General features: G+C 50.8%; 101 protein-coding genes, 1 tRNA gene and 4 pseudogenes (1 of these 106 running past the window's edge). 29 read left to right on the top strand and 77 right to left on the bottom strand.

What is annotated here, in order from left to right; all coding sequences use genetic code 11:
• The 4 genes from ABEA66_RS01955 to ABEA66_RS01940 form a co-directional block, all read left to right on the top strand.
• On the top strand, positions 1 to 924 hold the 3' portion of the coding sequence (locus ABEA66_RS01955; protein ID WP_345585564.1) for an alanine racemase. 201 nt of this gene lie to the left of the window's left edge; 924 of the gene's 1,125 nt are visible here — the last part of the coding sequence; the start codon falls outside the window, past its left edge; it ends in the stop codon at positions 922 to 924.
• A gap of 101 nt (positions 925 to 1,025) precedes the next feature.
• Positions 1,026 to 2,630, top strand: a complete 1,605-nt coding sequence (locus ABEA66_RS01950) for an N-acyl-D-amino-acid deacylase family protein (RefSeq protein ID WP_345585562.1) — start codon at positions 1,026 to 1,028, stop codon at positions 2,628 to 2,630.
• A 65-nt stretch (positions 2,631 to 2,695) separates the two neighbouring features.
• On the top strand, positions 2,696 to 3,160 hold the full coding sequence (locus ABEA66_RS01945) for a RidA family protein (protein WP_079912454.1): 465 nt from the start codon (positions 2,696 to 2,698) through the stop codon (positions 3,158 to 3,160).
• Between the two features lie 93 nt (positions 3,161 to 3,253).
• On the top strand, positions 3,254 to 4,381 hold the full coding sequence (locus ABEA66_RS01940; protein ID WP_345585558.1) for a GNAT family N-acetyltransferase: 1,128 nt from the start codon (positions 3,254 to 3,256) through the stop codon (positions 4,379 to 4,381).
• Between the two features lie 160 nt (positions 4,382 to 4,541).
• Here the strand turns inward: ABEA66_RS01940 and ABEA66_RS01935 are convergent, their stop codons facing one another.
• The 8 genes from ABEA66_RS01935 to rpmG all read right to left on the bottom strand — a co-directional run bounded on the left by ABEA66_RS01935 (position 4,542) and on the right by rpmG (position 15,844).
• Positions 4,542 to 5,870, bottom strand: coding sequence for a PASTA domain-containing protein (locus tag ABEA66_RS01935; protein ID WP_345585556.1), 1,329 nt, complete (start codon positions 5,868 to 5,870; stop codon positions 4,542 to 4,544).
• 234 nt (positions 5,871 to 6,104) lie between these two features.
• Positions 6,105 to 9,776 carry a cobaltochelatase subunit CobN gene (locus tag ABEA66_RS01930; RefSeq protein ID WP_345585554.1) on the bottom strand — a complete coding sequence of 1,224 codons (3,672 nt, stop codon included), beginning with the start codon at positions 9,774 to 9,776 and terminating at the stop codon, positions 6,105 to 6,107.
• Between the two features lie 21 nt (positions 9,777 to 9,797).
• Complete coding sequence (locus tag ABEA66_RS01925) at positions 9,798 to 11,798, bottom strand: VWA domain-containing protein (protein ID WP_345585552.1); 2,001 nt, start codon at positions 11,796 to 11,798, stop codon at positions 9,798 to 9,800.
• Positions 11,788 to 12,717, bottom strand: coding sequence for a magnesium chelatase ATPase subunit I (locus tag ABEA66_RS01920; RefSeq protein WP_345585550.1), 930 nt, complete (start codon positions 12,715 to 12,717; stop codon positions 11,788 to 11,790). Before ABEA66_RS01920 ends, ABEA66_RS01925 begins: the two co-directional genes overlap by 11 nt.
• A 32-nt stretch (positions 12,718 to 12,749) precedes the next feature.
• A complete protein-coding gene (locus ABEA66_RS01915) occupies positions 12,750 to 13,589 on the bottom strand; it encodes an ABC transporter ATP-binding protein (protein ID WP_345585548.1) in 840 nt (279 codons plus the stop codon).
• Positions 13,586 to 14,587 (bottom strand): FecCD family ABC transporter permease, encoded by a 1,002-nt coding sequence (locus tag ABEA66_RS01910; RefSeq protein ID WP_345585546.1) that lies wholly within the window; start codon positions 14,585 to 14,587, stop codon positions 13,586 to 13,588. The genes ABEA66_RS01915 and ABEA66_RS01910 overlap by 4 nt, the downstream gene beginning before the upstream one ends.
• The gene (locus tag ABEA66_RS01905; RefSeq protein ID WP_345585544.1) at positions 14,577 to 15,590 is read right to left on the bottom strand and encodes an ABC transporter substrate-binding protein; all 1,014 of its coding nucleotides are present in this window, start codon (positions 15,588 to 15,590) and stop codon (positions 14,577 to 14,579) included. Before ABEA66_RS01905 ends, ABEA66_RS01910 begins: the two co-directional genes overlap by 11 nt.
• A gap of 104 nt (positions 15,591 to 15,694) precedes the next feature.
• Complete coding sequence (gene rpmG, locus ABEA66_RS01900) at positions 15,695 to 15,844, bottom strand: 50S ribosomal protein L33 (RefSeq protein WP_079912445.1); 150 nt, start codon at positions 15,842 to 15,844, stop codon at positions 15,695 to 15,697.
• 458 nt (positions 15,845 to 16,302) lie between these two features.
• On the opposite strand from rpmG, the gene ABEA66_RS01895 reads away from it, so the two are divergent.
• Together ABEA66_RS01895 and ABEA66_RS01890 are read left to right on the top strand one after the other, a co-directional pair.
• On the top strand, positions 16,303 to 17,193 hold the full coding sequence (locus tag ABEA66_RS01895; protein WP_345585541.1) for a DMT family transporter: 891 nt from the start codon (positions 16,303 to 16,305) through the stop codon (positions 17,191 to 17,193).
• A 235-nt stretch (positions 17,194 to 17,428) separates the two neighbouring features.
• Positions 17,429 to 18,361, top strand: a complete 933-nt coding sequence (locus tag ABEA66_RS01890) for an aromatic acid exporter family protein (RefSeq protein ID WP_345585539.1) — start codon at positions 17,429 to 17,431, stop codon at positions 18,359 to 18,361.
• Positions 18,362 to 18,643: 282 nt separating this feature from the next.
• Here the strand turns inward: ABEA66_RS01890 and ABEA66_RS01885 are convergent, their stop codons facing one another.
• The 9 genes from ABEA66_RS01885 to ABEA66_RS01845 all read right to left on the bottom strand — a co-directional run bounded on the left by ABEA66_RS01885 (position 18,644) and on the right by ABEA66_RS01845 (position 31,278).
• Complete coding sequence (locus ABEA66_RS01885; RefSeq protein ID WP_345585537.1) at positions 18,644 to 20,701, bottom strand: beta-galactosidase; 2,058 nt, start codon at positions 20,699 to 20,701, stop codon at positions 18,644 to 18,646.
• Positions 20,702 to 20,952: 251 nt separating this feature from the next.
• Entirely contained in the window at positions 20,953 to 23,016 is a 2,064-nt protein-coding gene (locus ABEA66_RS01880; protein ID WP_345586303.1) for a glycosyl hydrolase 115 family protein, read from the bottom strand.
• A 52-nt stretch (positions 23,017 to 23,068) separates the two neighbouring features.
• Entirely contained in the window at positions 23,069 to 25,303 is a 2,235-nt protein-coding gene (locus tag ABEA66_RS01875; RefSeq protein ID WP_345585535.1) for a helix-turn-helix domain-containing protein, read from the bottom strand.
• Positions 25,304 to 25,374: 71 nt separating this feature from the next.
• Positions 25,375 to 26,961 carry an extracellular solute-binding protein gene (locus ABEA66_RS01870; RefSeq protein ID WP_345585533.1) on the bottom strand — a complete coding sequence of 529 codons (1,587 nt, stop codon included), beginning with the start codon at positions 26,959 to 26,961 and terminating at the stop codon, positions 25,375 to 25,377.
• A gap of 105 nt (positions 26,962 to 27,066) precedes the next feature.
• The gene (locus tag ABEA66_RS01865) at positions 27,067 to 27,954 is read right to left on the bottom strand and encodes a carbohydrate ABC transporter permease (protein ID WP_345585531.1); all 888 of its coding nucleotides are present in this window, start codon (positions 27,952 to 27,954) and stop codon (positions 27,067 to 27,069) included.
• 11 nt (positions 27,955 to 27,965) lie between these two features.
• Entirely contained in the window at positions 27,966 to 28,922 is a 957-nt protein-coding gene (locus tag ABEA66_RS01860) for an ABC transporter permease (protein WP_345585529.1), read from the bottom strand.
• 550 nt (positions 28,923 to 29,472) lie between these two features.
• Entirely contained in the window at positions 29,473 to 29,964 is a 492-nt protein-coding gene (locus ABEA66_RS01855; RefSeq protein ID WP_345585527.1) for a GNAT family N-acetyltransferase, read from the bottom strand.
• Positions 29,965 to 29,984: 20 nt separating this feature from the next.
• Positions 29,985 to 30,635, bottom strand: a complete 651-nt coding sequence (locus ABEA66_RS01850) for an HAD family hydrolase (RefSeq protein ID WP_192702262.1) — start codon at positions 30,633 to 30,635, stop codon at positions 29,985 to 29,987.
• Positions 30,636 to 30,651: 16 nt separating this feature from the next.
• Positions 30,652 to 31,278, bottom strand: a complete 627-nt coding sequence (locus ABEA66_RS01845) for a YdcF family protein (RefSeq protein ID WP_256865450.1) — start codon at positions 31,276 to 31,278, stop codon at positions 30,652 to 30,654.
• A 219-nt stretch (positions 31,279 to 31,497) separates the two neighbouring features.
• Between ABEA66_RS01845 and ABEA66_RS01840 the strand changes: the two genes are divergently transcribed.
• Positions 31,498 to 31,923 (top strand): VOC family protein, encoded by a 426-nt coding sequence (locus ABEA66_RS01840; protein WP_079912435.1) that lies wholly within the window; start codon positions 31,498 to 31,500, stop codon positions 31,921 to 31,923.
• A 425-nt stretch (positions 31,924 to 32,348) separates the two neighbouring features.
• Here ABEA66_RS01840 and ABEA66_RS01835 read toward each other — a convergent pair whose 3' ends face one another.
• The gene (locus ABEA66_RS01835; RefSeq protein WP_345585523.1) at positions 32,349 to 32,777 is read right to left on the bottom strand and encodes an HIT family protein; all 429 of its coding nucleotides are present in this window, start codon (positions 32,775 to 32,777) and stop codon (positions 32,349 to 32,351) included.
• Positions 32,777 to 33,334: a GNAT family N-acetyltransferase gene (locus tag ABEA66_RS01830; protein WP_345585521.1), complete on the bottom strand. Its 558-nt coding sequence runs from the start codon at positions 33,332 to 33,334 to the stop codon at positions 32,777 to 32,779. Before ABEA66_RS01830 ends, ABEA66_RS01835 begins: the two co-directional genes overlap by 1 nt.
• Positions 33,335 to 33,602: 268 nt before the next feature.
• On the opposite strand from ABEA66_RS01830, the gene ABEA66_RS01825 reads away from it, so the two are divergent.
• Positions 33,603 to 34,517, top strand: a complete 915-nt coding sequence (locus ABEA66_RS01825; protein WP_345586300.1) for an SDR family NAD(P)-dependent oxidoreductase — start codon at positions 33,603 to 33,605, stop codon at positions 34,515 to 34,517.
• Positions 34,514 to 35,107 carry a TetR/AcrR family transcriptional regulator gene (locus ABEA66_RS01820; RefSeq protein ID WP_345585519.1) on the top strand — a complete coding sequence of 198 codons (594 nt, stop codon included), beginning with the start codon at positions 34,514 to 34,516 and terminating at the stop codon, positions 35,105 to 35,107. Before ABEA66_RS01825 ends, ABEA66_RS01820 begins: the two co-directional genes overlap by 4 nt.
• Before the next feature lie 176 nt (positions 35,108 to 35,283).
• Here the strand turns inward: ABEA66_RS01820 and ABEA66_RS01815 are convergent, their stop codons facing one another.
• The 9 genes and pseudogenes from ABEA66_RS01815 to ABEA66_RS01775 form a co-directional block, all read right to left on the bottom strand.
• Positions 35,284 to 36,768 (bottom strand): sensor histidine kinase, encoded by a 1,485-nt coding sequence (locus ABEA66_RS01815; RefSeq protein WP_345585517.1) that lies wholly within the window; start codon positions 36,766 to 36,768, stop codon positions 35,284 to 35,286.
• A gap of 82 nt (positions 36,769 to 36,850) precedes the next feature.
• Positions 36,851 to 37,093, bottom strand: a complete 243-nt coding sequence (locus ABEA66_RS01810; protein WP_345585515.1) for a helix-hairpin-helix domain-containing protein — start codon at positions 37,091 to 37,093, stop codon at positions 36,851 to 36,853.
• Between the two features lie 42 nt (positions 37,094 to 37,135).
• Positions 37,136 to 38,056: a GNAT family N-acetyltransferase gene (locus ABEA66_RS01805; RefSeq protein WP_345585513.1), complete on the bottom strand. Its 921-nt coding sequence runs from the start codon at positions 38,054 to 38,056 to the stop codon at positions 37,136 to 37,138.
• Positions 38,057 to 38,142: 86 nt separating this feature from the next.
• A complete protein-coding gene (locus ABEA66_RS01800) occupies positions 38,143 to 38,568 on the bottom strand; it encodes a GNAT family N-acetyltransferase (RefSeq protein WP_345585511.1) in 426 nt (141 codons plus the stop codon).
• A 245-nt stretch (positions 38,569 to 38,813) separates the two neighbouring features.
• Positions 38,814 to 39,488, bottom strand: a complete 675-nt coding sequence (locus ABEA66_RS01795) for a VOC family protein (protein WP_256865458.1) — start codon at positions 39,486 to 39,488, stop codon at positions 38,814 to 38,816.
• A 177-nt stretch (positions 39,489 to 39,665) separates the two neighbouring features.
• Positions 39,666 to 40,034 carry a VOC family protein gene (locus ABEA66_RS01790; protein ID WP_079912427.1) on the bottom strand — a complete coding sequence of 123 codons (369 nt, stop codon included), beginning with the start codon at positions 40,032 to 40,034 and terminating at the stop codon, positions 39,666 to 39,668.
• A gap of 20 nt (positions 40,035 to 40,054) precedes the next feature.
• Positions 40,055 to 40,735, bottom strand: coding sequence for an HAD family hydrolase (locus ABEA66_RS01785; protein WP_179136127.1), 681 nt, complete (start codon positions 40,733 to 40,735; stop codon positions 40,055 to 40,057).
• Positions 40,736 to 40,772: 37 nt separating this feature from the next.
• A complete protein-coding gene (locus ABEA66_RS01780) occupies positions 40,773 to 41,198 on the bottom strand; it encodes a GNAT family N-acetyltransferase (protein WP_079912425.1) in 426 nt (141 codons plus the stop codon).
• 155 nt (positions 41,199 to 41,353) lie between these two features.
• Positions 41,354 to 41,896, bottom strand: a pseudogene (locus ABEA66_RS01775) (GNAT family N-acetyltransferase).
• Positions 41,897 to 42,037: 141 nt separating this feature from the next.
• Here ABEA66_RS01775 and ABEA66_RS01770 point away from each other — a divergent pair.
• Positions 42,038 to 42,349 (top strand): hypothetical protein, encoded by a 312-nt coding sequence (locus tag ABEA66_RS01770; RefSeq protein WP_144027950.1) that lies wholly within the window; start codon positions 42,038 to 42,040, stop codon positions 42,347 to 42,349.
• Between the two features lie 53 nt (positions 42,350 to 42,402).
• Here the strand turns inward: ABEA66_RS01770 and ABEA66_RS01765 are convergent, their stop codons facing one another.
• Both ABEA66_RS01765 and ABEA66_RS01760 read right to left on the bottom strand, forming a co-directional pair.
• Entirely contained in the window at positions 42,403 to 43,173 is a 771-nt protein-coding gene (locus ABEA66_RS01765) for an AAA family ATPase (RefSeq protein ID WP_079912421.1), read from the bottom strand.
• Positions 43,174 to 43,216: 43 nt separating this feature from the next.
• Positions 43,217 to 43,705: a GyrI-like domain-containing protein gene (locus ABEA66_RS01760; RefSeq protein WP_079912420.1), complete on the bottom strand. Its 489-nt coding sequence runs from the start codon at positions 43,703 to 43,705 to the stop codon at positions 43,217 to 43,219.
• A gap of 261 nt (positions 43,706 to 43,966) precedes the next feature.
• On the opposite strand from ABEA66_RS01760, the gene ABEA66_RS01755 reads away from it, so the two are divergent.
• Together ABEA66_RS01755 and gluQRS are read left to right on the top strand one after the other, a co-directional pair.
• Positions 43,967 to 44,043: transfer RNA gene (locus ABEA66_RS01755), tRNA-Asp, on the top strand.
• Positions 44,044 to 44,151: 108 nt separating this feature from the next.
• Entirely contained in the window at positions 44,152 to 45,117 is a 966-nt protein-coding gene (gene gluQRS, locus ABEA66_RS01750) for a tRNA glutamyl-Q(34) synthetase GluQRS (RefSeq protein ID WP_079912419.1), read from the top strand.
• 121 nt (positions 45,118 to 45,238) lie between these two features.
• Here the strand turns inward: gluQRS and ABEA66_RS01745 are convergent, their stop codons facing one another.
• Positions 45,239 to 48,391, bottom strand: a complete 3,153-nt coding sequence (locus ABEA66_RS01745; RefSeq protein ID WP_345585499.1) for an alpha-mannosidase — start codon at positions 48,389 to 48,391, stop codon at positions 45,239 to 45,241.
• Positions 48,392 to 48,879: 488 nt separating this feature from the next.
• Positions 48,880 to 51,927: a glycoside hydrolase family 2 TIM barrel-domain containing protein gene (locus ABEA66_RS01740; protein ID WP_345585497.1), complete on the bottom strand. Its 3,048-nt coding sequence runs from the start codon at positions 51,925 to 51,927 to the stop codon at positions 48,880 to 48,882.
• A gap of 130 nt (positions 51,928 to 52,057) precedes the next feature.
• On the opposite strand from ABEA66_RS01740, the gene ABEA66_RS01735 reads away from it, so the two are divergent.
• Complete coding sequence (locus ABEA66_RS01735; RefSeq protein WP_345585495.1) at positions 52,058 to 52,951, top strand: AraC family transcriptional regulator; 894 nt, start codon at positions 52,058 to 52,060, stop codon at positions 52,949 to 52,951.
• A 32-nt stretch (positions 52,952 to 52,983) separates the two neighbouring features.
• Here ABEA66_RS01735 and ABEA66_RS01730 read toward each other — a convergent pair whose 3' ends face one another.
• From ABEA66_RS01730 to ABEA66_RS01710, 5 genes are all read right to left on the bottom strand, one after another.
• A complete protein-coding gene (locus ABEA66_RS01730) occupies positions 52,984 to 54,372 on the bottom strand; it encodes an ABC transporter substrate-binding protein (protein ID WP_345585493.1) in 1,389 nt (462 codons plus the stop codon).
• Between the two features lie 82 nt (positions 54,373 to 54,454).
• Positions 54,455 to 56,245, bottom strand: a complete 1,791-nt coding sequence (locus ABEA66_RS01725) for a sensor histidine kinase (protein ID WP_345585491.1) — start codon at positions 56,243 to 56,245, stop codon at positions 54,455 to 54,457.
• 369 nt (positions 56,246 to 56,614) lie between these two features.
• Entirely contained in the window at positions 56,615 to 57,511 is an 897-nt protein-coding gene (locus ABEA66_RS01720; protein ID WP_345585489.1) for a carbohydrate ABC transporter permease, read from the bottom strand.
• A 30-nt stretch (positions 57,512 to 57,541) separates the two neighbouring features.
• Positions 57,542 to 58,441 (bottom strand): carbohydrate ABC transporter permease, encoded by a 900-nt coding sequence (locus ABEA66_RS01715; protein WP_256865448.1) that lies wholly within the window; start codon positions 58,439 to 58,441, stop codon positions 57,542 to 57,544.
• 139 nt (positions 58,442 to 58,580) lie between these two features.
• Positions 58,581 to 60,203, bottom strand: a complete 1,623-nt coding sequence (locus ABEA66_RS01710; RefSeq protein WP_144027949.1) for a response regulator — start codon at positions 60,201 to 60,203, stop codon at positions 58,581 to 58,583.
• Between the two features lie 251 nt (positions 60,204 to 60,454).
• Here ABEA66_RS01710 and ABEA66_RS01705 point away from each other — a divergent pair, with 251 nt between their 5' ends.
• The 3 genes from ABEA66_RS01705 to ABEA66_RS01695 all read left to right on the top strand — a co-directional run bounded on the left by ABEA66_RS01705 (position 60,455) and on the right by ABEA66_RS01695 (position 61,910).
• Complete coding sequence (locus ABEA66_RS01705; protein ID WP_079912411.1) at positions 60,455 to 60,763, top strand: hypothetical protein; 309 nt, start codon at positions 60,455 to 60,457, stop codon at positions 60,761 to 60,763.
• Positions 60,764 to 61,020: 257 nt separating this feature from the next.
• Positions 61,021 to 61,392, top strand: a complete 372-nt coding sequence (locus ABEA66_RS01700; RefSeq protein WP_079912410.1) for an ArsR/SmtB family transcription factor — start codon at positions 61,021 to 61,023, stop codon at positions 61,390 to 61,392.
• Positions 61,393 to 61,394: 2 nt separating this feature from the next.
• Positions 61,395 to 61,910: an SRPBCC domain-containing protein gene (locus tag ABEA66_RS01695; protein ID WP_079912409.1), complete on the top strand. Its 516-nt coding sequence runs from the start codon at positions 61,395 to 61,397 to the stop codon at positions 61,908 to 61,910.
• 78 nt (positions 61,911 to 61,988) lie between these two features.
• Here the strand turns inward: ABEA66_RS01695 and serC are convergent.
• Positions 61,989 to 63,073, bottom strand: a pseudogene (gene serC / locus ABEA66_RS01690) (3-phosphoserine/phosphohydroxythreonine transaminase).
• A gap of 388 nt (positions 63,074 to 63,461) precedes the next feature.
• Here serC and ABEA66_RS01685 point away from each other — a divergent pair.
• Positions 63,462 to 64,964: a hypothetical protein gene (locus tag ABEA66_RS01685; RefSeq protein ID WP_345585480.1), complete on the top strand. Its 1,503-nt coding sequence runs from the start codon at positions 63,462 to 63,464 to the stop codon at positions 64,962 to 64,964.
• Here ABEA66_RS01685 and ABEA66_RS01680 read toward each other — a convergent pair.
• The 10 genes and pseudogenes from ABEA66_RS01680 to ABEA66_RS01635 all read right to left on the bottom strand — a co-directional run bounded on the left by ABEA66_RS01680 (position 64,921) and on the right by ABEA66_RS01635 (position 74,497).
• Positions 64,921 to 66,507, bottom strand: coding sequence for a helix-turn-helix domain-containing protein (locus ABEA66_RS01680; protein ID WP_345585478.1), 1,587 nt, complete (start codon positions 66,505 to 66,507; stop codon positions 64,921 to 64,923). The two genes, ABEA66_RS01685 and ABEA66_RS01680, sit on opposite strands and share 44 nt — an antisense overlap.
• Positions 66,508 to 66,604: 97 nt before the next feature.
• Positions 66,605 to 67,183 carry a nitroreductase family protein gene (locus tag ABEA66_RS01675; RefSeq protein ID WP_345585476.1) on the bottom strand — a complete coding sequence of 193 codons (579 nt, stop codon included), beginning with the start codon at positions 67,181 to 67,183 and terminating at the stop codon, positions 66,605 to 66,607.
• Positions 67,184 to 67,214: 31 nt separating this feature from the next.
• Positions 67,215 to 68,258 (bottom strand): FecCD family ABC transporter permease, encoded by a 1,044-nt coding sequence (locus ABEA66_RS01670; protein ID WP_345585474.1) that lies wholly within the window; start codon positions 68,256 to 68,258, stop codon positions 67,215 to 67,217.
• On the bottom strand, positions 68,255 to 69,268 hold the full coding sequence (locus ABEA66_RS01665; protein ID WP_345585472.1) for a FecCD family ABC transporter permease: 1,014 nt from the start codon (positions 69,266 to 69,268) through the stop codon (positions 68,255 to 68,257). The genes ABEA66_RS01670 and ABEA66_RS01665 overlap by 4 nt, the downstream gene beginning before the upstream one ends.
• 63 nt (positions 69,269 to 69,331) lie before the next feature.
• Complete coding sequence (locus tag ABEA66_RS01660) at positions 69,332 to 70,327, bottom strand: ABC transporter substrate-binding protein (protein WP_192702012.1); 996 nt, start codon at positions 70,325 to 70,327, stop codon at positions 69,332 to 69,334.
• 365 nt (positions 70,328 to 70,692) lie between these two features.
• On the bottom strand, positions 70,693 to 71,742 hold the full coding sequence (locus tag ABEA66_RS01655; protein WP_192702011.1) for an aldo/keto reductase: 1,050 nt from the start codon (positions 71,740 to 71,742) through the stop codon (positions 70,693 to 70,695).
• 112 nt (positions 71,743 to 71,854) lie between these two features.
• Positions 71,855 to 72,877, bottom strand: a complete 1,023-nt coding sequence (locus ABEA66_RS01650) for an MBL fold metallo-hydrolase (RefSeq protein ID WP_345585465.1) — start codon at positions 72,875 to 72,877, stop codon at positions 71,855 to 71,857.
• Between the two features lie 82 nt (positions 72,878 to 72,959).
• Positions 72,960 to 73,373 (bottom strand): TetR family transcriptional regulator C-terminal domain-containing protein, encoded by a 414-nt coding sequence (locus ABEA66_RS01645; RefSeq protein WP_256865456.1) that lies wholly within the window; start codon positions 73,371 to 73,373, stop codon positions 72,960 to 72,962.
• A gap of 3 nt (positions 73,374 to 73,376) precedes the next feature.
• Positions 73,377 to 73,532 (bottom strand): annotated as a pseudogene (locus ABEA66_RS01640) (TetR/AcrR family transcriptional regulator); the annotation flags it as partial.
• A 128-nt stretch (positions 73,533 to 73,660) separates the two neighbouring features.
• Positions 73,661 to 74,497: a hypothetical protein gene (locus ABEA66_RS01635; protein ID WP_345585463.1), complete on the bottom strand. Its 837-nt coding sequence runs from the start codon at positions 74,495 to 74,497 to the stop codon at positions 73,661 to 73,663.
• Between the two features lie 489 nt (positions 74,498 to 74,986).
• Between ABEA66_RS01635 and ABEA66_RS01630 the strand changes: the two genes are divergently transcribed.
• A complete protein-coding gene (locus tag ABEA66_RS01630) occupies positions 74,987 to 75,349 on the top strand; it encodes a YetF domain-containing protein (RefSeq protein WP_345585461.1) in 363 nt (120 codons plus the stop codon).
• Between the two features lie 24 nt (positions 75,350 to 75,373).
• Here the strand turns inward: ABEA66_RS01630 and ABEA66_RS01625 are convergent, their stop codons facing one another.
• The 6 genes and pseudogenes from ABEA66_RS01625 to ABEA66_RS01600 all read right to left on the bottom strand — a co-directional run.
• On the bottom strand, positions 75,374 to 75,877 hold the full coding sequence (locus ABEA66_RS01625; RefSeq protein WP_345585459.1) for an NUDIX hydrolase: 504 nt from the start codon (positions 75,875 to 75,877) through the stop codon (positions 75,374 to 75,376).
• A 33-nt stretch (positions 75,878 to 75,910) separates the two neighbouring features.
• A complete protein-coding gene (locus ABEA66_RS01620) occupies positions 75,911 to 76,288 on the bottom strand; it encodes a VOC family protein (protein ID WP_345585457.1) in 378 nt (125 codons plus the stop codon).
• Between the two features lie 160 nt (positions 76,289 to 76,448).
• Positions 76,449 to 77,447: an aminoglycoside phosphotransferase family protein gene (locus ABEA66_RS01615; protein ID WP_345585455.1), complete on the bottom strand. Its 999-nt coding sequence runs from the start codon at positions 77,445 to 77,447 to the stop codon at positions 76,449 to 76,451.
• 60 nt (positions 77,448 to 77,507) lie between these two features.
• Positions 77,508 to 77,882, bottom strand: a complete 375-nt coding sequence (locus ABEA66_RS01610; RefSeq protein WP_345585453.1) for a hypothetical protein — start codon at positions 77,880 to 77,882, stop codon at positions 77,508 to 77,510.
• Between the two features lie 92 nt (positions 77,883 to 77,974).
• Positions 77,975 to 78,601, bottom strand: a complete 627-nt coding sequence (locus ABEA66_RS01605; protein ID WP_345585451.1) for a hypothetical protein — start codon at positions 78,599 to 78,601, stop codon at positions 77,975 to 77,977.
• A gap of 238 nt (positions 78,602 to 78,839) precedes the next feature.
• Positions 78,840 to 80,006 (bottom strand): annotated as a pseudogene (locus ABEA66_RS01600) (sulfite reductase subunit alpha); the annotation flags it as partial.
• 247 nt (positions 80,007 to 80,253) lie between these two features.
• Between ABEA66_RS01600 and ABEA66_RS01595 the strand changes: the two are divergent.
• Positions 80,254 to 81,252 (top strand): cation diffusion facilitator family transporter, encoded by a 999-nt coding sequence (locus ABEA66_RS01595; protein WP_345585448.1) that lies wholly within the window; start codon positions 80,254 to 80,256, stop codon positions 81,250 to 81,252.
• Positions 81,253 to 81,395: 143 nt separating this feature from the next.
• On the opposite strand, the gene ABEA66_RS01590 is transcribed toward ABEA66_RS01595, so the two are convergent.
• The 5 genes from ABEA66_RS01590 to nagZ form a co-directional block, all read right to left on the bottom strand.
• Entirely contained in the window at positions 81,396 to 82,100 is a 705-nt protein-coding gene (locus ABEA66_RS01590; RefSeq protein WP_345585446.1) for a PadR family transcriptional regulator, read from the bottom strand.
• A gap of 353 nt (positions 82,101 to 82,453) precedes the next feature.
• Entirely contained in the window at positions 82,454 to 82,939 is a 486-nt protein-coding gene (locus ABEA66_RS01585) for a DUF2798 domain-containing protein (protein ID WP_345585444.1), read from the bottom strand.
• A gap of 160 nt (positions 82,940 to 83,099) precedes the next feature.
• The gene (locus ABEA66_RS01580; RefSeq protein ID WP_345585442.1) at positions 83,100 to 83,285 is read right to left on the bottom strand and encodes a hypothetical protein; all 186 of its coding nucleotides are present in this window, start codon (positions 83,283 to 83,285) and stop codon (positions 83,100 to 83,102) included.
• A gap of 54 nt (positions 83,286 to 83,339) precedes the next feature.
• On the bottom strand, positions 83,340 to 83,912 hold the full coding sequence (locus ABEA66_RS01575) for a hypothetical protein (RefSeq protein ID WP_345585440.1): 573 nt from the start codon (positions 83,910 to 83,912) through the stop codon (positions 83,340 to 83,342).
• Positions 83,913 to 84,481: 569 nt separating this feature from the next.
• A complete protein-coding gene (nagZ, locus tag ABEA66_RS01570) occupies positions 84,482 to 85,726 on the bottom strand; it encodes a beta-N-acetylhexosaminidase (protein WP_345585438.1) in 1,245 nt (414 codons plus the stop codon).
• 184 nt (positions 85,727 to 85,910) lie between these two features.
• Here nagZ and ABEA66_RS01565 point away from each other — a divergent pair, with 184 nt between their 5' ends.
• Complete coding sequence (locus ABEA66_RS01565; RefSeq protein WP_377740364.1) at positions 85,911 to 86,540, top strand: SGNH/GDSL hydrolase family protein; 630 nt, start codon at positions 85,911 to 85,913, stop codon at positions 86,538 to 86,540.
• A gap of 140 nt (positions 86,541 to 86,680) precedes the next feature.
• Here the strand turns inward: ABEA66_RS01565 and ABEA66_RS01560 are convergent, their stop codons facing one another.
• The 3 genes from ABEA66_RS01560 to ABEA66_RS01550 form a co-directional block, all read right to left on the bottom strand.
• Positions 86,681 to 87,772, bottom strand: a complete 1,092-nt coding sequence (locus ABEA66_RS01560; RefSeq protein WP_345585434.1) for a M24 family metallopeptidase — start codon at positions 87,770 to 87,772, stop codon at positions 86,681 to 86,683.
• Between the two features lie 461 nt (positions 87,773 to 88,233).
• Positions 88,234 to 91,419 carry a bifunctional cytochrome P450/NADPH--P450 reductase gene (locus ABEA66_RS01555; protein ID WP_345585432.1) on the bottom strand — a complete coding sequence of 1,062 codons (3,186 nt, stop codon included), beginning with the start codon at positions 91,417 to 91,419 and terminating at the stop codon, positions 88,234 to 88,236.
• A gap of 186 nt (positions 91,420 to 91,605) precedes the next feature.
• Positions 91,606 to 92,190, bottom strand: a complete 585-nt coding sequence (locus tag ABEA66_RS01550) for a TetR/AcrR family transcriptional regulator (protein ID WP_345585430.1) — start codon at positions 92,188 to 92,190, stop codon at positions 91,606 to 91,608.
• A 337-nt stretch (positions 92,191 to 92,527) separates the two neighbouring features.
• On the opposite strand from ABEA66_RS01550, the gene ABEA66_RS01545 reads away from it, so the two are divergent.
• Positions 92,528 to 93,226, top strand: a complete 699-nt coding sequence (locus ABEA66_RS01545) for a nucleotidyltransferase domain-containing protein (protein ID WP_345585428.1) — start codon at positions 92,528 to 92,530, stop codon at positions 93,224 to 93,226.
• 122 nt (positions 93,227 to 93,348) lie between these two features.
• On the opposite strand, the gene pdxR is transcribed toward ABEA66_RS01545, so the two are convergent.
• Positions 93,349 to 94,734, bottom strand: coding sequence for a MocR-like pyridoxine biosynthesis transcription factor PdxR (gene pdxR / locus ABEA66_RS01540; RefSeq protein ID WP_345585426.1), 1,386 nt, complete (start codon positions 94,732 to 94,734; stop codon positions 93,349 to 93,351).
• A gap of 116 nt (positions 94,735 to 94,850) precedes the next feature.
• Between pdxR and ABEA66_RS01535 the strand changes: the two genes are divergently transcribed.
• The gene (locus ABEA66_RS01535) at positions 94,851 to 95,777 is read left to right on the top strand and encodes a DMT family transporter (RefSeq protein WP_345585424.1); all 927 of its coding nucleotides are present in this window, start codon (positions 94,851 to 94,853) and stop codon (positions 95,775 to 95,777) included.
• Positions 95,778 to 95,983: 206 nt separating this feature from the next.
• Here the strand turns inward: ABEA66_RS01535 and ABEA66_RS01530 are convergent, their stop codons facing one another.
• The 3 genes from ABEA66_RS01530 to ABEA66_RS01520 form a co-directional block, all read right to left on the bottom strand.
• Positions 95,984 to 96,967, bottom strand: coding sequence for a hypothetical protein (locus tag ABEA66_RS01530; protein WP_345585422.1), 984 nt, complete (start codon positions 96,965 to 96,967; stop codon positions 95,984 to 95,986).
• Between the two features lie 13 nt (positions 96,968 to 96,980).
• On the bottom strand, positions 96,981 to 97,748 hold the full coding sequence (locus ABEA66_RS01525) for an RNA polymerase sigma factor (RefSeq protein ID WP_345585420.1): 768 nt from the start codon (positions 97,746 to 97,748) through the stop codon (positions 96,981 to 96,983).
• Positions 97,749 to 97,820: 72 nt separating this feature from the next.
• On the bottom strand, positions 97,821 to 100,949 hold the full coding sequence (locus ABEA66_RS01520; RefSeq protein ID WP_345585418.1) for an ATP-binding protein: 3,129 nt from the start codon (positions 100,947 to 100,949) through the stop codon (positions 97,821 to 97,823).
• A gap of 257 nt (positions 100,950 to 101,206) precedes the next feature.
• Between ABEA66_RS01520 and ABEA66_RS01515 the strand changes: the two genes are divergently transcribed.
• Complete coding sequence (locus ABEA66_RS01515; RefSeq protein ID WP_345585416.1) at positions 101,207 to 101,935, top strand: sulfite exporter TauE/SafE family protein; 729 nt, start codon at positions 101,207 to 101,209, stop codon at positions 101,933 to 101,935.
• A 20-nt stretch (positions 101,936 to 101,955) separates the two neighbouring features.
• Here ABEA66_RS01515 and ABEA66_RS01510 read toward each other — a convergent pair whose 3' ends face one another.
• Positions 101,956 to 102,393 carry an NUDIX hydrolase gene (locus ABEA66_RS01510; protein ID WP_345585414.1) on the bottom strand — a complete coding sequence of 146 codons (438 nt, stop codon included), beginning with the start codon at positions 102,391 to 102,393 and terminating at the stop codon, positions 101,956 to 101,958.
• Positions 102,394 to 102,551: 158 nt separating this feature from the next.
• A complete protein-coding gene (locus tag ABEA66_RS01505; RefSeq protein WP_345585412.1) occupies positions 102,552 to 103,934 on the bottom strand; it encodes an MFS transporter in 1,383 nt (460 codons plus the stop codon).
• Between the two features lie 150 nt (positions 103,935 to 104,084).
• Between ABEA66_RS01505 and ABEA66_RS01500 the strand changes: the two genes are divergently transcribed.
• Positions 104,085 to 104,918 carry a helix-turn-helix transcriptional regulator gene (locus ABEA66_RS01500; RefSeq protein WP_345585410.1) on the top strand — a complete coding sequence of 278 codons (834 nt, stop codon included), beginning with the start codon at positions 104,085 to 104,087 and terminating at the stop codon, positions 104,916 to 104,918.
• A 342-nt stretch (positions 104,919 to 105,260) separates the two neighbouring features.
• Positions 105,261 to 106,331, top strand: coding sequence for an LLM class flavin-dependent oxidoreductase (locus tag ABEA66_RS01495; protein ID WP_377740352.1), 1,071 nt, complete (start codon positions 105,261 to 105,263; stop codon positions 106,329 to 106,331).
• Positions 106,332 to 106,465: 134 nt separating this feature from the next.
• Here ABEA66_RS01495 and ABEA66_RS01490 read toward each other — a convergent pair whose 3' ends face one another.
• The 3 genes from ABEA66_RS01490 to ABEA66_RS01480 all read right to left on the bottom strand — a co-directional run bounded on the left by ABEA66_RS01490 (position 106,466) and on the right by ABEA66_RS01480 (position 109,349).
• Entirely contained in the window at positions 106,466 to 107,401 is a 936-nt protein-coding gene (locus ABEA66_RS01490; protein WP_345585408.1) for a phosphotransferase family protein, read from the bottom strand.
• A 36-nt stretch (positions 107,402 to 107,437) separates the two neighbouring features.
• Positions 107,438 to 108,196, bottom strand: coding sequence for a hypothetical protein (locus tag ABEA66_RS01485; RefSeq protein WP_345585406.1), 759 nt, complete (start codon positions 108,194 to 108,196; stop codon positions 107,438 to 107,440).
• Between the two features lie 265 nt (positions 108,197 to 108,461).
• Positions 108,462 to 109,349 (bottom strand): SDR family oxidoreductase, encoded by an 888-nt coding sequence (locus ABEA66_RS01480; protein WP_345585404.1) that lies wholly within the window; start codon positions 109,347 to 109,349, stop codon positions 108,462 to 108,464.
• Positions 109,350 to 109,468: 119 nt separating this feature from the next.
• Here ABEA66_RS01480 and ABEA66_RS01475 point away from each other — a divergent pair, with 119 nt between their 5' ends.
• The gene (locus tag ABEA66_RS01475) at positions 109,469 to 110,455 is read left to right on the top strand and encodes a helix-turn-helix transcriptional regulator (RefSeq protein ID WP_079912373.1); all 987 of its coding nucleotides are present in this window, start codon (positions 109,469 to 109,471) and stop codon (positions 110,453 to 110,455) included.
• Between the two features lie 75 nt (positions 110,456 to 110,530).
• Positions 110,531 to 110,773 carry a zinc ribbon domain-containing protein gene (locus ABEA66_RS01470; protein ID WP_079912372.1) on the top strand — a complete coding sequence of 81 codons (243 nt, stop codon included), beginning with the start codon at positions 110,531 to 110,533 and terminating at the stop codon, positions 110,771 to 110,773.
• A 100-nt stretch (positions 110,774 to 110,873) separates the two neighbouring features.
• On the opposite strand, the gene ABEA66_RS01465 is transcribed toward ABEA66_RS01470, so the two are convergent.
• The 5 genes from ABEA66_RS01465 to ABEA66_RS01445 all read right to left on the bottom strand — a co-directional run bounded on the left by ABEA66_RS01465 (position 110,874) and on the right by ABEA66_RS01445 (position 113,621).
• The gene (locus ABEA66_RS01465; RefSeq protein ID WP_345585399.1) at positions 110,874 to 111,119 is read right to left on the bottom strand and encodes a hypothetical protein; all 246 of its coding nucleotides are present in this window, start codon (positions 111,117 to 111,119) and stop codon (positions 110,874 to 110,876) included.
• Positions 111,120 to 111,641, bottom strand: coding sequence for a nucleotidyltransferase domain-containing protein (locus ABEA66_RS01460; protein ID WP_345585397.1), 522 nt, complete (start codon positions 111,639 to 111,641; stop codon positions 111,120 to 111,122).
• Between the two features lie 44 nt (positions 111,642 to 111,685).
• Positions 111,686 to 112,162 (bottom strand): GNAT family N-acetyltransferase, encoded by a 477-nt coding sequence (locus ABEA66_RS01455; protein WP_345585395.1) that lies wholly within the window; start codon positions 112,160 to 112,162, stop codon positions 111,686 to 111,688.
• A 235-nt stretch (positions 112,163 to 112,397) separates the two neighbouring features.
• A complete protein-coding gene (locus tag ABEA66_RS01450) occupies positions 112,398 to 113,045 on the bottom strand; it encodes a hypothetical protein (RefSeq protein WP_345585393.1) in 648 nt (215 codons plus the stop codon).
• Between the two features lie 33 nt (positions 113,046 to 113,078).
• The gene (locus tag ABEA66_RS01445) at positions 113,079 to 113,621 is read right to left on the bottom strand and encodes a histidine phosphatase family protein (RefSeq protein WP_345585391.1); all 543 of its coding nucleotides are present in this window, start codon (positions 113,619 to 113,621) and stop codon (positions 113,079 to 113,081) included.
• Positions 113,622 to 113,698: 77 nt separating this feature from the next.
• Between ABEA66_RS01445 and ABEA66_RS01440 the strand changes: the two genes are divergently transcribed.
• On the top strand, positions 113,699 to 114,064 hold the full coding sequence (locus ABEA66_RS01440; RefSeq protein WP_079912367.1) for a hypothetical protein: 366 nt from the start codon (positions 113,699 to 113,701) through the stop codon (positions 114,062 to 114,064).
• A 52-nt stretch (positions 114,065 to 114,116) separates the two neighbouring features.
• On the opposite strand, the gene ABEA66_RS01435 is transcribed toward ABEA66_RS01440, so the two are convergent.
• Entirely contained in the window at positions 114,117 to 114,599 is a 483-nt protein-coding gene (locus tag ABEA66_RS01435) for a hypothetical protein (protein ID WP_345585382.1), read from the bottom strand.
• A 286-nt stretch (positions 114,600 to 114,885) separates the two neighbouring features.
• Here ABEA66_RS01435 and ABEA66_RS01430 point away from each other — a divergent pair.
• Positions 114,886 to 115,343: transposase (locus tag ABEA66_RS01430; RefSeq protein WP_345585380.1), on the top strand; the 458-nt coding region annotated here is incomplete at its 3' end.

Here is a 115,343-nt window from a genome sequence, read left to right as displayed (position 1 = left end):
GCCAAAGTCTCCGAGGCTGAAGTGATGGCGCAGCACGGAATCACCAGCATCTTCATTGCTTACCCGCTTGTCACCGAATCCAAAATCGAGCGCGCCACAGCTCTGAGCAAGCAAATCGACCTGATTCTCGGCGTAGACAGCGAGGAAGGCGCTTTGCTGCTGTCACAAACGGCTGCAAGGCTCGGACATACGCTGAATGTGCGGCTGGAGATCGATACCGGCTTGCGGCGGACGGGAGTATTGTACGAGAATGCCCTGACTCTGGCTGCCCGCATCCATGGGATGGAAGCTCTGCGCCTTACCGGTATCTACACGTTCCGCGGTGCGTTGATGAACAAGAAGCCCACTCTGGATTTGAAAAGCGCCGGTGAGGAGGAAGGCCGGTTGATGGTCGAGCTCGCTGACCGTATTCGGTCCCAAGGCATTCCTATTACCGATGTCAGCGTCGGCTCCACCCCGACGGGCGCATACGCTGCAGCCGTTGAAGGCGTTACCGAAATTCGCCCGGGCACCTACGTATTTCAGGATCGGATGCAAGCCCGCTTTGGCGTCTGCGGGATAGAGGACTGTGCAGGCAGCGTGCTCGTCACGGTCGTGAGCCGTCCATCAGCCGATCTGGCCGTCATCGACGGCGGCAGCAAGACGTTCGCGACCGATGTGCAGCCTAACACCGAGCCGCTCCTACTCCAAGGCTTCGGCCATGTCGTCGGCCTGGAGGACGCCATATTGGAGCGAATGTCCGAAGAGCACGGCATGCTGCGGCTCGGTCCTGACGCACAGCGTGCCGGATTGAAGGTTGGGGACCGGCTGCATATTATTCCTAATCATATTTGCAGTACCGTTAATTTGCATAATCGCGTCTTTTTCCAGCAAGGAGACCAGCTTGTACCATTCGACGTACTGGGGCGGGGAATGCTGGAGTAGCACTTTTCAGGTTGCTCGCATTCGCATAGACTCCGCTTTTTTTCGTCGGAAAATTTTGAATATTCCAAATAAACAATGCCTTAAGGAGGGCTACATAACGCATGCTGGATTTAATCTTGAAAAACGGACGTATTGTTGATGGAACAGGCAACCCCTGGTTTATCGGGGATGTAGGCGTCAAAGACGGGCAAATTGCAGCTGTAGGGCAGCTGGATATGGAAGCGCATGAGACGATTCATGTCCATCGGCAGGTGATCTCCCCCGGCTTTATCGACGGCCACTGCCATTCCGACCTGATGATTCTGGACCATCCGCTAAGCGAGATTAAAATTCGCCAAGGTGTGACAACCGAGGTGGTCGGCAACTGCGGGCTCGCTCCCGCACCCTTCGTCCGGGAACAGGCGGAGCTGCTGCAAAGCTATGTCCAACCGGTGCTTGGGAAAACCTCCTGGGAATGGCAGTGGGAAACCGTCGAGCAATATATGCAAACGCTTTCCAAATCATCCCCGTCGGAAAATATCGCAACTTACGTAGCACACGGTGCGCTGCGCATCGCGGTGATGGGCTTTGCCAATCGTCCCGCCACCTCGCAGGAGCTGATACGAATGAAGCATATGCTGGAAGAAGGATTGAAGGCCGGTGCCATCGGCTTCTCTATCGGACTGCTGTATGCACCGGGAAGCTACACGTCCAAGGAGGAAATCGCCGAGCTGTGCTCCGTACTGCCCAAGTACAACGGTCTGTTCTCTACCCATATTCGCGGCGAAGGGAACAACCTGATTCCTTCTGTCAAGGAAGTCATCTGGATTGCCGAAAAGGCCGGCGTCTCCCTGCACATCAGCCATTTGAAAGCCGCAGGCAAAATCAACTGGGGCAAGGTGCTGGAAGCAATGGAGCTCATAGAGGAAGCACGCTCCCGCGGGCTCGATGTTACCTGCGACGTATACCCTTATAACGCAGGCTCTACGTCGCTGACGACCATCCTCCCTCCATGGGCGCTGGAAGGGGGCATTGAGAGCGTGCTTGAACGCTTTCGGGAGCCCGGCTTACGCCAACGCATCCGCGAGGAGCTGGGACAGGAGCAGCAGGACTGGGATAACCTGGTGTGCTCCACCGGCTGGCAAAGCGTCTTTATTTCCGCCGTGCACAATGAAGCGAACCGTCATCTTGAAGGCAGGCACTTGGCTGAAATCAGCGAGGAACGCGGCCAGCATCCGGCCGATTGCATGATGGATCTGCTGCTTGAAGAGCAGGGCCGCATCTCTATCGTCTATTTCCACATGGCCGATGAGGATGTGAAGCAGGTCATCGGCTACGAGCGGTCGCTGATTGCGTCTGACAGCCTGACCTGTGAGACGGGCAAGCCGCATCCGCGGCTGTACGGTACTTTCCCGCGCGTCTTTGCCAAGTATGTGCGTGAAGACAAGGTGCTCACAATGGAGCAAGCCGTCCGCAAGCTGACCTCATTCCCGGTGCAGCGTTTCAAGCTCGGCAAACGCGGCCTGCTGGTCCCCGGCTATGCCGCCGACATTGCGGTATTCGACCCGGAAACGATTCAGGACAACGCAACCTTCGAGGATCCGCGCCAGTACCCGGCAGGTATTTCGCATGTGCTGGTCGGCGGAAAGCCTACGCTGCTCGGCCATCGTCATACCCAGGCCAAAGAAGGCGTTCTGATCCGGGCGCATCACTGCTGCAGTCATTAGTCCTTATTCCTTTATACAAAGAAACATTACATGATCAAATCTAATGCCATTGGAGGTCATCATTTATGAGCAAAGTCGAACAAAAATTACTGGAGATGGGCATCGTTCTTCCCCCATCCCCAGAGCCGCGCTTTACCTATGTTCCGTGCAAACGTACAGGCAACCTGCTGTATTTGTCCGGGCAGGATTGCCGGATCAACGGTGAGCTGATGTACGAAGGCAAGGTCGGAAGCGACCTTACGATCGAGCAGGGCCAAGAAGCCGCGCGGCAGGTGATTATTAACTGCCTGGCTGTGCTGAAGGGCTACCTCGGCGACCTGGACCGCGTCGTCCAAATCGTCAAGCTGCTCGGCTTCGTGAACAGCGCGCCCGGTTTTGGAGACCAGCCCTATGTTATGAACGGCGCCTCCGACCTGCTGGTCGAAGTATTCGGAGAGAACGGCCGCCATGCCCGCTCCGCGATCGGAACGAGCGACCTGCCTTTCCATACGCCGGTAGAAATCGAAATTATCGTGGAAATCCGCGACTAAGCGCTCTCTGGCGAGTATACTTTGGAGTATAGACATCCATGATCGCATACTTAACTGACCAAAAATAAAAAGTTCACTGGGAGGCGCTACAAAGTGGAATTTCGATTGGTACAAAGCAGTGAATTGAAGCAGGCCGTCCAGCTGGCGGACGACATTTTCCGCGATGCCGAGCAAGTCTCGATGGGCACCGCCTTCCCGCTTATTTTCTCGCCGGGGCAAAGCCATTCCTATGGAGCCTTCGTCGGTGACAAGCTCGTCTCCTTCATGGGCTTCGTCCCGTTCGTTCTGCAAGCAGGCGATGCGCGGCTGAACGTATTCTCGATGGGATCGGTATGCACCCATCCGGATTACCGCGGCCAAGGCACTGCCGGCCGCCTGCTGGATCTGTGCAAGCAGCACGCCGAGCAGGCCGGCGCTTCGCTGGTGTTTATCTCGGGCGACCGCTCATTGTATACGCGGGCGCACTGCTATCACTTCGGCCGCACGGAGCGGTTCACGCTGGATGCCGAGGGCGCAGCCCGGCTGCGCTCGTTAACCGCGGGGATTAGCGGCCGCACGGTCCGCCCGCACGCGCCGACGGACGCGTTCGCGATGCAGGCTGCCGCGAACGCCCGTGAGGTCGCGTTCGCGCAAAACGTCACCGAGCTGCAGCGGCTGCTCGGTGCGGAAGCCCACGCCAGCTGCACGAAGCTGGCGCAGCAGGTGCTCGTCGCCGCCCCGGCGGGAGGCGGCGTGGACAGCTATGCTGTGATCGAGGCCCCCGGCCGCTATCACAGCAAGAGACAGCCGGCGGCCACCGAGTGGGCCGGGCCGGCTGAAGCCGTCGGCGCGATGCTCGCCGACGCGGTGGAGCGCTTCAACCTTGCGGAGCTCAAGGTTGCGGTCGGCTGGCATGAGCACGAGCTCATGCAGCTGCTGCGCGAAGCAGGCTTGGCCTCGACGCCGGGGACGAACAGCGGAACCGTGTTCGTCGTAAGCGCCGAGCGCCTGCTCGAGCAAGCCGCTCCCTATTTGCGCGCGAGCGGCAGTCCTGTTCCTGCAGTCACCGCCCTGCAGGAGGGCGAATACCGCGTGACGCTCCCGGATGGAAGCGTCAGCCTGGAGCTGTCCGCAGAGGAGCTGGTCTCTCTGCTGTTCGACCCGGAATCGGCGCATGCAAAGCAGCTGCCGGGCTGGACCGCCATCCCGCTGCCGCAGCTAAACGGACTTGCCTATACTTAAAATAGCCCCACAAAGTGTGGCACTTGCTTCGGAGCTGATTCAGGTACTTTGCGGGGAGCCCCGAAATCTATAAATTCTATAAACAAAACCCGATAAATCGCATCGCAGCGGTTTATCGGGCTTTATCATTTTATCAAATGTTACGGCTTCTAAACGAATGTTACGGTCCCTTGCTGATCGAGAAAACGACGGTGTCGCCTGCTTTGGCATCAGCATTCGGCTGCGGATTTTGCTTAAATATTTTTCCCTTTTCCATCTCATTGTTTTCCATAGAAAATTCGTAATGCAGGCCGGCAGCCAGTGCAGCCTGATGAGCCTCACTCTCTGTCATGCCGATGAAATTAGGCACTTTGGTCGGACTGCCTGGAGGCTTCACTTCGCCGCTACCGGGCTGCTTCGTCTCCTTTGGCGCATCCGGCTTCGGAGTTGCCGTAGGCTCCGGCGTTGGTGTCGGCGTCGTCTCCGAAACGGCGCTGCTGCTCGGAGGACTATAGCCTTTATCCGGCTTCAAGGCCTCGAGCAAGCCCATCAGGATCAGCACGGAGCATATCCCGATAACGACGATCGCCCCGCCGATAAAGAGCAGCTTTTTCATCACGCTCCCTACCGTCAGCTTTCGTGTCTCCTCTTCTTCCTCCTCATCGTCGTCTTCCTCAACGATTCGGGTCGCCTTCCGTACAGGCTCTTCGTACTGGGCCGCCTTCTTGGGGGCAGGCACCTCATCTGCCGGCGATTTCATGATCGTCGACACAGGCCGTTTACTTGGTTCAGGCTCCGCGGTACTTGCCGCGCTCTGTGAGCTTCTCATTATGACTATGCGGGCAAGCTGGGCGATGAATAGCTTTAACGGAACATCCTCCGTCATCGCCTGCTGAATCAGCGGAACAAGCACGCTTCTTTGCTCGCTTGGCACCGCTCTTAAAGCCTGTTGGACACCAGCATCCTCCAAATGCAGCTGTACCGTGGAGGAGCCTGTCAGCATCTGCAGCAGCAAGCTGCTTAATCCGAATGTCCCGCGCTCATTGTCTTTTCCTTGCTCCCAATAATTCATAATCACCGGATAACGCTCCGAATCGAGCCATATATTGTCCGGGCGTACGGAAAAACCGACAATGCCTTCCTCCAGCGCTTTTTGCATGCCTAACGCCAGCTTGTGCACGATGGATATCATTTCTGCAAAAGCCAGCGTCTTCTTGTCGATCTCCGTAATCAGCAGCGTACCATTACAAGGCTTTAGAACAGCGGTTAAACGCTTCGCTGCGCGGCTGTATCCCGTATCCAAAATATGAATAAACGCCCTGTCCGTAAACTGGGATGCTTCCCCTATCATTTGCGTATAGGTCCGAACAAACTCTTCGTCCGGAATATCGAGAGAGTACAGAATAACCTTTCGATTTAGGGATAAATCTTTTCCCATATAGACCATCCCGCCTTCCAGCGGCAGGATCGGTTGCTCGGGTACATATCTCTGCTCCATGCGATCTTCCATCAAAGCAGCCCCCTTTCTCTTTAAATACCCTATCCATCTTACTCATATAGTTCGGACTTTAGTCCGGATTTTCGTTGATATGCTCGAAAAAAACAATTAGCGCGCGAAGAAGAAGGCATTTTAGTACATTACCCATTCTATTATATAACGAAACGGCAAAAAAGCCGACTTTTGCGAATTGGCAAAAGTCGGCCCCTTCTTGTGGCCGAAATATCGTTGATGAAGAGACCGGAGCTATTCCAGATTTCCTTCCAGCTCGATGTACTTCCTGCGCAGCTTATCCAGCGTTTCTTCATCCGGCTTCCAATAGCCGCGCTGATGGCTTTCAAGCAGCGTCTCCACCATGGTATGATAAGCCCATTTGTTATTTTGTTCCATCTGTCGGCTTCTTGATTCATCCTTGACATACACATCATTCAGCTGCTCGAATACCCATGGAGCTACACTCCCTGTCGTTGCAGCCAGACCCATCACATTCTCAAATCGTCTGGCGATCTGCTGCGCTCCATGATAAGAATGAAGCAGCAGCGCATCTATCCACTTCGGATTGGTCAGCCTGGTTCGTATACCACGTGCAATAGCACGCTCCGCTTCCTCTGTAATAACATGCTCGCCGGTAGTATCCGTAATATGAATGTCAGCCTTGCCGCCTTTAGCCATCTCTACCGCTTTGGATAAGCCGCCGAAATATTCATAATAATGATCCGAATCCGTTACTTCATGCTCATGGCTGCTGCGGATTTGCGATACGATATCGACCGCCTTCAGATGAGAGCGCAGCAATTCCGGCTCTCCTCTGCCTCGCTGCGTCAGACTGTATACATAATGCTGGCTGTCCTCGTAAGCTTTGCCCAATTCATCTTCTCCGCTCCAATGCTTGGTTTCGATGAGCCGGGTCACCGAAGTGCCGTATGCTCCTTCAGCCGGACCGAAAATCCTAGCGCTCGCCAGATCCGCCATCTCTTCTGCACTGTAGCCGTTCTGACTTAACGATGCCGCCGTCTCGCAGGTACGGGCTTTAAAGTAGTTCTCTTCCTCCGGCTCATCCAGCTCGGATATGCGCTGGAACAAACGGTTTAAATCCTCCAGCAAATTAGGGAACATATCGCGAAAGACTCCAGTAATCTGAACGACAACGTTCAGGCGGGGACGTCCTAATTGTTCAAGCGGAATGATGTCATAGGAAGTGCGCATCGTCCCGCCAGCTATTCGGACGCCCAAATAATGCAGGATTTGCCCGATGGTTTCACCCTGGGTACGTGAGGTCTCCAGTCCCCATAATACAACTGCCGTCGTATTCGGGTATTCGCCATGCTGGTCGTAATACCGCCTTATGGAATTTTCCGCGGTGGCCGCTCCCCTCTCTGCTGCCGTCTGGCTTGGTACCGCTCGCGGGTCGAACTGAACCAAGTTGTACCCTGAAGGCAGCACTTCCGGTGAGCGCAGGGCATCCCCCGCCAGCTTCGCCGGAATGTATCGGCCTTCAAGCGCTCTAAGCAAGCTCTGCAGCTCATTGTTGCTTTTGCTGGCTTGATAAGATGTATAACCGTATTCGAGCGACTCCTGCATTGCTGCCCGCCATTCGGCTGGCGCACCCCGGTAAGACTCTGGGAGCTCTCTGGTATCTATGTAGGCTTGGACAACCGCCTCTGCTTGCTGATCAAGCTCATGCCATAGTTCGGTCTCCCCACCAGCTGCCCCTGCTTCTGTATTCCGGCCGTGAAGATCGGCCAGCAGCCCGCGCAAGGAACGGATGCTACCTCGCTCGTGACGCAGGACGAACCTCATATGCGCAGAGGCTTCCTCCGAAGAGTATCCCTCCCCTAATACATGAAGTCCGCTTGGGATCAGCGATCGTTTCATCCTATACAGCTCTTCTTCGATGGTTTCGGGCTCGCCAGCATTAAGATGGAGCTGCTTGGCACTATCCAGCATTCTGGCGAGGATAGCGGCACACCGGTCAGGGTCCAATTGCTCGGCAGCTCGGTATTCGTGAAGCAGCGCTTCAAGATCCGACCATTCTCCATACAATTCGGCTTCCATGAAAGGCGGGGCTTGATAACCGATCAGGAGCGCATGGCTCCTCCGCTTCGCGATCATCGCCTCAGAAGGATTGCCGACATAGTAGAAATACAGATGTGGCAGCTCCCCGATAAAATCATCAGGAATGCAATGAGCAGACATTCCGGATTCTTTGCCCTGCTGAAACTCAAGCGTTCCATGGGTACCGATATGGACTAACGCATCCGCCTTCCACTCTTCCCTGATCCATTGATAAAATGCAGTATATTGATGCGGCGGCAGCAGCGTCCGGTCATGGACCGCTTGCTCAGGATGCTCATGGATGCCGCGTGAAGGCTGCAGCCCAATAAACACATTCTTATTGATGATCCCCGGCAGAAGAAATGCTCCCTCCTCCGACATGACGTCGCCAGGTGGTTCTCCCCACCGTGCCACAGCCCCCTCTCCCCAGACTCTGCTTAGAAGCTTACGCTGAAAATCGGAATCATGGAAGCGAATCATCGAAGACGCTGCATGCTCGCCGGTCCATACCCCCGAATTCACCAGCCCGCCCTCTACGAAGCTCGTATGCAGCTCCTCGGCGGTCATTTCCTCTACATCGTAATCATTTTGTTTTAGCAATGTAAGCAGGCGGGATAAGGATTCGAACGTATCCAGAAAAGATCCGCCGAACACATTCCCTTCTCCCGGGGGATAGTTGTAGCCGATCAAGGCCAGCTTTTTCTCCCGGTTTGATGTGCCTTGCAAATGGAGCCACCTTCGGATGCGGCCGATCAGCTTATCAGTTCTTTCGGGAATCAACGCCAGGCGGGTACGTTCAATGCCAAGCTCCCGATCCGTGCTCTCGCGCTGCAATGCCGCTACCGGGTACGTTTCAATACTGCCGTCCAGTTCCGACAGCATGACTTGAACAAGCAGCTGGGAAGGATTCAGACCGCGAGCCGAGTGCTCCCATTCCCCGTGCATCATCCCTGATAGAAAAAACGGATGAAGCATCGGCACTCCAAGCACGGTAAGCAGCTCTTTGGCTTCACCGTTAGCATCACCGCCTGGTCCGGAACCGAGGCGGAACGGAAGGAAATTGACGAGCAGGCTGACGCGACGTTCCGCATCCTGCAGCAATTCCTGCAATTTTGTCACAGAAATATTCATAACCGATGGAAAAGCAATCGGCAGAACATCAGCGAACTCCTCGATCTTACTACTGATCGGGCCGATACAATCCGAAAAGAGCCCTGGATTGCCGTTACCTAGAAAGAACAGAGCTACAACAGGCCTGCTGCTGGCCGTTCGGCTGCTCCAGTAAGCGGAGGCAGAGGAATAGGCGGTTCTGGTTGCCGGATCTACAATGCACAGCTCCTGCAGCACGTTCGGCTCGGCAGGTTCCGGCAGTATGTCGCAATGGCCGTATTCCCGTCCCGCCATACAAAGAAGACCGAGCATATTGGCCGCTCCGCCGCCGCGCCAGTATTCGTTGAAGGAAACGAAGCTCAAATAATCTTGGCGCAGCTCTTCAGCAATCGAATGCGCTCTGCTTCGCAGCGCCGGAATAGGCAGATCATCTGCTCTCAAGCTGCCAAGCCTCGTTAATGCCCGAATATCGGAAGAATCGCTACCTACCGGCACAACATGAGCGGTCAGGCTGCTAATAAACCGGGAGAGGCGTCCGACCACTTCTTTGCGGACTCCGTGGGCGTCAAAGAGCAGTAAGTCTGCTTCCTCGAAGCTTCGCTCTTTTTCACTATCCAAGACAAAGGCTTGCCGTCCATCCAGGTTCATCACGCTCAGCTTCAAGAGACTTCGCTGATCGTCGTTCAAAGACCTGTACGCTTCCGACAGATGGGCCTGAATCATTTCGTTGCTTGTCAAAACGATGATGTTCAATGCTGTATCTCCCCCCATGAATTATGTAAGCATGCTGCGTACGGCCCGTTCGATATTGCCTGCTTCTATTTGTTCAAGACGATAATAGGCTGCCTTCAGTCCCTTTGCCAGCTTGTTCGCAAACCCTAGGGAAACGAAACCGGCTTCCGTATCGATCACCATCGTCTGAATGCCGGAGACGGCGATTCGCCGGGCGATATTCAAGCTTTCATTCCATGGATCACTATCCGGTTTGAGGCTTACATTCGCCTTACCGTCGGTGATAACAATCATGGCGGGTACTAGGCCGCTCTTTCTTTTCATCCAGGCTTCCAGCGTTTCCGCGCCCTTCCTTAAAGCAGCAGACAGAGGCGTCTTGCCCCCTGTAGGCATGATTCTCAGCTTGCGTTCGGCAAGCTCGACACTCCGGGTTATGTTCAGCATCAACTCGGCTTTCTCCCCGCGAAATGCAATCAAGCCTACACCATCCCGCTGCCGGTAAGCATCGCGCAGTAAAGATACGATAGCTCCTTTAACGGCCTTCATCCGCTTGGAAGCGTTCATCGATCCACTGGCATCCACTACAAATAGAAGAGCCGTTCCCAATCGGGCTTCCCGTACTTTTTCCCGAAGGTCGCTTGTTTCGATCAGCAGCCGGTTGACCCGTGCCCCTTCGCTCCTCAGTAACCGGTCATGGCGAAGACGTTGGAATGGGGCCGCCGCCCGCAGCGTTGCATCCAGAGCCAGATCCCGAACCGGCCCCTTGGGCAGCATAGCCCGAACATAGCGGCCCGATGTGGAACGCACTCCCGCTGCGGACTTGTTGCGCTTGCCGAATCTTGCGCTGCCAGGCTTGGATATAGCGGTAAAGCTATAGCGGAACACTTCGTAATCTCGCCCGATCGCCTCTACGATTTCCCGCGCACCAACCGTATCCGGTGATTCCCCGTTCCTTTCATTGACAGGGGCTTCGTTATGAGCATTCGCTTTGAAATCCATCCCAGAATGTTTGGGCGGCGAAAGCTCATCCTCTGCATCCTGCTGCTGGGCTTCGGATGGTGCATGAGGGGAGCATTCAGGACGAGATGGCACTCCAGGCATCTCGTCTTGTCTGTCGGAGCCATTCGTTACATGGCCATTATACGGAGTTTCGGACAAATCATTAGGAGCCTTACCGTCTCGCATCCGATGCGGGATCACGTATGGTACCGCCTCCTGCACATGATGCGACTTCACTTCCGTCTGGCCCTCCCAAGCGGCGATAGCCGTTGCTGTTTGGACAAGTATCATTTCCGCCCGGTGCCCCTGGCACCCTGCTTCTCGCGATATTTCAGCTGCCAACCGCAGCATATCTTTGCCTACATGTACTGAAGAAAGAAGCAGCGATGCCTTCGTCACCTTGTTAAGCAGCTCTCTTGTTTCCGTCTCATATTCACTGACGAAAAGGGCTTTGTTTCGTTCGAAAGCGAGACAACGGCGAATGATTTGCTGTCTCTTTTCATGCTCTCGCACAGGTTCCATCTGGACAAAAAGCCCCCATTGATCGGACAATGGTTGCTTCAGCACATGGCTATACAGGGTATCCACATGTATCGTTCCGAACAGAAGAAACCGGGCCGTCTTGAGCTCCGACAAGCCTTCCCGTTCGATCCGGTAGGAACCGTTCTCCGCCGTTTGCAGAATGGACCTCAGCAGGGGCTCGGACATCAGCTGCACATCGTCTACAGACATCATTTGTTCATCTGCTTCCGAGAGTAAGCCAGGGGCAAGCCTCCTTTCTTCCTGACGGAAAACCGCAGCGCTATCCAATGCCCCGAACAGGCGATCTTCGGTAACATGAACCGGCACGACAACTCTTCTTCTTTGCGGCAGCAATGCCGCAAGGCCGCGCACTAGCGTCGTCTTGGCTGTTCCGGTTTCTCCGCACAGCAACACGCTGCCAATCCGGGGATTTATGGCGTGAAGCAGCAAGGCCTTTTGTGCCCGTTCCTGCCCGACCACCGCACAAAATGGAAAAGGAGCCGAGGCCTCACTAGGAAACATAATGACTCTCCAGCTGCATATTGTTCAGCAGCATGCGGATGGATTCCGCTCCATGAACATGATCTTCAAAAGGCTGCTTGCGCATCCGATGGGGCATGACCAGCATGGCCGCTTCCATCATATCCTCCGCTGTAACCTGCGATCTTCCGTCAAACGCAGCTATCGCCATGGACGTCTTGATTAAGGTGATGTCTGCTCGATGGCCGTCTACTTCCAATCGGATTCCGATATGAGCAGCCCATTCCAGCATAGAATCCGTAGGCTCCATCAGGCTCAGCATCCGGCGCGATTCCATTATCCGCTTTTGAAGCGCTGCCTGCTCCTGCTCGAACCGTCCCCGAAACCGATCGGGAGCCGATTCGAACGCAAGCCTTCTGCGAACGACCTCCATTCGGGTGTCCACCTCCTTCTCTCCGTTCACTTCGACGGAGAGAGCAAACCGGTCCAGCAGCTGCGGGCGAAGCTCGCCCTCCTCGGGATTCATCGTGCCGATTAGGATGAATCGCGATGGATGCGAATAAGAAACCCCTTCTCTTTCCACAGTATTAACCCCCATAGCCGCCGCATCCAGCAGCGCATCCACGATGGCGTCATCCAGCAAATTGATTTCATCCACATATAAAATATGTCCGTGGGCGGCTGCCAAAAGCCCCGGCTCGAAACGCTTTTCGCCTTGTTTGATCGCATGCTCAATATCCAGCGTCCCTACGACTCTGTCTTCGGTAGCGCTGACAGGCAGCGTAACCACATGGATATCCGGCATGAGCTCGGCCAGCGCGCGAACCGCCGTCGATTTGGCAGTCCCCTTCTCTCCGCGTATTAAAATGCCTCCAAGCCTAGGATTGACTAGATTGAGAAGCAGCCCCTGTTTCATTCTTTCCTGGCCAACAATGGCCGTAAACGGGAACATGTCCTGCATAGATCCTGAACCTCCTTTGATAATGGTTATCCCTATGAGCGGGAAAATGGTTGAAACAGCTCCTCTCGGTTGCGATCAGGCGCTTTTTTCTCGACTAGCCCCGTTATCAGGCAGGAGGGACGCCCGCTCTCGCTATCCCAGTCCATTCTGGCTCTGACGCCAAAGACGTCTGCGAGCATGGAAGCCGTGATCACTTCCTCCGGGGTACCGCTTGCATATAAACCGCCTTGCTTCATGACCGCTATTTCATCCGAGAAAGCAGCCGCATGGTTGATATCATGAAGCACCATGATGATCGTGACTCCATACGACCGGTTAATCTCTTTTATCAGTTCCATAATTTCGAGCTGATGGCTGACATCCAGATACGTTGTAGGCTCATCCAGGAGCAGAATACCGGGCTGCTGGGCAAGCGCCATCGCGATCCAGACCCGCTGCCGTTCTCCCCCTGATAACGAAGCAAGCTTGCGCCCTGCATAGGCTTCGGTGCCTGTCTGTGCCAGTGCCCAGTCAATGATCGCTTCATCCTCCTTACCGAGCCGCTCCCAAACCGGCTTATGGGGAAACCGCCCGTAGCCGACCAAGGTTCTTATAGTCAGCTCAGGCAGCTTTTCCTGACTCTGCTGGAGAACCGCCATTTGCCTGGCCAGCTGGCGAGGTGTGATGCTGTTCAGCGCCTTGCCATCCAGATGAATGAAGCCGGTCTGTACTTTCAGTTGGCTGGAAATGGATTTCAGCAAGGTGCTCTTCCCGCATCCGTTCGGTCCAAGAATGCTGTATATGTTCCCGGAGTCTATATGCCAATTCAGCTTGTTGATGACCGTTCGGCCGTTATACTGGACGGATATATCGTGCATCGCCATCGAGATCATTCCGCTTCTCTCCTCAACAAATATAAAAAGAACGGCCCTCCCAAGGCTCCCATCAGGATACCGACAGGCAGCTCTATCGGGGCAAAAAGAAGACGTGCCAACGTATCGCAGCAAGTAACGACGATAACGCCCATCAGAGCCGACGCCGGAAGCAAAAACCGGTAATCACTGCCGATAAGGAGCCGCGTCGAATGAGGAACAATCAGGCCGACAAAACCGAGCAGGCCTACGACACTGACCGCGCTTGCCGCCAGAAGCGCAGCAACGGCCGTCATGACGAGACGGGTCGCCTCGACGCGAAGCCCCAATCCCTTGGCATTCGCATCGCCTAGCCCAAGAATGTTCATGTGGGCGGCACCTGCCAAAGCCAAGCTTGCGCCAATAACTGAATAAGGCAGCATGATGGATAATTGCGGCCAGCTTTTGGCTGCCAGCCCTCCCACAAGAAACACTAACGCCCCGTGGACTCGGTCGCTGTAGAAGGTCAGCAGTGCCGAAATGCCGGAACCGAGAAAAGCAGATACCGCTACGCCTGCCAAAATAATGCGTACAGGCTGAATACCGCCTTTCCAGGCCAGCAAATAAATAACGACGGCCGCTCCCGAGGCGCCGAGAAAAGCCATCGGAGTCAGCAGCCAGGGCAAATTCGGGAATAAAATCAGAATCACGACGCCGACCAGCCCCGCACCGGAGGAAACGCCGATAATATGCGGATCCGCCAGCGGATTGCGCATAACTCCTTGCAGCAGCGCCCCTGACAACGCCAGATGAATCCCCACAAGAGCAGCAATCAGTGTTCTGGGCAGCCGGATATTCCAGATGACTTCCTTCATCGGACCCGCATTATCGTGAAACAAATAGCCCCATATGTCAGGCAAAGATATCGAGACCGCGCCGGAGCTAAGGCTGAACGCAATAGACAGACAAGCTGCTGCAAGGAGCAGCGCAAGGACAACCGTACTTCTTTGGCCAGAGATTCGTTCTTCCTTACTTGGCATTCTTATAAATCTCCGGGTACACATATTCGGCTAAATAAGCGACGGATTCGTTCAACCGGAAACCGGGATTGGATAGCAGCAGGTCGGATGGAAGGACGGTCATGTGATTTTCCTTGACCGCTCGCAGGGAAGACCAAGCTGGCTGTGCGGCGAGCTCGGATTTTATTTTCTTCTCACCGTCCTCACGGGCGCCATGAATCAGGATAAATAAGTAATCAGGATTCAGCTCCACCACCTTTTCCAAACTATAGGGAGCCGTAGACTGGCTTTTGGAAGAAGCATCGAGCGCTTCAGCGACATTTTTCATCTTCAGCATCCCTGCGACTTCAAGTCCGACCGTATTGGTTCTTTGAACGGAGATGCTGGTCGGCGTGACATTCAGCATAATAAAGGTCGGCTTTTGATCCGGCAAGTTGGCCGTGAGAAGCTTGATCTTCTCATCCAGCTTGGCAAGCTCCTCATCAGCTCTGTTTGGCTTACCGGCAAGTTGACCGAACAGAGGGGCTTTTTCTTTTAAATCCTGATAAGTGCTGAGGCTGAAGAGAGCAAACGGAATGCCGCTTGCGTCCAATACATTGGCTAATTCACGATGAAATGAGGTGGAACCGACCACCAGATCCGGCTTCAAGGCCAGGAGCTTTTCCGTATTGACGGTTGTCATTCCCCCTACATCTTCAATACCCTTTGCTTGTTCAGGGACGGCTGCGCTTGGTGAAGTAGTCTTGGCAATGGCGCTTCCGTCGACAGCATAGAGAAGATCCAGCAGCTGCGGCGATAACACGATGATTCTCTTCGGCTGCGTTTTCAGATCAATCGTACGTCCTATGTCATCCTTAAAGCTCATAAATCCCTTTTGGTCCGGGGCAAGAGATGACTTCGTCGTGTCCGCAGCCGGTTGTGATTCGGTAGAGGCATTCCCGCTATTCGGGATCGCTTTCGCGGAGCATCCCGCTGCGATAATCAAAACAAGGCTGGTCATTAGCCATTTGGATAAAGCTTTCATTGATTTCTTTCCTCCCGAAGAGATAGGTATCATGGATTTATTTCATCTGAGCGAAACATAAAGACCGGAACCCAGATTCCGGCCTTACCCATCAAGATGATGTATTATCTCGTTTCGCGATGAAGCGTTACTCTTTTTAGACGAGGACTGTATTTGCGCAATTCCAGACGTTCCGGATGCGTCTTTTTGTTCTTCGTTGTGGTGTAGTTACGATCACCCGTTTCTGTGCACGCCAATGTGACAACGACTCGCATGCGATCACCTCCCTTCATTGGAACTTTGCTAACACTCAGACAACTCCATTACTTATATGTAATTTTTACGATTATTAAAAATAATAAAAACCATCTACCAAGATAGCAGCCCCTCTTCTCACCATTTATCATTTCCTATGATTTTCATCATTTAAGTACTCTTGCCTTTATTTAAACGTAATAATTACACATAAGGAGTGTACCAAATATTTATTTATCCGTCAAAGCCTTTTCTAGAATCGCCTGTTAATGAGTATCCTGCTCAACCTTTTTCTGGGGAAAGCGGGTTTAGCATTATCGATTGGCACTAATCGTAAGAACAGCCGATGCTCTATCGCTGCAACAGAAGTATATGTTCGAATTTCTGTTATTTTTAGCTTATTTCTGGTTTTACAATAAAACGGACCGCTGATTATAATGGACGAATCATGTGTGAAATCGAAAGGAATTCTGCTGTCATGGCCCATCAGGCTGTTTTTTTGCGTTTACTCGGCGTCTCGCTGCTATGGGGATGCAACTATGTCGCAAGCGCCTATTTGCTGAGAGATTTTTCTCCTATCTTCTTGTCTTACTCCCGTCTTGTACTAACCTCACTCTTCTTAATTTCGGTAGCTTTGATCAACCGGAGGATGAAGCGCCCGACCGTCCAAGAGTGGCTTATCCTGCTATTTGCGGGCCTGTTCGGCACCCTGTTCAACCAGTTCTTTTATTTCATCGGTCTTCAGCACTCTACGGCCGGTAATGCCCCGCTCATCATAGCGCTCTCTCCTGTCGCTACTACTTTACTTGCCCGCATTTTCTTGAGGGAAGCCATCACGGTGAACAAGCTGACCGGTGCAGGCCTTGCGCTTATCGGCGTCGTTCTTATCGTGCTGTTCGGGGGCAAATCCATCGGCATTTCGCAAGGCGATATTTTGCTGCTGATGGCTATGCTAGCTCTGTCCGTCAGCCTGCTGTTCATCCGCAAACTAACGACCAGCATGCCATCCTATGACATCACTATTTTTGCAACCGTCATGGGAACGGTCCTGATGACTCCCGCGGCCCTATGGGAAGCGAGTCAAGGCCATATGCACTTCAGCCTTCACCTCACGATGTGGCTGCTGCTGGCTTGCGCCGCTATTTTCGGCCAAGGCTTGGCGGGCTTTTGGTGGAATCAGAGCATTTCCGAGGTAGGCGCATCCACGAGCTCCATGTTTATGAATATCCCCCCGTTCATCGCTATTATCGTGGCTTATCTCGTTCTTGGGGATACGATCCAGATGGTTCAAATCGTCGGCGGGATTCTTATTCTGGTTGGCGTAGCCGTATCCAATCGCAGATCAGCTGCACAGGCTGCTGCTTCCTAGAAGCTACAGGTTCAAGGCGTTCCGCTGCGGAACGCCTTTTTTCTGCTTTTCAGCCCACTTTTATGTAATGTAATACAACATTTTTTTCGTATTTCGTGAACCTTCTCACTGCAGCGACAATGTTTTCAATTATTTTTCAAAAATGCTGTTGAATGATGTTGTTTTTGTGTGAATTACATTTACACTCCAACCCGAGCACTATACAATATAGCAAAATGCTATTGGTGGTGACAGCATGACGAAGATGAAAATCGGCTTCCGTACTCTAAAAACTGCCGTCGGCGTCAGCATTTCCATTCTGCTTGCCCAGCTGCTGCAGCTCGAATACTACTCTGCGGCGGGGATACTGACCCTGCTGTGCATTCAAAAATCACGCAAGCAATCAACGCAAGCCGTCGTCAGCCGATTGTTTGCTTGTCTATCCAGCCTTTTATTCTCGAGCCTGCTGTTTGCTATCATCGGCTATCATCCATATTCCTTTCTCGTTTATCTGCTGCTGTTTATCCCGTTCTGCGTCCGGTTTCGCATGCAGGAAGGCATCGCAAGCAGTTCGGTCATCGTCATGCATGTCTATATGCATCGAGGCATTGAACCCGCCTTTTTCCTTAATGAGTTTTTGGTGATAGTAATCGGCTTAGGGGTCGCCCTGCTTGTTAATTGGTACATGCCCAGCATTGATAAGGAGTTAAACCGCCGCAAGGAGGAGGTGGATCGGCTCATCTCCGTTATTTTGAAAGAGATGGCCGCCTATCTCAAGGAAGGCTACACGCTGTGGGACGGGAAGGAACTGCTGCAGCTTGGCGACGAGCTTCAGCAAGCCAAGAGGCTCGCAGTGCTCGATGCGGAGAATAATTTACTGCGCAAAACGAACTCCTACGAGAGTTATTTTGATACAAAACGCCAGCAGTACGAAATCCTGGAGCGAATGCTCCCGTATATTTCAAGAATTTCGGTTAAGATGGACCAGGGCATTCGGATAGGAGACTTTATTCTTGAGGTCAGCAGCCTGAAACCTGGAAGCTCAACAGCCCATCTGCGCGAAACGCTGCGTGCCATCCGTGAATACCATAAGCTGCTTCCCTTGCCGGAAACGCGCCATGAATTCGAAAATCGCGCCAGCCTTTATGCCGTAGCGAACGAGCTGGAACGGTTTATTCATACAATGTGATCAGGCTATGATTTGATGCCGGTGAATCTGAGGAAAAACCTATAGAGCTCGAACTTTGCCAATATACTCTGGTGGGTATGCCCCTCCAGCCGCCACTATTGAAACTCGTGCGAGTAAATCTATGCACCGGTATTTCACAGCTTTCAATGGTGGACGTAACCTCCTCCGGGCATACCCACCTTCGTAGGCAGCATAGTTCCCACAAAACATTTTTTCAACAGCATGCCGGAACCGGAGCATGGCGCTCCGGTTTTTCTTTTCTACGGCACCCCGCTCCACACTTCACACCTCTCGCTTTAGCACCGCTATACCGTGAACCGGCAGACTTAAACTATCCCCTGCAGGCTCTCCGCTTTCCAGATCGGTATATTCGCGCCCATCAAGCGGAATCTGCTGCTCCATCCCGCTGAAATTCATTACGAACACATAGTCCGTTTCCCCATCCGTCCTCCACGTGGCCGTAACACCCCGCGGCAGGTCGGTATTCAATGTGCGGGGAAGCCCCGCTTCCTCAACGATCCGTTGGTAAAAAGCGGAAAGGAAGTCCGCCTTCAGCCGGGCAGCCATATAGTACGCGCGTCCTTGGCCCAGACTGTTCACTGTTAAAGCCGGGCGCCCGGCATAGAAGCTGTCCGTATAGAGCCCCAGCACCTCGGCGCTCTCCACATGAATCAGCTCGCAAATTTCATGAGCCTCGAAGGTTCCTGTCAGACCAAGAGCGTTATCCGGCGACAACGCCAGCCCGTTCCGGTCTTCCTCGTACAGTCCTTCGATTTCCTCCGCCCAGATACCGAGCACCTTGCGAAGCGGTCCGGGGAAGCCTCCTAAATGGCATAGATCATGCTCATCGACAATGCCTGACCAATAGGTAGCCACCAAGGTACCGCCGTTCTCAACGAATCGCTCCAGCTTCCTGCCTGTCTCTTCACGGCACATATACAGCATGGGGGCGATAATCACTTTATACGGTCCGAAATCATCTTCGCTGCCAATGACGTCCGTCGGCACTCCCTGCTCCCAGAAGGCCTGATGATGGTCCAGGACCGTCTGCTCATAATGGATCCCCATATTTCGGGGACCCTGAGCATTCTTCACGGCCCAACGGTTATCCCAATCAAACAGAATCGCCGTCTCCGCCGGAGTCGAAGTGCCCGTGACTTCCGAGATGGCCGCCAGCGACCTCCCCAGCTCCGCCACATCCCGGAAGACTCGCGTGTGCTCATGGCCCACGTGATCCACCACGGCGCCATGAAACTTCTCGCTGGAGCCGCGGCTCTTGCGCCACTGGAAGTACTGCACGGAATCCGATCCATGGGCTACCGCCTGCAGCGAGGACAGACGATGCATGCCCGGCTGCTTCAGCTTGCTGACCGGCTGCCAGTTCGTCAAGCTCGGCGTACTTTCCATAAGAAGAAACGGCTTCTTCCGAATGGAGCGGAATAAATCGTGGTAGAACCCTATGGATGCGCCGAGCTTGATATCGTTCGTCCCTTGATGCCAGGTCGGGTACGCATCCCAGGAGATCACATCCAGCACATCGGCAAATTTGCGGTAATCCAGGCCTTCGATCATATGCATGTTCGTGGTAGCCGGAAGCTCGGGATTGGCTTTCTTCACCGATTCTATCTCATGCCGGCAGAAATCGACGGTTTGATCCGTTACGAACCGGCGCCAGTCCAGATTCATGCCGTGAACCATGTTCTCTCCATGGGGAGCTGGAGATTCCACCTGAGACCAATCCGTGTAGGTGTGTGCCCAGAAGGTCGTCCACCAAGCCGCATTCAGAGCCTCCAGCGTCCCGTACTTCTTCTTCAGCCAGCTGCGGAAGGCATCCTGACAGAGGCCGCAGTGGCAATCTCCGCCGAATTCATTGGAGATATGCCAGCCGAGTACGGCCGGATGCTTGGCGTAGCGTTCAGCCAGCTTGCCGTTGATGATGGCCGTCTTCTCCCGATAGACCGACGACGTGTAGCAGTGATTATGCCGCATTCCATGCAGGTTGCGGACCCGATTGGCTCCTACGCGCAGCACCTCCGGGTATTGGGCGGACATCCAGGCGGGACGCGCCCCGCTCGGCGTGGCAAGCCAGGCATAAATCCCGTTCTGTGCAAAACGCTCCAGCACCTGATCCATCCATTCGAAGGAAAACACGCCTTCCTGAGGCTCCAGCGAAGCCCAGGAGAATATGCCGATGGCCATGACATTGCAGCCGGCCAGCTTCATAAGCCGGATATCTTCCTCCAGCACCTTCGGATCATGCAGCCATTGCTCGGGATTATAGTCCGCGCCGTGCATCAGGACGGGCAGCTTACTGCTTATAGGGGAATGTTTTCCTGTCATCTCTATCGCTCCTATAGGAATCGTCATATTTGCATATATCTCTTTGATAATAGATCATGGGCAGCCTACAAACATAGAACAGAAGCAGCAAAAAATCGTCCGTTCTTAACATACAGTCCTGCATCCATAGTGGCAGCAAACAAAAAAACTGCACCTTCAACTGTTGGATGGTGTCTAACAATTGGGGTGCAGTCAGAATCGCTCGCTCAGGGACTTTTTTATTGCATGTACCCTTCTCACAGACCGCAGGTCTACAGAAGCTCCCTTTGCTGAAAATAAGCTTTAAGCCTTTGAGCCAGCTCATCATCGGATAAAGGATTGCGGTGGGTATTTTCCAAATAAATGTATTTTTCCGTTTCCGGCATCAGGAACTCCTTATACCATAAGAAAAAGTCGGGACTGTCTCCATGGATGCGAAGGAACCTTCTTACAGTATCCACATTTTGGACGGTGCTCTGAATGTTCGTAAGCCAATCCGCCCGGTAAAACCGGTCCCACTTGTCATGCTCGGAAGCTCTTAATTGGTCGAGTCCTTTCTGATAGCTCCACATCGATTCGGAGGCGCAGACGAACGCTTGCGGGTAACGCTTCTCGCTATACTCTCTGTAAGCGCGGCACAGCCAATAAAACCCTTCGCAGCCGGACAAATGAAGGGCACCATGGAACTGCAGCTGATCGCCGGCTCTGCGCCTATCGTCCGTTCCAAGCTGATTCAGCACTTCGCCGCACCGCTTGAGCCATGCGCCCCATTTCTGCATGCCGCTCTCCAGCCGTTCCTCGAACCCCTTCACCTGCTTCAGGAAAGAATCCGCCTCCGCAGCCCAGAATAATCTCGGATTCGGTTGATCTCCCTTCCCCTGCAGCCAATGGCCGATGATAACCCTGGCCGGATGGTGATAATATTCGTCTCCAGCCCAATCATCGTCATGCGGTCCGTACGACAGGGCCGCCTCCGCATAGCTGCCGTATAATTCCTCCAGCTCATCATGATGGGAGCCATAATAGCTGCGTACGAATTCAGTTAAATGCTTGCCAACATCCACCGTGCCGGCGCTCCACAGCTCTCGGATCACATCCAGCGGATAGATATGAGGCCTAATATTGCCGCAATTGAGCAGCAAATATTCATCTGCGCCGGAGGAGAAGGAGTTCTCAAGCTCCTGCTTCAAAAATTCCGCCGGTCCCGGGAACATCGTCAGATGGTTGGAGGCTTGCAGGTCATGAAACGTCACGTGATAGTACAGGCCGTGCTTGCCTCTATCGTCAGCCGCCGGGAGCGCCGGTACCCTAAGATTGTGATTGCCGTGCCGGCGGGAAACCATCTTGCCGTACCCGTTATCGGCCCATATCTTGATCACGTCCTCCGGAAGCTCCACGAATCCTCCCTTGTACAATTCGGCGATTTCTCCATATAGTGCTGCGCAATAAACCGGATTGGAGACGGCGCTGCCGATCATGTCGTACTGCTTGCGAATCACCTTGCTTATCATCGCCCCGCGTTTTTCGGGAGTGTCAAAAGCAGGATCATCAATCCAAAACGGCTTATCTCCTTGCCCGCGGAACGAGAGCACCCAGAGAACCTTCTTGTCCTTTTGCTTCTCTATAGCCTCCTGCCACAAGCTTTCGAACAGCTTCGGATGCTCGTGATAACTGGCCGTTCTGCCCGGGAAGGCACGAAGGAACATTTCCGCTCCCAACGGCTCCGCATGATGATGCGTTACCCATAGCCCCATCTCGGAAGCAAGCTCATAATGAATTCCATGCTTCGGCAAATCCGTGCCGGGAATGACCATATTCCCCCCGCAACGGAGCAGCGCTTCAAATACGGGTTCCCACACTTCCCTGGAAGGCGGATATGGGTCTTTCCAGCCGATCAGGCATACCTCGTCGTTGACAAACCAGCCCCGGTACCGAACCCTAGGCTCAGGAGCATCATAATCGACGCATGGAATCACGAGCTCTTGGCGCCTGGTTAACGACTGGTCCGCCCAAAACCAGAACGGCTGGATGCCCAGGAATTCCCTGCTGAATGCTAATATGCCATACACAAGGCCCAAATCATCATAGCCGATTATTTCCATGCGAGGGTTGCCGCCATTGCTGCAGAAACGAAAGCCGAACGCTTCCGGACGCTGCTGGCAATCATCCTTCTCCCCGGCTATACGGATACCGATTTCCGCTGCCTCCGTTGCTTCCGTCACTAGCTCGGGTTTGGCTCCCAGCACGGCCTCAAAGTCTCTGATCAGCATCCGGATTCCATGCTCGACCGGAGAAGTCCGTAATTCGGGAATTTGGATACGCACTCGCCCTTTTATTACCAGCGGGCCTTTAACATGCTGCTTCACCAGCCAACCTCCTTTTCATCTTTTATTTACTTTCGTTACGAAGCTGAGACTCCCGATATTGTCCCGGAGACACTCCGACGATTTTCTTGAAAATCCTTATAAACGACGTCGTATTTGCATACCCCATAAGGTCTGAGATGTCCTGTACCGAAACATCCGACTCGCGAAGCAGTTTTTTGGCATGTTCGATTCGTAAGCCGATCAGGAAATCCGAGAAGTTTTGGCCGATGCTTTCCTTAAACAGCTGGCTTAAATACTTGGAGCCGATTTGAAACCGATCACTCAGCATGGTGAGCGAAAGATTCGGGTCCATGAAGTGCTTCGTCACGAAGTCGCGTATCTCTATCATCTGTGCATTGTAACGCCTGCTCTGCACAAGTTCTCCGATGCACCCGGATAGCTGCTCCAGCTCCTTAAGGAAGCAGGACTCGAGCTGGGCCAGCGTATCCGATTGCTCCAGCGCAAGAAGCAGGACCGGCTTGGCATCCTGAAGCCATAGCTTGGCTGCTTCAGGCAGCGTTCCCTCCATCTCGTATTCCAGATGAAAGATGAAATAATGCAGCAGCCGTTCAACATCATCCTTGCCAAGCCGGTGAACGGTCATCTCGTTGAATAGCTGATTCAGCTCACTCAGCCATTCGGGCTCCGACATGCGGAGCTTGCGTACGATCGTGCGGATCATTTCCAGATAGGCGAACCATTCTCCGTCAGGTCTCCCCTTGACTTCAACCGCGTCGATAATTTGATTTACGCCAAGCGTCACTTTCCGGCTGACGGCCGCCGCCGCCTCATCAAACGAACGCCCTATCTCCGATTCCTGAGTGGCTGCCGAGCCGATGCCGATCGTAACCGTAAAATCCAGATGCTTCTCTACCCAGGCTCTGATCTGGTCCGACAGCTGAAGCATGTGATGCTCCAAAGCCTCGCCTTCCTTCGAGAGAAGAAGAATAACAAGCTGGTGCTTCGAAATCCACTCCGCTACAATGCTCTGGCCGTTTTGTTCGGCTATCTCGACAGTGACACTGCTGATAATGAATTTGAACAATGATTGATCGTTAGGACTGTACTTCAGTCCGAACTGCACATAGTGATCAAGCTCCAGCAGCCCTACGATAAAGTGGCCCGCCGATAGCCCGAAATGATGCCATTCCTGCTCCCACGCAGCCCGGTCGTCATCATATTCGCCCTTTAACAAAATTTGCAGAAACTGCTGTCTTCGAATGACCAGATGCTCCTGCTGCTTTTCCTGAAACGCCATGTTGTTCGTTATTAACCGCTCGATCGCATGGTCGATAAACGCAAACTCATTGCTCTTATCTCTTTGATCGGAAGGCTTGATAGCCGTTGAAAAGCGGTCGATCCGATGCAGAATGGCTTCAATCGGTTTGTAGCTTCTCCGTGTCACGTAGAAGGTCGACCCGATTGCAAAGACGATGGCCCCAAGGCCCAGCATGACCCACACCGTGCTTCCGTGGAACAAAAGATCGAACAGCTTGCCGCCTTTAATGCTCATTCGATACTTCCAGCCCGTGTAATCCGAGACGATATCCGCATTCAGACTGTTATTGGACGAAACCAGACGGCTATCCTCGAAGAAAGGCTTTCCTTGGGCATCATACAGCTGCGTCTCCGTAATTTTTTGGTCGATCATCTGACGGATGTAGGAATCTAACGAGGAAACCTTGATGTTAATGATCATATAGCCGAGACTTCCGGAATCGCGCGGAATTTTCAACCCCAAGGAGGTAACGCTCACAGACGTCGATGCGTTCAGCCCTTCGTTCTCCTTAAGCCGTGGCGAAGACCAGACTCCCGCCAGCATGCGATCCAGTGAGCTGCGGATATAGCTCTGGTCCGGAAATTGTTCTATCGAACGTATCGTGCTTTGATCAAGAACCTTGCCATCCTTGGCCCGATATAAGTAAATCGAATCGACGAGCCCGTATCGAACCATGAGACTGCTCAGCATATTGGACACATCGAATTCCTGAGCCCTGTCGGAGGGACCGTCGAGGAATTGCTGCAGCTCACCGCTCGTTTCTATCATTTTCTGAGCATCAAAAGAGATGCCTTTTAACGAGCTGTCCACCATATTCACAATATACGCAGCCGTGAGCCGGTTCGCCTGAATAGCATTTCGAACATTAATTTCATTGATGATGGAAATAAAAATAAATATCAGCACACTGACAGTAACAAACAGAATGGGGAGGTATGACAGCAGCATCCGCTTAATGTAGTTGTTGTTGATATTCATGTTCCCCACCCTTTTATAGTAAACATTCAGGCAACCCCCTCTACATTAGAAGGGATTGCCGTACATCCTGCTTATTTCTTTTTCATTTCCTTGTAGGCGGCTCTGCGTTCATCCATCACAGCCTGCCCGCCCAGCTTCAAATATTCCTCCACTTTCGAGTCAAACAGCTTATTGAATTCTTCCGGCTTGGCCAGAATGCTCTTCACTACAGCTTCCTGCGCCTTGTCTCCCAGCGTCTTGCTGTATTTGATCTCGGAGTCGATCGGCCGCTCGAAGCGCGGATTCGTGTACCCGTCATTAAGAGCATTGATCATCGTTTGCTTGGCAAGCTCTTTGTAGTTCGGGAACTGAAGGGCACCGGCCTCGATATTTTTATCCTTGGAACCAAAATCTCTTCCGTTGCTGATAATTGCAATATCGGTGTTGTTATAGTACGTTTTCTTCGCTTCATCGGTCGTAATGGCCTTCGGGAAGCCGTTCTCCAGCGTATAATGCTGGCCCTCGATACCGTTCTGCAGCGTAAACAGCACGTCCGGCTTCGACATCCAGTCCAGATACTTGATCGCCTCCACCGCATGCTTGCTCGACTTCGGAATCATGATATGCATGCCGATCGGGTCGTAAATCACTTTCGGATGCTTGCCTTCCTCATTCGTAAATGGATCCATAGCCACATACTCGGCGCCTGGAACATTTTTCTTAAGCGTATCGAATACGTTCCCTGGTCCCATCAGGTTTTGGTGAGCCGCCAGCGCCGTGAAGGCGCCGACATAGCCGTTCGCCACGTCCCGCTCGAAGCTTTTGCCGTCTTTGTCCAGAGCGAAATCCGGGTTGATCAAGCCCTCTTGATTCATCTTATTCAAGAACTGGACGCCGTCCTTGTAGCCCGGCTTCAGCAGCTCCGGCATCGCGTAAAAATCTTCCTCCGACAGCTTTTTAACGAATGAGCTGATCAAAACACCGGGAGTCGTAATATTCGTGCCGTTCGAAGCGCTGAAATCGTAAGGAATGACTTTGCCGCCGGTTTGCCCGGGGTCCTTCTCCTTAAACGCTTTCATAGTTTGGTAAAACTCCTCTGTCGTCTTCGGAACCGGCAATCCCAGCTTATCCAGCCAATCTTTTCGGATGTAGGAGGATTGAGTGAATTGAAGCGGCCTCTTCGCCGGGATCGTATACTGCTTGCCGCTAAAGATGCCGTAGTTGAGAACCTCCTGACCCAGGAACTTCTTCAGATTCGGCCCGTTCTCGTCGATCAGCTTGCCGAGCTCGGTCAAGCCGCCGCCTTTGACATAATTGTAAATCGTGTTCATGTCATAAGTAAACACAAGATCGGGAGCATCGCCGGTGGACATCAGCACGTTAAGCTTATCTACCTCCTGATTGCGCGGAACCGGAATGAACTGCAGCTTGATATTGTTCGGATCGCCAAAATTTTTCTGAATCCATTGCGTCCAGAAGTTGTTGTCGACCGGTCCTGCGCCTGCGGGCGCATTGCCGCGATCGAATATCTCCACCTTCAAGGTGACAGGCTCCTTGCCTGCACCGTTGGATTGTCCCTGTGCAGAATCTTTTGCTGGACCAGAGCATGCCGACAGCATACCGGTCAGTATTAAAGCCGCCGTTGAAGCTCCTAACCACTTTCTTTGCTTTGCCTTCATGTTCAGAACTCCCCTTCACCTATGTTTTCGACTTTCAAATCATCTTCACCTCTAAACAACAGAGGTATTGCCAACTCCAGATTGATCCAAATCCGGAGGAACGGATCAGCCTTTGACCGCTCCGATCATGATACCGGAAACAAAATACCGTTGAAGCCATGGGTACACGATTAAAATCGGCGTAGTAGCGAACATGATGCTGGCCGCCTTGATTCCTTCCGGGACGACATCGATTTGAACCGCGCCCTCCTGAGCCGTTAAGTCCGTTACCATACTGTTCATCACGACCTGGTACAGCTTCAGCTGAATGGGATACAAATTCGCGTTCGTAATGTAGAAGAGCGCATCCATGAAGCCGTTCCATCTGGAGACCGCATAGAACAGACTGAGCGTCGCCAGCACCGGCAGCGAAAGCGGCAGAACAATACGCAGTAACGTGCCGATATGAGAGCTGCCGTCCAGGTACGCCGATTCTTCCAGGCTCGCCGGGATCGACGAGAAGAAGGTCCGCAAAATAATCAAGTTAAACGCACTGATCATTCCCGGTACGATGAGCGCTAACAAATTGTCCAGCAGACCGAGCTGCTTCACCAGCAAATATTCGGGAATCAAGCCGCCGCTGAAGAACATCGTAAAGACGATCAAGATCATGAAGACCGATCTTCCCTTCAATCGCTCCTTCGTCAATGGATACGCCGCACAGATGCTCATCGCCATACTCATTGTTGTATAGGCAGCCGTCAGAATGATGGTCAACCCCATCGACCACAGCATTCTTGAATCCTGAAACACGATCTCGTAAGCATGAAAATCAATTTCCCGCGGAAAAATCGTGACCAGATTGGACAAGACGGCATGCTTGGAGCTTAATGAGATCGAGATAATATGCAGGAACGGCAGGAGACACAGGAGCATGGCTGCTCCCACGATCAGCATAATGACGACGTCTGTGATCCGTATCCTTGGCGCTCTCCGCTGTAATCCAGTTGTCATATCATTCCCTCCTACCATATTCCTTGCTCCCCGAAGCGCTTGGCGATCGTGTTCGCCAATATGACGAAAACAAGTCCAACCAACGCCTGGAACAAGCCCATCGCCGTTGCCAGCGAGAATTGTGCCGATTGGAGTCCCGCCTTGTATACGAAGGTGCTGATCACTTCCGCATAATCCATAACCAGCGGGTTGCCCATCACATACGGCCGTTCAAAGCCGATCGTCATAATATGGCCAAGCTGCATAATAAGCATCACGACAATCGTCGAACGGATACCCGGAAGCGTGATATGCCATATTTTCTTCATTCTTCCTGCGCCGTCAACTTCCGCTGCCTCATACAGCTCCTTGTTGATTCCTGTTAGCGCTGCCAAGTAAATGATAGTCCCCCAGCCAGCACTGTGCCATATCCCTGTTCCCAGGTACACGAGCACCCAGTTATTTTTTTCCGTCAAGAATGGAATGGGCTGCAAGCCAAGACTCGTAACCAGGTTATTGACGAGACCTCCGTTGGTAGAAAACATCTGATACACGAGGCCGCCGATAATGATCCACGAGATAAAATGGGGCAGGTATAAAATGGTCTGCGCCATTTTTTTAAACCAGATGACCCTGAGCTCATTAAGCAGAAGCGCAAGAACAATAGGTGCGGGGAATGAAAAGAATAAATCCAGGAAATTGAGGATCAGCGTATTCCGAACAACCTGATAAAACTGGCTCATCGCAAACAGCTGCCGGAAGTTATCGAAGCCTACCCACTCGCTGCCGGTTACCCCTTGGAAAATACTATAATCCTTAAAAGCAATGGCCGCTCCATACATCGGAACGTACTTGAAGACAATAAAATACAAAATGGGAAGAACAAGCAGTAAGTACAGCTGGTAGTCCCGCCAAACCCCCGTTGCCTGCCGGCGCCTGACGGCCGTCTGCAATATATGCGGCTTGCTCTGTGTTGAACTTTGGTCCATGTGCATCCCTTCTTCCTGTGACGTACTTGTTGCTATATCATGATCATGCAAAACTATAACATCTACGACCCTATGGTTTCGGCTCGGGCCGATTACCCAAACTATACGCGGCCTGCTGTTTACAGCACAATAGACTTATTTCAGGGTAATTATCCGAATTCCGAAACCGTTGATACGCTTGGATTTATTGACTTGCTTCATGGGGGAAGCCGTTGTTATGGATAGTCTTTCTTTGGTACAATTTTGACTTTCTTGGACATTATTGCAGCTTGTGCTGTATTTGAAGCCGTTCATCCTTTCCTTGTTAGAAAACAGTTCATTAACAGATAAAGGTCAACCGCTTTTTGGCTCAACACCAAGAGCCCTAGCCAGAGATGGTCTCCGTCTAAAGCTTTTATCACAAGATGATATATCCATAAATAGAAGTGGAAAAAGAGTTGTAAAAAAGAGGCCTTCCAATGGAAAGCCTCTTCCTGTATTTGATGTATTCCTCTAACCTACTCGATAAAATGAACGGTATGTAAAAACCGTTTCAGCATCGTTAACCCTCTTATTTGGCCTTTACTTCAAAGTGCTGGGCTGGCTGATTGCCAAACTGTATAGATTGAAATACACCGTTCGTGTACTCGGCGACAATTTTGTTCCAGAATGCCCTTGCTGCCGTATTGTGTTCGATTTGGGATACGATCCATCGTCCCGGAAACCGATCGAAGGTCTTGAACGCCGCGGATCGGCCGATCCCCAGCTTCTGATATTTGCGAAGGATAAAGAACTCCGCCATCAGCCAGGTGACGGATTGATCGGGAGCCCGCTCCCACTCCCTGACCAGCACCAGCCCCGCCAATTTTCCCGACTCGCGAATGAAGAACGGATGCCGGCTCGAATCTGTCCAATAATGGTCCAGCATCCGATATTCGAATTGTCCGTATGGATTTAACTCCAGGCTATCCAGATACTCGCTTAATTCATATAAATAAAATTCCAGCAGATTGCGCAGAATCCCCTTTTCCTCATAAGCGACACGCTGCAGTTCTACCTCCATCTCCCCACCTCGGCCATCCGTTAATTGAAATGCTGAATGACTTGCTCCAGGCTCATTTCACTCATGGAAGATATCCGTAAATCATACTTCTCGAACGTAAGAAACTGCGTCAGCTCATTAGGTACGATAACGCACTTCATTCCCGCTCTTGTCGCCGCCTTGGCGCCATTGGAGGAATCCTCGAAGGCAACCGATTCATTAGCGGCCACCTCGAGAAGCTCCAGCGTTCTCAAATAAAGAGTAGGATCCGGCTTCACCTTCTCCACCTGATCCCCTGTTGAAATGGCTTCAAAGTACTCACCGATCTGCAGCTTGTTCAAGAAAAACTCGATCCACTCCCGCTTGGAGCTGGAAGCAAGCCCTATTTTCAACCCTAAAGATTTCGCTTCGTTCAAATAATCCTGAACTCCATCTCTCATAGGAACCGCTTTCATTTTCTGCTTATGCAGCTCTTTTGCCTGCCGCTTAATGTCATCCCGGCATACCTCCAGGTTCACCACCTTCTCATCGATATATTGGTTCAGCGCCGAATCGTCCGTCCCTACACAATTTACGAACAGCTCCCAATGAAAATCGATTTGGTACGCCTCGAAAACTTCTTTATACGATTCGTACCAAACGGTCTCCGTATCAATGATCAACCCGTCAAAATCAAATACGACCGCCTTTATCATGCTGAGTCCCCTCCTATGGTTTGGCTTGCGGCAATACGTCGTCTTCAATGGCGCCCGCTCTGATGTACATAATGATTTTACGGGATTCGGCTTCCACTCTGTTGGCCCCTTCAGCGCTAAGCCACCAGTTATCGCGTTTGGTCGTTTGGTCGTCTACCGGACATAGAGTATATTGGACCCACCGGGGCATGTAAGTTTTCAGAGTCAGATGGGCTCTTCTCACATGATATGCTGAAGTAACGACCAATAGCCTGCGGACATTCTGAAGCATTAGGCCTCTATCAAGGACGAGCAGGGAGGCGAGAACATTTTCTTTCGTGTGCCTGGATTCCGTCTCCGTCAAAATATGCTCAGGAGGAACCCCAAGCTCAATAGCTCTCTCCCTCATAAGCATTGCCTCGCATTGATTGGATTGCGCCGGCCATACGGTTCCCCCCGACAGGAGAAGCTTCGGAGCCCTGCCTTGACGATACAGCTCGACTGCCGCAGGCAGCCTGTACCGCAAGCTTTTGTTGCTGCCAAATACAAAGATGCAGTCGCCGTGACTTCCATCGTCTGCAATGCCTTCGAACAATAGTGTCGTCATCTGCTGTCTCGTCAGACGATCAGGATCCAATTCTGAAATACGAATCGTAATCACCTCCGCTTCTCCATGCAAGCATCCAACTTACTTCCATTTTATCACAAAATAATAGGAACGACCGGACATAACCAATTTTCGGATTGCAAACATATGTTCTTTGTTATATAGTTTGATTATGGGTAATACTGGGAGGTGGTGCTGTTTCGCCGACAAGGAATCCGCGTCACGGAAGCATCATGAATTCCAACCATTCAACCAAAGGAGCTGACATTGATAATGACAGTTAGATTGCTGCCTTATTTTGTGATGAACGGTAACGCCAAGGAAGCTATTGCATTTTATGAAAAAGCATTGAATGCCCAGCTGCTCCACAGCCTTACGTTCGCCGATATGCCCGCTAATCCGGAGTTCCCGCTGCCTGACGCGGCCAAAGGACTGATCGCCTATTCCTTGCTGAAGGTCGGCGAGACGGACCTTATGCTCTCTGATACGTTCCCTGGTCAGCCCCACCAAAGCGGCAATCAGGTTACCGTTTGCATTTCCACCAAGGATGCGAGCGAAGCGAAGCAAATGTTCGAAGCTTTGTCGGAAGGCGGACAAGTTCATATGCCGCTGCAGGAAACCCATTTCAGCCCTGCTTATGGCAACCTGACCGATAAATTCGGCGTCTCGTTCCAGGTTTTCACTGAAGGCGAGCATTAAGAAGCACACCGTCAAACGGACATACCGAACGTCCAAGCCTTTGCTTGCTATATGCGGCAGAGGCTTTTTTTAACATGATGACTTTAGGGGCTCCTTGCAAAGTAATTGAACTAGCCTCGAAATCAATGCGCCGCTTTGCGGGGGTGTACTAATTACTCCCTTCAATGAGGTGCATCCCTTTGAAAATAAACTGTTGAATCTTTCATAGAGCAAGCGTACGTTTTTTTCCAATCCAAATTTGTACAGCCGTTAGCTGCCTCCCGTTTCACCAAAAATCAATCACTTCAGTATATTCACCTTGTTCATGAAAGATTGGGAATCCTCCATATCTCCATGAATGAATGGGATAGTGTAAGCCTAAATACTATACCCACGATACCCTTGGATAGATCCGGCTGCGGTGCCTCCTGTTTATTCATCTCAGGTTAAGTCTCGCTCCCATCCCGAATCAAGGCTTCTACGATCTTATCACAGGTTTCGCTTAACCGATCGCCTGCGTCATGGGGGGATGAGGGCTCGCTCCAGCTGAATCCATCATCCTTATACCTCGGGATCAAGTGCATATGATAATGCCTCAAGTCGTTGAATATGCCGCCATTCTGGCATATCGAGATCCCATCAGGATGAAATACTCGCTTGATTATCGAGGATAGCTTCATGGAGGCCTCCATAATGCGGTGTGCTGTTTCCATGTCCATTTCATCGACGTCCAGCACATGCCGTTTCGGAAGAATGAGCAGATGACCCTCGTTAAACGGAGCTATATCCAGAACACAGGTTAGATGCTCATTCTCATAAACGACCTTCACGTCCGGCTCCGTCCCTTTGGCAATTCGACAGCCCAAGCAGTCCATTACCCGTGCCCCTCTCCGGGTCCGACTCGTTTGGCCATGAAGATATCCGGTTTGCCGAATCCGTTCGCATCCGGCAGGACACCGACCACTTCAAACCCCAGCTTCTTGTAAAATCCAAAAGGATGTCTGTTACGATCCGTCAGCTGCACCACCTTGCCCAGCACATCCGGATAAAGCTCTTGTCCGTATAAACTCGTACCGTTCGACTCATCGTCTGTTCCCAAGTAGATCGTGATGCCTCCTCTAGCTTGGACGCATGCTTCAAAATCAGTCACTAACGCCCTGCCGATCCCGCGTTCCCGATAGCTCTCCGCTACCACCAACGGATGCAGCTCCCACACATGGCCGCCGTAGCTGCTCTGACCGCCGATCCAGCCTACGACAGTGCCGTCTTCATCAACCGCCACTCGGCTGATCCTGTCCTCCTGCAAGCTCTCCTCTACTTCTAGCAAGGCGTCCTCCATGGTTGCCCAGGCTTCTGCGAAGTTTACCATCAAGATGGCAGCGGCCCCCTGTATTCGTGCCAAGTCTTCTCTGCGTAAGTCCACGATTTGCATTAGCTATTCCCTCCACATCTTATGTTATAGGGTTCTTTCACTTAAAATCAGCCGTTGCGTTTACTAAGCACATTCTTATTTTCATTATTTTACCACACCCATCCATGTCCCGGAGTGAAAAAACAACTACGATTATACTCTCTTCAAAGAAACTTCCGAGCTGCTCGGTATAGTGTCTGATAAAAGTCTATTGACAACAACTGGATTCGAAGTTACCATGAATAAAAAATGAATGAATCATTCATTCACTAATGGAGGCGTTGTAATGATGCACAAAATAATGAATAATAATCAATGGACAGCACAAGGCAAATATATTGTGATCACCGGAGCTACCAGCGGAATCGGATTGGCGGCAGCCAAGGAACTGGCCGCTCGTGGCGCTAACTTGGGCATTGTGGCTCGCAATCAAGCCAAGGCGAATGAGGTGGCAGCCCAGCTCCGTGCTATCGCCAAGGATAATACGGTAGACGTTTTCCTTGCTGATATAGCTTCTCAAGCATCCATACGCCAGGCGGCGAACGAGATTTTGAGCCGGTGGTCCAGGCTGGATATGTTGATCAACAATGCCGGGGCTATGTACGAGACGCGCCAGCTTACAGTGGACGGTTTGGAAATGACTTGGGCGGTTAATCATCTGGCCCCTTTTCTGTTAACCGGCCTGCTGCTTGACCGTTTGAAGCAAAGCGGGAATGCCCGTATCATTACAACCGCCTCCCACGGGCACAAGATGGCTAGGCGTGGAATCCGTTTCGAGGATATTAGCGCAAAACAATTGTTCACCTTCCCGCTCAATCTGTTAGGCGGAGCTACCCTCCGCTATGCCGAGACGAAGCTGGCGAATATATTATTTACCGCTGCATTAGCCCGACGCTTGGAAGGAACGGGGGTCTCCTCATACTGTTTCGATCCCGGCCTAGTGGCCACCAATTTCAACCAAAATAACGGGGCGGTAGTTCGCCTGTCGATGAGCGTGATGAAATTATTTTCCCGTACTCCCGAGAAGGGTGCTGAGACGCTGGTCTGGCTCGCCGACTCCGACGACGTTACGGGGCAAAGCGGTCTCTATTACGCGGATATGCGGCAAAAGACACCGGCAGCACCAGGTCTTAACAGAGCTGCAGCCGAGAAATTGTGGAGCATCAGTGAAGAACAAACATCCTATTCATGGGAGCGTGTATGACTGTGGTACCAACAGGCGAAACCAAAGCAGAACCTATTCCAGACGAACGAAAGGAACAAATCAAAAGAGCCGCACTCAAAGTATTCGCAGAACGGGGCATCTCGGGTACAAAGATGAGTATGATCGCCGCCGAAGCCGGCGTAAGCCAAGGGCTTTCTTATCGGTATTTTGAATCCAAGGAGGAAATTTTTACCTTACTTGTACAGGAAGCGATGGAGGCGGCCCAATCCGCTATTCACAGCCTGCACCAGCTGCCCGGCACTCCCCTGGAGCAAATCCGGACATTGACGGCTCAAATGCTGGAGGACAATCAAAAATACAGCTTTCTTCTGCTGCAGCATGCGCGGCAATCCGATGACGTGCCCGGTAAGGTTAAAGAAATCCTAGGGCAGTATTCGCCTCAAGAAACGATCCAGCAGCTGGCTCCTATTTTAATAAAGGGACAGGAGTCCGGGGAATTTTGCGCAGGAGATCCTTCCGAGCTGTTAATGCTCTATTTCTCCGTTATCACGGGATTGATGCTTCAGGAAACGCCTGAACAAGGCTGGTTCAGCCAGATCGATATTCTTATGAAGATTTTGACAAAATAGCTCTTCTGAGTAAACGGTCTTTTCTTAATAGAAATAAACGCTTCGTCATCCTGCACATCTTGAAACTCCGGCTGCGCCATAAACCTATGGATATATCTCGCCCTCATGCCTTTGTTGCCTTTTATGTTCACTTCGACAACTGCAGATGGCGCAGCGTTTCCTACTTATTTGGGCATTCATACGCTATCCCCTTCCGTCAGTGCGGCCGAACCGCAATCATTGCCGCCATAAATAGGAAGCCAGATCGAAAAAGCCGATCCCGCACCCTTCGTGCTTCTAACGTGAACCGTCCCGCCGTGCTCTTCAAGAATCCATTTGGCGATCGATAACCCTAATCCGCTGCCAGGCGTCATTCCTCTGGAGGAGTCCGCCCGGTAAAACCTGTCGAAAATATGAGCAATCTCCTCCTCACTCATGCCGATTCCTGTATCCTCTATCCTGAATCCTATTCTGTACTCCTCCTTCTCGATACTCAGCTTGACAGCCCCTTGGGATGTGAACTTAAAGGCGTTTTCGATAAAAAGAAGCAGCATCCGCTGCAAATAATCTCTATCTCCCACGATACGAATCCCCTGCGTGAGCTCTGCCTTCTCTACAGCCCAATTGACATGCTTCGGAATGGACTCGACTTTGCTTAGGACGGTTTCAATAATTGACCGCAGCTCCCATACGTCCCTGCTCATTTGTAAACCGGAATCGGCTCTAGCTAGAGACAGCAAATCGTTGACGAGTCTCCCCATCCTCTCGGAAGCATCCGTAATATCCTGCAGTGCTTCCAAAGAGATTTCAATTTCCTCAGGAGTATGAGGCCGCTTGCGGTTCGAGGCTCCCCATACGTTTTTCAAAAATTCGGCATTTCCTTGAATGGACGTCAACGGAGTTCTCAGCTCATGCGACGCGTCGGCTACAAATCTGCGCTGCATCATCGACGATTGATCCAGCTTGGCATAAATGGTCTGAATGCGTTCAAGCATCTGATTCATGGTTTCGCTTAAAAGACCTATTTCATCTATTGGCCCCTGATATTGGATTCGCGTTCCAAAGTCGTCGCTATGCCGGATTTTCCTGGCCGCAGCCGCTAACGAATAGATCGGCTTAAGCGCCTTGCGTGAAAAGAGCCAGCCTATATAAGCGGCGAGGGTCACTACAATGATGGCTAAGAGGCCAAGAATCCAACGCAAATTCGCGAGGAACCTTTCCATTACGCCGACATTATAAGCGGCCTGCAGCACTCCGACGGTGCTTCCATTCCAAACTAATGGCTCGCTATAGATCAAAAAGGACGTATTATGGATCGGAACGACGGAATACTCCTCTTCTTGATTTCTCGTCAAAGCCTGTGAAGAATAGGGAAGCTCAGCATGGCTCAAATTGACTGTCTTGCTCTTGGTGCCGCTAAGGAAGTTGGTAATCTGAATGTACATTCCCGAGCTGACGGTATCCAGATCATCAAGCCCGATGACCAAATTCGAGCCTCGCGGGGAAATTTCCAGCTGGTAAGCAATATGTTGATGAATTTGTGCTGTCTGAGCCTTCAACGATTTTTTCAAATCATTGTATATGGAAGCCTCCAAAAAAATATAGAGAGCAGCACTAAACAATAATAAAACGCAGGTCAAAATGCCCGAATAAAGCAGGGTTAATCTCATACGGATCGTCAAGGGAAATCACTTCCATCCAGGTAGTCGATATACCTTAATTATCCATACGCAGATTAACATGAAGTTAAAATAACCTAAATCTTCAGGAGCCGTCAGCGAAGCTGAGCCCCTTCTCTGCCAAGGCGCGGCGAAGCAGCTCCATCGCTTTGGGACCCATGCCGTGAAGTTGAAGAACCTCGGATTCCTTCAGCTTGGCGAACTGTTCCAGACGTACATAACCGGCACCTGTAAGAGCTCTTACAGCCGGCTTCGCCAACCCCGCAGGAAGGTCGGATTCCGGCACCGCGCGCTGCACTTCCTTGCTATCGTTTCTCTTATTGGTCATGGTGCTTTTCCCCTTTCATTCGTTAAAATGCATTCCTTAAGACTATGGCAAGAACTTTGTCGCGTAATGGATTCTCCTGTAGTCCTGCTGAAAACCAAACTTACTGTACAGCGACCTGGCCGCTGCGTTAGCAGTATCAACAGACAATCGAACATCCTCCGCCCCTTGGACCGTTAATCTTTGCAGGATTAGGGATAGCATCGCCTTACCGATACCCCGCTTTTGATGCTCGTGCCGTACCGCAATGGTAGGTATTCGCCCTTGGGTCCCTCTGAGAGTAGCTGAGACGAAGCCCAAGGGCTCTCCTGACAGAGTAGTACACAACAGATACAGTTCCGGTGAAAATCCTGTCCCCTCGAACTCATGGACAACGCTTGCCGTACTTTTATTACCTCCAAACGCATCGTTATAAATTTCAGCCCAGGCTTGGGCATCTGCAAGGGTCGGGGCACGGAACAGCCATTCCTTTGACGGAGCTCTGTGCCTCAAATCCTCAACGGCCTTCCAACGAAGAACCTCCAAGCTTTGCTGCTCCTGCATGCGGAACCGAATGCCCAGTGCAGTTTCACCAGGAATACGTGTTATGGCGCGATGAATGAAATGAATCGGAGTCGACTCTTCTAATGCAATCTTTTCAAGTTTCGAGAAAATAAAGTCAAATATAGCAGTGCCAATACCCTGTCTGCGCCAATCAGGGTCAACCGTTCCGTAGCAATAAACCGCCGTATGAGAGTTCCTTTTGACGAAACACAAGGAAAAATACGCAGCCATGTCTGCACCAGCCTCAACGACAAAAGTATGCTCGCGAATGCGTTCGCCCGGTTCATCCAGATCACGCTCAAACTCTTCTGCTGTTACTCCGTACATGAAATGATACGGTTCGCGGCTAATCAAGGATACGATAGCATGGGTATCGGACGGCGTATGTAACCGAAAAGATATTTTTTCTCTCGGCGTCTTCATATCACTTACCTCCATATTTGGTATTTCTCCGTCAGCTTTGTCCATAAAATTCATATAATTCAAGACTCCCCCAGCGTAATCCGCGTCTAACACGTTAGGTCTTTTTTTAAATAATAATGAGTGTGTCCTCCCGCGTTAGGAATCGTTCCGTAAATATCAAAACCGAGCTTTTGATAAAATCCCAACGCCTGAAAGCTTAATGTATCCAGCTTGATGAAATCGCACTGCTTCTCTTGGGCCATGCGTTCAGCTTGGTCGAGCAGCTGTTTACCATAACCCGATCTACGGTATGCTTCCTCTACAAACACATAGTGGACCTCCAGCCAGTTCCAGCATACTTCCCCTACTAGTCCTCCCAAAATATGACCCTCGCCATCTTTCAGAAACAGGTTTACCTCTTGATATCGGTTCCTTAGCTCAGCAGGAAAATGACGCCAGTTAAACTCGATCAGCTTATTTCTTACCCAGGCTTTGCCTTCGCTGTCGATTTCTTGTGATAGGTACAATTCCACCGAGATCCCCCCTTTTCGTTGCATTTCCAAACCCTTTACCATACAAAAATACAATTTTTTTCTGGAAAGTGGATGATAAAAATCATCTATATACAAACATTCCACCGCTAGTCGTACATTCCCCCACAAAGTGGGCTTGGCTTGAAATCTAATTAAAGGTACCTTCCGGGGAACCTCTATTTGTAAACCCTAGCATGTTAAAAAAACGGCTGCCGAAGCAACCGTTCTCTTTGCAAATTGTTAAATTAACGAGTTATAATTTCCGCACGTTTGTCCGGATGGGCTTCATTATGCTTCTCAAGCCTTTGCATCAGTTCCATTGCTTGCTCCGGCCAGTTGACGCGGAATTCATCCCAACCGTGAAGCACGACTCGGCAAGGCAGACGTTTGTTATGGCCAAGCGCATCCGATACAGCATCCCAATCGGCCATTGCTTCCTTAGAACCGACCTTGCGCTTGAGCAGAACAAACAGATCCTCTTCCTTCTTCACTCTATCCAAAGGAACAAAAATCCGGTGATCATCATTAACATCAAAATAGTTGCCATCCGGATCGTAGAACTGAAAGTTGATCCCGCAATCGTCACGGTCCCGCAATTTCGTAACCTGTACGCCATGCGCTTTCAAGTGCTCATATAACCCTTCGATGTTCTTGACGCTAAAGCACCATGCCGCTTCCGGTTCCCCGCCTTCTTGCTTATAAAAGTTGACTGTCGATTCCAGATCGGTATGCACCAGGAATAAGCCCATTCCGGGCATCGATAGCATTGCATGGCTTCCGGGTTCAAGAATACTGGATTTCATTCCCAGCATCCTATCGTACCAATCAGCAGCTTTAACTACATCCCTGGTTGGAATATATACACACGCGAGCCCCTTCCATTCAAATGCTGTTCTTTGAGATGGGTCCTCTGTCTTCATCTGTACGCTCATCATAAGCCTCCTGATATTTTATTGGTTCAGGGCAATATGCCTGATCACAATAGGATGCCATTACAAGGTGCTAATCTGACATGAGCCCAAACTTTTTTTCGGCTAAACGAAATGGAATTTATTACCTAGGAAATAACGATTTAAATCTTCACCCGTTCTCACTTATCAGGACGGTACAGTCATTTCGGCAAGATGCCAGCAAACACCGGCCGGGTCGATTAGATGGATCTCCCGCTTCCCCCATGGATATAAGGTCGGTTCCTTAACCTTAATAGGGAATCTTTCGGCAAGCTCCGCTTCCTGTATATGCCTCCACCAGCCGTCAAGATCATCGACGAGCAATTCAACCATGAAATTATCCTGCAGCTCTTGATTGTGGATATTTTGCAGGTAGAAGTCCTGACCTTCCTTTCGAAAAATGCTCAAGCCATTATCCGAATATACCTTCTCAAAGCTCAGTGCTTCGAAAAATCGTTGGGCCAGTGCATAATCCTTTCCGGAAGGAATAAACGGACGAAGCTGAAATGCTTTCATATTTGTCCCTCCTTATCCCCTTAGCAAGGTAAATAGTCGAACAATGCGTCCAAGGAACGGATCTCCCGCTGTACCGGCACAACCGGAGATTCATTTTTTCTATTAAGCCATATGCCGTAAATCCCGAGCTTCTCGCAAGGAACAATATCCGTACGAACATCATCGCCTACATAGGTCGCCTTCATAACATCTTCCCCTGCAAACTGACAAGCGTATGTGAATATTGCCGCATCCGGCTTCGATACCCCGATGTCTCCCGAGGCGACCACAACATCAAAATAATCCTTCAACCCCATTCGCTCCAGCTTCATCCTTTGTTGACGGGAATCCCCGTTCGTAATGACACCCAATTTGTATCCAGAGAGCTTTTGGAGGCAGGGGAGCACATCGTCATAAGGCTTCCAGTGCTGTTCAAAATGATGAATATAGGTATCGAAGAAAGATGACGCTTCCTTATCGCTGATTTCCCCTTTTACAAGCTCCTTCATTCTTTCCGCCTGCTGCTGCCCAAAGGTCAGCTCTCCCTTTAAATAACGCGAATAATGCTTTACCGCTACGCGGCACCATTCCACATAAAATGACTCACAAGGCACGTCTTGAAGCTTGAGCCTCTCTCCGAATTGCCGATGGAAGCCTTGAACTCCCATGAATTCCGCAGCTTTGAAATCCAATAAGGTTCCGTCCAAATCAAAAAAGATCAACCGCACTCACCTCCTAAGACAATATAGCGATGAGGGTTTACTGCTCCCCGGTGTTTTTCGAATAGACGAAAAATCCGCTTCTCTTTTCCCAGCCTGCCGCCTTCCAAAAGCGATTGCCGATCTCATTATCCTCGATAACGAAAATATGACATTTATCGATCCCTTGCTCCCTCAGCTTGGTTAAGCTTGTTTCTACCAAGCGATGGCCGATTCTTTGCTGGCGATACTCCGGATTTACCGCAACGTGATAAATAAAGCCCCGCCTTCCGTCATGCCCGCACAATATCGTCCCCACTACCGTCTCCTTATCGACACATATGTAGCTAAGCCCCTGGTTCCGGTGCAAATAAGCCGCAATACTATCCTTCGAATCCGCCTCGCTTAAAGCCAGCCCGTCGATCCGCTCCCATAATTCGATCATCTGCTCATAATCCCGCAGCTTCATTTCTCTGATTGTAGTCATAAGATGTACCTTCATTCGTTTGTTAGTTTATCTCCAAGCATATCGCTGGAATGGTTAGCTTCATTATAGGTTTCGTCTGGCTGGAACCGCAAGCTATGTAAATTGCAACCGGCCGGCTTCCAGCATGGCCCTAGCGTTCGGAATCTCCTTAGGATTCAAGGCTCCCCTCCTTCAATCCGTCTTCGATTCGGTGAGAGGCGCATAATCTGATTATCTTTCCGCTCCCCGTCGAACCATTCGCGTCCGTAGAGCACCTTCACTTTTTCAAAGCCGCATTTCTCATAGCTTCTAATGGCCCTGGTATTCCAGGTTTGAGGGGCGATATAGATCTCGTCTGCTCCCTTTACATCGAACAAATAGGAAGTAACCAATCGCAGAGCTGCTGTCCCAATCCCTTTATTCTAATACATGCTTTCTCCGATAAACAGATCTATCCCGAAGATCCGACTATCCTCCTGAGCACCATAAGCCTTGATTTCTTCCTGCTGCAGAGGGTAAAACTGAATATATCCAATTGATGTCGATTCCATCTCGATCATACATGGGGTTACATAGTGCTCGCCCTTTGCCCGCGGGCCATACTTATCCTTAATCCGTTCTAGTGTGTACCGGGCACTGGGCCCCTCAATGAAACGAAGCACTTGCTCGTCGTTAAGCCATCTCAAAAGACTTGCATAATCTTCATCGGCATCCTTCATCAAACGGATCAAGACTCGGCTATCCTTAATAAGCAACATAGCACCTCGTTCCGTATTTTATAAATCTGCATAGTGGGAGATTCTGAAGCTCATTGCAAGTATAATAGAAGATGTATTATGAATGGATTAGGGGGTATCAGAATGAAGGATATAGTAACTAAGGAGTTGGACACCGCTTTAAGCCATTGGAATGCCATGTCCCGATCGGATCAGGAAGAGGCGGAAGAGATGGCGAATGCATTTGAAGCAGCCTTCTATCGTTTCATCGACGCGCTGCGCGAATGGGTCTATGCACTAAACCCTCGTCCGCAAACTTTGGATGAATTGTTGGAGATGCCCTTTATCCAGGACATCACGGATCGCCTGCCTGCTCCGCTTTACTTGAACTTCGAAACGGAGGCCGAGCAGATTATGGAGAATAGGAGCAGAATCGACGACGAGAAATATGATTAAAGGCCGGACATCAGAAGAAAACCAATGGTCTACTTCGGGCTGAATCAGCCGGTTTACTCCTCGTCGTAGCCATTAAAAAGCTCATCGATCATCCGGTCCTTGTTATTGAGAAACTGCTTCATGATAATAAAGTGATCGGTCTCTTCCAACCGCCGCTCCTCAATTCCCTCCGGCGTCAAATAATAAATAATGGAGTCAGGGTACGCCATTAATATTGGAGAATGCGTGGAGATAATGAACTGGGAGCTCTGCCCGACCAGCTCATGAATACGCGACAGCATCGCCATCTGCCGGAACGGGGACAGGGCTGCTTCCGGCTCGTCCAGAATGTACAAGCCTTGTCCTCCAAATCGATGCAGGAATGCGGCGAAGAAGGATTCTCCGTGGGACTGCTCATGCAGAGACTTTCCTCCATAGGAGTTTTTGATCGGCGGCCCGAAAGAGAATTCGTTATCCAGCTCCTCGATATGAGTAGCCAGATTATAATAGCTCTCGGCACGGAAAAAGAATCCGTCCCGCGGCTTGCGCCCTCCGCTGACCAACCGAATATGCTCATGCAAATTCGAATGGGTGGCTTGCGTTGAAAATGTAAAATTTTTCGTGCCGCCCTCCGGATTGAAGCCCCAGGCAACGGCAATGGATTCCATTAATGTTGATTTGCCCATTCCGTTCTCGCCGATAATGTAGGTCACTTTGGGATGAAAAGATAATGTATGCAATCGTTGAATAGAGCCTAGATGAAATGGATAATGATCAAAGGAAGGAACACTTTCCCTTATTAACTCTATCCGTCTCAAATAAGGTTCTCGGGTTATTGGTTTCATTCGCCGCATCATCTCCGCTGCAATTCTGGTAATGCCATATAGGTCAGGCTATAGAGGCCGCATTGTTTATGGTGACAGGGACCCAGATTTCCACTATCGATTCTTCGTTGAAAGGTCCCAGGAACCTCTCATCATAGACTTCCATATGATACCCTGCCCGAACGCTCCACTTGGGGGACAACCAATCCCTATATATGCGGTCGATAAAGGTCCGAATAAAGCTTAATGTTCCTCTGTATGTAAAAACGGCATAGCTTCCCGCTTCCGCAACAAATGTAGTCATTCCCTCAGGTATAGCCAAGCTCTCCGTCATGACTTCAGCTCCCGCTACGAACTCAAAACCGTCTTCCCTTGTTGAACCTGATGGTACCAGTTCCACACCGAAGGTTCGTCCAGGGATCACCTGATCAACCTCGTTAGCCCGCTCCGCCCATTGACCGTACAACTGCGGAATCGCGTTATCATAGGGAAGCACACGCTGCTGGAAACCAACGATCACCAATCGTTCTTTCTTAACCAAAACAGGTTCCATCGGTCAATCGCTCCCACATGAAAGATTGCTTAAAATCCCTATTATTTGTAAGTTATCCCCATTTTACCAAACATAAGTTCTTATTACAAGTAAAATCCTCTGTTATGAAAAAAAGGCTGCGAGCCCTATTTATCTTCTAATGATCCGATACAGGCCGCAAAAGGGAATGATGAAGCTGTAGAAATTTTCCTGAATGGCTTGTCAGACGGCACGGCTTCATGATAGTATACTATTTGTACTAAGAACACTGGTTTGCAACGCGGAGCCGTGGTGTAGAGGCCTAACATGCCTGCCTGTCACGCAGGAGACCGCGGGTTCGAATCCCGTCGGCTCCGCCATTTATCACATCCGATTTCAATTGGTACATAAGCAATCGAAAGCATAGAGCGGCCTAGCTGCTCTTTTTTTGCATTCCAGGTCGGCATTACCAGGAGAGTGTGATCTATATGCTTCGACGCGGACGGTTCGCCCCTACCCCCTCTGGACAGCTTCATATCGGAAATGCCTTTACGGCGCTGTGCTCATGGCTGCAAATCCGCCAAGCCGGCGGACAATTCCTGCTGCGGATTGAGGATATCGACAAGCTAAGATCCCGCCCCGCCTTGGCGGAACAAATGCAGGAGGATCTGCAATGGCTCGGCCTTGATTGGGACGAAGGACCTGGCATCGGCGGTCCCTTCGGCCCTTATGAGCAAAGCCGCCGCGAGCTGCTCTATGACAAGGCGCTGGAGCGGCTGAAAGCGGATGGGCTTACTTATCCGTGCTATTGCAGCCGCGCGGACCTGGCCCGAATTGCCAGCGCGCCGCATGGCCTCTCTTCAGAAGGGGAAGCATACCCTGGCCTATGCCGCCATTTAACGGACGAGGAGCGACGCGCGAAGGAGGCGGTTAAAACCCCTTCACTTCGGTTTAGGATGCCTGATGACCCGATCAGCTTCGTGGATGGCATCACAGGTACGCAAACGTATGGAGCTGAAACGTTAGGGGATTTTGTCGTCAAGCGGGCTGACGGGATGTTCAGCTATCAGCTGGCCGTAACGGTGGATGATTCAGCGATGGGGATTACGGATGTGCTGCGGGGAAGCGATCTGCTCGACTCTACGCCGAGACAGCTTGCTCTGTACGGGGCGCTCGGCCGGAAGCCTCCGCGTTTCTCACATATTCCTCTGCTGGTCGATGCGGATGGCAACCGATTCTCCAAACGGGACAAAAGCCTGTCTCTCACAGCGCTGCGTGCTGAAGGGGTTGCACCAGAGCGATTAAGCGGGTTGATCGGCTATTTGGCAGGCTGGCTCGATCATCTGGAGCCCGTCCCGGCGCAAGCCCTAATCCCGCGCTTCCATACAAAGCGTTTGAACAAGCGGCTCATTCCGGTCAGCGGTGAACAGCTTCGTTGGCTTCGAAGCAGATAAGGGATCCTGGCATAGCCTTACATGTTGAACACAACTACAGACTTTCATTAAGCAAATCCGCTCATGAATATAAAAGGCTGCCAGCGATGCTGGCAGCCTGCTTCTTCCATTCATGCAAAGATTAATCCCTCAAATAGAGCAAAATCGATTTGATCTCATAAGGGCTGATCTCCAACGAGATCGTCCCCTCTTCCTGCAACCCGTCGATAGGACGTTCCATCAAGTCCGTCTCCTGCCAGCCTGCAATACAGGCATCGCTTGTCAGCGTTACCTTGCCTCTCATCCCTGCGAATTCATGCATCCGCACGATGACGGCATTGCTGTCCTCCGCCTTTTTCACCGCATCGATCATCACATGGTCCGCAGACAGCCCCAAGAGAGAAAATTGCGGCTTCTCCGGCTTGCCGCTAATCGCTTGCACCGGATTGTTCAACGCCCAGGCGGATGGCACGGTGCCGCCCTGCAGCCAATCGCCCTCATGCGGATATAACGAATAGATGAATTCATGCTCACCTTGATCCGCCTTAGGGTCCGGCACCATCGCCGACTTAATCAGCGACAGGCGAAGCACGTTATCCTTGATATCATAGCCGTATTTGCAATCGTTCAATAAGCTGACCCCATAGCTGCGCTCGGATAAATCCGCCCATTGATGCCCTACCGACTCGAATCTGGCATAATCCCAGCTTGTATTCCAATGTGTCGGCCGTTTTACATTACCGAATTGAATGTCATAGGTAGCCTCGGCAGCATGAATTTGGACGGGGAAAGCCGCTTTCAGCAGCTGGCGCTGCTCGTGCCAGTCAACCTTCGTTTCAAAATCAATCCGCCGATGCGCGGCATAGACGATCATCCTTTGGCAGATGCTGGAGCTTCTATACTTCCACTCCATCCGGACTACAGCTCGAACCGGTCCGGCCTCCTCCACTTCCACGAAGATCAGCTGCTCGACCTCACGCATTTTTTCCTGATAAAAAATATCGATGTCCCACGCCTCGTGGCGCCCCTTGGGTTTATCCTCGAATACTTGAAGCACGTTGGCGCGAGCGTCCTTAGCCAGCACCTCACGGTCTGCCGCGAGATCGTACAGCCTTGTCAGCTGCCCCTTCTCATTCCACACGATTTCATAGAATGGTGTCTTAAGCCCGCTCTCCGTAACACGGAACGGCTTAGGCTGGCTCGCATGACCGCTCGAGACCGCGGTGAATCTCACCGTTGTATACCCCATCGCCGGCATACCCGGCACGTAAACATGCCATTGCCCGCCGCTAAGCTGAGCCTGGAGCGCATTCCCTTCGGTATCCGTCCATATGCCTTGTTCCATTCCGGCCAAAGCCTCAATACAGACTACATCGCTGCGCTGCCAAGAAGCGCTGTTAAATAAAGTGAAGTGCTTCTCTTCCGCCCCTTCTTCCCCTGCAACAAGCCGTTCTCCCGCTTCCTGCCACGCCTGACGGGCAATGGCAAAGGCTTCGGCGTATTCTTCTCTGCTGTCCTGATACACTTCGCCGATCGAAGAGCCAGGGATGATATCGTGGAACTGATTGCGCAGGATGATTTTCCAGCCTTCGTACAGCTTCTGCTGCGGATAGAGGCTCCAGACGGACTGCAGGCCGCTTCCCAAAACGGACATCCATTCCGTCTCCCGGTACAACAGCTCCAGCTTGCGGTTTGCGCGTTTGTTGTAGGCCTGGCTCGTATAAGTGCCGCGGTGAAGCTCCAGATACAGCTCGCCATTCCACGTATGAACATAGCGGTCCGTGAGGGCTATCTCCTCCTTCAGCCGGTCAAAATATTCATCAGCCCGTCCCGTCTTGGCTTGCGGAAGCCCCGGCATGCTTTCCAGCCTGCGGCGCATCTCCAGCATTTCGCGGTTAACCCCGCCGCCTCCGTCTCCATAGCCGTAAGAGAGCAGCAGCTCCTGATTGATTTCCTTATCCCGGTAACCGTCCCAGATTCCTTGAATGGAAGCCGGAGTGATGCTGCCGTTATAAGTGTAGTAAAAGGCTCCCTCGCTCGTCCCCGGGTCCGGCGTCGTAATGAAATGGGTCAGCACTTCGCTGCCGTCGATGCCTCTCCAGACGAACGTATCATGAGGCATCCGGTTATATTGGTTCCAGCTGATTTTGGTCGTCATGAACATGTCGATACCAGATTTCCGCAGGATTTGCGGCAGCGCCCAGCTGTAGCCGAACACATCGGGCAGCCACAAGTAGCGGCATTCTACGCCGAACTCATCGCGGAAGAAACGTGTGCCGTACAAGAGCTGCCGCACAAGCGATTCCCCCGAAGCCAGATTGCAGTCCGCTTCAAGCCACATCGCCCCTCCGGCTTCCCAACGCCCCTCTGCCACACGCTTTTTGATTTGCTCATAAATGGCCGGGTAATCCTGCTTCATATACTCATACAGCTGCGGCTGAGTTTGCAGAAACACATAATCCGGATACTGCTCCATTAATCTAAGGACGGTGGAAAACGACCTCGCCACCTTCTCACGCGTATGCTTTAAGCGCCATAGCCAGGCCACATCGATATGGGTGTGCCCGATGCAATAAACGTGAACCGGATGGTTCTTGGGCATCCGACTGAGCTCCGAGCGCAAAAGTCCCAGCGCTTCCGCCAGCGAAGCATAGAACGCTTCTGAGCCCGGCTCGCTCCAATCAATGAGCAGATAGGCGCGGTCCAAAGCCGACAGAAGCTCGTGCCGCTCCGGACGGTTTTCTTCGAGCAGCTCCACCGTTTCAAGCACGGCCCGGCTCGTATAATAAAGATCGTCCGCCGTTTCGTCCAGCCAGCTCAGCTCAGCGCGTTGAAGTTGGTTTTCGATAGGCTCGGCTTTGCCGTACCCGTTCAGCCCTGACCAGAGGCGAAACTGAAATTTCACTTCGGTTCCCGCCGTTTCCGGAGCCAGGAATACTTCCTCGTGATTGGAATCCACTCCTTGATACGGCTGGCCGTTCAAGAACAATAGCGATTCGAAGCCGCTGTTGTTGCCTCCGCCCGTCCGGCCGAAATCGAACCGGCCGACGATTCTTTTTCCCTGCCAGCTTGCAGGAACGTCCGCTGTGAAGGCGAGCCACCTGTACAGGTCCCGGCCTGTCCACCGATCGCCTATCGATACCTCCTTCCACTCGCCGTCTTCAGTCGGGTAAGCACCGATCCGTCCCTCCTCGTCCTGCTTCATCTTCATGCCGGTGATCTGTATGCTTTCACGATACCGGAAGCCCTCGATATCCTTAATTCGCGCGGCCAGCTTTTCCTTCGTCCATAACATGCCTTGTCACCCTTCCCTCGATGGTAATCTGCCATGACAAAATACCCGCACAAAGTGGGGTGAGTCTGTTGGTAAACCTATAGAGCCTGAACTATTGCCAATATACTCCGGTGGGGTACACCTCTCCGGCCACTATTGAAACCCGTGAATTGGATTAGATTTAGCGGTATTTTCACGGATTTCAAAGGCGGACGTAAACTCCTCCGAGGCATACCCCTCCTCCATATTTAGCATACTTCGCGCAGAACAGGGTTACCCAACAAGTTCCCCCACCAAGTGGGGCCATGGCTTCGAAGCTAAATCTATAAACGCCACATGGTCAAAAAACGACAGTCCTTCCAATGAATCAAGTTCATTTTCTAGGACTGTCCTTTTTGTGCTGCTTTCGTTAACAAGTACTGGTTTTATTATAGACCAGCCTCGATTCCATGAAGGAAGGGCAAATCAACTATCCGTGGCGGAGGAATTCGCTTTTTTCACACCGTTCTTTAAATCCCATCATAGCCGTCCTCTTTAAAGACTGGCTGCAGCTTAAGCTTATATTGAAATTCTTTCTCGTTGAAACGGTATGGCTCGAGCAATTCAGGTCCGCATGAGGCTGACCCGACCCCGCTCATTTTATAGTCAAGATGGACGATCGTTTCCTTTCTTTTGACCAGCTCGTAGGTATGCTCCGCTTTCGTTAGATCCTCCGGCGTATAGTGGGACGCTTGGAAGGAGAACGGTTGAGAAGCTTGAAAAGCTAGACCCATACCGAGTGCGTTCGAGACAACCGCCCATTCCGTTCCGAACCGCGAGCCGTTCTCCTGCGGCATAATGTAATTCTCGAACATCTCGTCTACCGTTAGCTGATAACGGCCTTTTTTCACGCTCTGGCGTTTGTCTATATAGCTCTCATGAGGTCCGTTCCCGAAATATTCGACTTGCTCCATCCCTTTAGGCATCGTCAGTTGCAGTCCAAAGCGGGGCAGAAACTCCAGATCTTCTCTAACCTTCACCTGCACATCCAGCTCGATCGCTCCCGTTCCAGCGATGATCCAGTTGGCTTCCCCATGCAGATACGGATAACGGTTATACCCCGTCAGCGAAAAGCTGACGGCAATTTCTACCGCTTGGGATCCTTGAGCTTTCCATTCGGCACGATATACCTTGGTCTTGGCCCCATCGAGCCCCTTGTCCTGCCACTTTTTCCTCATATACATGTCATTGTCTATGGGAGCGCGCCAAATTTGGAAGTGGGTCGGAGCGGCGAGCATAGGAACTCCTTGCTTGCTGATCTCAACAAAAGCTCCGGCATTCAGGTCGAATACATGGCGGAAATCAAAGCCTTCTACAACAAGCCTTCCGGCTTCTTCCCGTACCTGAATATCGGAAGCACCCCATCCGTCGCCTCCCGCAATTGGAGCATCGATCGAATCCTGCTCAAGCTCGAACTGCTCGAACATGATCTCGTAGCCTGCTTCCGCCCAACGCGTTTCCTCTTTGAGCCAGCAGGATAGCGTCAGGAAAAACCTTCCTGCCTGATTCGCCGGTACTTCATAAGGAAGCTTCAAGACTTGTGCTGCATGCGGAGCAGCTGTAAGCTCCCATACGGTTCCTTGCTGGATGATCTCTCCATCCTTCTCCAGCTTCCACCGCAGAGCCAGATGCGACAAATCTGCAAAATCATACAGGTTCGTTACCTTCACTAAGCCTGTCTTCAGGTCATCCGCTTCGATTCGAACAGGTGCGATCACCTGCTTGAGCTCAAGCAGCCCCGTATGAGGAGTCCGATCGGGTGTGACAAGACCGTCGATACAGAAATTGCCGTCATGCGGCACCTCGCCGAAGTCTCCGCCATAGGCAAAGAACGGAACGCCATCCGCCGTCTCGGTCTTGATGCCGTGATCGCACCATTCCCACACGCAGCCGCCCATTAATTTGGGATAGCGGTAGATCACTTCCCAATAGTCCTTCAAATCCCCGGGTCCATTCCCCATCGCATGGCTGTACTCGCATAGGAACAGCGGCTTCGTATTGCTTTCATCCTCGGCATACCCGCGAATATCGTCTACCGAAGCATACATGCGGCTCTCCAGATCGAGACATTCCACATTCGGATTTCCTTTATAAACCGGCGCCGCTCCTTCGTAATGAACCGGTCTGGAGCTGTCGCGTCTGCGAGTCCATTCTGCCATAGCCATATGATTTTCGGCATACCCGGATTCGTTCCCCATCGACCACATGATCACGCAAGGCTGGTTTTTGTCGCGCTCCACCATGCGTTCGGCCCGTTCTACAAAAGCCGCTCTCCACTCGGGATTAGCGGACAATTTGTGAAAAGCTCCTTCCGCCCAATCCTCCGCTCTTCCGATCCCATGACATTCCAGATCAGCTTCATCGATAACATAGAAACCGAACTCATTGCAGAGCTCAAGAAACCGCGGATCGTTCGGGTAGTGGGAGGCGCGGATCGTATTTACATTATGCCGCTTCATTAAACGCAAATCCTGAATCATGTGAGCTATAGGGATGGTCTGCCCCAGCTCCGGGTGGGAGTCATGACGATTGACCCCCTTCAGCTTGATCGCCTGATTGTTGATCTTAAATACGCCGTCCACAATGTCTATCCGCCGGAATCCGACCGGAAAACGAAGAACTTCCTCACCGGAGCACACGTACAGCTGATACAAGTAAGGCTGCTCCGCGTTCCACAGCTGCGGATTGTCCACGGTTAACTGCACGCTGCCCCGTCCATCAACGATCGTCACGCCGTCAACCACCGGTTTGCCCTGAGCGTCCTGAAGCTCCAGCTTCACTTCCGCGCTTCCCGCTGCTTCCAGCTCCACCTGCAGAACCGCCTGGCTGAAATCCTCGGCCAGTTGCTGTCTAACGAATACATCGCGAATATGAGAGGCGTCCCTAGCCAGCAGGTACACGTCCCGGAAAATGCCTGTATACCGCCACAAATCCTGATCCTCCAGATAAGTGCCGTCACACCATTTCAGCACCATAACGGCTATGCGGTTGCGGCCGCGCTTCACATGGGAGCTTATATCAAATTCCGAAGGAATCCGGCTGCCTTGGCTGTAGCCGACAAATACTCCGTTCACCCATACGTAGAAGCAGGCGTTGACTCCTTCGAACACGATGTACTTGTCCTTCTCATCCCACTGTTCCTTCAGATTGAATTCACGGACATATACGCCTGCGGGATTCTTATCCGGAACATACGGAGGGTCCACAGGAATCGGATACCGGACATTCACATATTGAAGCTGGTCGTATCCGTTTACCTGCCAGCAGGACGGCACCAGCAGATCGTCCCAGCCGCTAAGATCGGCCTGCTCCTGATAAAAGCCATCCTGCACCTGAGTCACACTTGGATAGTATTGAAACTTCCAGCTGCCGTTCAATGTCTGATAAAAAGGCGATCCTCCCCTTTGGCCTGCTTTCGCAGTTTCCTTGCCGGAATAGGGGATATAGTAGGACCTCGCCTTCTGGCGATTAACATGGAGGACATTCGGGTCCTCCCAATATTTGTTCACAAATGACATAGTGATGAGCTCCTTTTCTTATTTCATTGTCAAAGCAATAAAATTACCTATATTATATAAAGGTATCACCCTGCCGCTAAGATCATAAAGCGGACAACATCTAGTACAAAATGGACATTCAGAGGTATATATGATGCAGCATTTACAGCTTCGAAGCAGCTTGTTCTCCTCACTTGAGGGAGAGATCCCTTTTGCCGTTTATACCGTCGGTGCCGATGAACAGAAGCCTATGAACCGCTGGGAAGGCTTCTCCGCCAATCAGTTGCTGCTGTCCTTCTCGGGGACAGGTCTCTTTCGCTTGACAGGTGAGGACAAATGGGACACTGTACCACCCCGTACGCTGCTGTACATCCCTGCCGGGCTCCCCCATGAGTACCGTCCGCAGGATGCCGAGCCTTGGCTCGTCGGCTATGTTACGTTCATGGAAAGAGAGTCCGGGCCGTTGTCTCATTGGGGGTTCGGTTCCACATTTTCCCGTATGCAGCTTCAGGAAATAACCCGCTTGGACAAACTGCTCTATGCGATTTGGAGCCACTCCGGACCGGACTATGATCCTTGGCAATCCGCGGAGCTGCTCTTCTCCTTTTGCCTTGAGGTCAAAAAGCAGGCAGCCGCGGCAGGAAACCCTCCAAGTACAAGCCTGCCCAAACCGATGCGGTATCGTAATGCGGTCGTCCACACGGCTACCCGCTTCTTGCAGGATCATCTGCAGCGGAACCTGGGGATGGCTGAGCTCTCCGCTCATGTCGGCTATTCTTCTAAGCAGCTTACTCGATTGTTTCAAGAAACGCTGGGAACGACACCGCTTCAATATTTGCAAAAGCTGCGTCTCCAGACGGCAGCCCAGCTGCTGGAGCAGAATCCGAACATGACGGTTCAGCAGGCGGCCATGCATGTCGGGATGGAAGCCGTTTATTTCACCCGTCTATTCCGCCGGTTGTTCGGCGTCACCCCTTCCCAGTACCGGGAGCATAAAAGCTTGCCAGCTCAGCTTCAAAATAAAACAACCCTTAAAAAGGAATAATTCCATTTTCAAGGGTTGTTCCGTGACTCGGCTTACTTCGCCAAAGTGCCCTGCAGCTTGGCCGAATCGAAGTTCGGGTCTGCTTTGGCCTGCGTGTCTCCGGAAGCTTTCGCTTTTTCCAGAGCCGCATTATATCGCGTATTCAAATCTTTGATCACTTGATCCAGGTCTCCGCCTTGAATCATATATTTCGTCAGCGCATCCGAATTCTTCATTCCTTCGACCTTGCTTTCAATAATCAGCGTAGGGGCCGCAGGATAGAGAGCGTCATATTTCGTAGGGTTAAAGCCCTCGATGCCCGGAATATTGGCTTTCTTGGCCGTAGCAGTAATATGCGGCAGAATGGATACGCCGAAGCCGTTCTCCTGGTAACCGGATTGAACCTCGTCGCTGTACATGTACTCAAGGAATCTCCAAGCTTTTTCCTTATTCTCGGAATCCTTGCTGATGGACAAGTACGCGCCCCCGTTAACCAGCGAAGCGCCCTTCACCGTACCGTCAATGGTCGGAACCTGTGCAGCAGCCCATTTGATTTGGGCAGGGAATTGGCTCTTGTATACAGCCGGCTCCGCCGAGTGGTTAATGTACATACCGATCTTGCCTTGAGCGAATTGCGCGCGCAGCGGATCGATATCCAGCCCTTCCGAACCTGGCAGCATGCTGCCGTCAACCTTCATTTGGCGCAAAGCTTCCGCAATTTCTTTATAAGCGCCGAAATCAAATTGTCCTGTCTTCAGATTGTATCCTTCAACAACTCCTGTACCGCTCAACGTTGCAATCGGATAAGCGACGCGGTCGATAGCCGAGGTATTCTTGAAGTTGCCCGCGAATCCGTAAGCTCCGATGCCTTTGCCCGCTTCCGTAAGCTTCTTGGAGACTTCAACTAGTTCCTTCAGTGTTTTTGGCGGTTCTTTAATGCCCGCTTTCTCGAACAGATCGACGTTATAAATTAAACGCCAAATCTGGCCTACGTTAGGCAGACTGTAAATCTTGCCTTCATACAGGTTCTTTTCCTCGATTAACGTGCCGGAGAACTTCTTCTTCATATCCTCGCTCATATAAGGATCCAGCGGCGTCAAGAAGCCTTTCTTTACCCAAGGCACCACTTTGTTAAAGTCAACACGCAAAATGTCAGGCGCCTGCTTGCTGGCAAAAGCGATATCTACGGACTGGTCGTAATTATCGGCCATTACCGTCATCTCAACTTCTACGTTATCTTTGTTCGTTTCATTGTATTTCGCAATCACTTGTTTAATATAGTCGGCATCGGAACGGTCATTGGTCCAATACGTCAGCTTGGTTTTGCCTCCGGTTTTGGCGCCGCCGTTCGTTGCAGAAGAACTGTCCGGCTGAGTCGAGCAAGCGCTTAGCGATACTGCCAGCAGCATGCTTAAGGCCGGTACGTACACTTTCTTATTCATCTAAAATCCTCCCCCATGCAGGTTAAAGTCAGGTTTGCTTGTTTATTATAGTTCATTCCGAACGAACCGCAGGAAGGACAAATCAACTATCCATAGAGGATGAAATCGCTTTTTTTCCATCGAGTGGAAGCCATATCGTAACCACAGTGCGTTCCATGGGTTCACTGGCAAGCTTCAGTCTCGCCTCGGAGCCGTAATACAGCTGAAGCCGGCTGTACACATTGGATAATGCATAGGATGACCTTGCCATGCCGGGAGAGGTAAGCTGACTATAGACCTCCTCTGCATCCATTCCGCACCCGTTATCCTCTACACTTAGCTTCAGATAGTCGCCTTCCTGCTCAATACAGATATAAATAAACCCGCCCTGCTCCATCTGCTGAAAGCCGTGCAGAATACTGTTCTCCACCAGGGGCTGTAAAAGAATTTTGATCATAGGCAGCCGGGCCAGCTCCGGATTCTTCAGCTCGATAATATAAGTAAACAGACCCTCGTAGCATTTTTGCTGAATATCCAGGTACTGTCTGACATGCTCCAATTCCTTCTCCAATGTCGTCATTTCATTTCCATTGTTTAACCCAAGCTGGAACAGCTTCGAGAGAGAAATAATCATTTCCCTTACATCCTGCTGCTCGGCCGTTTCGGACTTCCAGAGAATCGTATTTAACGTGTTGTATAGAAAATGCGGATCAATCTGGGCTTGAAGCGCCTTAACTTCGGATTTCCTCTTCTCCTGCTCCGACAGCTTCACCTCTTCGATCAAGGCCGCCAGCTGCGTCAGCATCCGGTTAAAGCTATGGCCGACCTTGGTGACCTCATCATTGAACTGGCTCTCGAAACGAACGTCCAATGTATTATCCCGCTCCACCTTATGCATCAGTCCCTGCAGCTTGTACAAAGGCCTGAGCAGCCGTTCGGACAGCACATTGGAGAACACAAACGCGATCACTACGCACACGCCCATAATCAGCACAATCCACCATTTGATTAACGTGATTTGGCTTAGCAGCTCCGACTTCGACTGCAGGCTGATCAGCGTCCAATCTTCGACCAGCCGCAGACGTGAATAGTTGACCAGCAGCTTATTATGCGGTTGACCCATCGTATATTCAAAATGCCCCACCTTCTGGTCCGCCAGCAGCTTTAAGAAACCGGGGTCATTTCTTAGAGAAGAGGAGGCTGCAGTCATCGGTACGGCCTCCCGCCCCTCGCTGCCTAGCAAGAGAAACTCCGCTCCCTTGCTGTTAAAATTTTGGTAAATGTCCTGCTTAATGTCCTCTTCCTTCACATTGATCACAATATACACATCCGAGCCCGAGCCCTCGGTAAACGGCTTGAGCAGCAAGGAGATGACGCGGCTGCGCCCCGTGAACAGGGTATCCTCATGTCCTTCCATCCAGACAGCAGGGCTGCTGCGCTCTTCTAACAGGTTGTACATTGAAGTGCTCTTGAACGGAATCTGCGTATTACGCACCGCATTGGTAGGGTAGAAGTCTCCGATGGGCGTGCTGATCAGTACAGACTCAATCGATGACTCGTTCAGCTTGATTTGCGTGAAGGGAGACTGCAGCGCGGATAAATGCTGGTAATAGCTATCCACGTTACGCATGGCGGAATCCTCCATCATCCGCTTGAACGGCTCGCTGATCATTATCGTCGAAGACGATACCACAATATGCCTCAGCCGTTCATCGAGCACTTGAGCGGATTTGTTCAATGTGTTCTGACTCAGCTGAAACGCATTATTTTCCGTTACCTTGGAGGCAATGTAGTACGACATGATCCCCGTAGCCGCGATGCACAGCACCGTTAAGAAAATACAGGTAATCCAAATTCTTCTCTTCAAGGATGAGCGATAAAAAAAACGATTCATCTCTTAGCTTCACCGCCTGCTGTATGAAAATCAAAATCGATAAGTCCCCGATCATTCCGTAACTATTCGTTCTCTTCATGATTTCCTGTCTAAACGAAAATAACTCTAGCCTGAGCTAGAGTGAATCTGTTTAGAAACCTATAGAGCTTGAACTATTGCCAATATACTCCGATGGGACATGCCCCTCCAGCCGCTATTGAAACCCGTGAAAGGTGATTCTATTTAGCGGTATTTTCACGGGTTTCAAAGGCGGACGTAAACTCCTCCGAGGCATACCCCACCTCCATATGTAGCATAGTTCTCGCAAAACAGGTTTTCTCAACAATCTAACCTAGCCTGAGCTAGAGGTTATTTTCGTTTAGAAATCATTTATCCTTTTAAGGAGCCGGCCGTCACCTGCATGAACGATTTGTTCGCGAAAATATAGACGACAAGCATCGGTACGATCGAAATGCACGCCCCGGCCAACATCAGCTGCAATTCGGCGGCTGCGCCGACGCCATATTTCAGGTTCGTCAGTCCGACCGTCAAGGTCTGCAGCTTCGGATTGCTCATGGTAAATACGAAAGGAAGAATATATTCGTTCCAGGCATTCCGGAAAGTGAATAACGCCGTTACGCCAATGGCTGGTTTAAGCAACGGCAGTATAATTCGCCAGTATACCGTGTAATAATTGCATCCGTCAATATAAGCGGCCTCGTCCAGATCTTTAGGTATCCCTTTGAAAAAGCCGATCAGCATGAAAAAGGCAGTCGCATGAGCACTTATGAGTATCAGAATAACTCCCCAGAGCGATTGATTCAAGTGCAGTGCGACCATCAAGTCGAACTGAGGGCGCAAAACTACCGCGCCGATTGAGATAAACATGGTGCTCGCCTGCAGCGCTACGTACGCTTTTTTCCCCGGGAAATTTCCGTGGTCAACAGAATAGGCGGCCATGGAAGTTACCAGCAGAGTCCCGACGGTAGCGGCTGCACTGACGAACACGCTGTTCCAGGTAAACAGGGCGAAGTTCGCCTTTTTCCAAGCCTCGATGTAGTTGGAAAAATGCCATTTCTCAGGAAGCAGCGTCGCTCCAACCGTCACTTCCATGTTCGTTTTGAAAGAACCCAGAATAGCCACCACTACCGGGAACAAAGTCATGATCGCGAGGGCAAGCAAAAATACCCATAAAATCGTGAAAGAGATGTATTTGTACAATCGTAATTGCCGTTTCGTTTGGTTAGCGGCATTTAAACCGCCGGGTGCAGATACATTCGTATTCATCGGTTGATTCCCCTCTCTCCTGAAGAATGATTAGTACATCTTGTTAAGTCTGCGGGAGGCAGCAAAGTACACCAGGGTGATGATGCCTACAATAACCGCCGTTACAAAGCCTACGGCACTCCCGTAACCAATCTGTTGTACGTTCGCATTCGTCGTGGAAACCGGGAAGAAGAGCTTATACACATACAGGAACATGACTTCCGTCTTGCCGAAAGGACCGCCTTCCGTCAAGACCATAATGTTCTCGTAGCCTTTCAGAGAAACCGTGATGACGAGCATCATAATCATTTGCAGGATAGGGCCGAGCATCGGAACGGTAATAAACCAAAATTTTTGCACCGTATTGGCTCCATCGATGGAGGCTGCTTCATACAGATCGTCCGGAATATTTTGCAGACCTGCGATAAACAGAAGCATATAGTTCCCGACCGCCCCCCAAATGGCAATAATAATGACGGTGAGCATGGCATGGTCAGGGCCTAGCCACTCAATCGGCTTGGAGATGATGCCAAGCTTCATTAAATATTGGTTCAGAATCCCGTTGTACGAATTAAATACAATCCCGAAAACAACGGACATGACCGATGCGCTGATGATCGTCGGCATGAAATAAATGGCCCGCAGCAGCTGCCTGCCCTTCAGCGCCTGATTCAGAATGACCGCCAAAATCAGGGATAAGGGGACCGTGACCACAATTTTGCCTGCGGCATACAGGAACGTATTGTACACTGACTGCCAGAACTGATCGTCCTTCATGACGCGGGTAAAGTTATCTATACCGATAAAATTCGGGACACCGTAACCCTGATAATCGTAGAACATAAACCGGAACGCCCACAGTATCGGATAAATACCGAGAACCAGCGTGAGCACCAGACTAGGTATAATGAACACATAGGAATTGAAATAGCTTAATGACCTCTTAGACACGCGTGATCCTCTCCTTATGAACTTTCTTCCTCTTAACTATAAGAGAAACATTGCAGGCTCAAGGAGAGAGAAACTCACTTTTGAGAGGGGATAATGCAACTGTGATCGTCCGCCCCATGCATCGCAAGGTCCATATGACTTACTTGGGAAGGCCATACAGCTGCTTGAACTCCGACGGCGTCATGCCGGTATGCCTTTTGAACAGCTCGGTAAAATACGGTCTGTCCTCGTAGCCGAGCGCAAGGGAAATTTCCTGCACCTGCATGCCCTGCGACAGCAGCTCCTTCGCCCGCTCCATCCGTTCCATCGTAACGAACTGTGTAACCGTCATCCCGGTCACCTTCTTGAACAGGTTGGAAAAATAGCTGGCGCTCAAATACACCATTTTGGCATATTCCCCGACTGTAAGGTTCAAGTCCAGATGCTCCCGGATGTACGCAATCACTTCATCTACCTGCTGGCTCGCCTCTTTGCTCTGCTGCCTGCGGATTTTTTGGCAGCCTACCCGGCACAGCCGTTTAAGCTGCTCCTGCAGCTCACCAAGGTTGATGGAAGGGTCGTTCTTCATATCCAGCATCAGGGCTTCCATCTCGGCCATTTCTTCAGGCGGCACTTTCTCAGCCAGCACCCTGTTAATCAGAAAGGTCAGCTCAAAATACACCGATTTCATCGATTCCGGATTCGGAGGAGTTGACATCGACATCGCTTGGCTCTCCTGAAAAAACTCCTCCAGGCTTTGCAGAGCCTTCTGCTCGTTGCCCAAACGGATGCAATACAGCAGCTCTTTTTCTTTTTCCGTAGAATACCTCGGAGACAATCCATTATGCTCGGGAACGTTGCTGAAGCTGTAGACGCTGTCGCCCCCCGTATAAAAGTTGTACGACAGAGCGGTTATGGCCTGTTGATACGAATGCGCGATTTCATGAATTTCCTGAACCTCGCTGCCTAATCCGATAGAGACGGTTTCGCGGGTGTAGCGGCTAATATGCTCCCGGCATTTTTCCGCTATAACTTCCATTTTCTCAGTGGGTGAAGGGTTCAAAATCGCCGCAAACTGATGCACATCCTCCCGGAACACCAGCCCCGTCGTATAGGTAGCGATCGTTTCCTCCATTATATTTTGAATGGCAAAGCGGATTAGCTCCACCTCACTCACCGGGAGGGACTGGCTCCGCTCTGTGAAATGATCAATCTCCACGAGCATGACGGTAAAATGCTGCTTCGCAATCGGGATCTGCAAAAAATCCCATCGTTTGCTTGCGCTAATCGGGCTTGTCGGGTAACGCATCAGCAATCGAAAATACTCCTGGCGAAGCAGCGGCATGCTCTCGCGAACCTTACTTTCCATGTCCTTCATCCGTTCGAGCTCGGAAAGCTCCGTCTCCAGCGCTTTCTTGGCTTTCAAGACGACCTCCAATATTTGTGAAGGGGTAAACGGCTTCTGAATGAAATCAAATGCCCCTAACCGGATCGCTTGCTGGGCATAGTCAAAATCGGTATAACCGCTCAAAAAAATAATTTTGGTCAAATCCCCTTGCTTAACGACCGAGCGGGTCATTTCCAACCCATCCAGCTTCGGCATGCGAATATCGGATAAGATCAAATGGGGCTTCGTTGTTCGGATCAGCTCAATCCCCTTTTCTCCATTCGAGGCCGTGCCGACAATCTGAATTCCATGCTCCTCCCAAGGAATATGATGAACAATGCCGTTCACAATGGTTTTAATATCATCAATAACGCACATGCGCAGTAATGGTTCCAAAGCCGTAAGACACCTCTCTTATACGCCAAGACACATTGAATTTACTTTCAGTTTATCCATATGGATGACATTATAATGAACCTCCTCTCTTTTTTACAGCCGGTAATTTCACTCTTGTCCAGGGACAAAGCAATGGTTTTTCCAATGTTCTGACGCTTGCCTTGCGGACAAGAATAGTGAAATTCAAACCGTCATGGTAGAATAGGGGTCATGGGACAAATAGCAATCGAAACCTATGGAGGCACTTTAGCATGAATAAACGCTATCGTATTACACGAACCTTGCAGGACAACAACCCATCGGAGTCAACCATTACCTTGGAAGAGTGCAAGCAGTACTTTTCATCCAAGCCTGATTTTGCCTATACATCCGTGTTTACGGTGAAGGGCACCACCAGCATGTCCATTGAGGGCGACTTTTTCATGTGGAGCTATGGCGATGCGAAGATTCCTTTCCGTCATTATCAAGGGGACCTTTATGTATCCGGGACCAATGAAGCCGTGATCCCCACAATGATGGAGGTTGCAAGCGATTTGAGGGCAGATATAGTGGAAGAATAGTGCGGGAGCGATTAAGACGCTCTTCTTGCTAACAGGTCAATCAGGGGTTCTGGTTGGCCTGTTTTGTTAACTGGCATTGTTAACAAATGTTCAATAGCCCTATAGTTCACTCCATCCCCTAAAAAAGCAGCATTGCACCAATAATATTCCTTGACAGGAATATTCCCTTTGCGGTATATTTAATTCATAAGAAGTCGATCCTAATAAAAAAGGAGATGGGATATTCCGGCAGACCATCATGTAACGAGGTGAACGACATGTCAGGTAAACATCCGGACATGAACATGAAGACGCTGAGCGCTTTAGCCGAGCCGAATCGGATGGACATCGTCGAGCTGCTGCGAGACGGTCCCCTGACCGTTGGAGAAATCGCCGACCGGCTGGGACTCCGCCAGCCCCAAGCCTCGAAGCATTTGAAGGTGCTTAGCGAGAGCGGGATTTTGGAGGTGAAGGCCGAAGCCAATCGCCGGATCTACAAGCTGCGGCCTGAGCCCTTCCAAGCTTTGGATTCTTGGGTGGACTCTTTCCGACGCGTCATGGAAGAAAGATTCGATAATCTGGATAACTACTTGCGTGAACTGCAAAGCAAGGAACAATCATTAAAGCATTCAAATCATGAGGAGGAATGACCATGTCAAGCAACGCAATGGTTTCGAGGGTGGAAAATGATACGGTGCTGGTACTGGAGCGTGTTTTCGACGCGCCGCGCGATCTCGTGTTCAAAATGTTTAAAGAGCCGGAGCATCTTAAGCACTGGTGGGGACCTAGAGGCTGGGAGGTTCCGGTATGCCGCATCGATTTCCGTCCAGGGGGCGTATGGCACTACTGTATGAAGTGTGTCGATCAGAACCAGGGGCAATTTTATGGTATGGAATCATGGGGCAAAGCAGTGTACAAGGAAATTGTCGAGCCGGAGAGAATCGTCTACACGGACTATTTCTCCGATGCAGAAGGCAATTCGAACGATTCTATGCCGTCGACCAAGGTCGTATTGGAATTTATCGATTTGGGCGGTAAGACGAAGCTGGTCAATCGTGGTGAATATGTGTCTGCGGAAGCGCTCAAGACCGTTATGGATATGGGCATGCTGCAGGGCATCACCGAAACTTGGGATCGTCTGGAAGAGCGTCTGAACGAGGTTAAGTAAAACATTGCCGCCTGGCTCCGAGAGCCGGCGGCTTTTTTGATGCCTGATACGGGGAACGGCTAGCGCCGTCAGATTGCTTTATCCATTACGTTGCTGGAAATCCTTCATAAATGCCGCCAACGCCTTACAAGCCTCAAGCGGTACCGCATTATAAATGGAAGCACGCAAGCCCCCCACACTTCGGTGTCCAGCCAGGCCTGCGAATCCGCTGCGCTCAGCCTCCTGTACAAACCGTTTCTCTATATGCTCGTCTTCCATCCGCCAGGTAACGTTCATAACCGAACGCGCCGATGGATCTACGATCCCTTGATAAAAACCATGGCTGGCATCAATAGCCTCATACAGTAGTCCGGCTTTCCTCTCGTTCTGTTCCTCTAACGCCGCAATCCCTCCTTGTCGCATTACCCATTGCAACACCAGCTTCATCATATAAATGAATGAACCGGAGGCGTATTGTTCAGCGATTTGTGCTGGACATAGGTGGTGTATTTGAAGACGGCCGGGATATGTTCATTACACTCCCTTAACAGATCGTCCCTTATCATAACCGCTGTCACCCCAGCGGGACCCAGATTTTTTTGGGCTGCTGCATAGAACATCGCAAATCGGGTCCAATCCATTCTTCTGCTCAATATATCGCTTGTCATATCCCCAATCAGCGGTATTTGCTCCGTATCGGGGATTTCATGAAACTGCGAACCCTCAATCGTATTATTGGTCGTCATATGCACATAAGCCGTATGACTCGCTAGCGGCAGGGTTTTAATCTGCGGGAGTATTCTCCATTGGTGCTCCTTGCTGCTGGCCACAATGTTTGCATGGCCAATTGTCAGGGCCTCGGCATAAGCTTTTTCCGAAAAGCTTCCCGTAAGGATATAACTGCCAGTCTTACCGCTCTTTAAAAAATTCATTGCCGTAAGAGCAAACTGCGTGCTTGCCCCTCCCCCCATGAACAACACATGATAATCCTTAGGAAGCTCCAACATCCGGGCTAATAATTCTTGCGTTTCTTCATTCAAATGTTCGACAGCCTTACTGCGGTGGGACATTTCCATCAGTGACATTCCATACGATGGATACTCGACAAAATCCTGCTGTCCTTGCTGCAAAACCTCCAGCGGTAGAGCCGCCGGCCCCGGATTAAAGTTGTAGACGCGATTCATCCTTACTCATCCTCTCCCATTTTTGTGGAAACAAAAAAAACGCTCTTCGTCCACATTGGGACGAGGAGCGTCTGCTCGCGGTACCACCCAACTTGATCGGCTGCGGGTTACGCAATCCGATCCTCTTGGTTCCGCGATAACGGGCGGGACCGGTAGACTTAGGAAGCATTCCCCAAGGAAAGCTCTTGACGAAAACGCCTCCGAGTTGGATTCTCATCATTGGCATAGTCGGATTTCCAATTGTTAATGTCAATTATATCCATAATGACCAATGTGTCAATCACCTTTTTCGCATAACCAGTTACTTAAGTAGGTATCTGGAATTTTTCCTGAGGGGGAAACTTTCATCCATCCCATGCGTCTAAATGCGTGGAAGATAGTGGTAATTTTGACGAAAATAAATGGATTTCAGCGATTCTGCTCCATCAGCGCAATATTCATTACATGTTTAACCATATATGCTGCAAAAGCTCAAGCCGATACGAGTGTAAATGAACAGCCGGGAAAGCTTACACTGCTTGCTGACACCCCTGTTTATAATGGGGCCTCAACAAACGACGGGCCAGTCGGAATTATATCAGCCTTCCAGTCGGTTCAGGTAGTTAAAACAAGCAATGGTCTGCCGGAATTACCTAATCATCTGGAAAATAACTGGTATCTTATAAAAACATGGCTTGGCGAGAAATGGCTGCAAAATGGGCCAGCGGTCATCAAAGAAAAATATTATGCAGTCCGGATGGATGTCACGTTGAAGGATATTGAGGACATTTATGACTTTCCCAGGGACAATGAACGAACCGTGGGAACACTGTCCCCACAGACAGTAAGAGTGCTCGGTGAACTTTATACTTGCAGTGACGAAACTCTTGGCAGCGTCCAACCGGAATCAGAACGCTGCCGGCCATGGTATCGCGTAGTAACCTATTTAGGAGAAAAGTGGATTCACCCGGCTAGGGCTATTGAGCATTACGAGGATAACGAGGCTGCAGCTCACCTCACCGCTTCAGAAGCGAACTACCGGGATAAATTCCGCTCATCAGGCATGAAAGAGTTTGAGCCTCTTTTCGACAAATTGTCCCTGGAGCCTGTTTCACTCCACACCGAAAACGACATAGAGCGGCTTGAAGTGCGAAAGCTCTATCGCCACAGAGACATTTTAAATAACGAAGAGACCGAAGCGTTAAAAAACGCCATATTCAATGAAGTCGGAGGTTCCTTCCCTCTCTCCATCACCACCTTCACTATTTCACACCAGGCGGATGTTAAAGGGAATATTATGTCAATCGATCATTCAAGGAAACGTATTCTTGTTATTAATTACAATAAAAGAACTGGATTGATAAATCCTACTCCTGAGGCGAGTTGGTTTAGTGTTGCCGGCGATTCGAACATTCATAGAAAGGGGCAGGATTCAAAGCTCCGCTTCGATGACCTTACCATTGGCCAGACCGTAGAGGTTTGGAAAGCGAGGTTTAGCTTATTGAGTTATCCTGGGCAGACCACCGCCTATGAAATAGCTATCGCTGGAGAAAATAAACCAAGTGAAGAAGGTATCCCGCTAAGCACCATACTTGATTTTGATGTGACCCGCATCGATAAAATTGAACTGGAATTTAAACAAGGAAAGCGGATCACCCTTCAAGAACCCGACATCATCCAGGCCATATCCGACCGATTGCAGCGCATCCGTTTGCAGCCAGCCGATCAATACCAGGGACAGGATGAGGATTCGTACACCATGACGTTATATCAGGGGGACAGGAAAGCCTCTTATTCCAGCGATCTGCTCCTTCTAATGCTTTCATACAAGCAAACCCCTTTAACCATCGAGTTGGATGAATTTATCCTTAAGCTCTTACCGAAGAATAAGCTGCCAGCAGATAATCGATGATCTCGTTCTGCCCGGTAGGCGACCAGCTCATGCCGATCCAATTCGGGGTGAAATGAATCTGATGATTCCGAACGGCCTTCATCGTACTCCATTCTTCACCAGCCAGCAGGGCCGCAAAATTAGCTTCGTCCTTCGGCCCCACGTGATGCTTGTAGATCATCAGGTGGTCGGTCTCGAAGGGCGGCATATTCTCCATCGAATACTCCTTGCTCCGTTCATGCTGCGGGACACAGCTCCCCGGCTTCAGCCCAAGCTCCTTATACAGCAAATGATTCAAGGGATGATCGGTCATGCCGTACACGCGGAATTTGCCGTAATAAAAGCGCATGACCGATAGCGTCTCATTCCCGAGCCGTTGAGACAGCACTTTTTTGGCATAATTCACCTTAAGCTCCATCTGATCGAAATTATGTCTGGCTTCCTTCTCACGGCCTACAAGCTCCGCTATTCTCCAATGATGTTGGCGCCAATCCATCGTAAAATCCAGACAAATCGTCGGGGCAATATCCTTTAGACGATCGTAGAAGGGCAGATGCCGATAATCGGATAAAATAATATCCGGCTGGGCTTCCCGTAATGCGTCCAGCTGTACCTGAACAAATCTTCGATGCTCCTCCGGACTCAGCTGCTCAATGGTATAGCCATTCATTTCATACAAGGCTTCGGTGCCCAGGGTGCGAAGATTTTCCCTATATCTGTAGCAGGATGCCACTCCCACTCTCAATTGCTTGCGTTTCATATAAACGGTGGGAGATAGACCGATCGTCCTTTTGAACATGCGGCTAAAATAAAATTCATTTCCGAAGCCGACGGATTCGGCAACCACCTGAATGGAGCAATCCTGCTTCAGAAGCCCTTTGGAGCTCTCAATCCGAATCTGGTTCAAATATTGAACCGGTGTAATCCCTTTGGCTTTTTTGAAGCTCCTGGAGTAGGAGGTCCTGGTTAAACCGGCTATATCCGCTAACGTATCCAGCTTAATTTTCTCGGAGTAATGCTTGTACATATACCCGATGCTTTCGTCGATGCCATTGCTCGCTGGCTCTGTCCCTTCCTGCTCAGGCAGCTCCTGTAGAAGCTCTTGAACAAGTCTTTGAAAAAGCTGATGAGCCTCTAAGGAAGCGGTTTTGGACCCGGACTTGCTGAGAGCGTACAGCTGCTCGATTTGTTGAATCCATCCTTTGGCGTGCTGGAAAGGCAGCCTGCCGGTTGGCAAAAGGTCTATACTGCCGTTCGAATCTTGGCATGACCATTCGCCTTTTTGCCTGGTAACAGTCACTGGCCGCAGCATTAACAAATAGTAATCCGCATAATCGGACTCCAGCATTACCTCAATTTCCATGGAGGGCTTCAAATAAAACAGTTGGTTGGGACCTAGGGGAATCATTTGATTTTGTATTCGTACCATCCCTTTCCCGCCGGTTACTACGCACAATAGGTCAGCAGGAATTGCCGGAAACTGCGGCGTATGGTACTTGGGATAGCGACGCTTATGTATGGAGGAGAGGAAAACAAGAGGATATTGGCATTTCAGCATCTGCATTTCACCTTCCCCAACAGCATTGAGAATCATTATCATTACTTTGTAGTATAGATGGTTTTTTCACTGTTGGGAAGGGTTATTCCGCTGCGTTCTCTATTTAACTATGCTCCACGATAGTCAATCGCTCTTCAGCTGCAGTACGAGGTCTTGCCGGCGGAATGATCTCCGGGTACCCGATATGAAGCACGCCTACAATCTTCTCACCCGGCCGGATGCCGATCGCTGTCCTGAAATCAGGCTCATAGCTGTAATGGTTGGTTTTCCATACGACGCCAAGCCCTTGCTCCCAAGCTGCAAGCTGGAAGTTCTGAATCAGACTGCAGACAGCGGCATAGTCCTCCTCCCATACTTTTTGCCGGGGATCCTCTTGCATGACGATCACGAGATGGGCCGGTACCCGCAGGAAGTAGTCCATCTTTTTATTACCGTACTTCTCCCGCTCCTCTGCCGAATAGGTCTGTACCATTGCCTGAGCAAGCTTGGCTCTCCCTTCTCCCTGAAACAGGATGAATCTCCAAGGCTCCCGGTACTCATGGTTCGGGGCCCAAACCGCCACATTCAGAAGCTCCGTCAACAGCTCGGTCGGGACCGCATCGCTTTTAAATAATCTGACCGTTCTTCTCTGCTTGATCAATTCGGCCACTCTTCCTGCCGGCTTCGTATCCGTTCTTGTCATACAACAATCCTCCCTGTTCTAATGCATAGTCTTATCTCGAGTTTCGTCTCGCGTACAGCAAATAAATAAAAAATGGAGCTCCTACAGCGGAAGTGAAGATGCCTACAGGCACATCCAACGGGAGAAAGCAGGTTCTCCCTACAAGATCGGCCAGCATAACGATGGCGCCTCCCAGCAGCGCGGAGACGGGCAGCATATTCTCGAAGCTGGAGCCGACCAGCTTGCGCGCCATATGCGGTGCGATAAGCCCGATGAAGCCTATAGCGCCCGCCACAGCGACGGCAGCTCCTGCCAGCGCCACACTAACCAGCAGCAGGAGCATCCGGTTCAGCTCTACAGAGCTTCCGACCCCTGCCGAGATGTCGTCCCCAAGCTGGCTGATGTTGACATGGCGGGCCAGAATGAAAGAAAGCGGCAGCAGGACGGCTGCCCAAGGCAAGATGGTCAGAACGTTCTCCCAGTTGGCGGCATACACAGACCCGGTCAGCCACAGATAGGCTTGACCCGCATCATTGCTGGGGCTAAACATAATCATCATCGAGGTTGCTGCAGACATAAGAGAAGACATGCCGACGCCCACCAGAATAAGCCGAAAAGGGGTTATGCCCCGCTTCCACGCCAGCAAGTACAGCACAATGGAGACGGCCGCCCCTCCTATTAATGCTGCAACCGGCAGCCAGCGAATGCTCAAGCTGCCTGCAAAATAAGTAAGAAAGCCTACGGCGGCAACGGAAGCCCCGCCCGTTACTCCCATGATATCCGGCGAAGCCAACGGATTGCGGACGATGCCCTGCAGCATCGCTCCGGCTGCAGCCAGCGAAGCTCCCGCAAGCAAACCGACCAATATTCTCGGCAGCCTCAGCTTCTGAATCACCATGGAATAGTCATCGGAGCCTGCTCCGAGCAGGCTTAGAACCACGTTCCACGGAGAGATATACAGCTCCCCCATCCCGGTGCTCAGGATGGCTATCAGCAAACAAGCTGATAAAAGCGCAAGCGACACCCACATCGTTTTCTTGTGCATCATCATGGAGAGATGGCCTTGCTTAGTGCGCAAAGGGACATATTGCTTCATGATCGGGCCAACCCCTTCCGCGCGATATACATGAAGAACGGGGCTCCGATTAACGCGGTCATGACACCTACGGGCATCTCTTCCGGAATCATGATGAACCGGGCGACCAGATCCGCCGCAAGGAGAAGAATGGCTCCCAGTACAGCGCAGTACGGGATCACCCACCGGTGGTCCACCCCGGTAAAAAATCGCGAAATATGCGGGATGACAATCCCGATGAAGCCGATCGGTCCGGCAACGGATACGGAGCCGCCGGCCAGTACAACGATAATGATCCCGGCCGTCACTTTAATCCACATCGTCTTCTGTCCCAAGCCTTTCGCTGTATCCTCTCCCATCATCAGAAGATTCATATCCTTGGCGATGGCCCAAGCCGCTATCCAACAAAGAATCATATAAGGCAGAACTGCGATTAAATTATCGGGGGACCGGCCGGCGATCGTCCCTGTCAGCCAGTAGAGCACCGTATTCAAGCCCTGCTTATTCAAGACGAGAATGGCCTGGGTAAAAGAAGAAAATAAAGCGGTCATTGCCGCACCGGCCAAAACAATCTTCAAAGGCGTTAACCCGTCGCGTCCGGCCGAACCCAATACATACACGATAATGGCGGCGCCGGCCGCTCCAATAAAGGCCAGCACCATAAGCATCTGCATGGATGTGACAGAGAATACCACTGCTCCCAATACGACAAGGAAGGAGGCACCGGCATTCACCCCGAGCACGCTTGGTGCTGCCAGCGGATTACGAGTCAGCGTCTGCATGAGCGCGCCTGCTATCGCGAGACTTGCACCGATCGACGCAGCAATAAACGCCCTCGGTATCCGGGTTGTGCGGACAATGACCTGCTCGGTAATTTCCTCATTGTAATGAAAAGCTGCATCCCACGCCGTGTGCCAGCTGTAGTTCGTCGCTCCGAACAGGATGCTTGAGGCAGCGCACAGCAGCATAAGGATACTGCCTGCCAATAACCCGAACCACTTCCATCCGGTTGTTGATTTGCTTGCTATCATCTGAGAATCTCCCTGTGATGCGCAAATGAATGAGCACCCGGCTCATTCATAGGCATGTATTAGCTATTTGATATCGAAGTATTTGTACAGATCTTCGAGCATCGCTTTTGCTGCCGTAGCACCACCGCTTAAATTCCATGTAATGACATCTACTTTGAAATATTTATCGTTCTTGACGCCTTTCAAGCCTTTCCATAGCGGATGCGATGTCCAGTCGCCTTGTGTTTTCGCGTGGTTCGCATCACTTGTGATCTGGGTGATGTCGAATATGTAGTCCCCGTCAAGCTGAGACATCTGTTCTTTCGAAGTTAAGTTGACTACGTTCTTGCCTTCCACCTGCTGAGCTTTTGGCCGGTTAAGTCCCAGCTCTTTAAATATCGTCCCTGCGAAACCCGTGACATATATCCGCGCGCTGCCGTCCTTCTCAAACCGGATCAGCGATACTTCCGTATTCGCAAGCTTATTGCCAACCTTTTGCTTGAATTCGGCGACACGCTTATCCCAATCGCTCAAGAATTTGGCCGCTTCGTCTTCTTTATCCAGAGCATCCGCAGCCATCTTCAAGTTTTCCTTCCAGTCAAACAATTCCTCCATAATGATCGTAGGGGCGATGCTGTTGAGCTGAGGGTATATTTTTTCGTGACGTGTTTTTTGTCCAATGATTAAATCAGGCTTCAAAGCCATTATGGCTTCCACATTCGGCTGAAGCTCATCCCCCAAGTTCTTGACCCCCTCCATTTGAGGACGCAAATAGTTGTACCAAGGCTTTTGATCCCAGGATTCTACAGCCCCGACCGGTTTTACGCCAAGTGTGACAACAATATCTACAGCGCCGTTAAACAAGACGACGACGCGCTCCGGTTTCTTCTTCAACGTTACCGTACCCATAGCGTGTTTAATTGTTTTCTCTGTGTAGGCGGCAGCGCCTTGCGGCGGCTTACCTCCATCGGCAGCCTGACCGCTATTGTTCCTATCCCCGGTCCCAGCCGTACTCGACTGCCCGCAAGCTGAAACCGCCAGCGCCAGGACTAGCACCAACATCATTTTTATTACTCTCATCCGATTGCTTCCCCCCGTAAATAGACCTTTCAGTTGATACTGATAATTATTATCAATTATAGGAGGCAGACTTTTCCTTGTACATATCTAATATTAGCCGTTTCACATACTAAATTTATCCCATCCTCCCCTGTACACCGTTTCAGCTTTATAATATGGAACCCTGAGTTGAGCTACAGCACAAATAGCCCTCTTTTGTCGGAAGAAAATAATGTTATAGGCTGGAAAATAAAGTACTCGACTTGCGCAGGCGAAATTGACAAGTATTTGAGTGAAAAATTCTATCATTTTCAAAAAACACCTCCAAGTTTATTTCCATATCTAACGACATGGTAAACATCACTTGAAGGTGTTTTGTACATATCTTAGCGACGCTCGACGGCTACGCCCCCAAAAACGCCCCACAGATTTGCAGGATCATTTAAGTATTTATGCGGAAACCCCAGCTCAATCGCACTTATCGCATCGAGTCTATGCAGCTGCGCTTCAGACAGCTTCAGATCCAGCATGTTCAAATTGCTTTCAAGCTGCCCAGCTTTACTAGCACCCAGCAAAATAGATGTAACGGACGATTGGGCTCTCAGCCATGCCAACGCAACATGTGCTGCCGGAGCGTTCACTTCATCTGCTACCTTTTTGACTTCATCCACGATATTAAATACTCGCTCGTTTAACATGCCATGGCTAGCCATCATGGTTATCCGTGAACTCCAGCCCTCGGATTCCATATTTCGCTGCTGCAAATCCTCTCTTGAATATTTTCCGGTCAAAAGACCGTTAGCCAGAGGCGACCAGACAATAATCCCGAGCCCCATTTCCTGAGCCATCGGAGTGAGCTCTCTTTCCGACGTTCTCTCGATCAGACTATGTTCGTTTTGCAGAGCAATTAGAGGAGACCATCCTCTCAGGTCTGCGATCGTCTGCATCCGCGAAATCTGCCAAGCTGGCGTATCCGATATCCCTGCATAGAGCACCTTGCCCGCTCGCACAAGATCATCCATGGCCCGCAGAACTTCTTCAACCGGCGTCGTATTGTCCCAGGAGTGCAGATACAGCAGGTCGATATAATCTGTTTTCATTCGTGACAAACTCTTTTCAACAGAGCGAATCATATTTTTTCTGTGATTTCCGCCTGCATTCGGGTCCCCTTGGTGCGTATTCATCGTATACTTTGTAGCAAGAACGATACGCTCACGCCGCTCGCCTAGAATGTCACCCAACATTTTTTCCGAGCTTCCGTTCGTGTAACCGCTGGCCGTATCGACAAAATTTCCGCCCCGATCAAGATAAATGTCCAGCATATTGCGTGCTTCATCCTTGTCTGCACCCCATCCCCAATCCGTTCCGAAAGTCATGGTGCCAAGAGCAAGCTCCGAGACGCGTAATCCGCTTTTTCCTAATAAATAATATTTCATAAATGCCTCCTAATCATAGTTATTCATTTTTTTCAAAACTGGAAATCTTTCTTTTTTTATAAGAAAATGATCATCGTTGGATGCGCCGCTTTTTACATGAATCAAACCCCCTTCAAGTAATATCTCTCCACCATGGAACCGATGGCATTTCGGAAGAACCAATCTCAACACTTTCACCTATGCGAGGTACCGCGATGACGACGCTTCTTTCAGCTGCAGCCTTGAGAACACGCTTGATCGGTTCATCCCAGTCATGGAACGCGAGTGTAAATGCGCCCCAATGAACCGGGAGCAATATGTTACCGTGAAGTTCAATGTGGGCTTGAACTGTCTCCTCGGGCAGCATATGCAGTGGCCACAAGCCATTGTTGTCGTATTGTCCAGCGTCAATTAATGTCAGATCAAAGGGACCGCAGATTTCGCCAATCTCTTTAAAGTGAGGGCCGTAGCCGCTATCTCCGCTAAAAAATATCTTTGTATGTTTTCCTTCAATAATCCAGGAACACCACAGCGTAGTGTTTTTCCTAAAAATCCCTCTTCCCGATGAGTGCTTTGCCGGTGTGCAGCGAAACTTCAGTCCTTCAAACCCAAATTCCTCCCACCAGTCAAGCTCCACAATCTTGTCAGGAACAACACCCCATCTTTCCAAACGGCCGCCAACCCCAAGAGGGACAAGAAATGTTCTCACTTTATCTTTTAATTTCATGATAGACCTGAAATCCAGATGATCATAGTGATCATGTGAGATAAGCACCGCATCAATCTGCGGAAGATCCTCGATTTCAATGGGCAATTGTTCGCTATAACGTCTGCCGCCAAACCTGAAAGGAGAGGAATAGGACTCAAATATCGGATCTAACAGTAATAGCCGCCCCTCCAGCTGAATTAACGAAGTAGAGTGCCCGAGCCATGTAACAGCCGTTTTATTAACATCTTCCTTTGATAAAGGTGCCACGATTCGCTGGACCGGAAGTATTTCTTTCGGCCGAGCCCTGGGATTGCCTTTGATATATTGCCGCAAGATGGGGAGCAAAGCCTTCACGTTGTAATCGACAGTCGTTTCAACAGGATATTTAAACCTCCCGTTTACGAAGTTTTTGGATGTTTGATATTCCGTTCTTCTCTTACTGGACATAGGTACCAACTCTCCAATTGTTTATTAAAATCAATAAAAATTGAACGTTCATTCATTTATGATTTAAAAAAAGAAGGACTCCTTATGCTTTGACAGCGTCCCAGCTTGATTGAATCAAGTCCTTCACATTTTTATCATTAAATTCAAATTCTCTTCTGTAATATTGCTTGGCAAGCTCGGTAACAGGAGCATAAATCAAAACTAACATCAGCATGGTATCGTAATCTTTAAGCAGCTTCTGTTCTTTGCCTTCCTCAATCAATTTATAAAAAGGCTGGAACATCATACTGGAATCTTCAAGATACAAATTCTCGACAAGCGGTGAGTTGCAAAATTGTTCATAGAAGAGGAATTCATCTTTATGGTTAAGAATGAATTCAATATAGTTGCTCATAATCAGTTCAAATCTTTCCTTGACCGGCATTGGATGATGAACACCCTGGAACATACTCGAACTAATCTTTTGCTCGACATTCAAAAACAGCTTCCTCAGCATGTCCTCCTTGTTTTCGAAGTAAACATAGATCGTTCCTGGCGATACCTTAGCCCGTTTGGCGATTTTAGACATGGAAATTTCAGAGAAGCCGATCTCATTCAAAAGCTGTATGGTTGCTTGAAAAATAGCTTCATTTTTATTTTTGTCCTTATATCTCATGGTTGAATAATAAACGATCATTCAATTAAAGTCAAATACGCTGACATGTGAAGTCGCTAATGGGTCTAGGAAGAAACGTAACGGCCGCTGCTCCCATCGACTTAGGCAACAACTTCCCCCCTTACCCTTTAGTACCTGAGCTGTTCTTTTAGCCTATTTCGGGTATCATCCAGAATGACCGGGGTGATGGAGCCGCTGCTATACTTGAAAAAGCTGTACACATCTCCGTTTCCCGACTGAATGTACCATTGTCCGTCCTCCTGAAAGGGAAAAGCAAACTGCGGCTCGCTGCCCCCGGCAAAGAATGAATTAGCCGCAGGGGCGATATGCGCGGTTTCAAACTGCTTCACGTCAGGATTCCACCGATAAACGGCAACATAAGGATCCTGTGTCCACAGCGTCTCAATAATTTCAGCCTTATGGTCACCATCAAGATCGAGCTTGTAAATCTCATGCATCTGGAAATCGTTATCCTTAACCCATTTACGGGAGTCCTCCCTGTAGTAAAAGATGCTTAATCCGAAGGAACCGTTCACTTCAAACTCCGGAACCGTCCCTCCTCTCCACTGGGAAGACTCAACCTTACTCGATCCGTCGCCAGAAAGCCGCCCTAAGCTATACCAGGTATCCTGATCCTGCAAGTAGCCATAAATGAGATTCTTATCGTCTTTATGTGCGTAAAGGTGAACAAGGATAGATTGCTCATGGCTTGTCTGAACCTCGATTGTATGTAAAAAGACCTCTTCTTTAGGGGGCTTCTCTTCACGCAACTCCTGAAATTCAGTTGAAGGCAGCGGGTAAAATTCCAGTTCAAGAGAGTGCTGGGTTGACAGTTCTTGATAGTAAGGTTGTTCCAAAACCTGCTGCGGGATCGGTGACGCTGCAGCCTGGGTCTTGCTTTCGGCAGCCCCTGAACAGCCGGTGACCAATATCGTCAGGGCCATAAATCCAATCCATCGTTTCACTTACATTCTCCTCACTAATCTCCGGCATCTCTCCGTATGGGAAAACAAATGTCTGTCCACGAGTCCTCCGACTCCGGCCCTTGGTGCCGTTCACCGTAGATTTCGAAATTGTTTTTCAAACGGGCTTCAATTGTCCACCATCGGTGAATTCATTACCGATATAAACCACCAGAGAAAAAGAAACGGAAGCAGGCAGACAATGGTTAGGAGTAACACAACAACCTTATTGCTTCCCTTGCTCATTATCATCCCTCTCAGTTCTGAAAGCTCTTCCTAAACCATAGACGCATTTCACTAAAGTAAAGTTATATACCGCGCCTATTTTATGAAAAGCAAGCTGCCTCTGCTGTTCCTCATAGCTGCAGCAATGCATAAGCGCCCCCCATAGATGCAAATAATACTGTAATAAATTAACATTCGGAGGGCGGCGGCAAAGGCATAGGCTATTCCTTATTAGCCGCTGCGACGTTCATTGCATTTTTAGTGGCTATGGAATTTCTCACCCTTCATTGGAACCGTTCGGAAAAGATATTAAAAGGCAAATCCGTCCTTGTCATTTCGGAAGGACAATTGGTGTTGGATAACCTGAAGAAACTTCGCATGTCCGTAGATGATCTGGAGAAACGGCTGAGAATCGCCGGGATTTCAAGCATCCGGAACGTAAAGACCGGTACAATCGAAGACAATGGAGAGTTCGGGTATGAGCTGATGCCCCACGCCCAGCCGGTAACTAGGAGCGATCTGGAGCTAATGCTGGGAGTGAAGCTCGGAACGCCAGCCCCGTCTCCCAATATTTTCACAGAAGTCAGCAAGGACCGGCATGACCACGAGATTCCCCCAAGGCTTCAATAAGCCTTCGGGCTCTTTCCCGAACGATCAGCTGCTAATTACAACCCAATCATCCAGCCTTTTCGATTCAACAGGCAGCTGCCCCTGCTTTATCCATTCCACGGCCTGAACAACTAGCGGGGATGCATTATCTTCCGTAATGTCTCGAGTGGAAACCCATAAGGCACCTAAAGAATCTTGCCCATCAAAAGGGTCCGGCTTCGGCGCCAACACTCCGCCCAGCTCTTGAACCAGGTAAAATACAGCCACATGATGAATATGAGAGGTTCCCTTTTTACGTAATGCATAGGGAACTATATAGTCGCACACACCGAGATTCCTTTCGATGCGTACCTTCAACCCTGTCTCCTCGACAAACTCTCTTATCACCGCATCGTTCAAGGTTTCATGCTCCTCTACAGTACCTCCCGGAAGATCATAACGCCCGATATAGGGGCCGCCCCCTTTTCGGATCACTAACAAATCCTCCTGACGCAAGCAAATCCCATACGCTCCTAAATGGCGGTGCCATACTTCCTTAGGTTCTGTCATCCATACCTCCATGAAATAGGTAAATTAAGAGCCTTATTTGTCCTCGGCTGCGAAATACCGGTTACCGTCGATATCGCTAAAATACAGCCACCACCCGCATCCGCCGCCATCCTCCAAGGTCGCTGTAATACCGCTATCGATCAGCTTTTGCTGAAGCTCCTTAACATTTTCGCAGTAAAATCCAATGATGTAGTTATCCTTGCCTTCCGTTGGAATGACCAGCCTTGTGGGGTCGTTGGTTTGAATAAGATGGATGGCGGCGCCTCTATCGGGGAGATGTAAAAAAGCCATGGTCGATCCGGCAACAATGGGCCTCTCAAGAACAAATCCAAGAACGTTCACGTACCAATTGGCTGCCCGTTCCAAGTCATGAACAGGTACCTGATGATGAATCACCGATTGAATCCCCATATAATGCCCTCCCTTAGAAAGAAAATTCCATATTTACCCAATAACAATATCGTACATTTGTTCTTATGTAAATGATCTTTTTTTCAAGTGGCAGTTATGTAAAAACAGGCCGCCGGATGATTCCAGCAGCCTCATGGGTCTACTATGTCAGTACATGATGTTATTTTGCGTAAAATCTAACATACTCAGGATAGGCACGAAGATGGATTTCTTTGGCCCGTCTTTGCGTCTTTTCTTTGACCTCCGGTATGCTCTCCGCCTCCACATAATCAGCAAGAATATCAATAACATCATCCAGCAGCTTGGCTCTGAAGTAAAGCTCCATTCTTTCAAGCAGCTCTTCCCCTGCCAAACCTACAACCCTCTCCTTCCACCAAGGCCATTTGGGGGAGCGAACCATCGGCCAAAGAAGCACGGAGTAATCCATCGCGGCGTCCCCGTCGATCACCAAGTTATCCCAATCGATAATCCAAAAGTGACCGCTATCCTCGATTAAAACATTTTGCCAGTTCAAATCGTTATGCACGACATCCTGCGCCTGCTTCTGAAAAGCTGCGTTTCGGCTCGCCATCCGTCTCAAGGATTCGACTTCATGATCAAACCAATCCAAAGAGCTGTCCGTCACAAAGTCCAGCAAATGCCGTTTGGCCCGAATGACTTGCATATCCTCTTCGAAACGGGCAACGTATTCCTCTATAAAGGCATCCGCGTAAGATCGCCCCTTCGCCTTCCCTGCGATTCTGTGCCGTATCTCTGCATCGGAATGCAGCCGCTTCAGTACGTTCAGAAGCTTCTCAACAACCAGATCCGGATTGGAAATGGAGCTTAGCGGCTCTCCCTTAATATATTCAAACACCAGGCCATAGGGATACCCGGGCAGGATCTCCTGCGCCACTTCTCCCACCAGCCGGGGGGCGTGATACTGATGGGACAGATACTCGCTGATCAGGGTCCATTGCTTAAGACTAGAAGCATTTTCTTCCGTCGAAAGCTTGACATGCCGTATCGTCTCCCCGTCGGAAATCCGATAGGACTGATTGACGAATCCTCCCGGATTCCAAATATACTCAGCTTTCGTATCCGCTCCCTTCAACCCTAGAGAAGACGAGTTTGCGGCGGCCCATTCTTTCATTCGCTGCTCGGCGGCATGCAGGTCCATCCCTTTTCTCCCTTCGGCTTAGTCATAATCCATTTTCACAGCGGCAGTTCGGCAGTAAGGTTATATCTTGACCGTCAAATTGTGCAGCAAGCGTTCTCCTTCGGAGGCAAAGCCTTTCCGGCTTCTTATAAACTCTTCTACCTCCGACAGCTTCGCCGGTCTGTACCCGGGTCCCCCGCATCCGCAGGAATGATAAGTAAAGCCGTGTTGATACAGCTGCTCGACCTTCAGCCATTGTTTAAGGTCATTTTGCCTAGGCGCCTTAAAATCATGCCCCATATCCTTCATGACTTCTCCGCATTGGGGGCAGTTATAATGTCTGTTCTGGGCTTCCGGTTGATTTAGCTCATAACGGGAGGTTTGTTTGAACACTTTGCGGCAGGCAAAACAAGCGTAAATATCCTTGTATGGACCGTACATCCCGTAGCGGCACATCCAAATCACATCCTTCATGCAAATCATTGTTTAATAGCTTAGCAACGAAATACCCCACTAAGATCTTATTATCCAGGTGAGGGCATCGTCCGTTATTTTTTCATTTGGTCAAAAGCATCCGGGTACACTATCGTCTTGAACACTTCTTTTGTTGCCTCGTCCTTGATTTGGATGGACACTTTCAGCTTTTCCGAAGAAACCCCATTAAACAATTGGTAATACATAGCGCTCATGCCAAGCCCTAAGGATGCAATTCCGTCAAAGCTTTTTTCATAGGCGCCTTTATCCACAATCAATGTAAACTCGGAGAAAGATTTGTTATGAGTGACATCCTTAATGGACTTGAAGCTGTTGCCGCTCTTCAAATCTTCGACGGAATCCGTAATGGACTTTTCCATTTTCTTCATCATCTCGGCGTGGACCGATTTAGGCATTTTATAGGTGACGGAACCATCCGGATTTGGGGTTACATCCTTCACCCCGTCAGCCTTTGCTTTTTCGATGACTTTGTCCATATCCTGGTTCTTAAATAAAGATGCCGGGAGAGTGATTTCGACGTTCAAGAGTCCTTTATCCACTTGGACTTTCTGTGCTTCACCCTCTTGCTTAGCTGTCTCTGTGCCTCCGGCCTGGCTTGTGGTTGGTGCAGCAGTCTGTTCTTTGGGCTGACATCCTGCTAGGAGTAAAATGCATGCTGCGGCAATTATGAATGGTTTCATCTGATTGAATAGCCCCCATGTCTTCTGTAAAAAATAAAATGCCTCCAAGGTGCTTCCCCCAGGAGGCGCGTGATCCGCTGTTTCCGGACGAGAACGATAATACCATATCCATCCAAAAATGGTCAAATTACGATCTGCTCCTTGAATAAAAAAAGAGCGACCGTTTTAAACCGCACCTGCGGAAATAAGGGTCACTCTTACTAGCTATAGGGTCAGCCCCTACGAAACACTATGCATTTTAGTACACGTCGCGTTGGTAACGTCCTTGCTCTTGCATCGTATTGAGGTACGCTTCAGCCGCTTCGCGGGTCATGGAGCCTTCTTTTTCAATGATATCAATCAAAGCGTTGTGAACATCCTTCGCCATATACTGCTTATCGCCGCATACGTAGAAGCAAGCTCCGCCTTCCAGCCATGCAAACAATTCTTTGCTGTTTTCAAGCATTTTATGCTGAACGTATACTTTTTGCTCTGAATCACGGGAGAACGCGGCATCGATCCGAGTCAATACGCCGTCTTTTTGATATCCTTCCAGCTCGCTTTGGTACAGGAAGTCCGTCGCTGCATGCTGGTCGCCGAAGAACAGCCATGCTCTTCCGGACGCTTTGCTCACCGCACGCTCCTGAATGAAGGAGCGGAATGGCGCGATTCCTGTTCCCGGACCTACCATAATAATATCGGTGTCCTGAGATTCCGGAAGATTAAAGTGCTTGTTTTGTTGAATAAAAATCGGAAGCGTATCGCCTTCATGAAGACGCTCTGCGCATTGAACGGAGCAAACTCCTTTGCGTTCGCGTCCATGGGCCGTATAACGCACCGCACCGATCGTCAGATGCACTTCTTCAGGATTGGCGGCAATGCTGCTTGCAATGGAATACAGCCGCGGAGGCATTTTTCTCAACAAAGCAACCAGCTCTTGGGCAGATGCTTTCCAAGGACCGAAATCCCGAAGCATATCAAGAAAATCACGGCCTTCGGTATATTCCTTCAATTGATTCGCGTCGGCCGCCATCGCTTTCAGCTTCTCGTTATCGGTAAATTCAGCCGCCTGCTGGAGCATTTTTCTCGACAACAATGTGAGCTCAAAGTAGGTAGACAACGCTTCTTTTAATGGCAGAGTGTCCCCTTGCTTGCTCACGGCAACAGGCTGATCCCCATCCCAGTTCATTTCGCTCAGAATGGAAGCTACCAGCTCCGGATCATTGGTAGGAAGAATACCAAGGCAGTCACCTGGAACATATGAAAGGTCGGATCCTTTTAACGAGAGCTCGAGATGTCTCGTTTCTTTTTTGGAGCCTGCACCGTTTAAGTTTACATTTTTAATTACTTTGGCTTGGAACGGATTCGTTCTTGAATAGGTTGTAGGCACTACAGTCGATTGCATAGATTTCACCTCTAAAAGTTGTTTGTAAGTAGGATACCACAAGAATGAAAAATCAGATATGTTTTTTCACGTAAATTTTCTTATTATTGACAAAAAGGATGGTTTTATTACTTAATCTGTCAAAAAAGGACGAGCAGGCCGATATATAAATTGTTGTGAAACTTTCCTCAGCCCTTGCTCGTAGTATATGATAGAACTAAGCCTAAGCTTACAACTCGGCTGGGCTTAGGAATGTTCAAATGAATTCCAAATACTTTAGGAGGAAACAATGGACCCCGAACCGGAACGAGAAAATTTATTGGAATTACTGAAGAAAGGTAACAAATCTTCTGCACTGGCGATGATCGGCAACGCTTTGATTGCCGCAGTCAAGGGTGTGGGTGCTGCCATGAGCGGCAGCGGATCTATGTTTGCTTCATCCATGCATTCATTGGCGGACAGCATTAACCAAGGCTTTGTATTCGCAGGCAGCATTCTTGCGGAGAAAAAACCTACCCGGCAATTCCCTACGGGATTCGGACGAGTGATTAACATTTTCTGTATGATAGCTGTGATTGTAGTAAGCATCATGGCTTACGAAACGATTCGCGAAGGATGGCATTTGCTTCAGCATCCCGTTCAGGCCGGCGGAGGGTTCTGGTTAAATATCGGAGCGTTATTGTTTAACCTTGCCGTCGACGGAGCTATCTTGTTGAAAGCGATGAAGGAAATTACGAAGGAAGCCCGGGTCGAAACCAAGGGATTCGGATTTATTTTTTCATCTTTTAAACACGTGGGCCGCTCAGCGCCTCCTACTCGTCTTGTGTTTTACGAGGATCTGGTTGCTGTTACAGGCGCGGTATTAGCTTTGGCAGCCGTGCTGATCACTTCTTTGACGGCCTTTAATGCGTTGGATGGCGTCGTTACCATCCTTATCGGCTTATTAATGGTAGGCGTAGCCTTTAGAGTTGGTTATGACAATATGGTAGGCTTAATCGGTGTAGCTGCTCCCCGTGATGTAGCTGAGAGGGTCGCCATGCTGATTCTTTCCGATAAAGATGTAACCGACATTAACGACCTCCGGATTACCCAGGAGGGACGCTATTACCACGTCGATGCTATGATAGAATTACGCAAAGGCCTTACCTTGGCCGATGCTGACGATATAAAGTTTCGGGTTCAGGATAAGCTGATAGCTGATCCCGATATTACGGATGTTGTGTTAGGAATTATTGAGGATAACGGTGTCAAAGACTGGACGCCTGAGGTTCTTAACGAATTTGCTTAATGAATGGCTCTAGGTAAAAAAGCTGCGGCATTGATATGGATACCATCCATGTCAATGCCGTTTTTTGTGCTGGCCTCGGGCAGTAATTGTCAGCCCGTTCGCTCGACTATGCTGGCTGCCGGGGCCCGCTAACCGGCGTAGTTCTATTCACCAGCCTGATTATCGTCCGGTGATGCCCCGGTCTCCGGCGGCTGTGCTGCCGATTCTTCTGCGCCGGTACTTGGAGCGAAAGCCAGGATTTCCTTCAAGCGGCTTTGAACACTATCCATCAGCTCTTGAAATTGCGCTGCCTGCTTGGAGGCAGGGTCTTCTTTAGCAGCAGCTGCGGCGCTGGCCATTAAATAGATCACCCCGGACCATTCCTTCATAAAGCCGCGCAAATCACGTTTCCCATAGCCGCTGCCGGAGAAGCGTTGGCGCCCGTGACGTTCCCAGCGGGTCTCGGTACGATCATCGGCCTCAGCCCCTTCCCTTTCGCGAAGAGTGGCCAGACCCTCTTCCGTTATACGGTACAGCTTCTTACCGTCTGCTTCAGTGCTGTCTATCAGCTTCATATCCTCCAGCAGCTGAAGATTAGGGTAGATCGAGCCTGCGCTCGGGGTGTACAATCCGCCGGTTTTTTCCTCCATGGCCTTGATCAATTGATATCCGTGCATAGGCTCCGCTTCCAACAATCGCAGTAAAGCAAATTTGAACTCCCCGCGTTCAAAAAAACGGCGCTTGCCTTCACCGCGCCCCCCAAAGCCCCCGCGCGAACCGCCATGGCGGTGCCTTGAAAATTTCTCTTGGAAAGCCTCTTGATGAAGAAATCTTCTGCGCTCTTTATGACGACCATGATAATATTTCATTCTATACCCACTCCTCAATACGATATATCGTTATAATATAACGATATATCGTATTGGTCAATAGCTGTTTAAACCGCACCAACAGATTCATTCGCTAACGAACCTTCGAGGGACCGTAATGGAAAGCTTTCATAGGTGAAAAACCTAATGAAGGTTTGATCATCCCACGATGAGCAGCATGTCGGTTCGCGTCACGACGTATCTTCCCCACATGGAATTCAGAAACTACGAGGGATTTTTTTCAGCAAACAAAAAACAGCCGCCTGCTTAAGGCAGCTGCTCCTTGTACTCGCACAGGCCGCCGCGCGGCATATGCCTTCACATAATGAGATTTATTCCAAAATGGTTTGGAATTAAGCTGTTTTTAAAGATTGCCGGGCTCTAACTATCTTGGAAAATAAATAACGGACTAGCGGCCCCATGATCAATAACTGCAGAGGAAAAGCGAATACCAGATTTTTAATGAAAATCAAAAGGTAGCTTTTTATCAAGGAGTCTGAAGGAAGTCCATTATTGATAGAAGCCGTTATCAGGCCGTAGAACGACATCATTGTTACCATGCCAAGCACCATGCAGCCGGACATGGCCAGGATCAGCAGCAGCTTCTTGCTCTTGTCAAACGGCAGTTTGGAAACCACCTTCCCGGCTATCGGGCTCACCACCAGCAGCTCCAATGCTGCAGCAACCAGGAAGGTTACGATAAGCTGGAGCAACCCTTTCTTAAACGTCATGCCGCTAAGCAAATCATTCATCAGCAGGTTATAGAAGGTCATTGCTATAACCATTCCGCAGCACATCATCAGTCCAAAACAAATCCCTTGCTTTTTCGTTGTAGGCAAATCCTTTCTTCCCTTCTTTTATTTTTCTTTGTAAGTATAGCGAAACGAAATTTTTCTCATAAGTGAACGTTTTGTGAATTTTCAGCAAAACAAAAAAGAGCAGACCACTGAGGTACCTGCTCTATGTATTGGATTCTGCGGCTATTTCATTATCTGCGGGTCATTGAAGGGTGGTCATTACGCTAATCGTCCACATGGTTAAGGCGAACATCGTGCAGCTCCAAAACAACTCGGCGGTGTATTTTCTCTTATGAACGATTTTCTCTATGGCTTTCAGGAATATCCATACAAAGAGAAAGCTGAATACCGGAACAAAGTACACGGCACTAAAGCCGAAAATCACCATAGCTGCTCCCCCAGACTCGAAATCATTTCATGGTCTGCTGCGAATGAATCCTGTTTAAGCGATCTGAACAATTCTTGCATTTTGGCATAGCGGATAAGTATGGATAAAGCCGGATATAGAAGCTTTCATCTCCTCAAAGGAATCCCCGTAAAAATATAAAGCCGTTTCGGTATTCCCCTGCCAGTACCGTTCCACTTCTCCCTTAGATCCCACAAGCGCGGATAACTCCTCTAATACGACATTGCAATCGCACTCCGCGTAAACGTTGGCAGGAAGATGGACCCCATCCAGATAAACCGCCAGCCCTTCCTTTTGGCCAAAGTCAATGCGTTCGTCTGAATCTTCTATCATGAGATGCGATCCTTTGGGAGCGCCCGCGGCTTCAAGGATTCCAATCACTTTACAGATAATCATTTCGCGATCGTTCCCGCTATGAAGTTGAATTTCAATATCGCAGAACAGAATTTCCCCCGACTGGGACTGCATCGTCCCTCCTCCGATGATTTCACCGTAGTTATTGGAGCAGAGAAATTCATCCAACGGATCCTCATACAGCCCCGCTCTATCTACCGGCATTATTTTGTCGTTCAATTGAATAACCATAACGATTCCATGTTCATTCGACATCCTCTCACCCCTCCCAGATCTATTCGACGCTTGGAAAATAATCCCTCCCCTTCAATTGGAAAAAGTGCTGGTTTTCATTTGTAATAAAACTGAAATATACCATTCATCTTCCTTTAATGTTGCTGGGCTATACTAATACCTGACCCCCTTTTTAATATATAAACCTTAAGACCCGCGGCCCGTTGCCAGTGGGTCTCTTTTTTTGTATGAAGCAAATTAGTAAAAGGAGCAACTTCACGCGGTTCCCCGCCGTCATTGTTGTTAGAAAGGTCCAAAGGAGTGAAATTCCATTTGAATGCGGCCATAAAACAGCGCACCCGTATCATCTTATGCCTTCTATTCGCCTTCTTCGTCTCCTTCGCTATCACCCTTTATCTGCTTATATCGGACAAGAACCATGCAAGCATTAGCATGTGGATGTTTTTCACCCTGTGCTCACTAGGGCTCCTGGCAGGCAACGCGGCGGTTTGGCTCATGCTTGTCAGCAGAAGCAGAAGGGCAGAACGACGGAGTACGGACTGATCCCTTTACTATAAAAAAAAGCTGCCGATAGGCAGCCGCACCCTCATTCACTTTTTCGCTTCTCTCTTTAAAGCCGATTTCATGTCTGAGCTCAGCTTCTCGATATTCGGCTCCGGTACGCTTTCCTTGGTGAGCTTCGCTTTGGTCTTCAGCTTGGCGATCCGATACACGCTCGCGTCTATCGTTTCCTGCTTCAGAGCTCCCTCGCGCGCCGCTTGCAGCAGCGCATTCAGCACGGCCCGCTCCTTCGCAGGCTCATGTCCGACCAGGACGATATCCGCCCCCGCCTGAACGGCTTGTACAGCCGCCTTATCGATCGGCATCGTCGAGCCGATAGCCTCCATCGTCATATCATCGGTGATGACGACGCCATTAAAGCCCAGCTCTCCCCTCAAATACTGCTGAATGATGACAGGAGATAGTGATGCCGGCAGCTTCGGGTCCAGCTTCGTGACGAGGAGATGGGCTACCATCACCGCATCGGCTCCTTGGCGGATCGCTTCGGCGAAGGGCGCGAACTCGACGGTTCTCAGTCGTTGCAGATCATGCTGAACAATGGGAAGCTCCTTGTGAGAATCAACAGATGTGTCCCCATGCCCGGGAAAATGCTTGACAACCGGAATAACGCCGCCGGACTGTATCCCTTTCATCTCCGGAATCGCCATCCTGTTTACTGCTTCGGCCGTGGAGCCGAAGGATCGGTCCCCGATGACCGGATTGTTCAGATTGCTGTTCACATCGAGCACCGGGGCAAAATCAATGTTCAAGCCGAAGGCCCCCAGAGCGTGGGCGAGGGTGCTCCCCACTTTATAGGCATAGTCCGGATCCTGGGCAGCTCCAACAGCCTGACTTGCAGGAAAGGCGGGAAGCTCCTTAGGCAAACGCGATACCCTGCCGCCCTCCTGGTCGACGCCCAGCAATAAAGGGAGCTTGGCGGATGCGTTCTCCTTTTGCATCGATTGGAACAGGCTCCATGCCTGATGACTATCCTTGATATTAGGTCCGAAAAAAATAAAGCCGCCAACGTGGTCCTTCGTAATATGGTTCCGGGTCGTGTCATCCAGTACGGTTCCTTCTACTCCGAACAGCACCATCTGCCCGAGCTTTTCCTCCAAGGTCATCGAGTTAACCAGATCCTGAATCGGATCCGGAGCAGCTGTCGGTTTCGGCGATACGGCAGGCGGTGCGGTCTCCGTGCTGCCTTGCCTGGGGGCAGTCGTACAGCCGGAAACTATAATCAGGCCGAATGCCAATGTGCAGTTAAGCATCCTGTGCAGCAGCGATCCTTTCATTCCTTCACCTCCATGGATTTCCTCTTGTTAGTCTGGCATGCTGTGCGCCGAATTAATCCAATGATCCAAAAACGTTTCCATTTCCAGAAGGAAACGGTTGCTGAGCATAGAATACTAAGTTAAATAACTCAACCTAAGAGAGGATGAATCTGCATTGCTATTCCAAAAACAAGATCGACTCGTTATGATTGGCGACTCCATCACGGATTGCGGCCGAAAAAAACCGGAAGGGGAAGGCCGTAACGATTCGCTCGGCAACGGCTATGTCGCTTTGGTCGATGCCTTCCTTCAATCCTTTTATCCGCAGCTGGGCATCCGTGTGACGAATATGGGCATCGGTGGCAATACCGTGCGTAACCTGAAGGACCGCTGGGAAACCGACGTATTGAACCTGAAGCCGGATTGGCTGTCGATCATGATCGGCATCAACGATGTATGGCGTCAATACGACTTGCCGCAGCTTGTCGAAAAGCATGTGTACATAGAGGAGTATGAGCAGACGCTGCGCGAGCTGGTCGAACGTACGAAGCCTTCCCTGAAGGGCCTAATTTTGATGACTCCTTACTACATCGAGCCTAATCCCAATGATGGCATGAGAGCCGCTATGGACCGGTACGGCGCCGTCGTCAAAAAAATTGCCGACCAATACGGCGCTGTCTTCGTCGACACGCAGGAGGCGTTCAAGCCTGTGCTGGAGCATATTTATCCCGCAACGTTGGCCTGGGACCGGGTTCATCCGAACATGGCGGGCCATATGACCTTGGCCAGAGCATTCCTTAACGCTGTCGGCTTCTCCTGGAACGGAGAACAATAATTCTTCTAGGATTGATGCACATAAACTATGTAGGCGATCCCTTCTCCGGAATCGCAAGACCAACGCCAAGGGCTGCCGCGGATAAAGCGGCAGCCCTTATTTCATGAAAGCACTTGAAATCACGGCGGCCAGCCTGCAGCCTAGACTCCGATAACCGTCAGCTCTTTCGGATAAGTTGTCAGCACTTCCGCCCCTGCCTGAGTGACGTATACATTATCTTCAATCCGCACGCCACCTAGTCCCGACATATAAATTCCGGGCTCCGCCGTGAACACCATGCCTTGTCGCACCAAATCCGTATTGCCGCCATGAATGGAAGGATACTCGTGGATTTCGAGCCCGAAGCCATGTCCTGCCCGGGTGATGAAATATTCCCCGTACCCTTTGCTCTCAATAACGCTTCTTGCGGCATGATCCAAACTGCCGAAGGGAACTCCCGGACGAACAGCCTCAATCATGCTTCGGTTCGCTTGAAGCACCGTTTCATAGATCTCCTTGTGACGCGGGCTCACTTCACCTACGGCAAAGGTACGCGTCAAATCCGACGCATAACCCTCCATGAAAACACCGGCGTCAATGAGCAGGAACTCTCCCTCACGGACGGCGTCCGTCCCCGGTATCCCGTGGGGCAGACCCGTCTTCTCACCGGTCAATACCATTGTATCGAACGAAGGTCCTTCGGCCCCCAAGCGCTTCATGCGATATTCCAGCTCCGCAACAAGCTCCACTTCGGTTACCCCCGGCTTAACCAGCTGTACCGTATCCCGTACGGCCTCCTCTATACACTGAATCGCACGTCGTATCGAGGCGATTTCCTGGTCGCTCTTGATCACCCGGAAATCGGCAATCCGGTCATCCAGCTGAACGATCTCCGCGGCTCCCGTCGCTTCCTTCAAGGCGAGATACCGCTTCACATTCATATGCTCGGCTTGAATCCCCATACGGGATATGCCATTCCCAAGATGGCGTTTCAGCACCTCATATGGGTTATCCGTGTCTTGGTGCGAAACGATGCGTGTTAAGCTCGTTGAACGCACAGCCTTCTCGTAATCCAGCACGGGAACCATCAGCATCGGATCCTCGCCTTTGGCACAGATTAGCGCCATAAAGCGCTCATGGGGGTCCGAATAAAACCCGGTAAAATAATAAACCAGCTTAGGCAGCGTAATAAACAGAACATCCAATGCTTCATCTTCCAGAAGAGAATACAGCTTCTTGATACGGTCGTTCATCTGTTCAGCCTCCTTCAATTGCCTTCGGCATCCAGTCCGCAAGGCGGTGTTTCCTCACTCACTCTTCACCTATTGTATCATAGGCGAGACCCTTGCTTCCTCTCCGCGTACTCCCCTTCACAAGCGGAGCATAGCTTTAAAGCGGATTCATGTGCATCGCGGGGAGCCCCGATTTAAATACTAAAATGAGAAAGACCCGCGCGAAATCACAGCGCGGGTCCAGGTTGTTGAAAAAACCTTTTGCGAGAACTATGCAACATAAGGAGGCGGGATATGCCTCGGAAGAGTTTACGTCCACCTTTGAAATCCGTGAAAATACCGCTAAATCCAATCCAATTCACGGGTTTCAATAGTGGCTGGAGGGGTATACCCCGCCGGAGTATATTGGCTATAGTTCAAGTTCAATAGGTTTTTCAACAGACTCGACCCGCGCGAAATCATAGCGCGGGTCTCCGAATGGCCTATACTCCTGACCAGACGTCCTTGACGTAACGTCCTTCCTTCTGCAACGCTTGCAGCCAATCGCCGGCTGCTTCTTCCGATACTCCCTTGACCTCGCAATACGCCTGCTTCATCGTCTCTTCGACCTCCGGCGCCATCCTGCTTCCGTCTCCGCACACATATAGCATGCCGCCCCGTTCGAGAACGCCGATGAATTGCTCCGCATTGAGCTTCATTAGATCCTGGACATGCTGCCGCGGCTGCCCTTCCACTCGGGAGAACGCCGTGTGAAGCGTCACAAGTCCGTCGCGCTGATCCTGCTCCAGCTCTTCCTGATATATATAATCATACTCAGGATTACGGCAGCCGAAATACAGATGCGCCTCTCCCAGAGTCTTTCCTTCCAGCTTGAGGGCACGCCTTGCCTGAAGGAAGCCGCGGAACGGCGCTACTCCCGTTCCGGGTCCAATCATGATGATCGGGGTCTCCGGATTATCGGGCAGCTGGAAGCCCGACTCAGGGGTTTTGACGAACATGACGATGGCATCACCCGGTTCGCGTCCTGCCAAGTAATTCGAAGCTACGCCCAAATAGGTTCCGCGGCCGCTTCTAGCCGGTCCCTTGACGACGCCGACGGTAATGCTGACCTTATCCTGCTGCAGCTTGGGCGAGCTCGAGATTGAATAGTACCGCGGCTTGAGCGGCGGAAGCAGCTCGATGAACCGTTCAAACGGCAGCTCGCAAGCCGGGTACTGCTCGAGCAGCTCAAGCATCGTCAGACGCTTGCTCTGCACCTGCTCCTTGTAGGCCTCCTCCTGAAGGAGCGCCTCCAGCTCCTTCTTGTGCGGCGGGCAGACGGTGAAGGCTGCAAGCTCCCTCAGCTGTGCCCGTGTCGCCGCCTCCTGCAGCTCCACGCTGTGGCTCAACAGGTCATGGACGCTGATCGGCCGGTCCAGCGGCAGATGAGCCGCGCTGCGGCCGCTTCCGCTTATGATGAGGTGATCGCTGCCGCTCAGCCCGTAGCGCCGCAGCACACGGTCAACCAGCTCCGGCGAATTCTCCGGAATCACGCCGAGGTGATCCCCCTCCTGGTAAGTGACCCCCTCGGGCAGGACAATTTCCAGGTGCCTTGTGCTTCGTTCGCTGCCTTCCTTCTGCAGCTCCCTGTTCTCGGCAACGGCAGCTAGCAGCGCATCGTAGCTGTCCGCCAGAGGCGTGCCAACCAAGCCGCTGACAAACTGTATGCTCAAGGTGCTGGTCTCCTGCCGGGGCTTGCTGATGGCCTTCAAGCCCATCTCGTGGAGGACATCCGGCCACAGATGCTCGCTCCAATCGTCGATCTGCTTCTCGAAGTCGCCGCTCGCATCGGCCTCTCCACGCACGACCAGACGCGTCGCTCCCTTGGCCTGCAGCTGCTCGTCAATGAAGCGCGGAATATGCTGGTACGTGCTTGCCCAGTTATGGTCGCCGCAGCCGAATACGGTATAACGGACTCCCTTCAATTCACCCTGCTCCACGCCTTCCAGCCACTGCACGAACTTGCGGGCGTTGCTTGGCGGTTTGCCATTGTAGGACGCCGTGACGATGAATACGGCTCCTTCCTTGGGCAGCTTGCCTACGTAATCGTTGAGCGTAGCAACCTCACTGCGGAAGCCCTGATAACGGGCCTTATCCGCCAGATCCCTGGCGATGCCTTCAGCGGTACCGAGATTACTGCCGTACAGCACCAATAATGGAGTTTGGTGAGCCGCCTCGACGGCTGCTGCTGGCTCTTCCTGCTGCGCAGACCGCTTTTCAGCTTGAGGGGCCGTGCCTACAGTCGCGAATACGGTTTGGGCACCGCGGGGACGAACACGCATCGTGAAGCCTTCCGGCTTCAGCGTCAGCGTCTCTTTTACCTTCAGCTGATAATTCGTATGGTCGATGATTTCAAAATGTCGGAGCACCATGCCCAGAACAAGTGTGGCTTCCTGCAGTGCGAACTGCTGTCCAATACACGCGCGCTGTCCGTTGCCGAATGGCTTGTAAGCATGAAAAGGAATCTTGCTCGGATCTTCAAAGCGCTCCGGCACAAACTCATCGGCGTTCTCGCCCCACACCTCAACATCCCGGTGCAGCTTCGGGATCAGGACGCTGACACTGTCCCCTTGCTTCATCGGATATTTCCCGGCCAATAAGGTGTCTTCCTTCGCATAGAGCGAGAACGCGGGAGCCGTAGGCCACAATCGCAGCGACTCATTAAGAATCATACGGATATAGTTCAGCTCCCGTACCTGTCCATAGGTCGGAACGGGATCCTTAAGCACCCGATCGACCTCCTCGTAAGCCTTCTGGAGCTTATCGGGATGCTTCAGCAAGTAATATAGGGCGAAGGAAAGCAGTCCGCTGGTCGTTTCATGTCCGGCAATCAGGAACGTAATGATCTGATAACGGATGTTTTCATCGTCCAGCGCCTCTCCCGTATCAGGGTCCTTTCCGTTCAGCATGTGGGCCAGCAGATCGTCACCCTCGCTTCCATGGGCTTTGCACTCTGCAATAATTTTATCTACAAGCGAGTTCATCACCTGAATATCGTGCTTGAACTGCCGCTTCGTTATGACCATCAGCTTATCCTGCAGCCCGAGACGCTGAAGCTGATTCATCGCCTCGTTCAATGCGCGCACCATACTCGTTATGAAAGGATGCGGCTGTTCGCGGTAAAAGCTGTTGAACCGGTAATTAAAGCCGCAAAGCCCGATCGTATCCAGCGTCAAGCGGGTCATATCCTCGGGAACCTCGACGCTTTCATCGGGATTCAGCCGCGCCCATTTTTGAATGAGCTGAACCGCAATATCGACCATCATGCCGTGATAGCCCTGCATCGCTCTTTGCGAGAAGCTCGGCAGCAAAATATTGTGCGCCTTGCGCCAATTGGGCTCTTCTGTTTCGCTTGTGAACAAGCCGTCCCCCGCAAAAGCACGCACCTTCCTGAGCGGTGCCCATACTCTTTTATCAAATCGGGATTCGTCGCAGGCATCCTCTACCAGCTCATGACTGGATATGAAGATTTCGCTTCTTCCCGGCATATCGAATCGAAAGATAGGACCATATTCGTAAGCAACCCTGACCAATGATTGAACAGGCTCATCCAAATTCAGTTGAGGCAGGTTACCGAGCGGTCCGAAGGTTTTGGGCTGAGGGATCGTAACAGATTCGGGTTGAGTCATAGAGTTCATCCTTTCCAATGGAGACTTTATCGTACATGAAATCAAGTCGTAAGTTCATCTAGTTAATTTGCCAATAAAGTGCTTGATTATGCAAAAGCAACCATAGGAATGAATATTCATTCCGTATGTGGTTCAGAACTACGCAGACTTAGCATTCTGCACAATTCCTTCATTTCCAAGCATCGTTCAGACGTTCTTCCCATGGATACTGACCGCATCCCAGCAGCTTTCCTCCAGTTGTCCCAGCATTTGCGGAGTTTCCGTCAGCTTTCCGGCGCGAATCAGGCTGAACACCTTGGCAAATGCACCAAACACAATCGCAATCAACACATCCGCTTGTAACGGACGAATGATCCCTTGTTGAATGCCTGCAGCGGCGTAAGCATGAAGAAAATCCATCAATTGACGAAACGACTCCCGGCTCTCCTGGTCCAAATATCTCGCATTGCTATGAGTATCAACGAAATAAAAGCCGTGGATATTCGCCTTGGCAAAACGAACCATAGCGAAAAATACATGTCTGAACTGCTCTCTTACACCGCCTGCTTCGGGATAATCCCGCTTAACGGTGTCATGGAGACCTTGGACGCAGTCTTGAAACAATGCATTCACCAGTGCCTCCTTGTTCTCGAAATACCGGTAAATCGTGCCCGTTCCAACCTCCGCCTTGTCGGCAATCATCGGTACAGTCGTCCCGTCATATCCCCGCTCTGCGAATAAGACGAGGGCGGCCTCCATGATTTTATCCCGCTTGCTTAACGTCGCTTCCATCTATCGCCCTCCCTCCAAGAAATGAATGAATATTCATTCCTCACCTTTTTATTGTAAATCAGCCTCATCAATGATTGCAACTTCTGTGCTTCCTTTACCACATTTAGCAGAACATTTTAATGATAGAAATGCCTTCGATGACCAAATAAGCTAAAGGGATCAGCTCGACAAATCGAGCACGCATTACCGCCAAAGGTAAAATAGAGTAGGGAGCCTGCTAAGAACGAACAAGGAGTGGGGATTTCTCGTTCCTTGTTCGCATATTAATGCGCCGCGGAAAAGAACCACACTAAGCTATTCCACATTATGGTAAAATAAAGAGAAAGAGGTGATAGTTTTGGCACATCCAATCGACTTCATCAGCGATTTTTTACAGCACGATTTATCCCAAAGAGAAGACGTGGAGACCGTTGTTTTGTGCGGCTCCTATGCGAATGGAAAAGCGGCAGAACACAGTGACGTCGATTTATGTTATATCGGCGCGTTCGATCATTTTCAAAGAGAAAGCATTTACTATTGCGGACGCGAATTCCAAATCATGATTGCGCCCTGGGCATGGTATGAGCATGTTGTTAAGGATTATGAACGTAAGGGAAACATCGCCACCATTACCATTATGCTGGCCACTGGCCGATGTTTAATCGGTGATAACGGGAGATGGCGGGAATTGCAAGCCTTGGCACACCGTTTCTATCATGAGGGCCCAAAGGCTCCATCAGCTGATGAAACGAGAAAACTACGGGTTCAGCTAACCGATTTATGGGAAGATTATCTCGATATTATCGATGATCGGGAAAAAGAATGGCTATCCTTCGTGATCCTTCAGGAGTGTGTCAATACGTTATTTGTAACTCGCCGATGGTGGGCTGTAAAGCCCAAATACCAGCTTAAAGAAATAAAGAGCCGCAACGTCAGTATAGCCGAACTGCTTGAACGGTGCCTCGCTTCACCCGGCTCCAAAGAGGAGCTGGAAACGCTATGCTCCTATGTTCTTGAACCAATCGGAGGTTGGATGAAGGAGGGCTGGAAGGCTTAAGACAAACTGTTCAATACTAGATTTGATCGCATTACCGGAGCTTCAGTCTCCGAAGGAATCTTGCTTACCAACAAAGCCGTGATATTTTCTATCACTCTCTCATCCCCCGATCAGCTATCTGTCTAAGAAACTCCGGCACCAACCTGTAGAGCCCTGCCTATACGGGAAACCCCTTCTTCTATTTGCTCCTCATTCAAATGACCGTAACCCAGCAGCATCCGGTTGTCCGGCAGCACCGTTACAGCCACCTGCTGCTCCAGCAGCGCATCACTCAAGCCTTCCGGAAACGGATGCTTAAACTCTATGACCATATGCAAGCCGGCAGCCTTGCCGCATACCCGGAAGGACATGTCCACCACCTTATGCAAAGCCTCGACCAGCTTCTCGCGCCTCTTGCGGTACAGCTTTTTCATTTTAAGGATATGGGTGTTGAGATAGCCCGCCTCCATGAATCGAGCCAGAGCCAGCTGGTCCAGGCTAGGCGTCTGGTAATCGGTCAGCTTCTTCAGCTTCCTGCACAATGGAACCAGCGGCTCGGGCAAGACCATGTAACCGATCCGAAGTGAAGGAAACATGATTTTACTGAAGGTCCCGATGTAGATGACTCTCTCCGTGCAGAGACTTTGCAAGGAATGAACAGGCGCGCCGTCGAACCGGAATTCGCTGTCGTAATCGTCCTCCAGGATGTAGCTCCCGCAGCAGCGGGCGTACTCCACCAGTTCAATCCGCCTTTGGATTGGCATGATTCCTCCCAACGGGAACTGATGCGAGGGCGTGACATAAATACATCTGGGCATGCTGTCCGCGGGCAGGCTCTGCGTCAGCATGCCCGAATCGTCCACCGGGATCCGGTGCAGAACAGCGCCTGTCGAGGTCAGAATCGTCCGCAAATCTTCATTGGACGGGTCTTCAACTACCGCTTCATCTCCATCCGCTAGCAGCGCCCTCACGATAAGATCCAGAGCCTGCACGGCACCATTGGTGACAAGGATCTGCTCCGGCTTGGCAATCACGCCCCTCATCCTCCACAAATAATCGGCCAATATCCGCCGCAATTCCGGATTCCCTGAACAATCTCCATAATCGAGCTGCGACGTGGAAGCCTCCATGCACACGCTCTGAAGAAGGGCGCCCCATTGCTTTAACGGAAATAAATCGACGGCCGGAAGTCCGGTACGAAACGAAATCACATCTTCAGCCGAGTCAGCCCCTGCATGCTCATTCTCAGCTAATTTCCTAGGATTCGCAGGCCGATACCCGAGTAAACGCGCTCCTTCCGCCACATAGCTTCCGGCCCCCTGGCGCCCTGTAATATAGCCCTCGGCCAGCAGCAGCTCGTATGCCTCCAATATCACGTTGCGCGAAACATGCAGCTCCCCGGCCAGCTCCCGTGTGGAGGGAAGCTTGTAACCCGCCGGCAGCCTGCCGGATAAAATAGCGTCTCGGAAGGCTTCAAACACCTGCCGGAACATGGGTAACCGTGATTGCTTATCAATGGAAAACCACAAAGGCCGATCCCTCCTTTAAAGTGGTACTCTCAAAACTCCTCGTTATTGGCTCTACCAACAACCAGTTGCAGCCTGCTACAGTAAGATGAACCCAAGTAAAAGGAGATGCTTAACGGATGAACGTTCGAACTACCGCTTACCTGGAGCTGAGTGCCGCCGCTGTTCTCATAGGAAGCTCTGTCGTAGCAGGCAAATGGACCACGATGCAGCTGCCCGTTTTTTTATCCCAATCCATAAGCCTTGCCATTGCCTTGATACTGCTGGTCCCGATGGTATGGATGAGCCGTAGCGCCCGTCTTTCACTGGCCAAAAAAGACTTGCTGTATTTACTTTTACAGGCGTTCCTTGGGATGTTCCTGTTCCGCGTGCTGCTGCTTTACGGTTTAAAGACCGCACCCGCCGCCGAGGCCGGCATCGTAACCAGCCTGACTCCGGCTGCCGTAGCCGTTTTGTCCTTTATTTTCCTGAAGGAACGATTGACGACTAGGCTCCTCATTGGGATAACGTGTTCCTTATTGGGGATTATCAGCATTCAAGCTCCGGCCTGGTTCGTATCAGCCTCTTCGCTCCACTCAGCAGGCTCCTCCTTCGGTCTGATTCTCATTCTGGCGGCTGTATGCGGGGAAGCGATGCTCACCATTCTGCGGAAAATGACGGCAAGCAGCGTGTCCTCCCTGGTCGGAACAACTTACGTGACCTTGTTCTCCTTCTTGATGTTTACCCCGTTCGCACTGGTCGAGGCTAATCAATATGACTTCGCTTCTATTCATCTGAAGGAATTCGGCATGCTGCTGTACTACGGCGTTTTCGTCACTGCTCTCGCCTATATCCTGTGGTTCCGCGGTGTTGCCAAAGTATCTGCGGGAACCGTCGCCGTCTATACCGGATGCATCCCCGTCAGCACGCTGCTGCTGTCGTATGCCGTGCTGAAAGAGCCGGTCTCGGCGGCCCACCTTGTAGGCAGCGCCTTTGTTTGCTTAGGAATTTGGCATGTGTCCAGGAGTCATGCTGCAGAAGCCCGATTGGCAGCCGTCAAAAAATAAACTACCATTTTCAGAAACAGATATAAGGCGGGCGGTGTAGTTATGAAAAAATGGCTTTCAGGCTTGACGATCAGTACCAGCTTGAAGACACCTTTAAGCTGAATCTTCATTCATCCCCTCTTTTTATGTATTCAATATTACCATAAGTTGGATAATAGAGAGGTAAGATTTAAGCCTCCTACCTTAAAAAAGAAAAGCTATCGGCCTTAACGGCCGACAGCTATTGAAATATCCTCATACATTCGCTCCAGCACAGCTACCCCCGACGCCTCACTCTGCTTGGCGAGCTCCAGTAACCGGATTGCTTCCCGAGCCTGCTCCGGATCGTTCGGTTCGCCGCCGTGCGGATGAGGAAACCGCAACTGAAATTGACGAAAGACTTCCGCTACCTGCTCATAATGCTCCCCCGCTTCCCGGGCCAATTCCCGGAAAGGTTCCCCAATTTCCTTGACTCCACTCCATCTATCAGGCAAAGTCTTGAGAAACTGGGCGGCAAACTCCCTTGCGTCGCCAACCACCTCGGCATTGTAAGCATTGCCGAACGGGTTTACGGTACGGCTCCGGAAGGCCTGAATCCAGGCATCGTAGCCGGCTAATCCGTGCCTGTACTCTTTGGACAAAGTAGGAGCTTCCTCATGGGCGAATTGTATCGCCCGCTCCAAAGCCGCTGTCAGCGCCTGTACCGGATCGCTGGGAACCGATTCAAGAATTCGCAGCATGAAGACGAAGTTTAACGGCAGCTCATTCAGCTTGGCATAGGGCAGGGGCCCGTCATGTGAAGGGTCTTTGCAGTAAAGCTCCTGCAGCTCGTCGTCATATCCGTATATGACCCCGAATTCCGGAATAAACAGACTCCATCCGATGGCCGGGATCCCGCGGTCGATCGTCTCCTGAGCGAATCGGATCGCTTGCTCCAGCTTTTCCGGCGGTGCCGGTGTCCGAAAGCCATGAAGCTGCTCGCACCGGAATCCAAGAAGATTCAATCCCTTTTCCAGCAGCTCCATAGGCGAGAACATGGTCGGTCCCGCAGGGCTTACATCCGCAGGATGAATGTTGATTCGAAATGCATGGCCGGTCAGCCCCATCACATCAATCAGGGAATAGTCGTCTTTTTTGTCCGTGTATTGCAGTGCTGCATAAATCGATTGCGCTGCCGCGGTATACGTCTTGTCCCAGGAACGCTCTGTCATCTCCGTCATCTCCTCACATTCGTATAGGCTGTACAAGCACTCGGCGGGTAGGCTTCCCCTGCTGCTGCTTTTCCAGCAAAAAACCTTGAAAATAGACACGAATGCGTTCCCTCTGCACCTTCGTACGTGAACGGGAGATCGCCGTATAGACCGAGCCGATGGAGACACCCAGCGCTTCGGCAATCTCCGCAGGAGTAAACTGGCGGAATACATGGGCCTCGAAGATAGCCCGTTCCTTCGCCGTCAAGCATTGGAGCAGCTGATACAACCCGTTATACAGATCCTTGCGCATCCACTGGACCTGGGGATCTTGATGAGGACCTGGCTTTTCCTCCAAGCGTACCGTCATGCGATATAACAGGCGATCCAGCATGAAGCCGTCGCCCGTGGGAGAGGACGGGAATTGCCGTGTTTCCAACGCGGAAAAGGAGCTCTCTCTTCCGCTCGGCCCTCCCCTGCGAAGCTTCATCATTGCCTGATTCCGGACGATCCGCTGCAGCCAATACCGGAATTTGCCCGGCTCCATCAACGTTTCAATCCGCAAAAACGCGGCCACCAGTGCCTCCTGAACAATATCCTCCGCCAGATGCCCATCCTGTGTGATGGTGGCTGCCCAGCCTAGAGCCCTCTCCCGATGCCTTCGCACCAGCTCCCCGAATGCCTCACGATCCCCTGTACGAGCACGATCTACCAGCCGGTCATCCTGTAGGCTTATGACCTCCTCCGCATCATCCCTAGTTCCATCAGAAACGGCAGAGTCCTCAAACCATTGCGTAATCAACCCATTCACCCCTACGTGTCCATGTTGGTTACCATTCGTATCAACAGTTAGATGCCATTCGGAGGAGAAATCTTACAACGAGGTTACCGGAATTTCAAATGAAACCGTGGTACCTTGATCCGCCAGGCTTTGAATCGTCAGCCCGCTGCCATACATTTGCTTTAATCTCCGATTCGTATTGGTAAGTCCGATCCCGCCCCATTCTTTCTTCTTCGTTGGGTCCAATGCCTTGCGGATGTCGTCGGCCTTCATCCCCTTCCCATCGTCTTGAACCTCTATGTGAATGCAATCCCCTTTGCGATCGATCCGGATACGTATCGTCCCGCCCCTTGCGCGGCTTTGAATGCCATGTCTCACCGCATTTTCTACCAGCGGCTGAATGGTCAGCGGCGGAAGAAGCAACGTCTCATCCTCATTCCCTTCCCACAGGATGGAGAGCCTGTCGCCAAAACGTTCTTTCTCGATATACAAATAAGTACGGACAAGTTTCAGCTCATGAGAAAGAGGTACCAGATTGCCTGTGTTTAGAAAATGAAAGCTGATTCGCAGGTATTCGATAAACGCATCCCCCAGCTTGCGCATCCGATCGGTATCCAGGTCACTCAAGGCCATAATGGAGTTCAAGGTATTAAACAGAAAATGAGGCTGTATTTGTGCCTGCAGATAGGCGGCCTCCATGCGAAGATGTTCGTGAACCGACTGCTTCAACGCAATTAAGGACCGGATTCGGTATTTTAACTCCAATGCATCGACCGGCTTGGCGACGTAATCATTAGCGCCGGACTTAAATCCGGCATAGATATCCGCGGGCTCGTTACGTGCCGTTAGCAGCAAGACAGGAAGCTCTGATACAGAGAAGCGCTCTCTTACCAAACGCGTCAGATCGTAGCCGGACATTTGCGGCATCATTACATCGGCGATAATCAAATCCCACTGCTCCGTGCCGAGCAAGGACAATGCTTCGTCTGCAGAGGAAACTAATTTGAGATTGTAAGGCTCTGTTCCGAGAATGCCTGCAAGCACCTTCAGATTCACCGGATCATCGTCTACTGCAAGTATATTAGCCCTTCCTTCTTCAAAAGGTACCGATTCCACCTCGATAGAAGGGTATGGGTATGGACCTGCTACGTTTTCCGGAAGGAGCCGGGGCGGTGTGTCTATGCCGCACGCCACAAGATCTGATGCAGGCATTTCCTGCAAATCCAGCATAGGCAGCGTGAAGCTAAATACAGAGCCTTCACCCGGATTGGAGCGAACCGCAATATCCCCGCCGTGAAGCTCCACAAGCTCCTTGCAGATGCTTAACCCGAGTCCAATTCCCGAGCTATTACTGCCGCCGTGAAATCCCTGCTCGTATCTGTTGAAAATACGGGACTGCGTCTCACCATCCATGCCATACCCTGTATCGGAAACTTCAATAACGACCTGGCCGTTTTCGCTTCGGGCAGATACGGCTACCGTCCCTTGCATAGTGTACTTTAGAGCGTTATGAACCAGATTGAACAAAATTTGCGTTAATCTTTTTTCATCTGCAAGAACGGGCGGTATCGTCTCCGGGATCTTCATTTCCAGCTGAACGGGCTTGCTCTCCGTCATAAACGCAAGCATGCCGAAAACACCAGAGACAATGGAGCGTACCGCCAAGGGTTCCTTCTTCAGCACAATGCGCTTCTCCTGAAGACGCGCCACGTCCATTAAATCCTCCACCATATGAGACATCCGGGTGCTGATCATGACGAGCAGCTGCAAGTCCTCCATGCTTTTGTTATCCAACGTATGCCGCTGTCTGTTCATAAGGCTTTGGGAAATATTCAAAATCCCATGCAGCGGAGTTCTTAGCTCATGAGATGTATTGGCGAGAAACTGATCCTTAAGCCTATCAGCCTCCCGAAGCTGCTTGTTCAGTCTCGCATTTTCCTCGGCATTGCGGAAATACTGCTTGAACCAATAGGAGGAGAACGCGATAATAGCCGCAATCATATCGACCGGAAAAAATACGTTGCTAACCTTTTCGGTGAATTGAAACAATCCCCAAAGGATGCTTGAAGCAATACTTATAATCGCAAGCAGCAGATAGATGGAGTCCTTTTGCTGTCTTAGCACCATCTTGATGGCCAGATAGACAAACCATAGCATAGGAAACAAATACAAGAACCCGAAGAGCATTGCTTTTCTGGAATAATAAATAAGCGGAGGCGATGCAAATACGATGAAGATCGAATATAGTACGAGCAGAAGGATATACAGATGAAACAACCGTCGATTGCCCGACTTTCCATATAACATTTTAGTCAAATATAAAATAAAAAATGAAACCCCCATGTAGGCGAACAATCGGATTTTTTGTATCCACATGTAATTGATCGGAAACCAGAGCTGGAGTATCTTGTCATTATCGGACACAACCGTAAGCGCCGCGGCCAGAAGCAGCAGGAAAAATACAAGAAGTGCTTTTTGCCTTGGATAGAACAGATACAATATACATGCGTATAGGCCATGCAGCAGCAGAACGACGAACGTCACAAGCTGAAAGCCGATGGAATACCAACGCTCAAAATCTATGGCCGCTTGCGAGCCGAATCGGATCGATTTGGCTATGCCCCCTAAAAAAGGATGCTCAAAATTAGCCGCACGGATAAGCAGCTCGATTTCCTTCGCCCCATTGGCCTCATACGTAACGGTATACGAAACATTATAAGGCTTGTAATTTTGCTGATTTTCTGCCGGATGGCCGAATTCCTTTTGTTTTTGACCATTAATCTCTACGACGGAAGAGGCTTGGATGTCCTGAATCCAGACTGCATAAGGCTGCTCTAAGGCAGAGTCGACCAAAATACGAAGCCGGTAGGTCCCGTATCCGTATGACGTATCGGTACCTTCCGGGAAAGCGCTGCGCCAGTCCCCAGGAACCTGGAGATAATGTGGGGCTTCGGAAGAGCGGCTGGAGGATGCTTCGTTCGAGATGAAGGCTGACGGGTAGAACTCCCACTCCCCGTTAAGACTGATGGCATGTGAGGTCTCAAAGTTCCAACCGCGCATGTCAAGCACGCCTTTCTCAGCAAGGGGATGCTTCGGGTTTGGAAATACCTCGGACCAAAGCAGCCGAAAGCCTAGAAGAACCGTGACAAACAGAGTGAATATGAAGAAATATTTTATGTAGGATTTGTAATCCTTCGTTCCTAGAGCAGATACATTGGGCACGATCTTTGTTGCTCCTTTTTTTAAAACCAGGCTATTATGCTAGGTGTGTAATCTTTGAAGACGGTTTAGGGCAACGAGGCGGCTGATCCGAAGCAGCAACCAGCTTATATTCAATCACTTTTTCAATACCTTGGGCTGATTGATCATTGCTACCCGTCCTCTTTAAATATATCATAAGCTTGGAAGCATGAGGCGGATAATATAGAAAAATAATAGCTTTTATAGAAATTGCCCCTATGATAAAGGAAGTGTACGTCTTGGAATCATCCTATTTATTCGTCCTGGTTGTAGGGCTGGCGGCAGGCGCCATAAGCGGCATCATCGGAACTGGCTCATCCATCATGTTAATGCCTGTTCTGATCGTTGCCTTCGGTCCCAAGCAAGCCGTACCCATTATGGCCGTAGCCGCCGTCATGGCCAATATCGCAAGGGTCTACACCTGGAGACGAGAAATTCATTGGAAAGCATTCGCCGCATACTCGCTTCCCGGCATCCCCTTTGCTGCATTAGGGGCACGTACGCTATGGGAATTACCCGCTCATTGGGTTGATATTGGGCTGGCTCTATTTTTTCTGGCGATGATCCCTGTCAGGCACTGGCTGCAATCCAAGCAGATACGTATCTCCCTGTGGCAGCTTTCGGCTGCCGGAGCTGTCATCGGCTTTTTAACAGGAATCGTTTTATCTACAGGACCTCTCAGTGTGCCTGCATTTACCTCCTTCGGTCTAACCAAGGGAGCATTTCTAGCTACGGAAGCCGCCAGCTCGCTTGCCATTTATTTCAGTAAAATCGCCACGTTTCGGGAGCTCGGAGCCCTGCCGGCGGACATGATCCTCAAAGGTGTTATCGTCGGCAGCTCCCTCATGCTCGGCACTTTTGGAGCCAAGGCCATTGTAACAAGAATGAACGCCGCATCCTTCCATTACGTATTGGACGTGCTGCTGTTCTGTTCGGGGATATCTCTGCTGTGGGCGGCCTTTCACTAATGCAAGATGGCTCAGAATGGTTATACGGTTCCATGGTACGCATAGAATGGAGCCTGTTTATCCCCCGCAGAGCTTAACCTCAACTCCTCGAACAGGGCAGGCATGAGCCGCCGGGCTGTGTCCATATCCGCCCAGCGAAGCTCGGTGATATCTTGATCCGGATCTCCTTGACAGCTCATATCGCCATGAGTGATTTGGGCAAAAAAAGTGACAATCACAGCATGGCTGCCAGTCTCTGAAAAAATCTTCTCTCTCAATGAGCTCAGACCCGTAAGGATGACATGGAGTCCGGTTTCCTCTCTCGCTTCGCGCACCGCTGCCTGCTCGAAGGTCTCGCCCTCTTCAACCGCACCCCCCGGAAGATCCCAGTAGGTTCTATCCCCTTTCACGTTTTTCACCAGAAGGACGTTGCCCGCGTCATCCGTTATCCAGACCAATGCTACATGAATTTTTCTCAAATGAAGCACTCCGTTCTTATTGGGATTTATTGTTTTGTGGAAAATGAACCGCCCCTGGTGTGGGAAAGGCACTTTATCGGAAAGTTACTCTGCCAAGAGGGCCAGCCCCCTAAACCTAGGGGACTGGACTGATACGAGCTATCGCAGCTGCGACTGCTCTATCCCTTCCTGCGGCCCATCAGCAGGTAAGAAAGCAGGCTCCCGCCTAACAAAATCACTGCAGCAGCCAGGAATGATACACGCATCCCGGCTGTGAACGATTCGCTGCCGTTTATGATCGCTCCGGCAAAGGCAACGGCAAGGGTAGCCCCGAGCTGTCTGCTTGAATTAAGCGCGCCGGATACGGTGCCGGTCTGTTCCTTCGGCGCAGCAGAAATAACGGCCGTCATTAACGAAGGGATCGTGAGCGAGACTCCGAGGCCGATTAGCAGCAATCCGATCGCTGCAAGAATATGGCCCGTGTCCGTATCCGCTCCGGTTTGCAGCAGCACGCCTAAAGCCGTAAGTGCGAAGCCGGCTGTCATAGGGAGTCGCGCTCCGAAGCGCCCCACAATGCGCCCGGTTACCACCGGATTTACCGCAAGCGGAATGGTCATCGGCAGAAGTGCAAGTCCTGCCAAATGAGCGGATAAACCCCGTATTTGTTCATAGAACAATGGCAGAATGAATAGAACGGCCGATAAGCCGAAATTAATAGCCATCCCGTTAACCATGCCGGCGGATACGGTAGGATTACGGAATATAGAAAGCGGGAGAAGCGGCGCCTTGGCCTTGGCTTCGTGGATCAGGAACCAAAGAATGCTCAGCGCGGAGAAGCCGAAACCCCCGGCAATGACCGGGGAGCCCCATCCATAGACCTCCCCTTCCATAATTGCAAAGGACAATGCTGTTATTGCGGCAATCGCAAGCAGTTGTCCTAACCAATCGAAGCCGCTTTCCCGGTTTCGTTGCGTCTCCGGGACCAGCCGGGATGTTAACACAACGCTGGCAGCAAGCGGCACGTTAAGAAGAAATATGCTGCGCCAGCCAAACGAATCGACCAGAAATCCGCCGATAACAGGGCCCGACGCCATAGCGATTCCGGTTACCGCCGCCCAGATGCCCATAACCCGAGCACGCTTCGCCGGTTCAGGAAAAGCCCGGGCAATTAGCGAAAGCGAGGAAGGCATCAGAGCAGCCCCGCCGATGCCAAGTACCGCACGCATGGCAATTAACCAAGGAAGCGAGGGAACGGCGGCGCTAACGGCCGATGCGGCAAGAAACAAGACAAGACCGCCAACGTACACCCGCTTGGCTCCCAGCTTGTCGGCAATTCCCCCCATTGAGAGCAGAAAGCCTGTAAAAACCAGGGTGTATGAATTCACGACCCATTGCAGGCCGACGATGCCTCCGCCCATGTCCGCATGAATTGCCGGGAGCGCAATGCTCACGACAGTTGTATCCAGGAGGACCATAAAGTATCCTAACGATATGCCAAGAAGCAGCAAAGCCCTTGTCATCTTATTCGACGTTTCCGTCTGAATTTGCGCGATGTTGTCCAATTTGTCTCCATTCCCTTCTATTCCCTAATTGAAAGCAGTTGCTTTCTTCAGGGAGAGTGTATAATGGATGACAGCAGCAAAGAAGATGACGGTTTATCCTAGGAGTTATTCTCCTACCCTAATATCCTTCTTTAGAGGCAGGTGAATCTAATGGCACCAACGGCCAAGGAACGGCTTATGGAGCTGGCCCAGTTTTTACGTTCCAGGCGCGCGCGCCTTTCTCCTGAGCAGGCAGGTCTTCCCGGCGGAGGAAGGCGCCGCACGCCAGGACTGCGCCGGGAAGAGGTAGCGCTGCTCTCCGGAGTCAGCGTGGATTGGTACACCTGGCTAGAGCAAGCGCGAGACATTCAAGTATCCTCACAGGTTCTGGACAGCATTGCGCGCACGCTTCAGCTAGATTCCAATGAACGCAAGCATTTGTACATGCTTGCCCTTCAACAGCTGCCAGCCGACGCCGCACCGATCGATGAACCTGTAGATTCAACGTTACAAGCGTTCCTCGATCTTCAAGGGACAAGTCCGGCGTATGTTACCGATCAGCGCCTGAATATCGTAGCGTGGAATCGGGCGGCTTGTCTCGTATATGGGGATTATGCGTCGATGTCCGGCCGCGAGCGCAATTCGGTCTGGCGGACGTTTACGTCCCCGTATGTCCGCCTGATGCTTCAGGAAAACTGGGAGAACCATGCCCGGCATCGGCTGGCTAATTTTCGCGCCCTATACGGAAATTTCGTCGGCGACCCTTGGTGGAGCAGTCTTATTGAGGAATTGAACCGAACCAGCGCAGAATTCAGAGCCTGGTGGCCGCAGCATGATGTGTTAAGCGGTCCTGAGGGGCTGAAGGTCAATCATCATCCGGCAGCGGGACGTCTTGTTTTCGATCAGATTTCGTTTCTTTCGACAACGTCACCGCACCTAACAGTGACAATTAATATGCCTTTAGACGATACCCCCGATAAAATGAAAAAGCTTCTAAGTCTGTAAGGGCGAATCAAGCTTAATGACAAGTGCAAGCAGATGATTCGGCGGCAGTGAAGATATCGCACCCGTCTGCCGTTATCGTCCGATTCCTCTAATCCAGAATGAACTTCATAATAGTCCAAGAAACCCTTGCCAATCCCCCATGTTCGCACCTCCACTTCTTCTATCATTTGATCCGCGTTTCATTCCCCGAACACACTGCGGAAAGGGAACGGAATGATGCCAGCTCCCGCGCTGCCCGGATGATTTCTCGTTCCACGGCGCATCCTTCCCTTCTATTTACTTACTTTAGTTGAGAAACCATAAAAAAGTGAGTAATATATAGGATATAGGAGGCGAAATCAAATGGCCCATCAAGCAAAGAAAATGGAAATTGGAATCAGCACGTTTCTGGAAGCAACTCCGGATCCGGTGACCGGTAAAAGCATCAGCCATGCCGAACGTCTGCGTGACGCAGTAGAGGAGATTGTGCTGGCCGATCAGGTCGGTCTCGATGTCTATGGCATCGGAGAGCATCACCGGGCCGACTACGCAGGCACTTCACCAGCCGTTGTGCTGGCTGCGGCAGCGGCTATGACCAAGCGGATCCGGTTGACAAGTGCAGTAACCGTACTGTCCTCGGATGATCCGGTTCGCGTATATCAAGCGTTCTCTACTCTAGACGGCATCTCCAACGGCCGGGCGGAGATTATGGCCGGCCGCGGCTCGTTCATCGAATCGTTCCCGCTCTTCGGGTATAGTCTGGAAGACTATGACGAGCTGTTCGAGGAAAAGCTGGAGCTGCTGCTCAAGATCAGGGCATCGGAGAAGGTGACCTGGCGCGGCGGGCATCGTCCGCCCATCGATAATCTCGGGGTTTACCCCCGCTCCGTGCAGGATCCGCTGCCCGTATGGATTGCAAGCGGCGGAAATCCGCAGTCCGCCGTTCGCGCGGGGATGCTCGGGCTCCCCATCGCCTTCGCCATAATCGGCGGTATGCCGGAGAGCTTCGCACCGTTAGTGGCGCTCTATAAAGAGGCCGCCGTCCGGGCCGGGCATGATCCCGACAAGCTGGAGATCGCGACCCATTCGCACGGATTTGTCGGCGACACAACCGAACAAGCGGCCGACCTGTTCTTCCCGCCGACACAAGCCCAAATGAACGTCATCGGACGCGAACGCGGCTGGGGACCGTACACCCGCTCCACCTTTGATGCCGGACGCAGTCTTCGCGGTGCGCTCTATGTCGGCGATCCCGAATTCGTAGCCGAGAAGATTCTCCTGCTGCGCAAAAAACTGGGAGTCACCCGCTTCTTCCTCCACATCAACGTCGGCACGATGCCGCATCGCGACATCATGCATGCCATCGAGCTGCTAGGCACTCGGGTAGCGCCTATCGTGCATAAGGAGCTGGAGCGCATCGAATCCCAAGGATAGCGGCGGCCAGTTATAGCTCCAAATTACAAAAAGAAGTGTGCTCTCCCACACTTCTTTTTGTAATTTCTGGTGCGGCTTCATCAACCGGCTCCCGAAACGGCTATTCCTGAAAGCGATGCAACTGAAAATAAGCCTTAACAACCTGACACGCGGTCTAGAACGCTTATCAAATACGAGTCCAGCCGTTCAATGATGATCTGCTTCGTTAGTCCGTTCATCCCTACCGCCGTCCATCCCTCATAGACGTCAGGAGGCCAGAAGGCATAATCGATCAAGGTAACCAGATCCCAATAGGGATCGTATTGAAAGGAGTCTCCGGTACGATTCCGGTAATACTCCAAAAATGCGTCGGCTGCACCGACACCATGCAGCTGCGCAAGGTTCACGCGGCAATGGCCGACGTCGATGCCTGCCGGACCCAGACAGCCGTTGACCCAGTCCACCACGCCGCTCACTTTATCCCCGCTCCACAAAATATTCGTTGGATGATAGTCGCGATGAATGAAACGTGTCACTGCCTCCGGACGGGAGGCTTGGACGATCTCGGCCGCCATCCGCCACTTGTCCGGATACCTCGACCACGAAGATGCATCCATCTTGGCAGCGTTGGTATACGGCTTAAACGTCCATCCAAAGCCACTTGCATCCGCCGCATGAATGCCTGCCAGCGCTTCGGCCATTCCTTGCAGCCACCGGTTCGGCTCCCTCGGCTCCAGCACGACGGAGCCTTCGAGCCGGGTCATCATTAGGGCCGGCATGCCGCACTGATCCCCTGTCGCGTCGAAGGCAATCAGCCTCGGCGTCTGCACGCCGACCGACTGCACCGCCCTGCGCAAGCTCTCCGCTTCGCGGACAGCCAGATCCGGCTCCTCCCGAACCCATTCCGCATTATGGAACTGGCGCAGCACGACCGAGCTTACTTCTCCGCGTACAGCCAAGCTGATCCCATGAACCAAAGATGACACGCCTCCGTGCAGCTGCTGTACGGAAAGAATTGTCGCCTCGGGATGTACGGCCCGGATTACCCAACCCAGGACGCGTTCCGAAAGCTCCGCATCGATCGAACCCATACTTTTCCCATCCTTTGCTTAGATTTAGTTGCTCCCTTACCTCCTATAAGGCGGCTCGTTGCCTCCGCCGCCCTTTCCTCCCATCGCACCTCGGGTCACCTCATAAATCATGCGGTGTTCTCCCTTTTCTTCCCCCTTGCTCCAACGCTCTATGAAATGTACCAGATACTTTTCTTTTTCCCCGGTCTCTTCCACGGCCGTTTCTCGCTCTACATCATACCCTTCGATCTGAAGCTTCACCATACCGGCTTGCTTAGGGAATAAGTCGATTACCGTTCCGGTGCCCGAAGTCGCGAATTGCACGGCATCCGTACTGGTAAAGGGCGGCTTGGGTGGCGAGAGAGCATAGATCGATCCTGCGGATATTCCAAAAAGAAGAAGGGGTGCGCTGAACAGTACAACGCGTAAGCTCCGTCTAAGGTACGGAAGAAACGCCAGAATGATTCTGTCAATAAGAAAGAATAAGATCGCCGAAGCCCCGCCCATGATGCTGAACATGGAAGATTGGAGGACAAAACCGAATAAAAGCCCGAAGACAGCATGCAGCAAGCCGGACGTTATCCATTCGACAGGACCGGAAACTTTCAGCTTCGCTGCGCCCAGCTCCAACAGAGAGGAAATAAGAATACCGTACAGAAAAATGGAAGGTACGGCATACATCGCAATGATAGCAGCCCAGGACAAATAGTTCTGAGCGGCATTCCAAGCTCCCTCCAGAGACACGAAGGGAAATGAAACCCACAGCACGATAGCCCAAGAAGTGAAGTAGGCGGCGGTCAGTTTTCTCTTAATCATTCTGTCCCCTCCTTTAAGGCCGAGCCATCCTGATGAATGGATTGGAGAGCTCTCTGATCCAACACTCTAGAAGACGATGTCATCAAGTGAACTGGACTTGCCAAACTGACATACTGTACCATATTATTGTAATTTTACCAAACAAATGTTCGTTTAGCAATGATGATTCATAGAAAAAAGGATCGAAGTACTGGCATAGCAGTCTGCGATCCTTTATTTATACGCCGAATTGTTTGAAAATAGTTTGGTTCAAGCCGAACTCATTCTAGCTGAAGCCCTGCTCCTCCGCGTAGCGTCCCCAGTGCGGGCGTCGGCCGTCTTCATCGGCAAATCCGTAATCGTCCGATAATCCCCATGAGCTGAGGAGCTGGCCGGTTTTATCCATCACTCGGGGGTCCGTCGCCAAGGAAGCAATCGCCTGCCCGACGAAAAACGGAGTCTCCGATTGCAGGAAATGAATATCCTTCTTCCCTGCTTCCTGCCAATTCTCCTCCGTAACTCCGAAATGCTCCAGCATCTCCTCGGAGCGCAAAAATCCCGGGGTCACCGAAACTGCGGCAACGCCATGCGGCTTGAGATCGGCCGCCATCGCTTGAGCTAGATGAGAAACTCCGATTTTGGCAAGGCTGTGGTACAGATTGCCCCGATAGTGATAGCCTACCCCGTCGGTCACTTCGACGATGAGTCCCCGCTTACGTTTCACCATAAGGGGCGCGGCGTAATACGAAGTGATCATGTGCGAGTGCACCGCTTGCTTTTGAAGAAGGAGGCCGTCTGCCAGCGGGCTTTCCCAGAAGCCCGTACCCCAGTGGACGAGCATCTCCCCGCCCCATACGTCATTGACGAGAATATCCAACCGTCCCTTCTGCTCATCGCTTATGCGCTCGAACAGCATCTTCACCTGGGACTCCTCTGTATGATCCACAGCGTGGTATATGCCGAAGCCTCCCCTGGCAGTGACCAGCTCAGCGGTTTCCTCAATGGTTTCCGGTCTCTTCATCGGGGACGGGTTGCCTCTGGTGCTCCGGCCGGTAACATACACTGTCGCCCCCGCTTCTCCCAGCTTGATTGCAATGGCTCTGCCCGCACCACGAGTCGCTCCGGCAACTAGAGCAACGCGCCCTTCCAAGGGCTTGTTCGCATGAATGCTCATCCTACTAGCAACTCCTTCTCTCTTAGTTTCATCTTTAAGATAACAAAGTAATCATGTCAAGGACTGTCATATATATGTGATAAAATAAAAGAAAACCATGAGCAAGGAAGTGATGCCCTTTGAGAGCGGACCGGCTTTTGAAAATTATGCTCCTGCTGCATACGCAGGGCAGTCTGACCTCGAATGAGCTGGCTGCAAAATTAGAAGTATCCGTACGAACCATCTTCCGTGATATGGAGGCGCTTAGCGCTGCAGGCATACCTGTCTATGCCGAACGAGGTTCGCAAGGAGGCTGGAAGCTGATGGAGGGATATCGCACAGACTGGGCCAACATGAACAAGAGCGAGATCGTCTCCTTACTCGCTGCCAAGCCCCATCGTCATGTCGCCGATCTCGGCTGGGACAGTACCTTTGAGGCCGCGCTGCTTAAGCTGCTGGCCTCATTGACCCCCACCTTGCGGCGGGATGTCGAGTACACCCGCGAGAGGCTGCACGTGGACGGAGCCGGATGGCATCCGTCCGGAGAGAATGTGCCGCTCTTGCACCTTGTGCAAGAGGCCGTCTGGGAAGGGCGGCAGCTTCATATGGACTACGTATCGGAAAGCAGATCCGGCTATCGCACGGTGCATCCGTTAGGCCTTGTAGTGAAGGGCACGCTTTGGTACCTTGTTGCGCTTCCTGCTGATTCGAATGCTAGCGACCCCCAAAATATGAAAACTGTCGAGCCAAGAACCTACCGTATCTCGCGCATTCGCGCGGCGGAAATGCTGTCAGCACCCGCCGTACGGCCGGAAGGCTTTCAGCTTGCCTCCTATTGGGAGCAGTCGGTGAATCGGTTCCGCGCGGATCTGCCGACTTATCCGGCACGCGCAAGGGTGCACGAAGAGGCCCGTGCCCGATTGGAGCAGACACGTTATGTCCGCATCCAAGCGTGGAGCGAACCCTCCCCTGACGGATGGTATGAGGCTGAATTGGCATTCAATACCTTGGAATCGGCTGTCGGGATCATACTGGGGTTCGGGGCCCGGCTTCTCATTCTGGAACCCGCAGAGCTGCGGCAAGCCGTCGTGGCAGGGGCACAGGCTATTATGACGATGTATGACTGATTCTTTTTCTTCGAGACCGGAACTTTCTATTACAACCACTCGTCATAGTTGTAAATAAATAGGAGGCGAATGCTGATGAGAATCGAGGATGCCATCCAGGAAAAGTTCAAATGCTCCAAATGCAGCGGCACTAGCTGCAGAATCAAGGAAGTTGCTATGACAGGAACCGGGTTAAGCAAGCTCCTAGATATTCAACACAATCATTTTCTGTTTGTTTCCTGTGAGCATTGCGGTTTCGTCGAAGTGTACAATCCCAGTATTCTTGAAGGAAAAAGCCGAGGGCAGCTGGGAACCGTACTGGATATTTTGTTTGGCTAGGATTAATAAACGCCGGAAAGCAAGAACCCTCCATCACTTTATCCGTGTGGAGGGCTGCTTGTGCTGCTTAAGACTTAGCGCAGTGGTTACTCTAATCCGCCTATGCCCAGGAGAGCCTGGCCTTCGTCTCAGCCACAGCCTGATGAAACATCTCATCGGCCGCCTCGATCCGCTCTGCTATATCTTGCACGGTTTTGACCCCATATAGATATTCCAGAGTCAGCACCACGTCCGCCGGAAAATCCCTCGAACCGTGCACTAAATAGCAGTCCGCCTGATAAGGAGTATGGAGGATGCGGAGCACATCGACCAACGGCTGCAAAACGTATTTCTGATAGTAGATCATCTACTCCAAAAATAGCCCGCGCTTAGTATACTTCACTGCCCGGCTCCTCTGACTGTATATAGCCTGGGCCTGCAGCCATTGCTGGCGAAGCCGGGATAGATGGGCAGCAGACTCCACATGCGCCATTTTCACAATGCCTGCTTTATCGATCAAAACAACCGGTACTACGGTCAGGTCCTCATGGATAAATGCAACGGGCATACTCTCGCTCTGCACGGTCACATCGATCAACAAATGGTCCGGGGTCCCTATGATATGATAAACCTTATAACGGTTATTGGCGGGCCGCCCCGGCTGTTCATAGGCAATATCGACCGCACCCATGCGTCCGATACAATCATCCAGCCGCGACAATGCGGCCTCTCCGAAGCCTTCCTTGGTATAGCACACCATGTCGATGTCCGAATATTCGTCCAAGCTCCCGGTACCGTCCGAGCCCTCCAGCCAGATTGCCAGTATATAGTCCTGACTTCCGAGATCGGCGGCGATTTCTTGTATAATGGTCTCACGGGTTATCGTCATCCTGACATCCTCCTCATCTGCAGCGATCTATGAGCAGAACAACCTTACAGCTGCGTTACCCTATACTCAAATTCAACTTCATGCCGAACAGGGATGCCGTCGTACCCTACCCATGGAATGGAGGGCTTTATTTTTCGTGCTTCCGTAATCGCATCGGGATAAACAGCCTTTAAATCGAAGCCTCTTTTCTGATAAAAGCGTATCGCTTTTATATTATCATTGGACGTAATCAGCCAGACTCGTCTGCAGCCCTTCTGTCTTGCTTTTTCTATAACAAGTTGGATTAGCTTCGTTCCTAGACCTTTGCCCTCGATTCTGCTGTCCAGAGAGACAATTTCACATTCGTCCTCACGCAGATGATAGGTGATTAATCCCTGGATCTCGTCGCCGATCATTGCGGCAAATCCCGGCAGTTCCTGCAAAATATGTACGCGGCCCCTTGATACGATCATAGTGCCTCTCAATGCTTCCATGCCCGCCTTCAGCTTTTCATCCAGCTCATCCAATTCTCTAAAGATCATACGCTTCCTTCCCCTTAATAGTGCAATTATCCCATGATCAAAAGTCCATTATGCTTTGAAGCAGTCTTATGCTTTCCGCATCTTTGGCCCGCGGTAGTCTGCCGATTTGCCTATGTCGAATGATCATCAAACTCCTTTAGGCGGCAGCCTTTTCCTAATAATATGCTTCATCCACATACCAAATAAAGGTAATAAATCATTATACTCTTATGGCCAGCTGCCATTAGACGAAATATTAAAGCGTTGGGTCCCAATCCGTAAGTACCTGTTTCACGCGCTCGGCGGCAGCTTGGCTAAATTCCTCGGTCATCGGCTCCGTAATATAACGCGGCGTCTCTCCCGGCTCCTTGGCCAACAGATCGAACCAATGTACCGTCCTGTACCGCCAATAGTTCACTTCATCAAAGGTAACGTAAGGCTCCAGAGCAAAGGCTTTGGATTGAATCAATTGGCTCCAAACCTTGCCGGTCCACGGTTTGTTTCGATAGTAGTTGAAATCGATCTGATCCGTATCCCGATAATAGGCTCTTCTCATCGATTCGGGTTCCAGCCCATCAGCCAAAGCCTTCTCTTTAAAGCTGGAATACACTTGCTGCACCCAAAAATAATCGGTAAGCACATGAGCAAAGTATCCTCGAACAAACCATTTCCATTCCTCATTGGCATTCATGCTGATGTAATGGGAATATTCCCTCTGTACGAGCTCCCGCTTACTAGTATCGGATTCAGCATCAAAATGAGTTCTCTTCTTATCCTCTCTGCTTGCGTTCTTTCTCATGTGGATAGCATCCGGCGCTATATTGCCAAGAATAAAAGAAGCAGGAATATCCTCATTCCGGAAAAAATGAACGGCAACTTGGAAATGAATCATCGGCAGTGGCATCTTAGTAATGCACCTCGTTTTATTTTATTATAGTTATGTCAAATTCAACGAACGGAAGGAATACGTTTTGTACTGTCCACTGTCTGAAGATAATTTCAAGAGGTTGCCGTCCTTGGGCAGACCTTCGAAATACGATCCTATACATCCCGTCGTACACCGGTGTCCGGATAGTAGAATGTGGGCCTGTTGCAAGCCGTACTTTTTCTCGAGCTCATGCATAAATGCGAAAACCCTTCTAACAAACCCGTCCACATCCTCAACGCCTTCATACACGCTGGGATCGGGAACGGCACCGGCCATCTTGACTTCCGCTTTGGTTAGTCCGTCCGCTTCGCCCAGATCAAACACATCGAGTCTCGGATCCGTTATCGGCGGCTTCCCCGTTATGATTTGTGCCGTTTGGAGCGCTCTTTCCTGGGGAGAGGAAAAGACGTAATCAAACGGTATGTGCCGAAGATGGTCTCTTACCCATTCCGCCTGCTTGATGCCGCTGTCATTGAGCGGAAGCCCCTGTCTCCCCTGCAGTCTGCCTTCCTTGTTCCTATCGGTTTGCCCGTGCCTGATGACATAAATCATGTATGTTCTTCCTCCTATCTATGTCGTATAATAACAATAATTGTAATTTATAACAGGATCAGAAGGGAAGAGGTTAATTGAAAGCGGTTCAACAAATGTATCAGACTTTTCAGGAGGATATGGGCTGGGACAAGGTCGATAAGAATGACTTTCAATCCAGCAAGGAGTTTCTGCTGTATATTCACATGCTGCTCACGACAGAGGTTGCCGAGGTAGCGGAGGAATTCCGTACCCTGCTGTATAGAACGGCGGATTTGAGGGACGCGGGCCTGGACCAAAACGAAGCCTACCTGCAGGCGAAGGAAGAAATTAAAGAAAATCTGGGGAAGGAATTTGCCGACTGCCTGGCTTATCTGTGCAAGCTTGCAAATTTCTTTGAGCTGGATTTGGAGCATGAGCTGGAGAACAAGCTGGCCGAGATCAGACGCAGATATAATAAGTAATGGAGCTCTGTATGGCCGACCCGCATCCGATCGAGTTCTCACAGCCTATGATTCATTTCTGATCGCTCTTCGAAAAGCCGGTCAATACCAAGCAGGTGACGAATGCACCGAGGGCTGCAACGATGGCGAACAGGAGACCGATGGCTCCCATAAAGGTATCCTCACCCGGATACGATGGCTTAAGTGTCATCAGCCCATACATGAACATCATGCCTAATAAAGCATAAAAGCTGCTTCCCACCAATCCCATCTTGATGCGGTCACGCCGCAGCCCCCGCCAAGAGCGATTGATGATTAGCCATACATAGATACTCCCCACGACAGCAATAAGCATCAACAGAATGTGAACGTACGGTATGGAATACATTATGGCCCCGTAAAATCCAAGCACGGCGGTAAAAAACAATGCGGCATTCACCGCAAACAGCAGCAGACCGCCTTTCCAATAATGATGAAACCATGCGGCTCCTCGCAATCTTTGAACGACGGCGTTGTCGTCAAGTATAGCCCTTGCCAGCGCAGCTCTGAATGTCATAACAAGCGTAACCCCTATAATTCCCAGTAAAAAAAGAATGGTTAACGACACTGTACCCCGCCTCTCCCGAATCGATTCCTTCTATTCATTAAAATACAGCGAAAGACCGAATTAAAGAGAAAAACTTCTTCATGTTCTTTCGGGTTTTGGGCAAAAAAAGAGACCTCTTTCGAGGTCTACAGGCTGTCGAAAAAGTCTCGACAGCCATTCTTTATGCTCATTTTTATCACGACACCGCGTTAATGTTGTATAATATAAGTACTACATTAATCGGACGGTGAAAACAATGCTTCGTTATAATCAAGGTAAACAAACTGCGTATGAGTTCGTATCTATCGAAGACCTTGTTCCTCAAGATCATATGCTCCGCAAAGTGGACAAATATATCAGCTTTGACTTCATTCGTGAAAAAGTAACTCCACTCTACTGTGAAGATAATGGAAGACCTGCTATTGATCCTGTTGTTCTCTTCAAAATGATCTTCCTTGGCTATTTTTACGGCATTCGCTCGGAGCGACGCTTAGAACAGGAGATTCAAACCAATCTCGCCTATCGTTGGTTCCTTGGACTTGGTCTGACCGATCGCGTCCCTGACCACACAACAATCAGCTGGAACCGGCGCAAACGTTTCGTAAATACAACGGTCTTCCAAGACGTATTTGATGAAATTGTGCTTCAGGCAGTCCAGCATCGCATGGTGGGAGGGCGAGTGCTAGTTTCGGATTCGACCCACATCAAGGCTAA

This window comes from Paenibacillus vulneris, assembly GCF_039543185.1.
Lineage (GTDB): Bacteria > Bacillota > Bacilli > Paenibacillales > NBRC-103111 > Paenibacillus_S > Paenibacillus_S vulneris.
Note: the sequence above shows the minus strand (reverse complement) of the source record. Positions and strands in the feature narration are given on the sequence as shown.

What these genes read in the sequence shown, in the direction of transcription:
- ABEA66_RS01950 (WP_345585562.1), top strand. Translation starts at nt 1,026, where the DNA reads ATGCTGGATTTAATCTTGAAAAACGGACGTATTGTTGATGGAACAGGC.
- ABEA66_RS01945 (WP_079912454.1), top strand. Translation starts at nt 2,696, where the DNA reads ATGAGCAAAGTCGAACAAAAATTACTGGAGATGGGCATCGTTCTTCCC.
- ABEA66_RS01935 (WP_345585556.1), bottom strand. Translation starts at nt 5,870, where the DNA reads ATGGAAGATCGCATGGAGCAGAGATATGTACCCGAGCAACCGATCCTG.
- ABEA66_RS01925 (WP_345585552.1), bottom strand. Translation starts at nt 11,798, where the DNA reads ATGTTTCCTAGTGAGGCCTCGGCTCCTTTTCCATTTTGTGCGGTGGTC.
- ABEA66_RS01920 (WP_345585550.1), bottom strand. Translation starts at nt 12,717, where the DNA reads ATGCAGGACATGTTCCCGTTTACGGCCATTGTTGGCCAGGAAAGAATG.
- ABEA66_RS01915 (WP_345585548.1), bottom strand. Translation starts at nt 13,589, where the DNA reads ATGATCTCGATGGCGATGCACGATATATCCGTCCAGTATAACGGCCGA.
- ABEA66_RS01910 (WP_345585546.1), bottom strand. Translation starts at nt 14,587, where the DNA reads ATGCCAAGTAAGGAAGAACGAATCTCTGGCCAAAGAAGTACGGTTGTC.
- ABEA66_RS01905 (WP_345585544.1), bottom strand. Translation starts at nt 15,590, where the DNA reads ATGAAAGCTTTATCCAAATGGCTAATGACCAGCCTTGTTTTGATTATC.
- rpmG (WP_079912445.1), bottom strand. Translation starts at nt 15,844, where the DNA reads ATGCGAGTCGTTGTCACATTGGCGTGCACAGAAACGGGTGATCGTAAC.
- ABEA66_RS01895 (WP_345585541.1), top strand. Translation starts at nt 16,303, where the DNA reads ATGGCCCATCAGGCTGTTTTTTTGCGTTTACTCGGCGTCTCGCTGCTA.
- ABEA66_RS01890 (WP_345585539.1), top strand. Translation starts at nt 17,429, where the DNA reads ATGACGAAGATGAAAATCGGCTTCCGTACTCTAAAAACTGCCGTCGGC.
- ABEA66_RS01885 (WP_345585537.1), bottom strand. Translation starts at nt 20,701, where the DNA reads ATGACAGGAAAACATTCCCCTATAAGCAGTAAGCTGCCCGTCCTGATG.
- ABEA66_RS01875 (WP_345585535.1), bottom strand. Translation starts at nt 25,303, where the DNA reads ATGAATATCAACAACAACTACATTAAGCGGATGCTGCTGTCATACCTC.
- ABEA66_RS01870 (WP_345585533.1), bottom strand. Translation starts at nt 26,961, where the DNA reads ATGAAGGCAAAGCAAAGAAAGTGGTTAGGAGCTTCAACGGCGGCTTTA.
- ABEA66_RS01865 (WP_345585531.1), bottom strand. Translation starts at nt 27,954, where the DNA reads ATGACAACTGGATTACAGCGGAGAGCGCCAAGGATACGGATCACAGAC.
- ABEA66_RS01860 (WP_345585529.1), bottom strand. Translation starts at nt 28,922, where the DNA reads ATGGACCAAAGTTCAACACAGAGCAAGCCGCATATATTGCAGACGGCC.
- ABEA66_RS01855 (WP_345585527.1), bottom strand. Translation starts at nt 29,964, where the DNA reads ATGGAGGTAGAACTGCAGCGTGTCGCTTATGAGGAAAAGGGGATTCTG.
- ABEA66_RS01840 (WP_079912435.1), top strand. Translation starts at nt 31,498, where the DNA reads ATGACAGTTAGATTGCTGCCTTATTTTGTGATGAACGGTAACGCCAAG.
- ABEA66_RS01835 (WP_345585523.1), bottom strand. Translation starts at nt 32,777, where the DNA reads ATGGACTGCTTGGGCTGTCGAATTGCCAAAGGGACGGAGCCGGACGTG.
- ABEA66_RS01830 (WP_345585521.1), bottom strand. Translation starts at nt 33,334, where the DNA reads ATGCAAATCGTGGACTTACGCAGAGAAGACTTGGCACGAATACAGGGG.
- ABEA66_RS01825 (WP_345586300.1), top strand. Translation starts at nt 33,603, where the DNA reads ATGCACAAAATAATGAATAATAATCAATGGACAGCACAAGGCAAATAT.
- ABEA66_RS01820 (WP_345585519.1), top strand. Translation starts at nt 34,514, where the DNA reads ATGACTGTGGTACCAACAGGCGAAACCAAAGCAGAACCTATTCCAGAC.
- ABEA66_RS01810 (WP_345585515.1), bottom strand. Translation starts at nt 37,093, where the DNA reads ATGACCAATAAGAGAAACGATAGCAAGGAAGTGCAGCGCGCGGTGCCG.
- ABEA66_RS01805 (WP_345585513.1), bottom strand. Translation starts at nt 38,056, where the DNA reads ATGAAGACGCCGAGAGAAAAAATATCTTTTCGGTTACATACGCCGTCC.
- ABEA66_RS01795 (WP_256865458.1), bottom strand. Translation starts at nt 39,488, where the DNA reads ATGAAGACAGAGGACCCATCTCAAAGAACAGCATTTGAATGGAAGGGG.
- ABEA66_RS01790 (WP_079912427.1), bottom strand. Translation starts at nt 40,034, where the DNA reads ATGAAAGCATTTCAGCTTCGTCCGTTTATTCCTTCCGGAAAGGATTAT.
- ABEA66_RS01780 (WP_079912425.1), bottom strand. Translation starts at nt 41,198, where the DNA reads ATGACTACAATCAGAGAAATGAAGCTGCGGGATTATGAGCAGATGATC.
- ABEA66_RS01770 (WP_144027950.1), top strand. Translation starts at nt 42,038, where the DNA reads ATGAAGGATATAGTAACTAAGGAGTTGGACACCGCTTTAAGCCATTGG.
- ABEA66_RS01765 (WP_079912421.1), bottom strand. Translation starts at nt 43,173, where the DNA reads ATGAAACCAATAACCCGAGAACCTTATTTGAGACGGATAGAGTTAATA.
- ABEA66_RS01760 (WP_079912420.1), bottom strand. Translation starts at nt 43,705, where the DNA reads ATGGAACCTGTTTTGGTTAAGAAAGAACGATTGGTGATCGTTGGTTTC.
- gluQRS (WP_079912419.1), top strand. Translation starts at nt 44,152, where the DNA reads ATGCTTCGACGCGGACGGTTCGCCCCTACCCCCTCTGGACAGCTTCAT.
- ABEA66_RS01745 (WP_345585499.1), bottom strand. Translation starts at nt 48,391, where the DNA reads ATGTTATGGACGAAGGAAAAGCTGGCCGCGCGAATTAAGGATATCGAG.
- ABEA66_RS01740 (WP_345585497.1), bottom strand. Translation starts at nt 51,927, where the DNA reads ATGTCATTTGTGAACAAATATTGGGAGGACCCGAATGTCCTCCATGTT.
- ABEA66_RS01735 (WP_345585495.1), top strand. Translation starts at nt 52,058, where the DNA reads ATGATGCAGCATTTACAGCTTCGAAGCAGCTTGTTCTCCTCACTTGAG.
- ABEA66_RS01730 (WP_345585493.1), bottom strand. Translation starts at nt 54,372, where the DNA reads ATGAATAAGAAAGTGTACGTACCGGCCTTAAGCATGCTGCTGGCAGTA.
- ABEA66_RS01725 (WP_345585491.1), bottom strand. Translation starts at nt 56,245, where the DNA reads ATGAATCGTTTTTTTTATCGCTCATCCTTGAAGAGAAGAATTTGGATT.
- ABEA66_RS01720 (WP_345585489.1), bottom strand. Translation starts at nt 57,511, where the DNA reads ATGAATACGAATGTATCTGCACCCGGCGGTTTAAATGCCGCTAACCAA.
- ABEA66_RS01705 (WP_079912411.1), top strand. Translation starts at nt 60,455, where the DNA reads ATGAATAAACGCTATCGTATTACACGAACCTTGCAGGACAACAACCCA.
- ABEA66_RS01700 (WP_079912410.1), top strand. Translation starts at nt 61,021, where the DNA reads ATGTCAGGTAAACATCCGGACATGAACATGAAGACGCTGAGCGCTTTA.
- ABEA66_RS01695 (WP_079912409.1), top strand. Translation starts at nt 61,395, where the DNA reads ATGTCAAGCAACGCAATGGTTTCGAGGGTGGAAAATGATACGGTGCTG.
- ABEA66_RS01680 (WP_345585478.1), bottom strand. Translation starts at nt 66,507, where the DNA reads ATGCAGATGCTGAAATGCCAATATCCTCTTGTTTTCCTCTCCTCCATA.
- ABEA66_RS01675 (WP_345585476.1), bottom strand. Translation starts at nt 67,183, where the DNA reads ATGACAAGAACGGATACGAAGCCGGCAGGAAGAGTGGCCGAATTGATC.
- ABEA66_RS01670 (WP_345585474.1), bottom strand. Translation starts at nt 68,258, where the DNA reads ATGAAGCAATATGTCCCTTTGCGCACTAAGCAAGGCCATCTCTCCATG.
- ABEA66_RS01665 (WP_345585472.1), bottom strand. Translation starts at nt 69,268, where the DNA reads ATGATAGCAAGCAAATCAACAACCGGATGGAAGTGGTTCGGGTTATTG.
- ABEA66_RS01660 (WP_192702012.1), bottom strand. Translation starts at nt 70,327, where the DNA reads ATGAGAGTAATAAAAATGATGTTGGTGCTAGTCCTGGCGCTGGCGGTT.
- ABEA66_RS01655 (WP_192702011.1), bottom strand. Translation starts at nt 71,742, where the DNA reads ATGAAATATTATTTATTAGGAAAAAGCGGATTACGCGTCTCGGAGCTT.
- ABEA66_RS01650 (WP_345585465.1), bottom strand. Translation starts at nt 72,877, where the DNA reads ATGTCCAGTAAGAGAAGAACGGAATATCAAACATCCAAAAACTTCGTA.
- ABEA66_RS01645 (WP_256865456.1), bottom strand. Translation starts at nt 73,373, where the DNA reads ATGCTGAGGAAGCTGTTTTTGAATGTCGAGCAAAAGATTAGTTCGAGT.
- ABEA66_RS01630 (WP_345585461.1), top strand. Translation starts at nt 74,987, where the DNA reads ATGGAATTTCTCACCCTTCATTGGAACCGTTCGGAAAAGATATTAAAA.
- ABEA66_RS01625 (WP_345585459.1), bottom strand. Translation starts at nt 75,877, where the DNA reads ATGACAGAACCTAAGGAAGTATGGCACCGCCATTTAGGAGCGTATGGG.
- ABEA66_RS01620 (WP_345585457.1), bottom strand. Translation starts at nt 76,288, where the DNA reads ATGGGGATTCAATCGGTGATTCATCATCAGGTACCTGTTCATGACTTG.
- ABEA66_RS01615 (WP_345585455.1), bottom strand. Translation starts at nt 77,447, where the DNA reads ATGGACCTGCATGCCGCCGAGCAGCGAATGAAAGAATGGGCCGCCGCA.
- ABEA66_RS01610 (WP_345585453.1), bottom strand. Translation starts at nt 77,882, where the DNA reads ATGTGCCGCTACGGGATGTACGGTCCATACAAGGATATTTACGCTTGT.
- ABEA66_RS01605 (WP_345585451.1), bottom strand. Translation starts at nt 78,601, where the DNA reads ATGAAACCATTCATAATTGCCGCAGCATGCATTTTACTCCTAGCAGGA.
- ABEA66_RS01595 (WP_345585448.1), top strand. Translation starts at nt 80,254, where the DNA reads ATGGACCCCGAACCGGAACGAGAAAATTTATTGGAATTACTGAAGAAA.
- ABEA66_RS01590 (WP_345585446.1), bottom strand. Translation starts at nt 82,100, where the DNA reads ATGAAATATTATCATGGTCGTCATAAAGAGCGCAGAAGATTTCTTCAT.
- ABEA66_RS01580 (WP_345585442.1), bottom strand. Translation starts at nt 83,285, where the DNA reads ATGGTGATTTTCGGCTTTAGTGCCGTGTACTTTGTTCCGGTATTCAGC.
- ABEA66_RS01575 (WP_345585440.1), bottom strand. Translation starts at nt 83,912, where the DNA reads ATGTCGAATGAACATGGAATCGTTATGGTTATTCAATTGAACGACAAA.
- nagZ (WP_345585438.1), bottom strand. Translation starts at nt 85,726, where the DNA reads ATGAAAGGATCGCTGCTGCACAGGATGCTTAACTGCACATTGGCATTC.
- ABEA66_RS01565 (WP_377740364.1), top strand. Translation starts at nt 85,911, where the DNA reads ATGATTGGCGACTCCATCACGGATTGCGGCCGAAAAAAACCGGAAGGG.
- ABEA66_RS01560 (WP_345585434.1), bottom strand. Translation starts at nt 87,772, where the DNA reads ATGAACGACCGTATCAAGAAGCTGTATTCTCTTCTGGAAGATGAAGCA.
- ABEA66_RS01555 (WP_345585432.1), bottom strand. Translation starts at nt 91,419, where the DNA reads ATGACTCAACCCGAATCTGTTACGATCCCTCAGCCCAAAACCTTCGGA.
- ABEA66_RS01550 (WP_345585430.1), bottom strand. Translation starts at nt 92,190, where the DNA reads ATGGAAGCGACGTTAAGCAAGCGGGATAAAATCATGGAGGCCGCCCTC.
- ABEA66_RS01535 (WP_345585424.1), top strand. Translation starts at nt 94,851, where the DNA reads ATGAACGTTCGAACTACCGCTTACCTGGAGCTGAGTGCCGCCGCTGTT.
- ABEA66_RS01530 (WP_345585422.1), bottom strand. Translation starts at nt 96,967, where the DNA reads ATGACAGAGCGTTCCTGGGACAAGACGTATACCGCGGCAGCGCAATCG.
- ABEA66_RS01500 (WP_345585410.1), top strand. Translation starts at nt 104,085, where the DNA reads ATGGCACCAACGGCCAAGGAACGGCTTATGGAGCTGGCCCAGTTTTTA.
- ABEA66_RS01495 (WP_377740352.1), top strand. Translation starts at nt 105,261, where the DNA reads ATGGCCCATCAAGCAAAGAAAATGGAAATTGGAATCAGCACGTTTCTG.
- ABEA66_RS01490 (WP_345585408.1), bottom strand. Translation starts at nt 107,401, where the DNA reads ATGGGTTCGATCGATGCGGAGCTTTCGGAACGCGTCCTGGGTTGGGTA.
- ABEA66_RS01485 (WP_345585406.1), bottom strand. Translation starts at nt 108,196, where the DNA reads ATGATTAAGAGAAAACTGACCGCCGCCTACTTCACTTCTTGGGCTATC.
- ABEA66_RS01480 (WP_345585404.1), bottom strand. Translation starts at nt 109,349, where the DNA reads ATGAGCATTCATGCGAACAAGCCCTTGGAAGGGCGCGTTGCTCTAGTT.
- ABEA66_RS01470 (WP_079912372.1), top strand. Translation starts at nt 110,531, where the DNA reads ATGAGAATCGAGGATGCCATCCAGGAAAAGTTCAAATGCTCCAAATGC.
- ABEA66_RS01465 (WP_345585399.1), bottom strand. Translation starts at nt 111,119, where the DNA reads ATGATCTACTATCAGAAATACGTTTTGCAGCCGTTGGTCGATGTGCTC.
- ABEA66_RS01460 (WP_345585397.1), bottom strand. Translation starts at nt 111,641, where the DNA reads ATGACGATAACCCGTGAGACCATTATACAAGAAATCGCCGCCGATCTC.
- ABEA66_RS01455 (WP_345585395.1), bottom strand. Translation starts at nt 112,162, where the DNA reads ATGATCTTTAGAGAATTGGATGAGCTGGATGAAAAGCTGAAGGCGGGC.
- ABEA66_RS01450 (WP_345585393.1), bottom strand. Translation starts at nt 113,045, where the DNA reads ATGCCACTGCCGATGATTCATTTCCAAGTTGCCGTTCATTTTTTCCGG.
- ABEA66_RS01445 (WP_345585391.1), bottom strand. Translation starts at nt 113,621, where the DNA reads ATGATTTATGTCATCAGGCACGGGCAAACCGATAGGAACAAGGAAGGC.
- ABEA66_RS01435 (WP_345585382.1), bottom strand. Translation starts at nt 114,599, where the DNA reads ATGACATTCAGAGCTGCGCTGGCAAGGGCTATACTTGACGACAACGCC.